Source organism: Paenibacillus sp. Soil750 (genome assembly GCF_001428045.1).
GTDB lineage: Bacteria > Bacillota > Bacilli > Paenibacillales > NBRC-103111 > Paenibacillus_E > Paenibacillus_E allorhizoplanae.
Genome location: NZ_LMSD01000014.1, coordinates 1 through 107,740, shown reverse-complemented (window position 1 = coordinate 107,740; position 107,740 = coordinate 1). Strand labels below are relative to the sequence as shown.

Below are 107,740 nucleotides of genomic sequence, written 5' to 3'. Positions count from 1 at the left end.
GCTCATTTGAAGCTAGCGAGATTTTGCAATCTCTTTTATAGTCGATTACTCGACTGTGCTTACTCACTCGTTGTTCAGTTTTCAAAGATCAATTTCTTCCGTCCACTGCCGTGTTACCGAAGCAGCGAGAAGTAATATATCACATCAACTCATTCGAATGCAAGAACTATTTTTAAGTTTCTTTCGAATCTCTCGTTCTTTCGTTCGACCGCCGAAGCGACAAGGAGTAATATAACAAATCCCCCAAGGGATTGCAAGTTTTTTCGACATGGAAATAAACGGAATGAAAAAGGCCCTGGCACAAATGCACCAGAGCCCTACCTTATTTTAACCTTGACTTCCAATAAAGACGTATCGAGCAATAATTAGAAGGGCTAGAATCCACATTAACCAGTGGACGTTGTATTTCTTCTCACTTTTGCCACCTAAATTAGCTGCTGTAGCTAGAACCACATAAGTCACGATTCCGAAGGAAATTCCGTTCGCAATGTTGTATGTGAAAGGCATCAATACAAGTGTAAGGAAAGCTGGGATCGCAACAACGAAGTCTTGGAAGTCGATCTCTTTAATGGATTGAACCATGAGAACACCAACAACAATCAACGCTGCCGCAGTCGCCGAACCTGGAATCAACATAGCAATTGGCGCCAAGAACAGAGCTAGCAAGAAACATACGCCTGTCGTTACAGCCGTTAGACCTGTACGTCCTCCCTCTGCTACACCTGCTGCACTCTCTACGAATGCCGTTACCGTACTTGTACCAACCAATGCGCCGCCGCTAACACCGATTGCATCAACGAACATTGCTTTACCTACACGTTTGTTGCCTTCTTCTTTGTTCTTCATAATACCTGCGCGGGAAGCAGTTCCTACCATTGTACCGAAGGTATCGAATAACTCAACGAAAGTAAATGTAGCAATAACGGAAACGATCCCGGTTGTCATAATGCCTGCAAAATCAAAATCAGCAAAGCGTAGTTTGGACATATCGGGTACCCAAGTTGTTTTGTCACTAGTTAGCGTACCTAGATCCACCATACCCATGAAATAACCAACAACTGTTGTTGCAAGAATTCCAAACAAGATCGCGCCACGAACACGAAGCACCATTAAGATGGAGATCAATAGAATACCTACGATGGTTAAAATAACACCTTTATCTTCTAATGAACCTAGGTGAAAGATCGTTTCAAACGAAAGAACTTCTGTATACTGATGTGCTTTAATATCATTACCAGCTTCAACTGCAACGCTGAGAATGCCGCTGTTTTTGAAACCGATCATGGCAATAAACAACCCAATCCCTACTGTGATCGCATGCTTCAAGCTATCTGGGATAGCGACTAGAAGCATTTGACGAATTTTCGTAACCGTTAGGATGATAAAGATAATCCCGGAGATAAACACGGCCGTGAGTGCCATCGAAAACGTAAATTTACCTTGTGAGGTCAAAATAATCGTCGCGAAGTAAGCATTCAAGCCCATTCCCGGTGCTAGTGCCACAGGAAAGTTTACGAAAAGTCCCATTGCAATCGTCATCACGCCCGCCGCAATCGCTGTTGCTAAGAAAATGGAAGTCCAGTCTCCGCCAGTTGCCCCTGATTTAAATGCACTTAATACATCTGGATTTACCGCAAGGATGTAAGCCATAGTCATGAACGTCGTAATCCCCGCCATGATTTCTGTTCTTACCGTGGTGCCATTTTGTTTCAATTTAAAAAAACGATCCAAATCCATTTTCCTACTCCTCCTAAACGAATGGTGGGGAACAGCAAAAAACCCGGAATCATGTTGCCTGATTCCGGGTACGAAAAAGGAGCCGTCCATATGAGGGCTGCCTTCAATGTGTGAAGTCGCACGTAAAAACTCATACGGATACCGTTCCTTTTTTTCGTAGCCAGATCATTTGCGGTGATCTCGTAGAAACTCTCAGGCCAATTCCCGAGATTATACGAAAAACTGTTATCCAATTTCATATTCTAGTGAAGAATTGAGCAAGTGTCAATAAAAAAGACGAACAATAACAGGGTAAAGTTTCCCATATCGTTCGTCTTTTTCTAGTTTACTTTCATATTCCCATTCAATGGCAATCATAGCCGATACTTCTAAGTAAGAAGGACGAAAACTAACGCCGCAAGAGCAGGCAATCCCTGCACGAGTAGAATTGATTTTTTCGCGGTGGCTCCTCCGAATACAGCTGCCACGAGCACGCACACGAGGAAAAAAATCTCGATTGATCGCCCGACCGAAGCGTCTGGATGGACAAGGCCCCACACAAGACCTGCTGCTAGAAAACCATTGTATAGCCCTTGATTGGCAGCCAAGCTTTTTGTAATCTGAGCATTCTCTTTTGTCATACCGAACGACTTCATCGCGCGCGGGGTTGTCCACAAGAACATTTCCAACACTAGGATGTACAAATGCTCAAGTGCAACAAGTCCGACCAAAATCATTGCAATCATTGCCATAACTATTCCTCCATTCATACTCCAATTATTAGGTGTTCCTATTAATGTAACATATTTATCCAGTCAAATCGCTCAAAATAAAAGACTCTCTTCCAGCTGGTCTACAGCTCAAGAGAGTCTCTCTTCCACACTATTGGAGTTGATTAAACTCGCAATCTATTCCCACTCAATCGTAGCTGGCGGCTTGGACGTAATATCGTACACGATACGATTCACGTTCTCAACCTCATTTACGATACGAACGGAAATTTTCTCAAGCACATCCCAAGGAATACGAGCCCAGTCAGCAGTCATACCATCGATGGATGTTACTGCGCGGATACCTACTGTGTAGGAGTATGTTCTAGCATCGCCCATAACGCCTACGCTTTTCATGCCAGGAAGCGCCGTGAAGTACTGCCAGATCTCGCGATCTAGGCCAGCTTTGGCGATTTCGTCGCGCAGGATGGCGTCGGATTCACGAACAATTTTCAGCTTATCCTCGGTAACTTCACCTAGAACACGGATGGCTAGACCAGGACCTGGGAACGGCTGTCTCCATACGATTGCAGAAGGTAGACCACACTCTTCACCGACTTTACGAACTTCGTCTTTGAATAGTGTTTTCAATGGTTCAATTAGCTTGAACTTCATATCTTTCGGCAGACCGCCAACGTTATGATGCGATTTGATCGTTTGTGCGGTAGCTGTACCACTTTCTACAATATCCGTATACAACGTGCCTTGCGCCAAGTAAGTGAAGTCGTCAAACTTGCTTGACTCTTCTTCGAAAACACGAATGAATTCGGTGCCTATGATTTTACGTTTTTGCTCTGGATCCGCTACACCAGCCAATTTGCCGAGGAAACGATCTTTTGCATCGATTTTGACAACCTTCATATCAAATTTGCCGACAAACGTCTCCATAACGCTTTCGCCTTCACCTTGACGAAGCAAACCATGGTCAATGAACATACATGTCAATTGCGCGCCGATTGCTTTATGAAGCAAGATCGCAACAACGGAGGAATCTACACCGCCGCTTAGTGCGCAAAGCACTTTTTTATCGCCAACTTCTGCACGAAGTTCTTTAATCATATCTTCCACGAAGGATGACATCGTCCAATCGCCGACACAACCACACACTTCGTAGATGAAGTTGTGAATCATTTCGTTCCCTTGAACTGAGTGACGAACCTCTGGGTGGAATTGGACTGCATGAATTTTGCGATCACGGTTGCTCATTGCAGCAATTGGAAGTGACTCCGTGCTAGCTTCAACAACAAAACCTTCAGGTAGAGCGGAAACATGGTCACCATGACTCATCCATACGGTTTGTTTCGCCTCTAGGCCTTTGACTAGTGGGCTTTGGTTCGAGAACTCTAGATCTGCTTTGCCATATTCACGTGTATGTGCACGTTCGACTTTCCCGTTCAATTGGTGGGCAATCAACTGCATGCCATAGCAAATGCCTAAGATCGGAATACCCAAATCGAAAATGCCAGCATCAACCGAAGGAGCTCCTTCGCCATAAACACTTGCAGGTCCGCCGGAGAATACGATCCCCTTAGGGTTAATCTCACGAATTTTATCAACCGTTGTATTGTGCGGCAGCAATTCGCTGTAAACGCCTAAATCACGGATTCGTCTAGCAATCAGTTGGTTATATTGGCCTCCAAAATCTAAAACGACGATCAATTCACTTGGTTTACTCATATCCGACCTCCTAGGTTCATAGCGATTGAAGATTGGGTAGAACCCTTGTCCACTTACCGCTATTTCTAGGTACTAATTTTAAACATTAGGCACCTAGGATGTAAAGGGGATTTAATGTGTCTTTTGAATGGCTTTCCAAATTGTTGCAATTTCCCGCTTCGAATAGGCCAAAGCACGCGCCGGATCGTAGCGGACACTTTCATAGATGTGAGCGAAAGCCATCAGTGCCTGTTGCTGCCCTTGATGGGTCACTTGGAGATTCATGACATATTCGCGAACCGTTTGATTGGCAGGCTTTACACCATATTTGCGGAAAAGCTGTCTCCACAGTCGATCCATATACGGCGTCAACGGATGTTGCTGATTAAGAGATCCATTGTTGTAACTTGAGAACTCCACCGTTCTGCGCAACAAGTATCCTTGCCGTCTTAGTACGACATATAGACCAACAAGTAAACAGATACTGCAAATCAGAACAAAAACGGCACTCTTATAAGCCTTTACTAATTGGATGAGATTATTCTTCATCGTGTGCAACCATTCACTCGATTTGGAAATGACGGATTTCGTCACCGGTGTATTCGTAAGGGAAGCTGTCATCCCAAGCTGCTCCATTGTTGCTGTCGTTAACATATCTCTAGGTTGATCCACGGATATCCCTGAGAAACCAGGTGTCGGCTCGAATGGCACCCATCCCATCGAAGGGAAATAGACTTCAACCCAAGAATGCGCATCTTGATTGCGGACAACTACCTCGCGCAGCCCATTGTCATCGGTGGCGTCTACTGTCCCTTGAGCAAACCCCTTCACCCACCGAGCAGGTACACCGACAGAACGAAGCATAACCACCATGGCCGTTGAAAAATGATCGCAATACCCTGTTCGATCAACGAACAGGAAATGACTAACGAAATCTTCGCTTCGGCTGGGATTGGTAGGCTTTTCGAGACTGTAGGGAAAAGTTTGGCTCAAATATTGCTCGATCGCTACTGCCTTGGCATAAGGCGTCAACCGATTTACGGTAACTTGCTCAGCCGTACTTCGTACCGTCCGCGGCAACGACTCTGGCAATTGCAAATATTCCCGCGTAATCTCTTCTGGATAAGGTGCGATATCTGTGTTCAAAAGGTCAGGATTTTCTTTAATAGGTTGAACGGTTATTTTGTAATAAGAAAGAGGGTCAGCGATCTCCGGCAAGGTCGTTAAGCCACTCGTTTCGGAACTTAACAGACTCCCAGGAGAAATCAGCTTCCCTTTCTCACTCAGCATCATATCAACGCTCCGCAGCCCACCACCTACGAACAATTGCTTATTCGCCGCCTTCTCATTCATTAAAATCTCCTGCACAATGACCGGAGCTGTTACCGATGAACTAGAGGCCACGAAAGGTTCTAGCTTCTGAGTAGGCTGGGTCCAGCCTTTGCCATCGTAGAAGCTTTTGGATTCGCCGCGCCAGTAGGTAAGTTCAGAGGTTTTGGCCGTAAACACTGGCGAAGTGTCCACTTGGAGTGGACCTCCTAAGGTCGTATCGTTCTGGCCATACCCAGAAGTCGCCACGGCTTGACTTACTCCCGTATCGTCCTCATAGAGCTCGAACAAACGATCATACCAATGCGCCCAGCTTACTGGCTTCATCAAAGGCTCGGACTCGGTTTGCTTGGCCGACAACCAACCAAGGCCAGACAACATACCAACGACGATCACGCTAATGATCAACCACTGCAAATAATGACGTGAACGCACAGTTGTCACACGATAGGTCTGTTCAATTCTCGAAAGATTGAGAAGAGCCATCAGGATCAACCCATAACCTAATGTGCGTATAATTCCTTGGACGGTATCTGCCCCTAATACGAGCTGTATACCTACGAGATAGATTAAGGTCGCCATCACAAACCAAAGACTGTGCTGTCTTTGGAGCATTAGAGCTTGAACAACCGAAAGCAGCAACGCCCAACCCATTAGAAACAGGAGCGTGCGCATTTCACCGCTGATAAGATCAAAATGTGCCTGTACGATATATACAAAATCCTGCGCGAGTGTTCTCACTAACGAGAGAATCCATCCCCCAGCAAGCAAGGTCTCGCGGTTAAACATATAGCCTATAAAAACCACGATAATGCTGCACTTCGCCAGCCATCCCCATCCGTAAGGGACCCGGAAGCAATCCAGTGCAAGACACAGTGCAAACACAACAAGTATCGGTCCAATTTGGATCAACTCGTCGCCCATCCAAGCCAAAGGTCGCAGCCATTCCGAAAGAAGGAGAAAGAGCAGCAGGGTGATGAGGCCATCTCGGAAGAGACTATTGTGTTGTGGCGGCAAGTTGTCTGCGCGGAAGATGAGTTTTGATGGGTTGTGAGATGATGTGTCTGGGTGGGAAGGATTGGCTTGTGGATTGCTAGCGTGTGAGATGCCTGCGTGCAACGACGAATTCAATGGCGAACTGCCTGAAATCGAAGTGCGAGATCGTGAAGTGCCTGAGTGAGACTTTTTAAAAAGCGAAGTGCGAGAGCGCGCAGGCAGCCCGCGGCGTGGTTCAAGCGGTTGCATCCGCAACACCTCCTTGCCTTGGCCACTGGCTCTGCGGATGCGGCACTTCCGTGAAGCTGCAGCCTGCGGCCTGCAGCTGAGAAGCCCCCTCTCGCTCTGCGACCGAGAGGGAAGGCCGCGCGTGCACGTAGATCACGTGCACGGCTCTGCGCCTGGTGCCGCTATCTGCGATTGCGCGCACCAGCGCCACATCCAGCGTCGATGTGATGCACAGCATCGACGCATGCAGCGGCAAGTCTGCCGCCTCTTTCCTGACGAGGTCAGGAAAGGACAGGGCGGGCTTGCCGCCAACGCTCGCGAGTACTTCGTACGCGAGCGTCAGGTCAGGGCGAATCGTCGGCGCGATTCGCCTTACACTTGCGGAGCTGCAGGCGAAGCCGCAGCTCTCTCGCCCACTTGCGGCGGCTTCGAAGAAGCCAGCCGCGAGGGCGACGCCCTTCTCCAGCAGCGGCTGCGCCGCTTCTGCTGGGCCCGCCGCAGGCGTGACATCGAGCAGCAGCATCCACTTCGTGGAGGCGGCCTGCTCGGGGTCTTTGGTCATCAGACGGCTCAGGCGAGCCGTCGATTTCCAGTGAATGCGGTGATACGGATCACCGCTGACGTAGTCGCGAACGGAGCTGATCAGCGGCGTTTCGCCCTTTGAACTAAGCGTTGTAGAACCTTCCTCCGATTGGAAGGTCATCCCGCTCCGCCCCAATGCATCCGGCCGTGGATACACAACATAACGTTGTAAATCTTCCCTCAGTATTTTGCGAAGTGCGAAGCCAAAGAGGTCCCCTGCCGAAGCTTCAAGGTGAGCAAAGCGGTAGCTGCCTCGCATGAGATGGGTCATTTTGTAAGGCAGCAAAATCGACTTCTGAAACCAAGGGAAAAGCAGCTTGCTGTACGTCAGCTTTCTCCCATTTCCTTCATGGATCCAAGTTTCTTTCAACAGCAGCCATGGCAGGGGAACCCAGGAACGATGCTGCATCTCAAGCACAATTGTCACATCTTCACCTGCGAGAAACACGTCACCTGACAGGCGCCGATTCAAGTTCAAACCTTTCAGCGCAAATACATAAAATAATCCTGCCTGTATCCAGATTAACGATAAACAAATGCCTAGATACCACGCAGCAACCCCGCCTTGGCTATAAGCCAAGAAGATCACCAACACACAACTTACAAGCAATAGCGTCGTCTTCCCCCAGCTTTTCATGTCATGCCCCCTACTTCGCTGTGACATAACGAAGAACTGGTGTTTGCATGCCATCTAGTAAGCCCTGAAGAATGAGTTCTGCCGAACGGCCCATCATGCGCGCATCCGATGTGAGAATAAGCCGGTGCGTCCACAAAGGTATAACCAAATCCTTAATATCATCCGGGACAACAAAGGTTCTCCCTTTCACGTACGCCGCCGTTTGTGCGGCACGCATCAACGCATAAGACGCCCTCGGACTTGCGCCTATGTAATAATCAGCATGATCTCGCGTCGCTAAAGCTAAGCGAACGATAAAGTCTTTTAACGTGTTATCCACATTGATCATGGCCGCTTCTTTCTGTAATTGCACAAACTCATCCTGCACAATAACAGGCTTCAAGCTTTCCAACGGGTGACGATCCTGCAGTCGATCCAACATCAGAATCTCTTGATCATGCGTTGGATAGCCAAGTGAGAGCTTCATCATAAACCGATCCATCTGCGCTTCCGGCAGCGCGTACGTGCCTTCATAATCCATCGGATTTTGCGTCGCGATGACGACGAATGGTTTCGGCAACTCATAACTTGTGCCGTCAATGGTCACTCGTTTTTCTTCCATCGCTTCCAGGAAAGCAGACTGCGTCTTCGGGGAGGTCCGATTACATTCATCCGCAAGTACGACAGACGTCATTAATGGCCCTGGCCTAAACTCAAACTCATTGCTTTTGACATTAAAAACAGAAACACCTGTCACATCCGAAGGAAGCAGGTCTGGCGTGCATTGAATTCTCTTAAACTCGCAACCGATCGTTTTGGCTAACGCGCGTGCTAGCATGGTTTTACCTACACCAGGAACGTCCTCTAGCAGTAGATGCCCGCCGCTCAACATCGCGATAAAAGCTTTCTCTATCGTATCTCTTTTGCCAACTATCACTTTCTCTACGTTCATGATCATCCGTTCCACAAGAGGCTGCGGTTGATCGAATATTCGGGTTTTCGATGCCATAGACAAGAAGCCTCCTTTATAAGGGTATGCTTCTAGTTTTTCCATCTCTCTACTCTTTTAGACACTATCCTCCCATTGCAAATAGAGAGTTTTTGAGAATAGTATTATTTTCTTTAAAAAAGTGAAGGGGACGCAGCGCCATAGAAACCTCACGGTAGTCGGGATCCATAACAGCATTCGTAATACGGCCTCCGAGCGATACGATCGTTTTGCGCAGTGGCACGATAATTTGATTATCCTGCATATTCATATCCGCTAACGAATAATAGGCTGTTTGCTTCCCTAAAGTGAACAAACTAATGCTTCTATTCACAAGATCATAGTCCATATCATAAATGCCATAATGGGCATTGGCTGTTTTCGTATCCGCTTGCCACGCTACTTTCCCACCCATCTTCTCGATCAGATAGCGCAAAGGCAACTCTATTTGATTCGCATGCAGCTTATAAATGGAAGGTTCTATGGAAAACGTATTCCCTCCGAGTACATGAACCTGCAGAGGCAAAGCAGCTTGCTTCGCTAGAATACGCGCAGCCTCCGCTTCTTCTTCCTTCTTCGCTTTAGCTTTCTCTTCAGCTTCTGCCTCAAGCTTCTGCGCGAGGCGCTTTTCCTCTGCCTGCTTCACGAGATCCGACGGGCTAGGATGAGCGACTGCATATTGCTGCGTCTGATCTATCATGCCTTGGAATTGCTTCAAACTCATGTTCCGCGACCATTTCGGCTTCGTGATGGCGAATTGTTTGGGCTTCACTTGATCTGTCAACGTGGCGAAGGCGTAGCCTAGCTTTTTGTAATAGCTAATCACTTGAGGTAGTACTTGGACGGAAGATTCATGGCCTGTTCCATCGTGAAACAGAATGTTAATCTCGTGGTCAAGGGGGGAAGCTTTCACCGTCTGCCAAATTTCATTCACAGGCACGTTCGCCCTCTTGGAGTCTCCACTGTCGACATTCCAATCCTCCATTATATAGCCTGCTTGCTCCATCAAATAAAAGTAGTAGGCGTCAAAATTCGTAGCTGTCCCGCCAGGTGCTCGTACGAGTTGAGGTCGTATTCCCACGATATTTGAAATAACATCCTCGCTGCGCTGGATTTGGTTCCAAAAGGTTTGAAAATCACTATAAAGCTCTTTATAAACATGATTATAGGTATGATTGCCGATGGCATGACCGTCTTTTACGATTCTTTTGAGTTCAGCAGGATGTGCTTTCGCTTGTTCACCAAGTACGAAGAACGTTGCTTTAACATCTTCTTTATCTAAAATATCCAGCACCTGATTCGTCAACTTGCTAGGACCATCATCAAACGTCAGATATACAGTAGGCTGCTCCGGTGTTACATAAGTCCTCTCACTCTTCAGTCGCTTTCCTGCTTGAAGCTGCCCAAACGTCTCTTGTACAGATGGATCAGCTTCATTGTCCGCGGCTTTGGCCGGCATGCTACCAATCAAGAGTGAAACTAGTAAAACAACAACCATCATGATTTGAAATCGTAGTCGTCCGTTGTTTGGGGCTTTTACCTGTGAGCGCATCCGATGATCCCTCCGCATGTTCTATCATTTTGACATCTGATAGATTATATGGGCGGAGGTGCGCGAGTATGACATAAAAAAACGATCCCTCTCCGCAAGGAGAAGCATCGCTTTGGGACTCATTATCCCTTATATATGGAAGAAGCTGGTGCGCGTATCTCTACTAAATAAGTTGACGAATACGAGATTCTAAGCAGTCTACTTCATTTCTATCACAGCATCCAGTACAGACTGCACGTGATTTTTAATCTTCACTTTACTCCATTCCTTCACAATGTATCCTTTTTCGTTAATTAGAAAGGTCGATCGAATAATGCCCATGTACTCGCGGCCATACAGCTTTTTCAACGCCCATACGCCATACTTCTCTGCTACCTTATGATTGGTGTCTGAAAGCAGGAGGAACGGCAGCTCGTACTTCGCAATAAATTTGTCATGCGATTTCAGTTCATCCGGACTGATACCGATCACTTCTACACCTAACTCCGCGAATTTCCCATTGTAGTCTCGAAAGTCGCAGGATTGTTGGGTACAGGTTGGTGTATTGTCTTGTGGGTAAAAATAAATAACAACTTTACGCCCTTTATAATCGGCTAAAGAAACTTTCTCTCCATTGGAGGCAGGCAGCGAGAAGGCTGGCGCCTTACGCTTAGTTACTGCCGTTTCACTTCCTTTTTTCAATACGGCTCTCTCCTCTTTCTCGTCTTGCTATGTAAATCTTGACTTCCTCCCATTATGCGACATTCCCCGGATGACATCAAACGGAAAAAAGCTGCTACGAATCGTATTGACTCCTGAGCAGCTTTCTATAATAAGAGGTTAAGACCTCACGCTTCCGTTTGCCATGGTTCGATGTGCTTCAGTTTATCAGGATTCACGACGATATAGAAAGCCTTGATCTGCCCCTCTTCTAGTTGGAAAGTCATCACATTATTAGGCTGATTATTCACATACGCAACAATGCCTAGTTGTCCGTTCACTGTCGTAAAGGTAAAGCGATAGTCCTCTGGTAATTTGGCCAAAATGCCTGATAAGAACTTGGCAATTCGCTCCACCCCCAAGATAGGATTGGTCGCCGCATTCACCTTGCCTCCACCATCAGAGTATAGAATGGCATCGGATTTCACGATGGTTAACAGTTGAGCGATATTCCCTGACACTAATGCGTGTACGAATTGTTCCACGATTGCTGTCGTTTGTTTCGTTTCACTCGCCCGCTCTGGCGGGAGACTTATCGCATTCTTGGCTCGTCGGAAAATTTGACGGCAATTCGTGCTGCTTTTACCCACAATCTCCGCGATTTCATCGTATTCATACTGCAGGACCTCGCGAAGCAAGAATACTGCCCGCTCCACCCAAGACAGCTGCTGCAGAAGCAGAAGGTATGCGGTGGAAAGCGATTCTTTGTGCGTATACGCGAGATCAGGTAGGATCTGACGATCCGCGTTTGCGCTTGTCGTTATCAGTGGCTCCGGCAGCCAAGGCCCGACGTAGACCTCTCGTTTCTTGCTGGCAGAGCGCAGGTTATCGATGCAGCGGTTGGTCACGATTTTGCACAGATAAGCCTTGGGATTGTGAACATGCTCCAGATTCGTCTCATTGGCATACAGAAATGCCTCCTGCACCACATCCTCCGCATCCATTACACTGCCCAGCATGCGATAAGCTAGTGAAAACATTAACGGTCTATAACTTAGATAGATCTGCTCGGAAGCTTCTGCTCCTGTGATCTCCATCTTGTCACACCTCCCGATCTACTGTTATAGGATAATTTTAAGCGAACTGAGGCGTTTTTAAAATAGCTTGAGCCGCACGTCTAGCACTTGCCGCTGAGGCATCCGCGAGCATTTCGCCATGGCTTGCCCAGTCACCCGCTACATAGAGTCCTCGAATGCCCTTAACGTCTGGACCAGTTTGCAGATTGGTCTTACCTACATGTAAGGTGTCATGGACAACCGTCATGTTCGGCAGAAACTGCTTTGTAACGACTTCTTTTTCCCAACCTGGATGTAGGGTATTCATGGCTGCAGTAAGAGCTTGCTCGTCATCTTTCGGATTACTTTCCCCATGTCCGTTATATTTGACCATATGCACGACGAGTGTACCGTCCTCACTAAGCTTGGCATTTAAAGTGTGATGCGAGAAAAAGATCGGTTGGTCCAACGCAATCGCTACATCTCGACCTGGAACGGAGAGTTTTCTCAAGGCTAAGTCTAGGCAAGCAGCCTTCGAAGGGCGCGCTTCATCCTTCCACTGTTTCAATATCGTGTGGTCTGCGTTCGGGACTAGTTTGTAGGTCTCAGATGGGGATGCGGTGCTGATGATATGCGATACTTCAACCATTTCTTCACCAGCAAGTTTGATGCCCTGCACCTGACCATTCCCATGCACAATTTCTTTCACGTCGGAACCACTTATGATGTGGACACCTGCATCAATCGCTTTCTGATGGAGCTGATCGACGATCTTTTGCCAGCCTCCGTGGATGTACAGCACTCCCTTTAATGAGCGCTGTACCTGCCCTAGCACCGGACCAGCAAGCTGATGATCTGGATCATACGTGTAGGATGCCGTTCGGCACAACGAGTAAAAAATATGACGAACCATCGGATCAGCAATCTCTTGCTCTGCCCACTGTCTGAGCGGTGCGTTTCCAACCTTGCTCGCGTCCATTTTAGATAACCGTATGACGAGTCGCAGAAGTCCCAGTTTCCCGGACCACGAAAGCAGCTTAGATGTGAGCATGCTGAGCGGTGTTGCCGGCATCGGCACTACTCCTTGGTTCCACAATGCATTGACCTTTGCAGAAGGCGGGCCTCCTTCGATGCGAACACCAAGCTCTTGCAGAATGCGAAAAGCATCTCCTGCACGGTATAACGCATGTCCGCCAAGGTTGAAAAGTACGCCATTTTTGTTATTCGTCATCGCTCTGCCACCCATTCGTCCCGAACGTTCCAGCAGAACAACACTCCTGCCACCGTTGGCCACTTCAAGTGCAGCAATGAATCCAGCTAAGCCTCCGCCAATGACGGCTGTGTCGTATTTTGTCATATTAATCATCCTCCAGTTTCGCTTTATATCTATAAGGCGAAATAGTCGTGTGTTTTGTGACAAGAGCAGAAAGGATTATGTGGATGCGGGGCTGAGGCTTGTGATTGGGGGGGCTGAGGTGAGGAGTTGATGTGAGTAGGTGCCTTGTTTTGCGGGCAGAAGTAGGTTGAGGTGAGGAATTGATGTGCCTAATTGGATGGTTCTGCGGCGAGTACGGATTGAGGTAGTTGAGGTGGCTTGTCCGCGTGTTTAGCTGTATAACATACAGGTATTTCTCGTGGATTCGATGGTTTTCCAGCATTAGCTGTAAAAACGGTAGTTAATTTCATGTAACTTTGAAGAATCGGGACAAAAGTTTAAATTTATCTGTATGAAATCCAGTTAACCCCTCAGAAACGTGAAAAACAGTTCGAATAGATGTAGAAAATCCAGTTAGTTAGATAAGTAGCAGCTAAGGCAGAGCGTAGGTGGGGGGCGCGTTGGCGAGACAAGGTTGGGGTTGGACTGAATGTAGCAAACCAATTAATTTATAATCCACAGGCGAATTTCTGTGGATAACTCAACATGTGGATATGTTAATACCTATCACCTAAGTTATACACAATAGGGACTTAAGGCCCTGTGGACTTGTGGGTAACTTTGTGGATAAATGTGAATAAGTATAAAAAAGAAGCGGCTTTTGTTACCACAACAACCTCTGATACGACCCTTGTTTACTTTTGTAATCATCCCATTCAGGATCGCAATTATACCACTTCATTCATCCAACCACTACAATTCAAACGCCAGCTGCACCACTGTTGAGCTGCACTTACTCACAATTACAAATTACACTTACATCAACTTGTACACATTCTCTACCTAATCCTTTCCCTCTACCTATCCCCACACCATCTACAGACTCTCCCCAATGAAACGGAACGTCCTTCCGCCATTCGAGTGAATATCTGCAACTTCCAATATTTGCGGAACGAGGATCCGCTATTTCATGGAATTTCGGACACAAACCTTTCATTCCAGCGAAATAGCGCCCTCACGTTCCGTTTCGTCTTAGAACTGGCTGGTTTAAGCAAAATAGTTGAACGTCGTTCCGCAGCTTCAGGAAAACTAACTCCTCTTGGCTACTTATACTTACTGCCCTCAAGCGTAATTCCTTTTTGCAGCCGTAACGCTTCCCTCCAATAGTAGCCTGCAACAGCAATATCGAAGATGCCTAAGCCCATCGGATTGAAAAAAACGGGTTCGTGCACTTCCACATTAGCAAGCTGGTCGCGGAGCACTACATCGGCTAAGGTGTGTACATCCGATTCTTGTAAGTTATTCAACAGGTGCAGCTGCTCGATATCCGTCTGCTCACGGCATACTTCGCGCCAATCATCCACAATGATCGCTTTCACGTCAGCAACGCTTTCCGGTTTATAATCCCGGAGGGAAACATTGAGAAGGAGTGCACCGCGAGGCGGGGCTTCATCAATGTACCTCTCCGCTGACACGGTGCACGTCATAATCACATTAGCCTCGCGGTAGCCCATACGCCAATCATTAATAACTTGCGTCCTGCTCCGAATAGCAACAGGAACCGTTTCAAATTCGACACCATTCAGATCATAAATCCGAACCTCTTCAATCCATTCGCCAAATAAAGCAACACACATATCCAGATGCAGCCGCCCAATGGGTCCCCACCCGATTAAGTGAATGCGCAAACGGTCAGGCTGCCTGACCATCACAAATTGACTCAACATTACACCGCTCACCGCTGCGGTCCGAAGACCATTTAACAGTCCGCTGTGGATAAATGCCAGTGGCTCACCTGTCGTCGGTTTATTCAGAATCAGCGTATTATGAGCCCTGGGAAGTCCCTTAAGGCGATTATCTGGAAAGCTCGCAATCCACTTAATACCCGAGATATTGATGTTACCGCCTACATAAGCAGGCATTGCAATAATCCGGTTTTTCGGATCTCGGAAACGTAAGTACGGCTTCAAGGGATGAGCACAATCCCCGCTGTCTTGTATGGCAACGACATCTTGAATGATGTCGGTTAGCTTCTTCCAATCGATTCCGATCTCTCGGATATGGTCATCCTGTAAATACAACATTCGCTAGTCTCCCATGCTAGTTACTCGGTGTATACCCTATCTCTCGCCCAACCCATTCATCGTTGTACACCGTATTCAAATATCGTTCACCACGGTCCGGCAAAATCGCTGCGCAAATCGCTCCAGGTGGAATGGATTCGTTCAGTCTGCGTATCGCCGAAATAACACCTCCGGAGGAAGCTCCTGCTAGAACGGCCTCTTCACGAACTAATGCGCGGCAGCCCTCCACACAGTCCCTATCGGATACGTAGATGACTTTGTCCGCAACATCATGTCGATGCAAGCCAGGTGTGATACCTGCGCCTAGTCCAGGGAATTTCCTTGAACCTTTTTCTCCGCCAAAAATAACACTGCCTTCGGCATCCACCGCCACGATCTGTGTCGACCATCCGCGACTGCGAATGTACTCCATGCATCCTCGAATCGTTCCACATGAGCTGACGCCACAAAATAAATAGTCAACCATACCTAACTGCTCGCCAATTTCCCGCATCGTTGTCTCGCTATGAGCCAGCGCATTGTCTGGACTTCCATACTGATTCGTCCAGTAGGCATTTGGGATTTGACTCACCAGCTCCGCTACTCGCCGTATGCGTGCTGGCAGAAACTCGCCCGTCGCCTCATCCGGCACGGTAACGAGGTCAATCTCCCCGTGGAAGCTGCGGATGATTTGCAAATGCTGCTGCGTCGTACGCGGATCGACAACGCAGATGAAGCGAAGCCCTAGATACCGGCAAAGTTGAGCGAGACTAATCGCCAAATTGCCGGAGCTCGACTCCACAATGACACTCTCGCTCGTCACCTCACCACGGCGGATCGCCTCCCGCAGCATGAACAAAGCTGGCCGATCCTTGGCGCTGCCGCCGGGGTTCATCCACTCCATTTTGCCATAAACCTCAAAGGGTTGATCCTTAAACAAACGTGATAGCCGAATAAGCGGCGTATGTCCGATCGCTTGGACAATTCCTCCTTCAAGCTCCATTCGCTTCCCCTCCTTTACGTGTAAAAAATCTTTTTATTTTTTACGGAGGTGCGGTTCTGTGAATCCTCATAGGTGCCCCCGATAACTTGGATACCATCCAAAAGTTTCGCCTTAATCATCATGCCGATAGCTGGAATACAGCTCTCCACATCTGCACGAATGCTGTTCAGAACGACTGGTTTTGCCAGTGCACTGAAGACATAGACAGTCAATGCATTGCCACTCACCTGTACACGAACACTAGCTTCTCGCAGATGACGATAGACGACATCCTCGATGTCATAGATACTGATTTTCTCCCCGTGCTTCAGGTCTGGTCCGATGCGCTTTACAACACTCTGAAAGCTCTGCGTAGGAATGCCATCCACATCAATAGCTTTCAAATCACGTACGACATCGTAGGTGACATAGCGCAGCGCTGGGAATGCGTCCCTAACGGTTGAGGTGAGGACCAGAACTTGCTCCAACTCATCCGGTAGCGGCTCCAGATCGCCATCGAGCAGCTCTGCTTTGACACCCTCTGCGACGATGCCCTCCGCAAATAAATACCTACCATGATCGTGTGAAAAGTAGGCAATCGTCCCAATTTCGATAGATCCGTACGTATCGGTGACCTGCGTCTCGGCTATCCCCAGTCTTTCAGCCGTGCGTTGTCTCCAACCTGGTGAAGCAATCTCCCCAACGAGAATGACATGCTGGATGCCATAGTGGGCAGGATTCTCCGACGCTTGCAAAATCCGATCCAAAATCGACGGCATCGTATATAGCACCTCGGGTCTAAAGCTTTGAAGCCGCTCAATATGCTGCTCGATCGGAAGCCGAAAGGATACCGATTCCACCTCCATGCCGAGCTCGCGAAACACCTCGACGGCCGTTGCTTCCGCATGCCCTGTACCCATGTCTGCCATCGCAGTTCGATAACGTGTGCCTTCCAGAATAGTTCGGAACACGTCCAGTTTAATTCGCAGATAAGCTTCTTCATCTGAGCGGGAGTAAAAAATCGTCTTCCGCCGCTTCGAACTCGTACCTGACGTTTGATACCGATTCATTTCCTCAACCTGTAGAAACGGGTTGGCATCCGTGTAGTAATACGATTCCAACATGCCAGCTGACACTAGCGGTAGTGCAGCGTGCTCTTCCTGTTCGTGTCCTGATAGCAACCAGGGAAATTGCCGCTTCATCTTTTGTATAACTTCCTTTATGCGCATAGACGTGCGGCTCCTCCTCTCAGCTCTACTAACTGCACCTCTAACCCAAATCCACCTGACTACATATTCTATGCGACCTTCCCGCCCATCGTTCTTTTTTCCTAATTACCTAAATCATTTCCTTGTTCACCCGCCTCCATCGTCGCTCATATCATATTGAAATAATGAAACGCCAAACTCGGTTAGAGAGAGGATCATCACCATGACAAGTTCACTGAAGGCCGTTTCAAGCAAATGGATAAAAACGCGCATCATGCTGCGGAATGCTAAATTAAGAAAGTATGTGCCAACTACACATCCTTTTGAGCGATATCGACTATCTGCCATGCTCGCCCAGCACGGCATGCTCTATGTTAAACCCGATATCGGTTCCCTCGGGATAGGTGTTATACGCGTCGAGAAACGAGGAGGGACTTACCGCTATCAAAGCGGTATACACATCTATCGCTTTCCTACATTTGAAAAGCTGTACCAATCCCTGAGGCACCGCTGCGGCACCAAGCGCTATCTCATTCAAAAAGGTATTCACGTGCTAACGCACGAAGGCAATCCCTATGACTTCCGTGTCATGATTCAGCGAAACCCTTCGGGGAAATGGGAATGTACGGGGACTGCAGCCAGGGTCGCTCATCCACAGAAAGCTGTCACCAATGGCAGTCAGGGCGGCACCATCTACAGTCCTTATGACCTCCTGGAACCCCGAATCGGTGTCCAAGCAACGTCTATTCTTATGCATGAAATGGAAAGAGTAGCCTATCTCACCGCAGGTCAAATAAGCCGCACCTACCCGGGCATGAAAGAGCTCGGCATCGACATCGCCGTCGATCAGCGGCTGAAGCCATGGATCCTCGAGGTCAACACAAGGCCTGATCCCTGCCCCTTCACCAAACTAGCGGATCAAACCATCATCCGCAAAATCGTCCGATTCGGCAGAGCCAATGGCCGCAAGTATGATTTGACCTGCTCGAAGGCGAAGAAGGCACCGAAACGGCACATTTCGACCACTTCAATCGAGCAGCCTCTCCCGAGCGTAGAACCACCTTCCGAACTGACTTTGGAAAGTGAATAATTTTTCTTCAAGGTTTCTGCCAGATAAATGATATAAGGCCGTCCTACAAGGTTATTTACCTTGTAAGACGGCCTTACGATTTGAGCTATGAACCTGCGCCGCGATAGCGCTTCACGCCAATATTCCACACTGTGATACCTAGCGCACTGAACACGATGCCGACCACAGGAGTTAGCAGAGCAAACCACTTCCAGTTCTCAGGGTCAATGAAATAGGCAGCTGGATAAAAACCAACGAACGCAAACGGTAGTATCCACGTCAGAATACTTCTGAGTAACTTATTGTAAATCGTCGCTGGATAACGACCATAGTTCTGAATGTTCCAAATCAACGGCAAGATGCCAGTTGGCGCATCGGAGAAGAAGGCTAATGAGGTCAACGAGATGTATACGCCTGCATAAATGAGGATCGAGCCCACCACCATGACGATGAAGATCAGCGGATCATGCCAGTGGAACGGTAGATCCAACTGCACCCAGGAGTAGATCATTACAACCAAACCTGCCAGTGCACTGAACATGGAAGCTGGATCGAGATTCTCGAGCATAAGCTGCCATAAATTATATGCCGGCCGCGTTAGAATACGATCCATTTCCCCTTTGACAATGTAGCGCTCGCTAAAGCCCCACAGATTAAAAAAGGAAATAAATATGCCATATGGGATCATAAAATAACCGTAGATGAACAAAATTTGTTCTTGATTCCAGCCGCCTAGCGATTGCGTTTGCAGAAAGACGACAAGAATGAAGAATAGATTCAACCCATTGAATAACAAGTCGGACAGCACTTCAATCCAAAAATCGGATCGGTAGGTGAGCCTTGTTTTCATGTAGTTTTTGAAATAATCAAAAATGAGGGTGATATAGAACATGCGTTACCCTCCCTGTACGAATAGACGTGTTTTGGATTTTACCCACAGCACATAGATCGGAATAATAAGGAGCAGGAACCAGAGAACTTGAACGCCAAAGTTTTGGAGTATCGCGTTGCCCGTTATTTTTCCGGTAAACACTGCACTGGGTAAATAAGTGATCGCCTGAAAGGGCAGCCACTCCAGAATCGACTTGGACCATCCTGGGAAAAAGGAAATTGGAATAATGAGCCCTGAAAAAAGGTCTACCGCTACGCGCTTCATACGCATAAGGCCTTCATTATTTTCGAGGAAAAAGGCAAACAAACCCGTAATGATATTCAATTGCGTGTTAATCAAAAAGCTGAAGAACAGCATCACTAAGTAAATGACCCACAAGCTCGGATCTGTTGGGAATTGAATCGGGAGCAGCAGCCAGATCAGGATCATACCAGGTGTCGTGAAAAGCAGAAGACGGAATACACCTTCGCCTAAGCCTTGCATCATTTTCACAAAAATATAATTGTAAGGCCGGATGAATTGAATGGCGACACTACCATCCCGAATCTCGTTAGCAATCTCACGATCTAGGTTATTAAAATAGAAAGCGCGGCCCATCCAGGAAATCGCCACATAGGTTGTCATTTGACTGAGGGTAAGACCACCGATAACAGCTTGGTCACCATAAATCGCTTTATATACGAAATAGTACGAGCCAATATTAAGCGCATAGATCAGGATCCCGCTGTAATAATTCACCCGATAAGCGAGCATCATGAGAAACCGCATGCGTATAACTTCTATATAAGCTCTATGCATGGATCGTAACTCCCTCTGGCTGATCAATCTCCAAACGTTTCACTTCGGCCGAGCCCGATTTATAAATTTCACGGACAATATCATCCGTATTCGTTTCATTAATCTTGATATCTTGGATTTGCAGCACGCCAACGACGCGGCTTAACACATCCGAGATATTCGCTCTTTCATACGGAATGAACACTTTGGCGGATAGCTCATTTTCAAGCTGCCAAGCTACATCCAAGCCAAGGGTCAGCTCTTGAAGTCGCGCTAACGTTGTTGGGTGTTCGAACTGCAGGACAACTTCTTTTCCTTTTCCCCATCTGGCTTTCAGCTCTTCCAGACCGCCATCATAAATAATTCGGCCGTCATCTAGCATAATAACACGGGAGCACAGCGCCTCGATGTCCTGCAAATCATGCGTTGTCAGCAGAATCGTCGTCTCATATCGCTGATTGAGCGACTTCAGAAATTCACGGATCTCTGTTTTCACAACAATGTCGAGGCCAATGGTTGGCTCATCCAGAAATAAAATTTCAGGATTATGCAGCAATGAAGCCGCTAATTCACAGCGCATCCGCTGACCTAAGCTCAACTTACGGACAGGTCGTGATAGAAGATCCGACAGTTGCAAACGGTCGACGAGCTCGTCGAGACGTTTTTTGTAATCGGCTTCGGAGACGCGGTATACCTTTTTCAACAGCTGGAAAGACTCAACAACACCAATGTCCCACCAGAGCTGGCTGCGCTGACCGAAAACAACACCGATCCCAGCTACGAATTTCTCCCGTTCTTTGAATGGCACATAACCATTCACTTTGATGTGACCGGACGTAGGAACGAGAATACCCGTTAACATTTTGATCGTCGTCGATTTTCCGGCACCATTTTCACCGATATATCCACAAATTTCGCCTTTTGGAATCTGAAAGCTTATGTCCTTCACAGCTGTAATTTGCTTATACTCACGTTTGAATAAATCTTGCACGGCACCTTTGAGGCCACCGCGGCTTTGCTGAACTTGAAATTCCTTGCGCAGCATTTGAACATCTATGGCTAACATGCGTCTTCCCCCCCTGACTTCGTCGTCTCGGTTACAGATTACGGCAACATTCGTCATAACTTGCTATCGAAGTTTCGTAGCATCTATAATATGGATCATAATGACGTTTCCTACAACCGTACAACAAGCTCATGATACCCCAATTCTGTAAGAAAAAAAAGTACAGATTAACAGGTATCGTATTTGACTTTAAATTAAAGCTAAATTTTACCTTGGAGAGGAGCTTACATAGTATGAAAATCTTCAAACGGACCATGCTCCTGATCGTCATGCTGCTTTTGGTGGTCGCCGGCTATTATTCTTACGCCTTCTACAGCTTCGCTAACAATATCTCTCATAATTCTGACAGTACGAATGGGAAAGGCAGTGGAAGCACAACCTTTATTCCGACCAACGCGAAGGATGCAGATAAATACACACCACCGAAATGGGAAAGCAAGCAGCGCGTAAATATCTTGCTGTTAGGCGGTGATTCTCGTGGCATGGTGAAGAATGAGTTACCAAGATCAGATAGTATTATGTTAGCCTCCATCGATCCAGTCACAAAGAAGGCTCATCTGTTCTCGATTCTGCGGGACACCTACGTGAAAATCCCCGGTGAAGGCGAAGATCGGATTAATACAGCGATTACGACAGGCGGACCTAATTTGGCCATGAAAACCGTCAGTGATCTCCTTGGCATTCCGGTTCAATATTATGTATACACCGACTTCAAAGGTTTCATCGCATTGATCGATGCGGTTGGCGGCATTGATATTGATGTGGAGAAGGATATGAAATATTCCGACTCCGAAGATGACCATGTATACGACATTAATTTGAAAAAAGGACAGCAGCATCTGGATGGCAAGACAGCCCTGCAATATGTACGCTTCCGCCACGATGCGTTATCCGACTTCTCCCGGACGGAGAGACAAAGAAAGTTCCTGACAGCTGTTGCAGCTAAAATGCAATCCACTTCATCGCTGATCAAGCTCCCGCGCATTCTGAATGCGATCGATCCGTATATTGATACGAATCTTAGCGTAACGGACATGCTCAAGCTGGGCAGCCTTGGTTATGAAGCCAAAGCTGATGGTATCGTCACATCACAACTTCCTCCTTCAGACTTACTGATGGAGAAAACGATCCGCGGCGCTTCCGTGATCACTGCGGATAAAGTGAAGCTTCAAAAGTATATGAAAGACCTTTTTGCAGGTACAGCTGAAGCTGATACAGGGCCAACCAAGCCGTCACCTTCTCCAACACCGAAGGTTGCTGCGAAAACCGTGAAGTAGGAAACACGAGCAGGATCCCGAATTATAGCAGGAATAGCGTAAGAGCATAGTGTGAAAAAGCGGATAATAAGAGTGGGTATCCACTCTTATTTTTTGTATGGGTGCGCAATTCGCCGGAGGGTGTATATCGCTAAACAAAATAATCGAGAATGACAAAAATGGAAGTTTGTTATTCATAATTTGTTAGTGGCGACGGTTGATGCGAGGGGCTCGGCTGTGGCGGTATATTGCTAAACTAAATAATCACGAATGACAAAAGTGGAAATTTGTTATTCGTATTTTGATAGTGGCGGCAGTTGATGCGAGGGGCTCGGCTGTGGTGGTATATTGCTAAACAAGATAATCACGAATGACAAAAGTGGAAATTTGTTATTCGTAATTTGTTAGTGGCGACGGTTGATGCGATGAGCTCGGCTGTGGCGGAGGTTGATGCAATTGGGACGGGCCGTGGCGGTCCTATGCGATTAGCGAATCCGATAGTTTTTGCTGCTGGAATGGAACAGAAGGATCGTCAGTGCGCTATCTACACAAAATTTAGCCAAATTTCCGACGAAGCGGAACATCATTACACTATTTCGTAGTTTTAGTCTGGAAATCATATCATTTCGCTGAAATAGCGCACCCTCGTTCCCTTTCAACTCCAAAACAACCAAAACACCACAAATAGCGTCCTCTCGTTCCCCTTCGCTTGGGGCAGGTTGATACTTAATGAATCCAACCACTACTACATATAAAGGAATGATATCGTCATGGAACGCAAGCAATCCGAACTCCTGTATCAAGAAGCACTGCAACACATCGTCGGCGGGGTCAACTCCCCTTCCCGCTCATTCAAAGCCGTTGGCGGCGGCGCGCCCGTCTTCATGAAGCGTGCGCAAGGCGCACACTTCTGGGACGTAGACGGAAATCGCTTCATTGACTACCTCGCCGCCTATGGCCCTATCATTACCGGTCACGCGCATCCGCACGTGACCGAAGCCATTATACGCGCCGCACAGAACGGCACGCTGTACGGCACCCCGACCGAACTCGAGATCGAGTTCGCTAAAATGCTGAAGTCGGCGATTCCCTCGCTCGACAAAGTGCGCTTCGTCAACTCCGGCACCGAGGCCGTGATGACGACGATTCGCGTGGCGCGCGCGTTCACGAAGCGCACCAAGATCATTAAGTTTGCCGGGTGCTACCACGGCCACTCGGATCTCGTACTGGTGGCGGCCGGCTCCGGGCCGTCCACGCTAGGCACGCCGGACAGCGCTGGCGTGCCGGCAAGCATCGCGCAAGAGGTCATCACCGTGCCGTTCAATGACATTCCGGCACTAGAGGCAGCGCTTGCGCGTTGGGGTGAAGACATTGCCGCGGTGATGGTCGAGCCCATCGTCGGCAACTTCGGCATGGTCATGCCCCATGCCGGCTACCTCGAGCAGCTCTGCGCAGCTGCTCGCAAACACGGCGCCCTCGTCATCTACGACGAGGTCATCACAGCGTTCCGATTCCATTACGGAACGGCACAGACCTACGAAGGCCTCCCTATCCTAGAGGGAGGCCCCACCGATGCCGCGGCGCGCTTCGCGGCCGTGGAACCGGACCTGACGGCCCTCGGCAAAGTGATCGGCGGCGGGCTGCCGATCGGGGCCTACGGTGGCCGCAAGGAAGTGATGGAGCAGGTCGCGCCTCTCGGACCTGCTTATCAAGCCGGCACGATGGCGGGGAACCCCGCTTCCATCTCCGCCGGTATCGCCTGCTTGGAGGTGCTCCAGCAGCCGGGTGTTTACACCAAGCTCGAGCAGCTTGGTACAACACTCGCGAATGGCATCTCCGAATCCGCCGCCCGCCATGGCATCGCCCTGACGCTGAACCGCATCGGCGGCGCCTTCTCTACTCATTTTTGTGATCATCCAATCACCAATTATGAGGAAGCTCAAGATACTGATGGCGAACGCTTCGCCGATTTCTTCCGACTTATGCTGGAGCAAGGCATTAATCTTGCCCCTTCCAAATACGAAGCTTGGTTCATGACAATTGCCCATACAGAGGCTGATATTACTCAAACGCTCGAGGCTGCAGACCAAGCTTTCCGAATAATGAAAACAAGATAGTCGTCCCAAAAACGAACTATGATCCTATTAGGATTGTAGTTCGTTCGTCTTTCTACCCTAACATGCGTTGTAAGAATTATACTTTTATTCACCTGTATACAAAAAAGGTAACGCTTACATTTATGATTTCCGTCTGCAAGTATTGTCGGATGAACTTTTTCATGCTATTCTAAGATTACTTTTACCCTTTTAGCCAAATCGCTTGTTTTCACAGTATTTTCCTAGAAACTTAGGGCATGATTTACAAATACTGCATGGTTTTTTGTGTGTGATGCCTTACTTTACTACGAGTCGATTTATGCCGTATTTCGAGAGACTTATCTCCTGTAAATTGGTATGATATTCAGTTGAATTGCATTTTTATACACAATTATGCATATTTCGGATTTAGCCCACAATGTGGAATTGTCCCGGAAATAGGATGGCTAGCAGGCTCGACCGTGCCAGAATGCAAGAAGCGTAAGTAAGAGGAGTTTAATTATGTATGGGGGGTGACGGTCAGGCGACTGACCAGAGCAATGAATGAAATTATGCGTAATGAAGGCCGTTTTCAAGATCTACTAGGAACCGAACACGACAGCTGCGGTATTATTTGTATTATTGAGAAGAATGGTCATCCTTCCCGTGATAACATCCAAAAGACGATTGATGCCCTTGTTAAAATGGAACATCGTTCTGGATTTATCAATGGTGAAGGCGATGGTTGCGGTATTCTAACAGATATTCCACGTGCTCTCTGGGAAAAGAAGCTAACAGATGCGGGTCTGGACAGCAAACTTGCTTATGACAACCGTTTTTCCGTTGGACATATCTTTGTTCCACGCAAGTTGGATTTGACTGTTACTGAGATTCAAAACGGCATTCGTGAGCTTTTTGCCTCCCATGATGTATCCATTATTCTAGAGCAAGAAAACCTAGTTGATAGCGGCTCATTAGGCGCTAATGGTTTGCTCGATGAGCCTACGTTCTGGCAAATTGCAGCTATCAGCAATAAGACCGAAGGTCAAGTTGCCGATCACCTTTATGAACTGCACATTGCAATTGAAGATCGTTACAACGTTCATGTTGCTACTCTTAGCAATGTAACATCTGCCTACAAAGTACTAGGTGCAGCTAGCATCCTACCTAAATATTTTAACGACTTGCGTGATCCTTTATTTGCATCCCAAGTAACGATTGGTCATAACCGTTATTCAACGAACACATTGTCCAGCTTCTTCCGCGTTCAACCGTTCTCCCTACTTGGACATAACGGTGAAATTAACACGGTGAAGAAACTTCGCCTTGAAGCTGACATGGTTGGCGTTCCGCTTGTAAGCGGCGGGTCTGACTCCCAAGACATGAACAGAACGATTGAAACGTTCATTCACCGTTTTGGATTGTCCCTTTTCGAAGCGATGGAAATGGTGTTCCCTCCTATTATTAATGAAATGAAACAGTTCCGTCCGGAACTTCAAGATCTTTATGTGTACTACCGTCAAGTATGGGGTCACTTTGCACAAGGTCCAGCAGGTATCGTTTCCCGTTACGGTAACGAGTGTATTTTCAGCGTAGATGCGTTAGGTCTTCGTCCTGTTTGGATGGTTGAAAGTGACACGTCCCTGTACTTCTCATCGGAGCAAGGTGTCATTACGGTTGGCGAAATGGTTGCTGATCCGAAGCCAATCGCACCAGGTGAGAAAGTCGGTGTTGTTCTAACACCAGGCGAGCACATTCAAGTGATTCCTTATCATGAAGTTCAATCCCTGGTATATGAGCGTGTGAGCAAGCGTGTAAATATTGGTGGTCTCCGCTCGTATTTGAACCCTACTCAAACGAATACAGAAGCTGAGCTAAATGAGAATATTGTTACAACTGATCAAGTGTACAGTTCATTTGGTTGGGACCGTGATGGTATTTCACACATCGAATCCATGTCCGAAACAGGCGCTGAGCCCATTCGTTCATTGGGCCATGACTCACCTCATGCGGCTCTTGCGTGGGAACGCCAGAACGTGCCTGACTTCATTAAAGAAAGTGTTGCTGTTGTAACGAATCCGGCTATTGACCGTGACCGTGAAATGGAACACTTCTCTACACGTGTTATTGCTGGAGCTCGTCTTCCGGTATTTGCACAGGTGGATAGCAACCTTCGTCTTGAGCTTCTTACTCCGCTTGTTCTTGAAGGAACGAACGGTGTAGGCAGTGAAGAAAACCTATCCCAACCATCATTGGAGCAATTGCTTGCACAATTCCGTGCACAAGGCGATAACAAAGTAGCTGTTCTATCCGCAACTTTCGCTAGAGGGACTTCGCTGAAGGATGGTTTGGCTGCACTTGCTGCCGATGCCATCTCAGCTGTTCGTAATGGCGCGGTGCTGCTCGTCTTGGGCGATTCAGAAGCTCACCAAAATGACCGCTTGTGGCTTGATCCTCACCTTGCTGTTTCCAAAATCGATATCGCACTTCGTGCAGAGAAACTCGGTTTCGGCGACAACCTGCGCCGCCAAGTTACATTGATCCTTCGTTCAGCTGCTATTCGCAGTCTGCATGATATCGCAGTAGCTTGTGGTCTTGGTGCGGACGTAATCTCACCTTACTTGTTGTTCTCCACGGCTTCTGACAAAGAAGGCAACGCAGCAGCAGCACGTAAAGTATACGCGGCACTTACGAAAGGGCTTGAAAAAGTCATTTCAACGATCGGTACGCATGAGCTTCGCGGGTACACACGTTTCTTCTCCTCCATCGGCTTCCATCCGGAAGTATCTGAGGTACTGGATATCGTGAACTACCTTGGTAGTGAAAAAGCAGGTACTGGCTTTGCTCAGCTTGAAGCTGAAGCTGAAGCTCGTTACGTAGATTTCATCAACCCGAAAGCGAAAGCAGCGAAAAACTTCCGTTTCTTCCAACGTATGTGGAAAGCGCTAGGCGATGCTGCATCAGGAGCTGCTCCTTACAGCGACTACCGCGACAAATTGCGTGAAGAAGAGAAGAAGAATCCGATTTCCATTCGTCATATTGCGGGCTTCAAAGCAATCAGCGATGGTCGTCAACCACTTGATCCGTCGCAAGTTGATATTTCCATTGGCGGTCATTCCTTGCCGATGTTGATTTCTTCGATGTCCTTCGGTTCACAAAATGAAACAGCTTTCCGTGCCTACGCTGAAGCCGGCGAACGCTTGAACATGGTTACCATGAACGGCGAGGGCGGAGAGATTAAAGATATGCTTGGCCGTTACAAAAGAACGCGCGGAGCGCAAGTCGCTTCCGGACGTTTCGGTGTTAACATTGAGCTTGCTAACGCAGTAGCTTTCCTTGAGATCAAAATTGGTCAAGGGGCAAAGCCAGGTGAAGGCGGTCACTTACCAGGTTCCAAAGTTACAGCGAAAATCGCTGAAGCTCGTAACGCTACAATCGGTTCAGACTTGATCTCACCGTCCAATAACCACGATATTTACTCGATCGAGGATTTGGCGCAAATCATTTCCGAGCTTAAAGAAGGTAGCGGTCGTAAAGCCAAAATTATCGTGAAAATCCCAGTTGTTCCTGGTATTGGTACGATTGCCGTTGGTGTTGCCAAAGCTGGCGCTGACGTTATTACCCTTTCCGGTTTTGACGGCGGTACTGGTGCGGCTCGTATTCACTCTTTGACGCACGTTGGTCTTCCAACGGAAATCGGAACTAAACTTGCTCACGTTGCTTTGATTGAAGCTGGTCTTCGTCACCGCGTTGAGCTGTGGTCCGATGGCGGTCTGAAATCAGGCGCTGACGTTGTTAAAATGGTTATGCTTGGTGCAAACCGTGCTGGTTTTGGTAGTATCGCTATGCAATCCATTGGTTGTACAACATGTCGCGGTTGTCATTTGGACACTTGTCACGTTGGTATCGCAACACAAATCGATTCCATGGAAGAAGCCGAAGAAAAAGGTCTTCGCCGTTTCGTACCTCGCCAATTCGATCTAGCTGTTGACAGCTTGGTTCGTTTGTTCGGTTCGATGGGTGAAGAAGTACGTGAAGTCGTTGCTTCCCTTGGTTTCAAAAGTTTACAAGAACTTGTTGGCCGTTCTGATCTTTTGGAGCAGATCAGCCACATCGAGCGTATAGATTTGTCCGATATTCTTCGTCCAGCTCCATTACAGTTCATCTCTGAAGAGACAAGAGCGGCTGAAGCAGCAGCAGTTTCGTCCGATATCCGTATCGCGGCAGGTGCTGAAGGACTTGAATTCTTCCCAGATTCCGTATCGTTCGATGCTCCTGTCGTTCGCAACTGGTCCAAAGTGGACGCCGAGTCCCGTATCCTCGGAACTCGTTATTCCAGCCATCGCGTAAGAGACCGTTTCAACGGCAGCTACGATGAGCTTCCAGCAGTTGCACTTAACTTGATCGATGGTTCCGTTCCTGGTAACGGTCTTGCCGCATTCAATGCGCGTGGCGTAGACATTACGGTACACGGCGGTGCTGAAGACGGTCTTGGTAAAATGGCCTTCGGCGGTAAAGTAGCTATCGTGAAATCACTTGGCAAAAACAATACCTTCATCAATGGTAGCGTTGGTAAATCGTTCGGTTACGGCGCTCAAAAAGGCTTGTTCTTGATCCAAGGCAGTGCAGATACACGTGCATGTATCCGTTTCTCCGGTGCTGACGTTGTATTCGGCGGCGAGATCACAACGCCTCTGCAAGATGAGCTTGGCGGTCTAGCAGCTCGTGCAAACCTTAAAGGCTTCGCGTTCGAGTACATGACAAACGGCCGTGCCGTTGTTATGGGCGATCCAGGTCCATGGATCTGTGCAGGTATGACAGGTGGGGTTATCTACCAACGTCTAGTGCCAGAAATGGGTCTTGATCAAGCAGCTATCGAACGTCGTATTGCTAAAGGCGCTAAAGTTAAACTTGAGCCTATCGGCCTTCAAAGTAAAAAAGATCTTACTGAATTGCTTACAGCTTACCACGCTGAGCTTGCGAACTCCGGTCAATCCGAAGCCGCGGCAAAAATCGAAGGTTTGCTAAGCAATCTAGAAGCTAACTTCATTCGGATTTCCCCAGTCAACATGCAAGCTGACCAATCCGTTGCTACAGAATAGTATCATTGCAAAAGGCTCCATCAGACCTTCATGGTCGGGTGGAGTTTTTTTTCGTAAGCATAAGTGATTTGTTGCATAAAAAACAGGCATGTATCGCATTTTATTAGTGCAACACCATCCGCGTACCACAGGAGGTTTTCAGCTATGAGCCACTCGAAGCGCCGCCAAGAAGCTGCATGGAAGGGTCGTAAACAAGCTCAACATCCACCACATGGTAAGGTGAAAGCCCTGGCCGAATTCGCCAGTGAGTATGATGCGGAAAACAAGTAATTAGGATCTCCCCCTCTTCTCCCACACGTTAGAGGGACCAACACAAAGAGCCCGTTCGACCTATTTCTAAGGAAATAAGGTCTTCGGGTTCTTTGTGTTTGGTGAATATGTGAGAGCTTCGGAAGCTTCCCTACGTTTGCTCCGAGTTAGTCGGTTTACCCGACTAACTCCACTGGCATAGCCCTAAATCCTCCGAGTTAGTCGATATTTCCGACTAACTCCACTGGCGAAGCACTTAAATCCTCCGAGTTAGTCGGTTTTTCCGACTAACTCCACCAGCGAAGCACCTAAATCCTCCGAGTTAGTCGATTTTCCGACTAACTCCACCAGCGAAGCACTTAAATCCTCCGAGTTAGTCGGTTTTTCCGACTAACTCCACCAGCGAAGCACCTAAATCCTCCGAGTTAGTCGGTTTTTCCGACTAACTCCCCCCCTCAAACTTTCGTGCGCTGTTAGATAGATCTGTTGTTGTATTTTTAAAACTAAACATGTTACTCCCTCACATTCTTCTTGTCTAAATCAGGCGGAACACGGTGATGTGTAGCTTGTTCAAAGCCGTAGGCGATTTGGATCAAAGTCGGTTCACTGAAGGCTCTGCCTGAAAAAACAACACCAAAAGGCCCCTTGGTTGAATGACCACGTGCATCAATAACTCCCTCTTTGGCATATCCGGCCGGAACTGAAATCAACGGGTAACCTAATCGCGCCGCGATATACAGGCCATCCACATCACCAGGCAATAAGAGCGCATCTAAGTCGTCTTTGTCCAGTGCATAGTCGATTCCTCGCTGGAGAGGCAGTTCCTTGTAGGCTTGCATCTTCTGACGATAGGTTTCCTCCGTCAAGGTCGTTTCTTGTGAGCGAACGAGTGTGTCCTGCCCGAATTGCAGAGCAGCCTCTGCATGGTTGTGGTTATACGCTATCAGCTCTTCCAAAGAGTGAACAGGTATGTCTTCAGCCAGTCGCGATAAATAGGCATTCAGGCCTTTTTTAAATTCATAGGTGATGGCATCATTGTTCCAGTTTTGCTGTTCCACGTGTAAGCTAACCGGATCTACGATTGTTGCGCCTTCCTTTGTCAAGGTTGCAATGGCGGCTTCCATAATGGCTAATCTTTCTTTGTCCAAATGTTGATAATAATGCCGCGGAATACCGATTCTGGCCTTTCGTACAAAACTTGCATCCAAAAACGGTGTGTAGTCTTGCAAAGTGGCTTTGCTGCTCGCAAACGTAGCCGGATCCTCACTGTAAGCACCTGTTAATGCTCCTAACAAAATAACAGCATCTTTAACCGTCCTAGCTATCGGTCCAGGGGTATCCTGACTGCTCGAAATCGGAATAATACCAGCGCGGCTCACTAATCCAACAGTCGGCTTGATCCCTACTACAAAGTGCTGACTTGCAGGCCCAACAATCGAGCCTGCCGTCTCTGTCCCTATCGAAGCTGCACCTAAATTGGCAGCCACTGCCGCTGCCGAACCCGAGCTAGACCCGCTAACGAACATTTCCCCAGGGCCATAAGGGTTAAGCACTTGCCCTCCCCTTGAACTATATCCTGCAGGCATGGAGCTGGACATAAAATTCGACCATTCCGACATATTCGTCTTCCCTAGCAAAACAGCACCTGCTGCTCGCAGTTTGGCGGCTACAAATGAATCCTTAGCCGCAAACGAATCCGCCAGCGCAATCGATCCAGCACTCGTATGCATGTTATCGTGTGTATCGATATTATCTTTTAGAAGAATCGGTATCCCGTGTAAGTTCCCTCGGCTCCCAGTTTCCTCGCGTTCTTTATCTAAGTCCTTTGCGATATGAATCGCGTCGGGATTGATTTCTAAGATCGTATTGATTGCCGAATCATACTCGCCAATTCGCTCTAGATATACTCGAACAAGCTCCTCTGAGGTTACTGAGCCTGTCTCCATGGCAGCTTGCATACTTGCTATATCCGCCTCTACAATCCAATCCTTTAGATGCTTAATCACTTGATCGACCTCCAACTGCTTCTTCGTCACTTACTTGTTGTATAGAACTTACCATAAGCAGGGATAGGGCACATATAGAAAGATTAACTATAGTCGAATTAGGCGGTAATTCCCTGTGCATGTATCCCCTAGCTACGGACCCCATGCAGCTTGCAAATTCGCTCGACTGCACGCAAATGATGTTTGGCGTGGCCAGCCATCATTTTCAGCAATTGTGCAACGGCTTCTTCCCGATTCTCCATCCGTATGGTGCGGTCTAATGCATCTGGAAGATACTTACACAGCTCAATAATATGCTGCCTTGCCGCTCCAAATAACAGGACTTCGGCAGCGATTGGCCGCTCTGCATACTGGAGTCCCCGATGCCAATCACCTGGTTGAAACGAATTTCCTGTGTACATCCGCCCCGGTTCCGCAAGTGCAAATTTCACTTTGTGCATGGTGATCAGCTCCAAATCGATCAGATGCAGCACATGCTCACGTATCGACCACTTGTCATGTACTTCACGTAAGTTAAGCTGTGCATCGGATAAGCCGTCAATGGCTTGATGTAACTCTGCCAAGCCCGCTTCATACATCTTCATAATCTCGATATGAGATGGAAACAGCTCTTCCCAGTAGACCAGTGTATACCCATCAAGGGTCGGAACATGGCGTTCACGAATATGTTCGGACTCCTGACTCCCTATGGCCTGCTGGAAGCCTCTGGCGAGCAAGTTCGACTCCACGTCAGCTACAGAAGCTACACCGATGTAAACAAGGCCTCCAGCTTGTGCTGCGCTGTAATTCGGTCTTAACCAATGGTTCAGAACCTCATTCGCTTCACACCCCTTCACGACTAGAACAGCCTCATCTGCTGTATCACCCATGTGCAGCAATGCTGCACCGCAAGCCTCGTCCCGCTTAAGCAGCTCCCAACCTAGCTGACTCCTATAAAAAGCTATCGACGCCTCCAAATTGCTCACGCTGAGCAATAATCTAGCCTGACCACTCTGCTCCATCTTCCCTGCCTCCATTTCCGCACAAAAAAATACGCTCCGTCTTAATTTCGACGGAGCGTACATCCAAACCTACTTCTTGGCCGCTTGGTAGGCCTCGATATATTGCGCAGCCTTCTTCGCAACAAGGCTGTAGTTTCCTGTTTTGACCGCTTCGCTAGTCAAATCGGAGCCGATGCCGACGGCAACTGCGCCGGCCTGGATCCATTCCCCGAGGTTGCTCAGCGAAACCCCGCCAGTAGGCATAATGTTCGCCTGTGGCAGCGGACCTTTAATGGCCTTAATCATCGCCGGGGAGTACAGATTACCCGGGAAGAGCTTCACAATGTCCACGCCAAGCTCTAGCGCGGCTTGAATATCAGCAATGGTCATGCACCCTGGCATGATCGGCACACGATACCGGTTACACAGTGTAACCGTGCTTGGGTTCAAAGATGGGCCGACAACGAACTCGGCCCCGCTAAGGATCGCGGCACGCGCCGTTTCGGGGTCAAGGGCTGTGCCCACCCCGATAATCGCGTACTTAGACGCGTCCTTCGCTGTGCTCGAGTAGCGCTTCGCCAGCTCCTCAATCGCGCGCAGCGCGAAAGGCACGGTCATCGTGACTTCGATGACTTTGATACCGCCGGCGATCGCTTGATCCGCCATTTCGACGACTTCTTCTGGTGTATCTCCGCGTAGGACGGCAACGACGCCCTCATTTGTAATTTGCTGAAGTAATTGAAGTTTCTTCACTGGTCATCTTCCCTTCTATGTGTAAGCATGTATGATTTAGGTTCCGTATCTTCTTCCAAACAATTAACGTTCAATATGTTTAATGTTGTTAAGTACCGCTTCCACTTGCTCCCACGTCGGAGCGCCTTCCCAGTCGCCTTCCGTCTGCACGATCATGGAACCCACCAGATTCCCAATTCGAACAGCCTCAGGGTACTCATACGCTTTCAGCACGCCCACCAAAAAGCCCGCACAGAACCCATCGCCCGCACCCACGGTATCAATGACTTGCTCTGCTTTGAAGTAAGGCACTGTTGTAATCGTATCTGCTGTCACCACATAAGTCACGTCCTCGCCACCTTTGACGATAGATACAGCAGATAGCTCGCGAAGCTTGCTCACGATCACATCCCAGTCCTCTGTTTGGTACAGCAGTTTCAGTTCGTCCAAGCCTGGCAGGAAAATATCCGACAGTTTCGCCAGTTCAAGCAGCACAGGACGCGCCTCTTCAATGTTCCACAACTTCAATCGCAGATTCGGATCAAAGCTAACCCTCACGCCATGCTTACGAGCCAAACGAATAGCTTCGAATGCTGCCTCTCTACACGACTCGCTTAACGCCGGTGTGATACCGGTAATATGCAATATTTTAGCCCCAGCGATGTAGGCCTCATCCAAATGTTTTGGGCTCATCTGACTTGCTGCCGAGTTTTTGCGATAGTAGTAAACGGACGTTTTGCCCATTAGAACTTCACGCATCATGAGTCCTGTTGGCGCATCGGGCGTCAATTCCGCACGGGAAACATCGACACCTTCACCACGGATTTTTTTGAAAATCATACGACCTAACGGGTCCTTACCTAGTCTGCCGAACCAACCTACATGACCGCCAAGGCGTGAAATGCCGATCGCCACATTGCTCTCTGCACCGCCAAACAGGCTATGCAGCTCCGATGAGTACTCTAAGCCCTTACCGCCTGAAGGCATAAGCAGAGCCATTGTTTCTCCAAACGTAATAATATCTGGTCCTGATCCTGTATTTACCGACATAGAAGCACTCCATCCATTCCGATCACGACTCGCGTGTCCCGTTAATTGAAACGTTTAAATAAATGAGATATCTCATATTATAGTGGATTTGAACGGATTTCACCAGACTTTTACGACGAGCTGTCTCTGTTCCAAATAGAGGAAAAAACCTCTTGCTGAGTCATCCCTGAGGAAACGACCTTGCAAGAGGTTTTTTTACTTCACATACCCTGTCGCTTGAGCTACGGCGAGCTCGTTCTGGAACTCTTCGTGAATATGTCCATTCGTCGCCATCACGTTACGAACGCCCAAGTGGTAAGGCTTGCCTTCCGTATCCGTCACACGACCACCTGACTCTGTAATAAGCAAGGCACCTGCTGCAATGTCCCAGGCGTTGAGACCGATTTCCCAAAAGCCGCTAAGACGCCCAGCAGCCACATAGGCCAAATGCAGCGCTGCGGAGCCTGCCACACGGATGTTACGAACTTTCGGCGAAAGCGCCTGAACGCCCTGCAGATTAATAGGCAGCGCTCCATCACGGTCCGCCGGGAATCCAGTAGCGATTAAGCTGGTAAGCAGCGTCTCATCTTCGGAGACCTCTGTCTTTTTACCGTGCATGTAAGCGCCTTTCCCCTTCTCAGCAACGAATAATTCGTCTCGTGATGGGTCGTAAACGACGCCTACGATAACTTCCCCTTTATGCGCCAATGCAATCGACACGGAGAAGAATGGAAATCCATGAACGAAGTTCGTCGTGCCATCAATTGGATCTACGATCCAGAGATACTCTTCATCACTCATTTCTTGCAATGCTTTGGCTGACGCCTCAGGACCTGGCTCTACGCCTTCTTCCCCAAGGATGGAATGGTTAGGGAAATGCGTCATAATCAGATTACGAATCAACTTCTCAGAACCTTTATCAACCTCGGTCACGAGGTCTTGAGCCGAGAATTTCGTCCCTACATGATTTATATCTCCGAGCTTCGTTTTGATCCACTGACCTGCCTTAGCTGCCGTATTAATAGCTACAGCTGTAAAACTTTTACTACCAACAACAAATGATTCCGTTCCACCATTTACCATATATATCAACTCTTTCTTTTCATTAATTTAGATATTACGTTAAGTATAGTAAATTATACGTTTCTAATACTAGTGCGTTTCATCCTAATTTATTCGTACATTTTCACATTGGCGTGGAATTTAAACGAAAAAAACCGTATCGGCACCAACGCCGTACGGTTTTCTATCTTCTTTTATCTATGAAAATAAAGCCTTCTATATACCAACGATGTGGTATCCGCCGTCTACATAAATAACCTCGCCAGTGATGCCACGGGATAAATTACTCATAAGGAACATCGCCGTATCGCCAACTTCAGCTGTATCTGTCGTTTTACGAAGTGGAGCTTTCTCTTCGACTTGACGCAGGATGGAGTTGAAATCCTTGATGCCTTTGGCAGCCAACGTACGGATTGGACCAGCCGAGATGCCGTTAACTCGGATACCGAATTGGCCAAGATCTGCCGCGAGGTAACGAACGCTAGCTTCAAGCGCAGCTTTGGCAACGCCCATCACGTTGTAGTTCTTCATAGCACGCTCTGCGCCAAGGTACGTCATCGTCATGATGCTTCCGCCTTCTGTCATCAGCGGGTAAATACGTTTGGATACGGCCACTAGGGAGTAAGCACTGATGTCATGCGCAAGCGCGAAACCATCGCGTGATGTATCCACAAACAGCCCGTCCAACTCTTCTGTTTTGGCAAAAGCAATACTATGTACAAGTCCATGCACGACTCCGAACTTCTCTTTGAGTGCAGAAGCCAAAGTATCGATTTCTGCATCTACGGTTACGTTACAAGGCATCAACGTGGAGCCAGGAATCGTGTCAGCTAGCTTGCGTACGCGTTCTTCAACGCGCTCGTTTTCGAACGTGAACACCAAATTAGCGCCTTGCGCGGCTAAAGATTGTGCAATGGCCCAAGCGATACTGCGGTCATTAGCAACACCCATTACAAGTATATTTTTTCCGTTTAATAATTGACTCATGGTTCGTAGAAGCCCCTCTCACAATGGGATGGTTAGTCGTTCATTCTCCAAAGTACCCCATTTTGTCCAACAATTCAAGAAAAATATGGGATTAGAGCTGTAGCGACGCTTCATTGAGGGCTGTGACGCCTTCTTGTTCCTTGAGGTCCTCCATCAGCTTGAAAAGAGCGCTATCCTTCATCTTCGCTTCGATCATGATATCGAGCTTTGGCGTGATGGGTGCTATAGCTTTTAGAAAATTGTATAAGGGCCCTACTTCCACATAGTCGGCATGACTTCTTGGTTCTGTTTCGCCTTTGGGGCTGGAAACGTGAATTTTGGGTGGGAGCGAGGATGATGCATCATCCAGGTTCAAGCGTGCGCGTTTTAGCCAGGTTTCTTGAATGCGAGGCCACAGCTCGACTGCGTCTTCGCCATTGTTATTGACTGCATGATGATGCACATCCAATACCATGGGAGCACCGACTTCCTCAGCAATCTCGAGTGTCTCAAGGGCATTGAACGTTTTGTCGTCATTTTCGAGCGTGATTCGCTGTTGAATGGGTATACGCATGGCGGTGAAGTTTTGGACAAATCGCTTCGCGGATTTAATTTTATCCCCATAGGAGCCGCCAACATGGATGTTGCACATGGCTTCCATACCAAGCCCCATGGCATTGAGCATGGCGGAGTGACGTTCCAAGTCTTCGACCGATTTCTGGAGCACATCCTTTCTCGCGGTACTGAGCACGGTGAAGTGATCGGGATGGAAGCTAACGCGCATGTTATTCTGCTTGGCATAGCTGCCAAGCTCCTCAAACTCCGCCGATAGGGATGGAATCGGGTCCCAGTCACCCAGCATCTCATGGCCAATCAGCGGGATGAATCGGGAAGAAAATCTAAACACCATGATGTCATGAGCACGATTATGTTTGAGCAATCGGAGCGTATTATGTAAGTTCTCAGCGCCGATGCGCTGCAGCTTGCGAATAGCTGCCTCGCGATCGAGCAGCTTGCTGAAGTTCGTTGCCGTCATCGTCTTGGACGGAGAAGCATTCTTTACCACAGTGGACATGGCTACGTATCCTAGGCGAATAAGCATGTTCGGTTAACCTCCAGGTTCGATTGCAAATGGATTGTATTAGATTACCCTAGCGAAAAGGTGTACATACAAAAAGCCCCTCCGACATTTTAATGTCAGAAGGGGCTTTTGTACGATGGAGATCTGATTAATGCTCGTATTCAAAAGAAACCGTATAAACACACTGATTTATACATATGGATGGGGTATTACTAAAATGCTGGCGGGCAGGTGAGCACAACAAAAAACACCGACCCCCGAAAGGTCGGTGTTTCTCTATGCTTGCTCTCCGAAAAACATTTCGAACGCAAGCGAAGTTTGAATGCGAGCTTCTTCTTCGGTTAACCGACGAATGAGCTCCATTTCCACTTGTGTAACCTCTTCACCTTGGAAATTGATTTCCGCGATGGAGGCAACGATACGCACGATGGCGATCGCTTGATTCTCAGGCGTGTACGCGATAACCTTCTGGCCTGTTGGGAAAACGCGGAAGCCGCTTTTCACCATTTTGCCGCGGCCATACTCCAGCAGCTCGTAGAGCTCTTGCTCGGACTTAAACTTACAAACTGAATTGAATTCCGTTTGAAAACCCATGGTTTATCTACTCCGCATCGAAAGAATATTGGATATTTTGTTTAGCCGCGTGGCGCTCAATCGCCAAACGAATGAGATCATCCAGCAGCTCTTTATAAGGTTTACCTGTCTCTTGCCATAGCAATGGATACATGCTGAATGGGGTGAAACCAGGCATCGTATTGATTTCATTGATATAGATTTTCTGATCTATTTTGCCTAAGAAAAAGTCCACACGTGACAACCCGCTGCCATCAACCGCCAGGAACGCACGAAGCGCCAGTGCTCTGACCTCGTCCGACACCTCTTGGGAGATCTCGGCGGGAATAATCATGGCTGATTTACCATCCAAATATTTGGCTTTGTAATCATAGAATTCATTGGAAGATACGATCTCACCAACAACGGAAGCGATAGGCTCATCATTCCCCAGAACGGCAACTTCGATTTCACGGGCATCGATATTTTCTTCAATAATAACTTTGCGATCATATTGGAAAGCAAAAGCAACTGCCGCGATCAGCTCTTCTTGATTTCTAGCTTTGGAAATCCCAACGCTTGAACCTAAGTTAGCCGGTTTCACGAAGCATGGGTAGCCAATCGCTGTCTCCAGCTCCATCAGGTGATAAGCGCGGTTCTTCTCCCACTCGGTACGGGTAAAATGGCGGAAAATGCACTGCGGAAGTCCTTCCTGCGCGAAAACCTTCTTCATCATGACTTTATCCATGCCGACAGCAGAAGCCAATACACCAGCACCTACATAGGGAATGTTAGCCATTTCCAAAAGTCCTTGAATCGTTCCATCTTCCCCGAACGTTCCGTGTAATAGCGGGAATACGACATCTAATCCGAGATCCTCCGCTCCAGCGGAAGTAATAGAAGAAACAGCTATGTCACCCTTCGTTTGAATACCACCAAAAATCGGTGCCAGTGCGTTGGAAGCAGGAGCTCCAGCATCTTCCGTACTGAAGGTCAGCGCTTCCTTGGACTCAGCAGGACCTAAAAGCGGCGTTCCGCTTCTCCACTCGCCTTTTTTGGATATATAAAACGGTGTTATCTCATATTTTGTGAAGTCCACAGCTTTCATAACTGCCAATGCTGTTTGCAAAGACACGTCATGCTCACCGGATTTCCCTCCATAAATTAAACCAATTCGTATTTTGCGGCTCATTACGTACCTCCGTCTAGTATTTACAAATCTCTATGCCATCTTACATTTCATCAGCAACATGAATGAACGTGTATTTCGTCCGTTCCGACCAAGCAGGTGAATCCTTGTATGCCCAGTACCGATTACGGCTATTAAAGGTATGCGCATTAACAAGCGGCATCCCATTGGCATCTTTACCTATTACGATTGTATTGTGCTGGAAGCGACCATCGCCATCCCAATCATAGCTGATGGTGTCTCCTGGCTGTAGCTCCCAAGCGTCCTTGACGACTGTACCTGTCAAACCATGCTTATGAGGACGTTCCAAGTAATGATGCAAGCTGTTGGCTACTGCCCAACTATAGCTCCAAAGCTCTTGATGCCCTTTTTTGCCAGCATACCACCAGCCCGAATCCCTTTTCCCAGTATAGTCCATTGGAGCCCCGCCTGCAAAGAGGCATTGCGAGACATAATTCGTGCAATCCACTTCAAAATACTCATAACTCGGATTCGGTGTTTGCCACCATTTTTCCGCATATTGGACGGCTTTGGGACGATTATAAATGATTTTGCGATGAGCGGATTCCAGACCACTCGTATTGCGTATACTAGGATTGATATAAGGAAGAGATGGTGAGCTGCGCTGGGTGTCTAGGAACCTCTCATTCTCTGACAAATGGAAGCTGCGGCCGCGGCTGGGCTGGGACTTTTCGCTTTGTAAAAGCTCCGCGCTTTGAACTTTCCAGCCTAAAGCATTTTGCTCGATGATCACGCGTTCTGACTCTATACGCTCCTCCTGATGTTCTATTAAACCAATTTGATAGGTCAAAAACCGATGCAACTGGATATCCGCAATAATACCATATGGCAATTCCTTAACACCTTGCATACGGAGCTTGGTTTCTCCGCGCAGCAGCTTAGCGTCACGTTCTCGGTAACTGTTCAGGAGCCTTCGCACCTTGACATCCTGTTTCCGTACATAAGCGCTGTCCGAGACAAATGCTTCCAAGGGTGTGGATGAGCCCTCAAGCTCAGCCTGATTTTTCGCATGAATGTAATTGTAGAGCGCTGTTTTCCAGGACATCTTGGTATCCCTCCTTAGCTTTTATTAAGGTTTTTATAGGTTTTGTTAAGACAAGCCCGAATTGCTTTGAATTGATTCAATATATGACATTTTGACGGTAAAAATGATTGAAATTAATCTTTACTCACACGTGGCGAAGCGCTATACTTGAGGTAGAGGGAATTATGAAATCGAGTTTCACCAGATGAAATTCGATGGCATGGTTAGATATTATAATTTGAGGAGGAACTACACATGTCCAATAAGGACTCTTTTTCTGTGCGCAAGCAGTTAACTGTCGGCACGAAATCGTTCCAGTATTACAGCCTTCCTGACTTTGAAAGCCAAGGTCACGGCACGATCACTAATCTTCCTGTTTCCATCCGCGTTTTGCTTGAAGCTGCTATTCGTCAATTTGACGGTCGCGCTATTACAAGTGAGCACGTGAAGCAAATCGCTGGCTGGGCTGAAGGCCGCGATGAGAACAAAGAAATTCCGTTCATTCCTGCTCGTATCGTTCTTCAAGATTTCACAGGCGTTCCAGTCGTCGTTGACCTTGCGGCAATGCGTGCGACTATGGCCCGTGAAGGTGGAGATCCTAGACGTATTAACCCACTTGTTCCAGTTGACCTTGTAATTGACCACTCTGTCATGGTTGATGCTTTCGGTTCCCCGGATGCACTCGAAATGAACATTAACTTAGAATTCGAAAGAAACGAAGAGCGTTACCGCTTCTTGCGTTGGGCACAAACCGCATTCGATAACTTCCGTGCAGTGCCACCTTCAACAGGTATCGTTCACCAAGTAAACTTGGAGTACTTGGCATCTGTTGCAGCTACGAAAACAATTGACGGCGAAACTGTCGTGTACCCGGATTCCCTCGTAGGTACAGACTCCCATACAACAATGATCAACGGTCTTGGTGTTGTAGGTTGGGGCGTTGGCGGTATCGAAGCCGAAGCCGGTATGCTTGGTCAACCTCTATACTTCGTCGCGCCAGACGTTGTTGGTTTCAAATTGACTGGTCAATTGGCAGAAGGCGCTACAGCGACTGACTTGGCTTTGACAGTTACACAAATTTTGCGTAAAAAAGGCGTTGTTGGTAAATTCGTTGAGTTCTTCGGTCCTGGACTAAGCAACATTTCCTTGGCTGACCGTGCAACAGTTGCGAACATGGCTCCTGAGTACGGGGCAACAATCGGTTTCTTCCCTGTCGATAACGAAACATTGAACTACTTGCGTGCTACTGGCCGTGAAGAAGAGCAAATCGCGCTTGTAGAAGCTTACTACAAAGCACAAGGCATGTTCCGCACAGATAGCACGCCAGATCCAGTGTTCACAGATGTTCTTGAGCTTGATCTTAGCACGGTAGTTCCAAGCTTAGCTGGTCCTAAACGTCCGCAAGATCGCGTAGAACTTACGAACATGAAAGAATCTTTCAACGCTATCATCCGTACACCGATCGAAAAAGGTGGATACGGCTTGACGGAAGAGAAAGTGGCTGAAGTTGTTGATGTTGTATATCCAAACGAAACAGTTAAAATGGGTACTGGCGCAGTCGTCATCGCAGCGATTACTTCCTGTACGAACACGTCCAACCCAAGCGTTATGATCGGTGCTGGTCTCGTAGCGAAAAAAGCGGTAGCTCTCGGTTTGAAAAAACCAGCTTTCGTAAAAAGCTCTTTGACTCCAGGTTCCCTTGTTGTTACTGAGTATCTGATTAAAGCAGGCCTTCTTGAGTCCCTAGAAGCTCTTGGCTTCCATGTTGCAGGTTACGGCTGTGCAACTTGTATCGGTAACTCCGGTCCGCTTCCGGATGAAGTAAGCAAAGCGATTATCGATAACGATATGACAGTTGCTGCTGTTATCTCCGGTAACCGTAACTTTGAAGGCCGCGTACACGCACAAGTAAAAGCGAACTACCTTGGATCACCTCCATTAGTTGTTGCTTATGCTCTTGCAGGTACTGTGAACATTGATCTTGCGACAGATCCAATCGGTAGTGACCACACTGGCAAACCTGTCTACTTGAAAGATATCTGGCCTACAAACCAAGAGATTCAAGATGCTCTTAACATTGCTATGAGCCCTGACATGTTCCGCGACAAATACAGCAATGTATTCCGCGCTAACGAACGTTTCAACCAAATTCAAATCCCTGAAGGCGATCTGTACGAGTTCGACACGAACTCCACATACATCCAAGAGCCTCCTTTCTTCACAGACCTAGGTACAGTTCTTGATGATATCGCTGATATCCGCAGCGCAAAAACACTTGCACTTATGGGCGATTCCGTAACAACGGATCACATCTCCCCTGCTGGTAACATCAAAGTAGACAGCCCTGGAGGCCAATACTTGATCAACCATGGTGTAAAAAGAGAAGACTTCAACTCCTACGGTTCCCGTCGTGGTAACCACGAAGTGATGATGCGCGGTACGTTCGCGAACATTCGTATTCGTAACCAAGTGGCTCCAGGAACTGAAGGCGGCGTTACAACTTACTTGCCAACTGGCGAAGTTGAATCCATCTACGATGCTTCCATGAAGTATCAAGCTGAAGGCCAAAACCTTGTCGTTATCGCAGGTAAAGAGTATGGAACTGGTTCTTCCCGTGACTGGGCAGCCAAAGGTACTTTCTTGCTAGGCGTTAAAGCTGTTATCGCTGAAAGCTTCGAGCGTATCCACCGTAGTAACCTTGTTGGAATGGGTGTTCTTCCACTTCAATTCGTTAACGGCGAAAGCTGGAAAACGCTAGGTATTACGGGCCGCGAAACATTCGACATCACAGGCCTTAGCAACGACGTACAACCAGGTTCAACAGTAAAAGTTACTGCAACTCGTGAAGATGGCACTAGCTTCGAATTTACAGCTCTTGTACGTTTGGATAGCTTGGTAGACGTAGACTACTACCGTAATGGTGGTATCCTGCAAACCGTTCTTCGTTCGATTCTTGCAGAAAACAAAAACTAATCCTAAACAACCAGCAAAACACACACAAAAAAAGCTCGGGATTGCCTCCATGGCATCCCGGGCTTTTTCCTATTTATGGGAATAGATGTGATTAATTCGCTCATTTTCATCAAAAATTGAGCCTGCTCAACCCTTACTGCCCCAAGGGATTGACTTACATTTCCAGAAACTGCGGGTTGAGACGATGTATATCGGCCCCTATACTGAGGAAAGCGAAAGGGGAGATGAAGATGATGTTGATTAAAAAACTAGTCGTAGTCGCACTCGTAGCTTCCTTTGGTTTAGGGATGAATGCAGGTACGTGGAGCCCGAAGGCATCCGCAGCAGAAGCTACGACTTTAAAGCAAGGCACACAAAATGGTGACGTATGGGACGCACAATTCCGACTAAAAACTTTAGGCATATATGAGCCTTCCATAGATGGAAAATATGGTCCGATTACAGCCGCAGCGGTTCGTAACTTCCAAACGAATTATGGACTTAGTGTGGATGGGATCGTTGGTGCGAAAACATGGGAGTACTTGCGTAAATTCACGGTGAATCAAGCTGAGCTGGACATGCTGGCTAAAGTTATTTACAGTGAAGCACGCGGTGAATCCTATGAGGGTCAAGTGGCTGTTGGAGCGGTTGTTATGAACCGATTAAAATCCAGTCAGTTTGAGAATACCATTCAAGGCATCGTATTCGAAGTTGGCGCCTTTACGGCAGTCAGCGATGGCCAATATAATTTAACACCAGATAGTCAAGCTTATAAAGCTGCACTAGAAGCTGTTCGCGGCTGGGACCCAACGGGTGGCGCGCTTTACTATTTCAACCCGAAGACGGCGACAAGCGCATGGATCTGGACTCGTCAACAGACGGTACAGATAGGGAATCATATTTTCGCAAAATAAGATCGCCTGAAAAATGCGATGTAATAGAAAACACCTCTAGATGAAGCCGCTGGTGAAGCGAGCTTATGTAGAGGTGTTTTTTTCACAGAGAGACAGCTTGTCCAGTTCACTCAGGTATCAGCCTGCTCTTCATACCAAGGATTCAAGTGGACTAACACCTCATCCACATCGTTATGGGCTTCTTTAATTTTCTGCTTAATACTACGGCTGATGTCATGACCTTCTTGAATCGTCAGTTGGCCTGGAACTCCAAGTCTCGCATCAACTAATATGTAATGGCCATGTTCCCTCGCTCGTAGTCGATCAATCCGCTTGACCTCTGGTACAGTACGAATCAGCTGGGCATATTGCTCGATATAGGTCGAATTCACACTACGTTCCATCAAAATATCGAAAGACTCGCTGCCCATTTCGTACGCCAGCTTCAATACAAGAAATGAAACGATAATACCCGCTACAGGGTCTCCATACGCCAAGTAGCTAATGTTGTAGTGATCTCCTAGCAACGCCAAGCCAATCCCCACCGAAGCTGCAATTGAGGCGTACACATCTGCCAAATGGTCGTAGGCCGTGGCAATCAACCCTTTGCTATTGAGCTTCTGTCCTATCCGCATCGTATAGACATAGAGAATTTGTTTCCAGACGAGGGAAACGATAGCCGCACAAAAGGCAATGATATGCGCCTCACCCGCTGGTTCGAATAAGGCATGAATCGAATGATAGCCCATATAGATAGCGGCTCCGCCTAATATAATCGCAACAATAAAAGCGCCGAGTACCTCCGCTTTCCCATGTCCATAAGGATGCTCTACATCCGCTGGCTTCGAGGACACGCGCATGGAGCTATATGCGGTTGCCGTCGCGATAACGTCTCCAGCATTATGAATGCCGTCGGCAATTAGCACTTGGCTATTAAACAGAAGGCCGACAATGATTTTGATCGCGGTCAGCACAATGTTACTGGCCAGGCTTACCCAAATCGCCAGCATCGAGGCTGTCTTCTTCATGACTTCCACTCCCTTCCCACATTTAGTATGGCTTTTCAGCGGCAAAGCATCCGTCCATGTTGGTAGGTAGTGGGATTACTGAGTGGATGGGGATAGGGATGGCAATGCGACGAAACGGTGTGATGATGACGGTGACTACGATGGGGATGGTGAGGTGATGTGGAATGTTATCTGGGATATCCTGGGGTTCGACTATTTGAGAGATAGAGCTGTGGAAAGTGCTTATTTGAGATAAACCTGCGGGATATCGCGGGCTAAGGTGATTGAAAGTGCTTATTTCCTGCTTTATGTGCCTTTTTGAGCGCAAACACGGGAAATAAGCACTCCTCGAGTGCTTATTTGAGATAAACTCGTGATATCCCACGAGTTAAGGTGATTGAAAGTGCTTATTTCTTGCTTTACTCGCTATTCTTGGCGTAAATGCGAGTTAAGACGACTGCAGGTGCTTAGCGCAGCATCGTGCCCATCCGGCGCGCCGCCTCCATAATCGTCGGCGCCTGCTCTTGCATCAGCTCCAGCGTGAGCCTGTTCGCTGGACCCGAGACCGCCAGGGCGGCCACTAGTCGGCCGCCGCGGTCAAGAATCGGCGCGGACACAGCAGCCGCGCCAGGCTCGCGCTCTTCGACGCTCGTGGCGAAGCCCGCGCGTCTTGTGTCGCTGAGCTGCTGCAGGTATGCCTGCGTGTCTAACCCTGTCGGCCAGTCGGCCGAGGTTAGCAACTGCTCCAGCAGCCCTGGCTCAGCAAAGGCGACGAGCACCTTGCTCGAGGCGCCGACGTAAAGAGGCATTCGCGCCCCGACAGGGGCCACACGGCGAATGGCATGGTTGCTCTGCACGGCTTGGATGCGCACGCGCACAAGGCCGTCCTGCACGTACAGCGAGATCGTTTCGCCGAGCTGATCGCGCAGCCGTTCCATCTCCGGCAACAGAATGATGCCGGGGTCTCCCTCTTTGGACAGGTTAGCCGAAAGCTCCCAGAGCCGGTAGCCCAGTCTGTACTTATCCGTCGCTTCATCACGCATGATGAAGCCCTTGCCTTCAAGCGATGCGAGAAGCCGATGCACGGTGCTTTTGTGAAGCTGCACACGTGTAGCAATTTCGGTTAACGTCAACTCGGACGCCCCCGTGAAACAAAGCATAATATCTAAAGCGCGCTCAACAGCACGCACGGTCAGCTTGCCATCTTCCATAGAAGAGTCACCACCTTTATAAGCCAAACTGTTTCACTATATGAAACCTTGTTATGTTCAGTATAACCAAACTACGTAGAACCGTAAAGGTCAAACGCCTCTTTTTCCCATTATTACAGAACCGTTACAATAGGCTTACAAATGCCGCATCTACATTGACTTGAAAGCGCATTCAGAATAATATTAAAGTACAGCAACACTTATCAGAATATTTAAACAATTAACTCTCCCTTCCTATTTTACACCTCTAACTAGCAGAATTTCACATACACATTTTCACGGAGGGAGGCTTCATCGATGTCTACAACTACACTAAATCCTGTAACGGGATCGCTGCAACCCACTCTTGATCAGGTTACACAACCTTTTTTACGCAGGAAAAAGCTAATCGCCACCACTTTTTTAGTTTTATTAATACTATGCACCTCAGTCGTACTCATCTTCCACGCTTACATTGCTTGGACCTTGGCTAGGCCACATATTGAGCCTCTACATTCGAATCCGATGAAAGCTGTCCGACTTCCTTATACGAACATTTCATTTCCCAGTCTAAACGGTAAATCCAACTTAGATGGCTGGTTCATCGCAGCAGCAGGCTCGAGTAAAACTGTCATTTTCTCACATGGCTATGGAGGCAATCGTGAAGAAGAATGGGTTCCTTTGTACACCTTAGCCCGCGAGCTTCATAAAAAGCAGTATAACGTTCTCATGTTTGACTATGGCTACGTGAATCCTACTAGTAGTCGCCTCATGACCGGCGGTGTTCAGGAATCCCAAGAGCTGCTTGGGGCCATTGATTACATCAAACAATCCACTGGCGGTTCGATTTTTATTTGGGGCTTTTCCATGGGGGCAGGCACTGCCTTACAGACGGCTCTACAGCAAAACGGAGATATTTCAGGGATGATCCTAGACAGCACATTTCTGCTGAACTCAGACACCCTTTATCAAAATATGAATCAAGTCGTACATCTGCCAAAGTACCCTTCTCTCCCACTTGTCCGTTTATTCTTTCCTTTACTTAATGGCGTAAGCTTGCACGACGTGCCCTTCACTAAAGTGACCACAACGTCATATGAGATGCCGATCTTCATGATTCATGGCACAAATGATAACAAGGCTCCTCATGTTTTAGTCGAGGCTATGTTCAAGCAACAACACAACACCGCTTCTAAGCTATGGATTCTTCCTAACGCACAGCATGAACTTCTGTATCGCGCTGAGCCCAAAACGTATGTGAGCCGCACGATGGACTTCCTCGGCAGTATTGAACCATCGGCCACATCCGAGCACGTTAACGCTGGTATTCCCTCCTCCCTATAAAATCGACCTCTGATGAGGTCGGTATTTTTTTTGGCCATTTACCGGCTTGCATACCTATATGAACCTATACAAAAAGAGGTAAGCAGCGCTTACCTCTCATCCCCAAATTGGCCAACTTCTCAACCGTATGCTCCTGCGACGCGATTTAACTGGAAAACCTACAGCTAATTTCTGCTTATCTCATCAAATAATAAATTTAAATGGAAAAAGTACAGCTAAATGTTGCAATTTCCGCCATTTCCCCTTATAACCGCTAAATTAACTACAGGAAATCCATCTAATCATCTAAAATGTGAAAAACTAGATAGATTAGCTGTATAAAATCCATCCATTAGCGATGGGAGGCGGCTGGTTGGTGGAAGTGGGGTGGCTGGTTACTTGTAAGGTATTTGCTGATGCTTGTGGCTGCTTATAGCTTCCTGTAGCTGATTGTCATTGCCTTTAGCTAACTATAGCCGCTGGCGGGCGGCTAGTTCGTGAAAGTGGGTTGGCGGAGTGGTTACATGTGGCTACCTGCAGCCGCTCACAGCTACATGCAGACAGAAGTTGAATGGGCACGCCCCCACTCAATCCATCTCATATATCGAGCCCGATTTGCTCGCAAACAGCTCTGCATATACCTTCTCGGCATAGGCATCGGTCATGCCCGAGATGTAGTCCGCGACGAAGCGCGGCCAGCTCCAGTTGCTGTTGATGCTGCGCCGCTCGTAGCTATCGATCCAGTCGGGCGGGATGATCCACTGCCCTTTGTCCTTATCGATGAAGCTGTCCCAGAGACGCTCGACGATGATCTCGCTGCGCTTTTGCAGGCGCAGGACGCGGAAATCCTTGATCAGCGTGACCCACGCCAGCTTCTTGAGGATCTCCATCGTCCGTAGGAGATCCATATCCTCTGCGCCGTCTTTGACGAGGGCGACCTTCTTCCAGCTTCGTTCCGTGTCATCGATAATATCGAGGCGACTCGCGAATGAGCTGACCCAGCGCGCTTTCATCTCTCTGCGCGTCCGCGATTCCTCGCGGTTGCACTCTGCAAATATGAGCTCCCATTGCTCCAAATAATCGTGCAGCACGCGCCGCACCATCTGCTCGATATCAACTTGCTCCCAGCCAAACTTATGCTGATTGGGATCGTTCAATATCTCCATCACGAGATGTCGAATCAATCGTTGATCCTCGAAAAAGGTAGCGTTCATTTGAATTTTGCCTGCCCGAATGCCATCCTCGATATCATGCGTAGAATACGCAATATCATCGCAGAGGTCCATCAACTGCGCTTCCAATGTGGAGCAGCCCACTGGCATTTTCCAAATGTCACGCAACTCACGAATAACGTCCCACTCCGCGCCATATACGCCCTTCAGACGCCCTTCTTCCTCAATGAGGAAGGGATATTTATTAATACCAAGAAGCACAGCTGACGTCAGATCCAGACCACTCTCGCTGCCTGCTCGTTTTTCAAGAAACATGAGGATCCGGAAGTTTTGCGCATTACCCTCATATTTCAAGCCGTGATCCTTCATTAGGATATGATTGAGCACCTCTTCGCCCTTATGTCCAAAAGGCGGGTGACCGAAGTCATGCGCAATGGATGCGCACTCGACCACGGTCGGATCGATGATCAGGCCTGGATGCTCTCTTTTGCTCAAAAAGGGATTCGTCCGCTCTAAACGCTTCGCCACTTCTCGCGCAATCTGTGCGACCTCCAAGGAGTGCGTCAGACGAGTCCGATAGTAATCTCCCGAGCCGGCCCCGAACACCTGAGATTTCCCTTGTAGACGCCGAAAGGTCGGTGACTGAATCAACCTTGCATAATCCCGTTCAAATTCATCCCGTTCTTCACTCCATTTCGAGGAAGCTGCCTCACCAGGCCGATATTTCCTTATGTTGTTCATATGCTTGCCTCCTCTAGCCCTCTAGCGCTGTAGGGCGCCGATCTCACCTGTATCCTGCTGCTGGGGCGATTCCTCACACTGCTATCAGTTTATGCGAGAGCATGTACGATAGTCACCATTCGACCCCCTGATACAGAAGGATTATATTTTTAAAAGAATACTATATTCTCCATGCCCCAACAAGCCTAACCTGATGCACAACTGAAAAAAGGGAATGATGCACAAGACCATTGTCTTGGTGCACATTCCCCGGTGCTCTTATTATTTTAATAAAGATAGAAATTCCGAACGCAGTGTTGCATCCTTACGGAAGGAGCCGCGCACAGCAGAAGTTACGGTTTGACTGCCGTATTTCTTCACGCCTCTTGCGCACATGCACATATGCTCGCCTTCAACGACAACCATGACGCCATGCGGCTTAAGCACATCGAATAGGATGTCGGCAATTTCAGAGGTAATACGTTCTTGTACCTGCAGCTTGCGTGTAACGACATCAACTAAACGAGCAAATTTACTGAGACCGGCCACTTTACCGCTAGGTAAGTAACCAACGTGGACTTTGCCAAAGAAAGGCGCCATATGGTGCTCACACTGGCTGTAGTAAACGATATCTTTGATGATAACAAGCTCTTCATGCTGTTCATCAAAAGTAACACCAAGTACTTCGCGAGGATCTGCTGCATATCCTGCAAAAATTTCTTCATACATACGCGTTACACGAGCTGGCGTATCCAACAGACCTTCACGATCTACATCTTCACCAATCAGTCGCAAAATTTCACGGACATGACTTTCAATCTGCTCGCGATTTTCTGCGACTAATCCATTTTTATAATCGATGGATGCCATCTTCTCTACCACTCCACCCTATTTCTTATTTCCGCTTTTGGTTAAAATTTTGGTTCTTCATCATTTGTTGTGCTTTATTCAATTGTTGCTTATTCATGTTGTAGCCCATTTGCTTCGCCATTTTGGCTAGCATTTCAGGATTGTTTTGCATGGATTCCAGCTGTCTCTTCAAATAGAATACACCAATAAAGAAACCGCCAACCAAACCTGCAATCAATGTGAGAATGGGAATTAAATAACTCCACATAACCTGTGCCCCCTGCTTGTACATATTTAGAATAGAATGCTTGTTCTATCATATCATTTCTGTTCCACGGTTTACAAATTAAAGAACTTGTTCAATGAATAAAGTTGTTTCTTTCGCCAGATCGATCTCTTTGATGTCCAACACTTTATCTGTGGCATCCTGCTTCACAATCCGAATAATCGGACGCGTGGGAAGTCCTCTATGCTGACCAACGACAACGCCAGTCTCCCGATTCGTCAACCGCACCGAAGTTCCTGTCGGATAAATCGAAACAATTTTCAAAAATTGAATCAACACATCGCGATCCAGCTTCGTCTCCGCCAATGCCAGCATGTATTCACAGGCTTCATGGGGCAACTTGCGGCGTCCTGCAGACATATCAAAGAGTAAGTTGTCGTACATATTGGCGACGGCCGTTATTTTGGCATAGAGATGAATATCATCGCCCATGATCCCTCTCGGAACGCCTTCTCCATTCAGTGCCTCATGATGCTGAAAGGCCACATGTGCAATGAGCAGATTGAACTCACGCTTATTCTTCAAAAGCTCAAACCCACGCCACGTATGATGTCGCCGCGGATCCTCCGATTCATCGTCTGTGAGCAGCTCCACTTTCCCAATATCATGCAGAAGCGCTCCCATAGCGAGATCTTTCAATTGGGTCGCATTCATTCCCATATTCATTCCGATGAGCACAGCCATCATGCAGACATTCATGGCATGGATATACATTTGATTATCCTGCGTCCGAATATCGTTCAGCTGTACGAGGACATCACGATTTTTCATAATCTCATCTAAAAGTGTGTTGATGGACATGCTAACGTTGCGCGAGTTGAAATCTTTCCCTGACTGAATAGACGCGAACGTCTGCCCCATCTGTGTCATGACAAGGCGCTTCGTTTCATCCGATAGGATTTCTGGGATCTCCACATCTTCTAGGTTCGGGTCTTTGATATAAATCATCGTCACGCCAATTCGATTCAGCGTATTGATCATAAACACGGTTAGCTGCACATTCTCCGAAAGCAAAATTGCCCCATTGCTGGCATATATCGTACGTCCCAGGTATTGACCAGACTCCACCGAATCCAAATGCACATATTTCATAGGATTCACTCCACATGTTGTAATTGTTGAACTTCTAGGATAGCAATGTTCGTTGTTCCAAATCTAATAAGTGCACTTTGGTCGGAAGTCCCCCGCCATAACCCACAAGATCGCCGTTTGCCCCAATGATCCGATGACATGGAATAATGACAGGAATGGGATTTTGATTGTTCGCTCCCCCTACGGCTCTAACAGCTTTAGGCGAACCAATCGCTTCCGCTATATGTTTATAGGATGCTGTCTCCCCATAAGGGATCGTTTGCAAGGCCAGCCATACTCGCTTTTGGAACTCCGTTCCTTGTAAATCCAGATCCCCTTCAAAGCTCTCTCGTTCTCTTTTAAAATACTGCGTTAATTGCTCAGCTACGGATGCTAGCTGCTTCGCATTTTCGCTTAGCTCAAACGCCCCATACCAACGACTTGCCCACTGTTCACGTTGTTCTCGATTCTCCTCATAGGTACCGAACTCGACTTTGCAGAGGCCCTGTGGGGATGCCACAAGCACGAGAGGACCGATGGGCGAGTCGATCTCGGTATAGGTGAGCACGACCGTTTCTTGCTGCTGTTTCATCTTATTCCTCCTGTACGGCCACTGCTTGACTGTTCTGTACAGCTATGGCTTTCTCGATGTCCGTCTTCACCTGCGGCTCTTGTTCAGCCGCAGCAGCTTTAGTTAAAGCGGCGAAAGCTTCCTCACCGCCGATGCGCCCCAGCGCCCACGCTGCGGTAGCCCGAATTTCCGGGCGAGGGTCGCTCCGCAGCAGATCACTCAAGACCGGCACCGCTGTGCGGTCCTTGAAATTGCCCAGCGCGATGATCGCGTTGCGCTGGATGGGCTTTTTGCCGCGCCAGGAAGCCGCAATGCGCCCGTACTGCTCTTTGAAATCCTTGTTCGACATCGTGAGCAAGGGAATGAGCAGCGGCTTGACCTTCTCCGGGTCAGGCTGCAGTTCGGGATGATGCGTCCAGTTCATCCCCTTGTTCTTCGGGCAGACGACCTGGCACGTATCACAGCCGTAGAGTCGGTTGCCGATTTTGCGTTTGTATTCGTCATCCACATACCCTTTGGTCTGTGTGATGAACGAGATGCAGCGGCTCGAATTGAGCTGCCCTGGGCCGACTAGCGCCCCTGTTGGACAGGCATCGATGCAAATCGTGCAGTCTCCGCACTGGTCCATAATACCTATATCGGATTCGAACGGGATGTTCGTGATCATTTCGCCCAAATACACCCACGACCCCCATTCGGGGGTGATCACGGCGCAGTTTTTGCCGCTCCAGCCGATGCCGGCACGTTCGGCGACAGCGCGGTCGACGAGGGCACCGGTGTCGACCATGCTCTGCAGTCTCGCCTCCGGCACGCGCTCGGCGATGAAGGCTTCCAGCTTCGCGAGCCGATCGCGAAGCACGTCGTGGTAGTCGCTCCCCCAAGAGGAGCGTGAGATCATGCCCCGATACGCCCCCGGCTCAGATCGGGGCGGGTTCGAGAGCTTCGACGGGTACGCGACGGCGATCGAGATGATCGAGCGCGGCGAGTCGAAGCTCAGCTCGGGATGTACCCGCTTCTCGATGTCCGGCTCCTCGAAGCCGGATTCGAAACCCTTCTCCCTGTGGCGGAGAAGGATGTCTTTCAAGGCGTGAAACGGCTCCGCCGAAGTGAAGCCTATCTTATCAATACCAAGAGAGGGCGCGGCTTCCACAATCTCTTGTTGTAATTTGCGCCAGTCTGTTGTGTCTTCCATGGAAACCGCCAATCTGCTCACCTCTCTCAAGTCCAGTTTTGATCACGAAGTAGTCCAAGAAGCATACTCGACATCGAATATTGAATTCAGCCGGAACTTCCAGTGCTCACGTAGCTATCACTACGCTCTTACAGCTTTCCCGCCATATCGAGCGGCCATAACACAAAGTCAGCCCGTCCTTGGACGAGACTGATCGGTATGACCCCGAACATACGGCTGTCTGCACTTGCTGCCAGATGCCGATTATCGCCCATTACGAAGATCTGGCCCGGTCCGACCTCTGTCGGTCCGAAGTCACCATCTTCGATTGGCGTATCCGCATACGGCTCGGTGACTTTATCGCCGTTCACATAGAGAGCCCCTTGGCGGCTCTGTACCTCATCGCCTGCGATAGCCACAACCCTTTTGACCAATAAAGGGTGTTGAGGTAGAGCAAGCTTCTCCGGCTCTTTGAGAATGACGATTTCACCACGGCTCGGTGCTTTTAAATAGGTGATGGCTTTGTTCACGAAGAGCCACTCGCCTTCTCGAAGCGTCGGATCCATCGAGTGACCGCGCACCGTAGACAAATTAAAACCGAATTGATGAACAATAATTACAACAAGAAGAGCTACGAGAATGGATTTCGTCCAATCCCACAGCTCGTGCGTAAAGCTTTTCGATTCATGAACATACCCTTGTGCAGAAACTTGCCTTTTCGAATCTTCTCGCCCTACGAAGAAGCTCACTCAACCGCCTCCGCTCTTATACTTTTCCCATTGCTCATAATAGTAGATCACCATGTCATCCTGAAAAGGCGGCTTGTCCTCATTCACTAACGACAGCAGCGCTGCAAGCCCCTCTTTCACCTTCGTTTCGACAAGGGACGAGTAATGGTAGCCGAGCTTATGACGCTCGTATTCATCTTGATCCACAATATGTACCGTTCGATCTGGCAACCGGATAACGTCCAAATCATAATCAATATATGTTAAAATTTGCTGATTCACGTATAAAGGAGAGGCCACATTACAGTAATAGCGAACCCCTGTCTCCTCCATGAGAGCAACGATATTAAACCACATTTTCGGAATAAAAAAAGAAACCCCTGGAATGCGGCTAACCCACTCCTTGCCATCCGCTTCTTGAATCTTAGTCTGACTATTAATGAACACAAGCATGCCCTGTTTCTGATGCTCTTCGTGGAGCATACTTGAAGGAACCCGCCAATTGGTCAACCACATGCGATGGAGATGCCCGTCGTGTTTGAAGCTTTTTATCACATACGGCGTGAAATTATCCATGTTCCAAGCTCCTCTGTAAATTGCTGCCGAAACGTCACCTTATTATACTAGAAAAGCATATCTGACCCCCAATTGCAATGGCGGCACAGATATGCTCCCTATAAGTAAACTTATTTTACTTCCCTACCCGTAACAAGTGAAGACTAGACGCTTACTTTTTTCACAATGCTAAGTCGATGAGCAGCTCTGGAAAAGTCATCTGAACTGTAACCAGCAGACTCATACACAGGCAGCACCATTTCATTGTGCACATCTACCGTTACCATAATTTTCTTAACATTCCGCCCGAGAAACCGCTGCTTCATTGCCTCGATCAAAGCTTTGCCGATACCCTTACGTTGATATGCTGTTGCGACTGCGATCCTATAGTAGTAGCCATTGTTGTTATCAATTGTGCCGATAATCATGCCTACGACTTGCTCTTCTTCTTGAGCGATTAAAACAAGCTCCGTGTCCCACGAAAGCTGACGAGCGAAGGCTTCAATCGTCTCCTCATAGCAGGTTTCCGACAGAACGTCTTCTAGAAGTTCTTTAACCGAAGAGGTATCACCAAGTTGAAATGAACGAACATGCATACGGTTCTCTCCCAATTCCATATTAATTTGTAGAGATTAATTTTCTGGTAAAGAAGTAAATACGACAAAAAAACACGAAATCCTGCTGAAAATGTGGTGAAATTCACAAAAAACTTTGTTTTTTTCGATATATCTCTTGAAAGCGCTTAAATGCAAGCGTTTTCAAATAGTAGGGTTCCATTTCGGCTGATTATTCTAGTTCTTTTTACCTCTATGTCATTCGTTATGATCTAGCCTATAAGACGCATAAAAGTAGATGCGCCATGGAACAATGTAAGACAGAACCTTGAAATTGAGAATTTATGGGATGGATGAACATGGAACTGATTCGCCGCTTATTTAAAGTCGCACATCGGATGGTCGAAGAAAACTCCAAAGATCAACAGGAACCGCCATCTTCCGAGATCGTCAAAATTTCGGCAAAACTATCGGAGAATATCAATCAACTCGCTACGATTTTCAGCGATACGCCAGATTTGATCGTTCGCACGTTTACTAATAAACAATCTGGAGTTCCAGCAGCTCTTGCCTATCTAGATGGGCTAGTGGATAAAAACTCCATCAACAATAACGTCCTCCACGAACTCATGTTTCACACGACTACCGATGACAGCGATGAATTGCCTGTCGCTTTAGGAGAAATCAAAAGCCTTTTAGTTTGGGAAACCGTAGAAACCTCAATTTTGCGAGGCTACAGTATTCTTTTCATCGATGGCCAAGCCCATGCTTTTTCCCTAGAAACCCAAGGCTGGCCGCAACGGGCCATTGAAGATTCTCAAATTGAAGCCTCGCTGAAGGGCGCGCATCAAGGTTTTATTGAAACAGGTAGTCAAAATATTGCCTTAATTCGCCGATATATCCCCAGCCGTGAGCTCAAGATTAAAGAACTTTATGTCGGGAAGAGGACCAAAAGTAAGGTATCCATCTTGTATTTAGAAGATATTGCGCTCCCTGAGATACGCATTGAATTAGAGCGTCGCATCTCCAGCTTGCAGATCGACTGCATTATAAATACTGGTGAGCTTGCAGAGCTGATCGAAGATAACCCCTTCTCCCTGTTTCCACAAATGATTACAACCGAACGACCGGACACGGCAGCATCCCAACTGTTGCAAGGACGCTATTGTGTCGTCGTAGATCGATCATCGAGTGTATTAATTGCACCAGTTGGCCTAGCCGCCTTCTTCCAGGGTATTGATGACTACAGTACGCGTTGGCCCGTAGCGACCTTCTTTCGACTGCTTCGTTTCTTCGCTTGTATTATCGCAGCGTTTCTTCCCGCATTTTATATTGCCTGCGTTTCCTATAATCATGAACTGATTCCCTTGGACTTGATTTTGTCCATCGGGGAGTTTCGATCGGCGGTCCCCTTTCCGCCTTTCATTGAAGCACTCATTATGGAGATTATGCTAGAAATGTTAAGAGAGGCAGGCGTCCGTCTTCCTGCGCCGGTTGGTCAAACCGTTGGGATCGTAGGAGGTATTGTCATTGGACAAGCAGCCGTTGAAGCTGGCATCGTGAGCAATCTCATGGTCGTCGTTGTTGCCTCCACGGCGGTTGCCTCTTTCATTCTCCCCAATTATGATATGGCTGCTTCCGTTCGTTTAATTCGCTTCCCGATGATGACGATTGCCTCCCTATACGGGATCATTGGGATTATGGCAGGCGCAATGGTCATACTAGCTCACCTCATTAGTTTAAAATCACTTGGAGAAGCGTATAGCACGCCCATTGCACCAGTTCGAATGGCGGACTGGAAAGATGTTTTCATCCGTCTGCCGCTTAAAAAAATGGTCCACCGTCCCAAAAGTGTACGTACGCTTCAAAAACGTCGATATGGCATGATGAAAAAGGAAGGAGATGACTCTTCATGATTCCAGGCAAAGGAAATCAGATTACGCTGTTTCAATTTATTTTGATCATTCACAGTGTACAATTAGGCGTTGGCCTTATCCCTCTGCCTGGCGATCTTGCGAAAGGCTGCGGGACTGACGGATGGATTGTTCTCATCATCGGGTGGCTTATATCTATCGTCAGCAGCCTGATTATCATTCAGATCATGAGGTGTCACCCCAATGGCACGATCATTGATTTACTGAGTCATTACTTTGGCAAATGGGTTGGAAAAGTAGGAATGGTGATGTTTATCGGCTATTTCCTCCTCTATATGTATTTAATTTATAATCGTATGGCCCTGTTAGTTCAGAATTGGATTATGCAGCAAACGAATATTGCTGTTCTCATGCTGCTTTTCCTCCTACCTGCTTATATGATTACCAGGGGTGGATTTCGTATCATTGGCCGCTATTCTGAAATTCTCCTTTTCCTTTCCGGCGGCTTAGTTTTAATTTCCCTCTATTTATTCAAACATGCGCAATGGATTCATCTGCTTCCCATCCTGAAACATGGCTGGACACCCATATTACAAACCCTACGAACCAACATTCTATCTTTCGTCGGGTTTGAAATTGCCTTCTTTCTATACCCCTACTTAGAAAAAAAAAGCTCTGCTTCCCTCGGCATCATAATTGCGAATTCGGTCACTTTTTTTGTTTACATGCTGTTTACATTACTTGCTTTTGTCAATTTCAGTCCAGACGAGATTACACAGTACCATAATACGCTCATCTCTTTATTTAAAATCATTGAGTTTCGTTTTCTGGAACGCTTTGATATTTTAATCCTCTCCATCTACTTGCTGATTATCGTAAGAACCTTCGTTCCTGTGCTATATGCGGCAGTTATATGTACACAGCAGCTTGGACTCAAAGGACAGCCCAGACTGCATATCCTCCTCATTCTTACCGTTATGGTAGGTATCACATGGGTTTGGAAGCCTGGTTGGGATGAAAGTGTGCGTTTAAGGGATATTGTTCAAAATATTGGTATCGGGATCGCTTTTGTTATACCGCCGCTCTTCTGGGCCGTTCTAACGGGCATACGTCGAGTCTTAAGGAGGTCCTCCCCATGAAGCCGATGCGAACAAGCCTTATTTTATTTCCGCTTTTCGCTTTCTTCATTCTGATATCTAGCAGTAAAGATCAAATGCCCTTAGAAAATGTGACGCTTGTTCTCATGGTCGGGTTGGATTTAGATAAAGATAATAATCTCATCATCTATGCATCAAGTCCCGTCTTTAACAAGGAAGCCAAAGAGAAAAATGAAGTCACCAAAGTAACTGCGATTAACATAAGAGATAGCCGAAACGAATTTGACACGCGCGCTTCAGCGCTTGTTAGCGCAGGTAAAATCCAAAATGTGCTCATAAGCAAACGCATCTTAGCTCATGACGATTGGTTTAAGCTGCTCGATGTCTTCTACCGTGACCCCAAAACATCTGAAACCGCCAGAGTGATCGCCGTTGAGGGCTCCGTCGAGGAGATTATGAACTTTGCGCCTGCAGATAAACGGAGAATGTCCATGCATATTGCCAAGCTCCTAGATACCGCCCATATGCGCAATTTGGTACAAGTCTCAACACTATTTGACCTTCATCGGCAAATGTATGAGAAAGGAATTACGCCCTACTTAACTGACCTCCGTAAGGATACGGAAGTTGTGGCAGCAGGCACAATGCTTTTGAGTAAAAAAGGAAAGTATGCCTACGCCATTAGCAATACAGAGAACCAGCTTCTTCAAATGCTGCAAAAGGAGAAGAATGGCCCTCTATCCTTCACCGTCAAACTTCCAGAAGAAAAAGGCGACTCCCCCTTTGTAACAGGCGCACTCAGCTTCTATGCGTTGAGCATCAAAAGGGACTTGAAAGTCACTTTCGAGGAGAATAAGTTCGTTTTTGATATCCAATGCTCCATACCTATTCAATTGACTGATAAACCTTTCACCTTCGATGTGAGGAATGATGCGCCTAAGCTTGAAGCCGAGATCAATCAGCAGCTAGAAGCGCAGATGAAATCTCTAGTAAAAAAAATGCAAGAGCATGAAGTGGATCCCATCGGTCTAGGCCTTTATGCGCGCGCCTATCAATTCAAGGCCTGGGAGCACGTACAAGATGAGTGGGGGCATGCGTTTTCGGAAGCTGATGTACGTATCCATGTAAAGACGAAAATAAAGAATATGGGTGAAACCCTATAAAGCATGTATGAGATGCGTGAAAAAACACCATCTTATAGGAGGATATTCCGATTCAGAAAGAGGTGAAACCTATGTCCGATAAAGAATTAGATCATGAACTTACTGCACATGAGTATCCTCGTGAAATTCCAGATTTTCAATTTATGAGCACGAAAAAACCAGAAGAATGGACGGAGATCGAACTGCTCCAGCTCCACCGTACGATGAGCGACTTATCCCCCTACCTTCATGAGCAAGATACAGCCATGCATAATCAAATCACACGGGAAATGGAACGTCGCGGCATTTAAGGGACTACCGACTTAGTAAACACAAATGTTGCTTTATTAGCTGTGTTCCTTCATAATGAAATTGAAACTACATAATTTTTAGGAGGTATTTATTCAATGGCACATCAACTACCAGCTCTTCCGTACGCAAACGAAGCTCTTGAGCCGCACATCGATGCAAAAACTATGGAGATTCATCACGATCGTCACCATAACGCTTATGTAACAAACCTGAATGCAGCTTTGGACAAACACCCAGCTCTGCATGACAAATCCCTTAACGACCTGATCGCTGACCTTAACAGCCTTCCTGAAGATATCCGTACTGCTGTTCGTAACAATGGTGGCGGACATGCTAACCACTCCCTATTCTGGGAAACAATCGGACCAGAAGCTGGCGGCGCACCTACAGGCGCTCTAGCAGCAGCAATTGACAGCGAGCTTGGCGGCTTTGATAAATTCAAAGCAGATTTCGCTGCAGCAGCAACTACACGTTTTGGCTCTGGCTGGGCTTTCCTAGCTGTTGACAAAGCTGGTAAATTGAAAGTGTACAGCTTGCCGAACCAAGACAGCCCGATCATGGAAGGCGAAACGCCGGTTCTTGGTCTTGATGTTTGGGAGCATGCTTACTACCTGAACTACCAAAACAAACGTCCTGATTACATCGCAGCTTTCTGGAACGTTGTTAACTGGAACGAAGTTGGCAAACGTTACGACGCAGCGAAATAATTTGATTTAAAAAAGCGACCCTGAGGGGTCGCTTTTTTTGTTGGAAACGGCGGTGCGCACTTAGCTATCCTTTCGGATTGGGACCATATTGATTATCGTTGACGTCACTATCTTGGCAGAAAAATACGAGCAGAATGATGAAACCAATCAAGGGAATAATGCCGAGCAGTATCCACCATCCACTTTTACCCGTGTCATGCAATCTACGAAAGGCTACAGCTAGAGAAGGTAAAAGGATAAATAGCGAATATAGGCCCGACAGGACTTGATCCAACCCGATAATAGCCTCCACGATACCTAACCCGATCGAAATAATAATATTGAACAAAACGAACATCCAATATTCCTTCCGTCTTGCTCTGCCTGAAAATCCTACATAATTCGATAACACCTTGACATACCATTCCATTGAGCATCGACTCCTTTCTTCTCCCATTGATATTCCAGGAAGAGGAATCTCATGCCATCGAGTGCCAGTTAGCAATTTTCCTTTACGTGCATGGAGCCTCGTTGTACCATGAAGTAAATACCATAATGAGGAAATGAGGTGGCAATTCCTTGAAATCCATTGTTCCATTGCTTCATAACATCCCACTCTTTCAAGAGCTAACGGAAGAAGATCTAGTCGGGATTGCACCACTTTTTACAGTTAAGAAAATAATGAAGGGAACTATCCTTTTTAAAGAAGGAGAAGTTGGCGAGGAATTGTACTTAATCCATTCAGGTGTCGTGAAAATATATCGTCTGGACGAGGCGAAAGAAGTCACACTAGCTTTATTCCGTGATGGAGACTTCTTCGGAGAAATGTCACTGCTCAGTAATGGCATGACCCGCTCAGCAACAGCAGAGACCATGGCAGCCAGCACGATGTATGTGCTTAGTCGAACCGCATTCACTTCGTTCATGGAAAAGAGCCCTAGGCTTTGCCTAAAGCTCCTGGAAACGACGATGCAACGATTACGACATGCCAATGATCAAATCTATGATTTGACGTTCCTTGGCGTGCGTTCACGTATTATTAAAACGATCCTTCGACTGTCTGAGCAGCACGGTATCTCTACGCCAGACGGTCTACTTATTGATGTAAAGCTGACTCATCAGCAGCTTGCCAACTTAGTTGGTACGGTGAGGGAATCCGTCACAAAGGTCCTGCAGGAATTGCTTGATGATGAGCTGATACACATAGATAAGAAGTTAATAACGTTAAAAAATATCGAGGCCATTCAGGCCGAAATTCGTTAAGATTGTAGTCTGCTGCTTGCAGCTAGTCTTCGTTGCGGTCCTGCCATTCTTTGATGATTCGGACAAACACATTGGGGAACGCATAATTTTGGAGATCCTCCGGCCCTACCCAACGGTAATGGAATGGAATCCATTCCTCCCCCGTACTTGGGCGATTCGCGTCGCCGAGCTTAGCGCGGTAAACCTTCATTTTCCAGACAATATGGCTGAAAATATGCTCCGTATCCATGAACCACGCATCGGGCTGAATACCGATTTGCTCTTGCTCGGCAAGTGCCTTACGAAGCTCGGACATATTGTCCTCATCGGATTGCCATCCGGACGACGGCCATTCCACATGTGGGAGCTCCCACATGCGGGCTAGCAAGCCCTCTTGCGGGCGCTGTCTGATCAACCATTTGCCTGCATGCTCACCTGTACCTTCGATGAAAGCCACTGCTCGCAGCTCTGGACGGGGCGGTTTGGCTTTCTTTTTGATGGGCAGGGCTTCTTCCATGCCCGCTTCACGCGCTGAACAGTGTACCATGACAGGGCACGTCAAGCAGTGTGGTGATCTCGGCGTACATACCATAGCCCCCAGCTCCATCAGGGCTTGGTTGAAGTCGCTGGCGGTCCCTTCCAAAATGAGCTCGCGCGCGAGCTTCTCCATAATCGTCCGCGTGGACGGCTTCATAATATCTTCTTCGATGAGGAAATAGCGCGAAAGCACGCGCATCACATTGCCATCGACAGCCGGCTCCGGCTTATTATAGGCGATGCTCAGGATCGCACCTGACGTGTACGGTCCGACGCCTTTGAGCGCGGAGATATCGGCTTTATTTTGCGGGACAATGCCCTCGTAACGTTCGTGAACTTCTCTTACAGCGGATTGAAGGTTCCTCGCACGTGAATAATAGCCAAGGCCTTCCCATGCTTTGAGTACATTTTCTTCCGGAGCCGTTGCTAATGCCTCGACAGTTGGAAATTGATCCACAAACCGATGGAAATACGGAATCACCGTATCCACGCGCGTTTGCTGCAGCATCACTTCGGAAATCCATATATAATAAGGGTTTTTACTTCTTCGCCAAGGTAAATCACGTTTATGTGTCTGGTACCAATCCAAGAGGTTCTTGGAAAAATACATCTTCTGTTCTTCGCTGTACATGGGCTCTCCTTCTCTATGGGGCACGTTCAAGTTATAATAGATGAATAGATATGGTACCATTATACGAGAAGTGCGGAACATAAAACTAGAGGTGAATGTATGCAAACGTCGAAGCAAGCTGATATGACTAAAACTAGTCGACAACAATTAGAAAATAAAAGAAAAGATTGGCTGCGTGATGCACAGGGCTTAATCACCCTGCTGTTCATTTGGGGCGCGGAATGGGTATTCAGCGCAATCATTGATTTCGCCCTGTACTGGCGTGACCTGGATTGGCTGAAGCAAGCCGCTTTCGTTACGGCCGTGGTAGCCAGCTTGATCCAAATTTGGGGCATGCGGAAACTGTTTAACACGGGGGAATCGCGTACAACGGATGATGCTGCGAAAAGTGGCTGGGGCCATCCGGTATTCCTAGTGCTGCCAGGAGCACTGCTCGTTGCTGCGGTTGCTTTCATGGAGGCGATTGGTGCGGTGAACCCGTTTTTTGCTCCTATCCTGCGCGCATTCCTACTCGCGATTGGTTTCGTGCAGGTCGGACTTTTGCTTGGCAGGCCTCTTATTTATTTGGGTGTGTGGCTATTCGCGCTGGCCGCGGTGATGGGCGTGTGGTATTTGGGGTATTCCGGTGTGATTCTCGAGGGAATGGGCGGCATCAGCCTGCTTGTGAGCGGTTATATGCTGCGGGTTTGGGCGAGATAGGGAGCTAGTTAAACACCAACACAACCAACTAACTCGAAAACCTCCAGCTAATTTGAGAGAAATTCATGCTTTTCAACGATTAGATGGATTTTCTGCATCCTATTTTCACCGAATTTGGCTACTTCAGCTACATCGGCTGAAATTAACGGCAGAAAATCCATCTATTTGCTTTATTAGCTGAAATTCCATGCATATAAATGTAGAAAATCCAATTATTTGGTATTTGGGTGCAAATTGCTGCATATGTGGAAGTCGCTATTTACACTTGCTCAACAATCGCATACGCTGCAGCCATAGAGCCCGTATGCGTAATACTAATGTGAATACGATGACTGCCTTGAAGCCCTGCACGCAGCATGGCTTCTTCTTTCACGATGCAGACCGGTTTACCAAGTGCATCCGGCAGCACTTCTACATCCTGAAAACCAATCTGCTTGCCAATGCCGCAGCCGATCGCTTTCACGATCGCTTCCTTCGCAGCGAATCGCCCAGACACAAACTCCGCGAGCCGTCCGCGACGCTTCTGTGCCAACTCCCGCTCCGCCGGTGTCAAAACCCGCTCTAGAAACCGATCACCTGAAGATCCCTCTACCATTTTGCCAATCCGCTCAATTTCAATTAAATCCGTTCCGACCCCAATGATCATCGCTCAACTGGCCTCTTTTCTACTAACGATACGCTTTGCGTACAATTTAACCGATTCCTCCACTAAGGTCAAGTAAATGGACATACACAAGATCCATTGCTTACGTCGAGGTAAGTAAGTAACACTATTTTCAGGTCTTATGCTGATTTGTATCAGGCGTTATACTATGCGTAGAACTTATAGCATAGGAGGCCATCATAATGAAAATCATGCCACTGGAAAGACGCGGGATTTCAAACAGCCGCATTGTTTTCGGATGTATGGGATTAGGCGGAGATTGGGCCGGCAATCCATTAACCAAGGAAGATTACATCACCGCTGAAAAAGCTGTAGAAGCCGCATTATCAATTGGAATTACGATGTTCGATCATGCTGACATTTATAAAAGAGGGAACTCCGAGACCGTCTTCGGTCAGGTTCTCAAAAATAGACCTGATTTGCGCGACCAAATCATTTTGCAATCGAAATGCGGGATACGCTTCCAAGATGAACAGCATCCGCAGCGTTTTGATTTTAGCAAAAATCATATCCTAAGCTCCGTCGATGGTATTCTCGGTCGTCTTGGGGTCGAGCACATCGATATCTTGCTGCTGCACCGTCCGGATCCGCTCATGGAGCCTGAAGAAATCGCGGAAGCTTTCAATACGCTGCGCTCAGCGGGTAAAGTTCGCCACTTCGGCGTGTCCAACATGACGTCTGCGCAAATGCGCTTCATCCAAAACTCACTTCCTGAGCCACTTGTTGTGAACCAGTTGGAGTTGAGTTTGGCACGTTTGGATTGGATCGAGCAAGGCATTCTGGTGAATCAGAAGGTAGGCGCCAACGTTAATTTCGCCGATGGCATCCTCGAATATTGCCAAATGAACAACGTTCAAATTCAGGCATGGGGCCCGCTCGCCAAAGGGAAGTTCTCAGGCAGCGATATCTCTGATGCGCCTGACACCGTCAAGAAAACGGCAGCGCTTGTTCAGAAGCTGGCCACTGAGAAAGAAACGACGCCAGAAGCTATCGTGCTTGGCTGGCTCATGAAGCATCCGGCCCGTATTCAGCCGGTCATCGGCACTTCCTCCGCCAAGCGTATCGTCGCTTGTGAAGATGCAGTTCGCATCGCGGACACCATGTCGCGCGAAGAGTGGTACGCGCTGCTCGAAAGCTCCCGCGGCTTGCGCATGCCGTAGCCGTTTATACCCTGAGTATTTGCGTGCCCACGCACATAAGGCCGTCCTGCAGTAGATAAATCTACTTCAAGACGGCCTCTCTTACGTTCAACTTATCACTTCACGCAGATCCCGATACTCCTGGGGGCTAACCCCCTCCATCTCTTTGAATACTCGGCTGAAATGCTTCACATTCTCGAAGCCAGCCCGCTCACTGATCTCGTAGACTTTGAAGTCAGTCGTTGCGAGCAGCTCTCGCGCCCGCTCAATACGCAGCCTTTTCAAATAATGAACGAAGCTCTCGCCGGTGTACTCTTTGAAAGCCTGACTGAAATAGGAGTAATTGAATGACACATGATTCGAAACCATGGCCATATTCAAATCTTTATCAAAGTTCTCCTGTATGTATTGTGTGGCTTTCTTCATTTCTCTGTGATCGATATGGAACGTCTTCATCGTACGCACATACGCATTGAGTCGATCCACCAGACCCTCCACACTATGAAAATAATCGGAGAAATAATAGAAATTCGCGATGTCCCCAACCTTTTTGAACAACCGCAGGATCTCCACAGACTCTCCGCCATACACATGAAATACTTTATCAAAAACAAGCTCGTTCAGGGCTTTGCTCACAGCCTCCACATAGGCGATATCGAAGCGAGCCACGGTTTTCATGTCCAGTATTTCCAATAGCAGCGTGGACATTTCCTTATTGCGGTCCGTCCCGAGCATATTGGCGATTCTTTGTATCGTAGCAACAGGCACAGTGAAATCCTTATTTTTATGACAAATGCTTTCATAGCTCACACTGCCTGGCCCTGACTGCAAGAACGTGTACTTAAGCGCCTCTAGCGCTTCCGTATACGCAGACTGCAATCGCGCCGCTCCACGTGTGTAGTCACTTACGCCCATGCTATACATGAAATACCCCGCCACAGCGATCCGCTCCGTCAAATATGGAAATAAGTCAGCCTGCTCTGCAATTAGCACTAACTGGTTTTCTTTATCTAGCACGATCGCATACCGATTACGGCAGTGGTCTGGCACATGAGCAAGCTCATCTTGGATACGAGCCAAGAATTCGGAATGCTTCATCCCTGTTATCGTTCCCCGATAGTGAAGCACGCCGACTTGAAAACCCGCCTCCACCCAAGCCATATCAATCTGCCCCAGCTTGCTCCGCATGGTTTCCACGTCCATATGGGAATGCCTGAGCATATAACTCAACTGACTCTCCTTGAAAGCTTCCCGTTGTTGTAAGGAGTTGCTCAGTTGCTCGGATATCTGCTCCTTCAGCTTCAGATCATTCTCCAAACGAACTAGCGTGCTCGACAGCTCATCTCGAATAATAGGCTTCAGGAGATACTCCTTCACCTCGCAACGGATCGCTTCCTTCGCATAGGGGAAGTCATCATGCCCGCTTAGAATGATAACTGCCGGCTTCAGAACCATCTCTTGAATACGATTGATCAGCGTAATCCCATCCATCACAGGCATACGAATATCTGTAATGACAATATCTATGGTGACGCTCTGCAATAGCTGCAACGCTTCTTCGCCGTCCCCAGCAAACTCGAACGTATACGTTTCCGGAAATTCGCGGGCAATCATGGCTTTCAAGCCGAGTCGGATATTTTTCTCATCGTCAACGATAAGTATGTTTCTCATTCGTAGACATTCCTCCAGATAATATCAAATAAGGCAGCTTCATAAATACTTTGGTATACGTCCCCTCCGCACTCTCTACCCAAATCCCATACTCGTTCCCATAGTACATTTTGATTCGCTGCGTCACATTGCGCATACCGATGCCGTTGCCTTCCTGCTCACGTTCAGACCTATTCCCATATTTGTTATGAAAATAAGCGTCCTCCATATGCATCTTCTCGTGAAGCTCTTCCAGCTGATGCGCTGACATGCCTGCGCCATTATCTCCAACCTCAATGAGCATGCCATCCGCACTCTCGCTTGCACGAATCCAGATCGTAACACCCTCCCGCCTGGCCCGATCAATATTCATCCCGTGCTTCACCGCATTCTCCACAAGGGGTTGCAGCGACATTTTCAACACTTCCTGATCCAGATAGCTGCTAGGGATATCCAGCTTCAGCTCTAATTTATCATCATAACGAATGTTCATGATCGCGATGTAATTCTGAATATGTTGGATTTCATTGCGCAGCTGGACCTGATCACTGGACCATTTCAGACTGTAGCGCATCATGGCGCCAAGTGACGTCAATGCATTAGAAATCGTATACTGCGCTTCAACTTCGGCCATCATTTTTAAATTTTCCAGCGTGTTGTATAGGAAATGGGCGTCGATCTGATTCTTCAATGAACTCAGCTCTGCCTCTTTCGTCGCCGCTTGTTTGTTCACAGCCTCCACGATGAGCTCATTCATTTTCTTCATCATTTGCCGGAAATGATGGGCCAACTCGCCCACTTCCCCGCCAGCATCCATATCAATTTGTACATTGAGATCGCCTCTGCGCACCTTTTTCATCGAGTCACGCAGGATATGCAATTTCTTTAAGATTAGCCCTTGCAGGAAATATGTAATAGCTGACAATAACGCAATTAACACTACAGCAGCCGTGATAAAGATATTGCGGGTATGATGGATCTGCGTCACGGGTTCTTTTAAAGACACCACATTCAGCAAGTGAGCATCCAGATTCTCGATGGCCGTCGCCAAGATCAGGTACGGTGTATCCCCGATGGTTACTGTGAAATTAGAACCTTCTGGATGCGGGTTGGCACTCCACGCTTGGCGTAGCAGCTCCATGTTCATCCCTTTGAAAAACGCATCACCATTCCCAGGGAACATCCCACCATGTCGATCGATAACGAGCATATGCGACTGGCTATCTTGAATGGGACTGAACAGCTTCTGAAAAAACTTTTCCATCAGCATATCAACCTCAAGAATGGCAACGCGTGTGTCCTTGGGATAATAGATTTCTTTCAACAAGGATACATACGTCCAGCTAGCTTCATTATCCGTGTTGTACCGATTCATAATATCTTTCTCATTCTGCAAAATTTCCCAACGAGCCTCTCCCTTACGCGCAAGCACGTCCTTGTACCAGGAACGATCAGCAATTCGACTCTCTTTTAGAAAAATGGGCCAAATCTCCTCCGTATTTGGATTATCCGTAAACAAGCGAACATTCGCGATACTCGGGTTGTTAAAAAGGAGCCGCTGTAAATTTGAAAACGTATTCATATTAAAATCAACAAGTTCGGATACTTCAAGCTCATGAGCGCTATGCAGATATTGAATAACCTCTCTGTCCGTAATCGAAAACTGAGCGGCACGTCCCATCGCTTCAATATTGTTCAGGATACTTGCCTTCTCGCTCTCTAACGCGTATTGATTATTGTTCACGGTGTCTTGAATCGTATTTTGGTAAAATTCATTAAATAAATACCAAGAAATCAATATAATGGGAATCAAAATGATGATGATATAGGCACCGATTAGTTTCGTTTGAATCGAAATACGATTCGTCATCTGCGTAATCCGCATTCTCCCTTTGCCCAGCATGAATCCCATGGTCTCATATCCCGTCTTTCTATTCGGTAGTTCTCTTATTTTAAACTAAAATTCGCCGCATGCGGGAACTATTTGCAGCGAAAAACCCGAAAACCCGATAGATTCGGGCTCTCAGGTCATCTTATAAGATTACTTCGCGGATGCGGCAATTTTCTTCGTGTTGGATTCAAATTCTTTTTGTTGGTAAGCTTTCACTTTATCCAATCCAGCTGCTTGGCGATCCTTTTGGTATTTATCGAACAGTTGATCGAATTCGGCATCCGTCTTGGCTAAAAGCAGCTTCGGAAGCGTTTTGCCCCACGCCTGGGCGATTTTCGTATTGGCAATTCCCTCTTCCGATGTCCCTGTTGGCACAATATTATCGTATTGCGAGAAGCTCTTCGACTTGCCCTTCGTCCACTCTTCCGGTTGTTTGATTGGTTCCACGCTAGGCGGCGCCCATTGCAGATTCATGTTGGTATCCATGAGCATCCAGAAGGTATAGGACGAGCCGTATTTTTTATCAAAAGCTGCCCGGTCTTTATTCATAAGATCCAGCACTTCTGGCTTAAATTGATCTTTGCCATTGATGGTGTCATAGCTGACGCCTTTTTCACCAAGGTACAGATCTTTATTTCCTTCCTCACTAATGAGGTAGCTCAAGAATTTAATTGCTCTTGCTTTGTCCTTCACGTCTTTGGAAATCAAGGTCACTGTCCAACCTGAGATACCAGGACCTGCTAGGGTTGGCGGGCTTTTTGCAGCATTAGCTGGACCGTCTACGGCGATGTAGACTTTGTTCGGATCTTTTTGGTATAGGGAAATATTTTGATTCGCTAAATCAGAACGTTGATACAACATGGCGAAATAACGGCCTTGGGCAATCTTTTCTTCCATTTGAGGACGCTTGTCGATAAAAATATCTTTAGCCAGCAAGCCCATTTCATTGGCTTTACGGAACGTTTTGAGCCAACTCACGAACTCTGGATCTGTGGAACGATCGTAGAGCTTATTATCTTTTTCATACGGAATCGCTAAGAAATTCTGCAGCATGGAACCATTTTGACCAGCATCCAGCAGTGAACTATTCCCTAAGTCTCCGAACTCATGCAAACCTAGCGGAATCAGCGGCTGACCGTTCACATCAGGGAACTTCTCTTTCGCAGCCTTAAGCGCGTTCAGGAACCCTTCTTGTGTTCTCATATCCGGTTTACCGATCGCCTCATACATATCTTTGCGCACAAGGAACGTTTGGTTGGATACGAAGTTTTGCCCGTATTTCTTATAGTCCTCAGAGGAGGAGGATGCGTTCGGATAGCCGTAGAAATTACCATCTTTCTGTGTGTACCACGATGTCTTAGCAGGGTCAGCCACCTTAATGAAATAAGGATCATACTGTTTGGCAAGCTCATTTAGCGGAAGCACCATATTCCCTTCGATCATTTTCTTCACAGCATCTTCGTACCAACCTAGCGTGATAAAATCAGGCAGCTTCCCGGAAGCAATCATCGTATTCAGCTTCTCGTTCTCATTGCCAGCAGGGACGATAAAGTTGATATTCACACCGGTTTTCTTAGTTATGTACTGCGAGGTGGCATCAACGCCCCATTTATTCGGAAACCAAGAAAAGTTAAGATACCAATCGAACGTAATCGGCTTCGTATCGGATTTCCAACCTGGATCATTTGCGTTAGCCACAGGTGCAGCGGATTGTGCTGCAACTTTATCTGCTGCTTTGGTAGCCTCTGGGCTTGCGGTGCTGGTGTTGGTCTCTTTATCCGTTGTACAGGCAGTTATTGAAAAAGCTGTAAATAAAGCAAGTAAGGTCGTTAGCGTTTTGCGTGGTTTCCTCATTGGCGTTTCCCCTTTTCGAATTCATTATGTGTAATCTCTGTTCGATTAACAGAGCTGGCCACCTGTGTTACGTGAAGATTAACCTGATTAGCCTTTAATGGAGCCAATCATAAAACCTTTTACAAAATACTTCTGTAAGAATGGATAGACCAACACAATAGGTAAGGTGGTCACAACCATCGTTGCGAGCTTAATTGACTGAGACGATACCGTCTTCGCCACACTTCCCGTCGTTGCAGCCATCATTTGATTGGAGCTGGACTGTGCAACGACCCGATAGAGATACGTCTGGATCGGTTGAAGTTCGCTTTTGTTAATATAAATCATCCCGGTAAAGTAATCATTCCATTGATAGACGCCGTGAAAGAGCGCAATCGTAGCGACGACAGGCATGGACACCGGCAGGATAATTTGGTAAAAGATTTTGAAATCATTCGCCCCATCAATTTTGGCGGCTTCCTCCAAGGCATCTGGGATCTCTCGAAAGAAAGATAAGAAGATAATGAGATCGAAAAAACTGAACATCGCCGGAATGATATACACCAGGAAGCTGTCGAGCATCCCTAAATCTCGAATTAACAAGTAATACGGAATTAAGCCTCCGCTGAAAAATAAGGTTACCGTACCGATCAGCATGTAGACGTTGCGACCGATTAACTCTTTGCGGGAAAATGCGTAGGCAACCATCGCTGTAAAAAGCACGTGAACCACGGTACCTATCAGCGTTTTCGCTACGGTTACGCCCATCGCCAGCATGATGCCATTATTCGCAAATACAGCCCTATAGCTGTCGATGCTGAACACCCGTGGCCACCAATAGATCCCTCCTCGCATGGCGTCATTTCCTTCATTGAAGGAATTGACGAGCACATACCAAATCGGGTAAATGGTAACGAAGCAGATGACTAGCATGAATATAAAGTTGAAATAATCGAATGCAGCCTCTTTGTAGGTTCTGCGATTCAGGGAAAGCATCGTTGGCTCACCTCCTTGCCTAGAAGCATTATGATTTTAAAATAAGGATGTGTTATTGAGTCGTTTGGTAATGAAATTCGCCGAAAGCAGTAAAATAAGTGAGATGAGAGACTTAATTAAGCCGACCGCAGTAGCATAGGAAAAACGGCTCTGACGAAGGCCTACTTCATATACATACACATCAATTACGTTGCTGGCGCTGGCGTTCAGTTGGTTTTTGAGTACGAGAATTTGGTCGAAGTTGGAGTTCAGGATACCGCTCACAGACAAAATGAACAAGATTGTAATCGTTCCTTTAATGGATGGAAGCGTCACGTAGAACATTTTCTGAAAACGTCCTGCCCCATCAATCGTAGCCGCCTCATACATATCTGGCGATACGCCGGACATCGCAGCGAGGTAGATAATCGCCGACCAGCCAAGTTCCTTCCAGATATCGGAGGTGATGATAATACTCCAGAAATATGAAGGCTCTGCGAGATAACTGACAGGCTCTTGGATGATATTGAGCGCTAGGAGAACTTTATTGACTAAGCCCACGTCAGCTAACCATGTGGCAAGTATGCCACCGAGAATAACCCAAGATAAGAAGTGGGGTAAATAGGATATGGTTTGGACCAGCTTTTTAAAACGGATAGAACGGAGTTCATTCAGAAATAACGCGAACACAATGGGAAGCGGAAAACCAATGACGAGCTTGAGTACGCTCATCCCGACGGTATTTTTAATAACACTGGCTAAATTGTCGTCTTCCAGAAAAGCCTTGAAGTGCTCAAGCCCTGCCCAGGGTGCTGCGGATATGGGTTTCACAATATTGAAATCCTTGAAGGCAATGAGGATCCCGTACATGGGGACATAGTGAAAAATGATCATCCACGCGACGCCCAGCAGCGCCATCACCTGCAAATATCGCTGTGCGTATGCGATGCGGAGCAGCCTCGAGGCAGATTTGCGGAATGGGACTGACTTGTGATTCGGAGTGACGATTTCCGTCTCCGTCTTCATTTCTGGCTGCACCTCCTGTGTCTTCGTCCTTGTAAGCACTTTCACTTTACTCATTATAGGTCTTCTATTCCGGCGATGTAAGGCTTCAAATTTCAGCTATGGTTACTATTTTTTGGGTGACATCTACTCCTAATCCTCCTTCTACTCCTAAAATCGCTTCAACCATCCAGCCTATTCTACGCCGCACTAAACAAATTAATGGATTTTATGTAGCTAATTTTACTACTTCTCCCCAAACGACCTTTTCCATCTATTCGCTAAATCTTAGATAATACGGCAATATTAGCTGCATATTTTACGGTTTTGATTATAAAAAAAGACCCAAGGCATATTTGGCCTCGGGTCTTCTTCGATTAGGTTTACTTACTTGCTGGTACAACTGACGGCTCTGACGGTAACTCCCTCACTGCTGGAGCTGCTGTTGGGACTGCTACTGGAGCTGATCTTGGCTTCCTCACTTCTTGGGATGCCGCTGGTGCTGATTCGGGCTTCCTCACTTCTTGGACTGCTGATGGCACTGCTCCTGGCTTTCTTACTTCTGGTACTGCTACTGGTGCAGCTGCTGATTCGGGCTTCCTTACCTCTTGAGCTGGTGCAGGTGCTGGTGCAGATCTGGATCCCTCCGTCACCTGAGCAGGTGCAGTTGTAGGCGCTGGACTTGACTCCACTGTCGGAGTAGTTGGAGCAGTTGGTGTCACTACGTCGGTCGTCTTGGTTTCGCCTGCGGTTTCAACTGAGGTATTCTTTTCCGTCCCTGTTGTTAGCGCACTTGTATCCGTTGTCTTCTGATCAACAATCGGCGAATTCGATTCCATTGCTGATTTCTTATCTACACTCGCATTCGTCAACGAGCAACCACTAATGATGAGAATGGCAGCTAAACCAAGGAACGACCACCGGTAGGAATTAAATTGAAACTGTTTAATCATCATAATTCTCCTCTTTAACTGTGACTTGTTTCCGGATAAATGAACATTACCTGGGACACTTATGGGTCGCACATAGCTTTCCAATAATTGAATGAGTGTATATCCGTATTCTTCTCTTCGAGCCGGTTCTATATAAGAAAGGGCTAAAGCATCGCTTGCAATCTCCTGGTCCTCACGCATCCGTTGATGCGCGTACCAAAGTACAGGGTTGAACCAATGAATAATCAACAGAAATTGCATCAGCCAATTGACACCAATATCATTTCGTTTGCAATGTGCCAGTTCATGTAGAAAGACATGCCGTAATTGCTCATGGTTTAAACTGTTAATGACCGACTGCGGTATGACTAAACAGGGATTCCTGAAGCCAAATAACGTAGGCATCGACAATTTGTCTGATACCACTAATGTGACCGGTTTATGTATCGACATTAGCTGTCGGCTCTGAGTGAATAACTGTAATATGCCGATGTCTGTGATCGGTCTCGTTTCTTTCCTTATTTTCAGCGCAAATTTACGGTTGATCACGAAGGTATATATCGCAAATAGGACAATTCCAAGCACCCATACGTACATCGCATATTTATACAAAATATTCGACAACGAGTCACCAATTGCCAATTCCTCATGTGTTCCTATTTCATTTGCTGGATTGATTTCGTAAATCGTATCAGGGTAGGATAACCAATTATAAATGCTTAAATTGCTCTCCAAGTGCCAAGGCAGGAGCAGTCTTACGAGTACCAACAACCACATGAGATAGTGCCATCTAGGTTTAATCCGTTTATGCAGGATGCGCTGAATCAGCATAATGAACACAACTGTAATGGTTGCCATGATCGATACCGATAGGATCCATTCAAAAAAACCTATAAGAAGTTCACTCATTGGGTTCACCTTCATCCCTCCCTTCTTTCCTAGAAGTGGAACCTTGCTGTAGCACTTGTCATTTGTTTTTACCGTCAAGCATCTCTCTTAACTCTTTGATATCTTCCTCCGACAATTGCTCCTCTTTCAAAAAATTAACAAGCATTGGCTTAAAGGCCCCGCCATAAATTCTTTTCAGAAAAGATTGTGTCTCCGACTTCACACACTCGCCCTCAGAGACCAAAGGGAAATAAGCATACACCCTGTTCTCTTGCGTAAACGAGATCGCCTGCTTCTGCGCTAGCCTGTTCAATAGGGTTCGAATCGTTTTGGGTTTCCACTCTGTCCGCTCCTGCATAGCATCAATAACTTCATTGGCTGTGCGTGGTGATTCGTTCCAGAGTACCTTCATAACTTCCCATTCGGCATCCGTAATATGAGGGACCGTCTTCACATCGTTTCCTCCTTTCGGTTGGATTACAACTGTAATACAACTTGAATATTACAGTTGTAATCCAACGTTGTCAAGCTGCGTAAGTTTAAGAAATAGAAAAAGAAAAAAACTATCCATGTTTAACATGGATAGTCTCTGAACCCTAACACCTAAATGCCTGGAATCGGAACACGCTTGTGCTCGGTTTTCACATATTGCTTCTCCAGCTTTTCTTGAATCGCTGGATCAATTTGCTTGCCTTCGAGATAGTCGCTGTTATCACCGTAGGTGATGCCTAGCTCGTCCTCGTCGGTTTGACCATCCCAAAGGCCCGCTGTAGGAGCTTTGTCTAGCACGCTTTGCGGTACACCGATCTTCGCAGCGAGCGAGCGCACTTGGCGCTTGTTCAGCGTGCTCAGCGGTGTAATGTCAACTGCGCCGTCGCCGTACTTCGTATAGAAGCCGGTGACCGCTTCGGAGGCATGATCCGTGCCCACGACGATCAAGCCTAGCTCAAAAGCCAAGGCATACTGCATCACCATGCGCGTCCGTGCCTTGATGTTGCCTTTGCCGCCGCGGCTCACATGCTGGTGAACGCCGATGTGCTTGAGCCCGTATTCGACTTCGATCGCAATCTCGTCGACGGACTCTTCGATATTGTTCTCGATTTGGTATTTCAAATCGAAGGCTTTTGCCACTGCGTAGCTATCTTCGATGTCAACTTGTTGGCCATAAGGCTGGAACACGCCGACGGTTTTGTATTCTTTGCCTTTTTCCGCTGTTAGCTCGTCTGTAGCTTGCTTACACAGTCCTGCTGCTACCGCGCTGTCGATACCGCCGCTAATCGCGATCAGCAGACCGTTCGCGTGCGCGCCAAGCACGTAATTTTTCAGGAAATCCACACGTTTGCGAATCTCTTCATCAATATCAATTTCAGGTTTAACGCCGAGCTTTGCGATAATTTCAGCTTGTAAACTCATGCAACTCTCCACCTTTTATCTAAATTTTGGAATGATGCCTTCTTTGAGATCTAGTATAGACTTTCGGCTCCCAAATTTCAAAGTGTAATCCACACTAAATACAAAAACAGCGGACAGGGGCTATGCGGTACGTGTAGATAGTCGATAATATCGACTATCTACACCGGCGGGCCCACGAAGACGTACGAGATAGTCGGTTTTTCCGACTATCTTCACCCGCACACCCCTAAACACTACGAGTTAGTCGGTTTCTCCGACTAACTCCACTCACAAGGCCCCTAGACCCCCGAGTTAGTCGGTTTTTCCGACTATCTCCACCCGCTGAGGCGCCTTTCCACTCGCGTTAGTCGGTTTTTCCGACTATCTCCACCCGCTGAGGCGCCTTTTCACTCGCGTTAGTCGATTTTTTCGACTATCTCCACCCGCGGGGGCGCCTTTTCACTCGCGTTAGTCGATTTTTTCGACTATCTCCACCCGCTGAGGCGCCCTTCCACTCGCGTTAGTCGGTTTCTCCGACTATCTACACCCGTGGGGGCGCCTTTTCACTCACGTTAGTCGATTTTTTAGACTATCTACACCCTACGTGCCTCTGGGCACACCAAAAAGAAAAAAGCCCACCTGCTCATTGGCAGGTAGGGCCTATATGCCTAACAATTATTATTTGCAATATTGTTCAAAAGCACCAATCAAATCGCCAGCGATCATGTCTGCGGAACGATCTTCGATTTGGTGACGTTGAATGAAGTGAGCTAGCTCACCGTTCTTGAACAACGCGATGGATGGGGATGATGGCGGGTATGGCGCCAAGTACTCACGCGCTTTTGCCGTAGCATCCTTCTCTTGACCAGCGAACACGGTGTATGTGTAAGTTGGCGTTGTATCGTTTTGCAGAGCTTTTGCAACACCTGGACGACATTGACCAGCTGCACAGCCACAAACGGAATTCACGACAAGCAGCATCGTGCCATCCTTGGATTTCTCAATTGCTTCCTCAACTTGCTCAGGAGTCAGAAGCTCCGTAATTCCCAGACGAGTCAAATCTTCTCTCATCGGTTTAACCATATCTTTCATGTATGAATCAAAAGACATTGCCATATGTGCCACCCCTTAGGATTTAATAGTTACTCTTAAAACGTAATGACTATAACTTATATTATACATCCGTTAGCGGTGAAAGCAAAGTCCAATGTCTCTTGATAAAAATAGAAATAAAGCGAAAGCTGTTTAGGCTTCCGCTTTATCATCCTTATCATTCTCGATATCTTGACCCGGTTCGTAGGCAACATTTTTATCCGGATGGGTGAAAATACCACTTTGCGGCTTGATGCCTTCTTCAAATAGTTCGCGATTCTCTGCGCTTTGGAAACCAACATCCTTAAAGGGATGCACCCACTGGTCGCCTGCCATGACTTCGGGGTTGGTATCTGATGTCCATTGTTCCAGAGGGGAATTGTCAGATTCATAATCATGATCACCGATCGTAACCCCATACTCATTCACAAATGGTGCACGCGGGCCTCTCCCTTGCTCAAACTGCGGCAGAAAATCGATCTCAAAAGGATCTAGCTCACTCTGGTCCTTCGAAGAGGCGGCTGATTTCTTCTGATCTTGACTCATGTGGATGGGCGGTTGGGGCCGTCCAATTTTTTATCATAGCCCTCTTTACTTGCAGGTTTTTTATCACGCTGTTGATTTTGCTGTTCTTGCTGGATTTGCGTTTTGGAATCATTCTGACTCATATCCATCAGCTCCCTTCTGCCCGTAGTATGTGACAAAACAGGGAGATTCATTCCAATAATCATCATGAGTAGATTCAGTAACTGTCCAGGGGTGAGATACAAAGCAGTGGGCTCCGCTAATGCGAAAAAGCTCGCAACCATCCCCGCTGCACCACAATAAAACAAGGTGATCTTCAGCAGCTTGCCTGTTCCTAGAACGGTTGTCGAACGAACTGTCCACAACTGCTGCCACACCAGTAAAGGTACCAATAAGATCGCCAGGTACGCATGATGGGGATGAAATCTCGACACCGTACCCTCCACACCAATTCCCCAGGGCAATTGGGTTGGCAGCCCGAATGAAGGCGTCAAAGCCGCATATAGGAACACCGCTGACGCAGCACCAATCGCGAGCATATCCAATAAAACTCGCCAAGCAATACCATGCTTACGCACCTGATACGTTAAGTAGATGTACGCTAGTACGATGCCTACCACGATCTCCATCCTAGAGCCTGCTGTCAAAAGCAGCTTCATCGGGCTTTCCCATAGCAGGGATGGCTGTGTCAACAGACTACCCAAGCGCCAAGTAAAGAACACGATCAAGACACTGTTCAAAATCAGATCATCCATACCTTTCACGGCTCTCCGATCCGTATCGGGCCCTTCCAGCTCCACCCGATTCCATTGCCGCACTACACGCCGCATCAGCCAAAACCCGAGCACACAAGCCAACAACAACGCGACTAACTGCCCCTGCAATTGCAGCGGTCCGATTTGTACCACTTCAGGCATAGGTGACCTCCGACTCTTTTTCCCTAAACATAACATTAATGCACTTAACTTTCGACAAGACGCTTACTATTTCCTGGGAAATTTTGCAGAAGAGCGTGAACGTTTGTCAAAACCCCTCGAACTTACTGATGAACGATCTCCAGAGTTCTTTGTCCCCATCCTATTTCCCGACAAAAGGAAACAACAGCTTCTGATTCTCATTCGTATACATATTCTCCTTGGTGATGACCTCAGAGCCCGTATCCATCATACGTTTTACCATTTCCCCACGATGAGCCTGGAGCGCAGTTTTGACAGCGAGATATCCCATGTTAAAAGGCTTCTGCACGACCGTTGCTTGCAAAATCCCAGCCTCAAGGAAGGAAATTTCATTCATTGAGCTGTCGAAGCCGACAAGCTTTATCGTTCGCCCAGGGTCCATCTCCTTCAGGGCCCTCCCGGCGCCAATAGTCGAAACCTCATTCAAACCAAAAATGCCTTTGATTTCCGAGTGCTCCCTGAGAAGTTCCATCGTTTGCTCATACGCCTTGTCTTCAGATCCGTTACTATACAACGAATCTAGCAGCTTAACGGAAGCATCACTGTTCAAGCTATCCCGCACCCCGTTTTCGCGATCCATCTGGGTGGTCGAGGTTTTCACAAAGCTAACGATTGCGTACGTTGCTGGCCCTTGCACATAACCCTTCATCGTTTCCACAGCTTTGCGCCCTGCCGCGTAATTATCCGTTGCAATAAAGCTCTCCGATACGCCTCCCGCAAGACCTGAATCGACCGTGATCAGCGTAATACCTGCATCTATCGCACGCCGAGCAACAGGAACTAGCCGATTGTAATCCGTTGCCGCCAGGATAATCGCCTTCGGCTTCTCCTCTATGGCTTGTTCCACAAGTTTAATCTGTTCCTCGATTTGTGATTCCGAAGCGGTTCCCACGATCTTAATCTCTGCATTATACTCTTTCGCGGCTGCAAATACGCCTTGATTCAACACCTGCCAGAATTCCACATGTGGATCAATCGTCTTGGGGATCACAATAATTGAATTGTTCTTGGCACCAAATTGGTTAGCGAAGACTAGAAATCCCGTGATCCCAATAACGGCAGCGGCAAACGTAATCACAACAGCACTCACTCTAATTTTCAAAAAAACACCTCACTTCTAACCTTCACTTTGACCCTGAACGGGCGGCATTTCAGGAAACGTAATCGTGACTGTCGTACCCCCTTCGAGTTCGCTTTCGAATTGCAACCCGTACAGCTCTCCAAAGTACAGCTGAATGCGGTGATTCACATTTTGCAAACCGAATCCTTTACCTGATTGTGATTGATGCGTCGTTTTCAGCCTTAAAGCCTTCAACTGCTCCTCGCTCATGCCAACGCCGTTATCCATAACCTTAAGCTCGATGACACCGTCCGACTTCCGCCCGGTAATACGGATATGCCCGCTTTCTGCCAGATGCTTCATGCCATGATAGATCGCGTTTTCCACGAGCGGCTGCAGCACGATTTTCAAACTACGATCCTCCAATAGATCCGCATCCACCTCGATGTCGTACGTGAATTTATTGCGGTAACGGATATTTTGTATCGTTAAATAGTTCTCAATATGAGCCAATTCCACGCGAATAGGAACGAGTTCCTCCCCTTTGCTAATGCTCGAACGCAGCAGCTTGGACAAAGCAGAAGTCATCGTCACGACATCATCGACTTTCCCCATCTCGGCCATCCAAATAATCGAATCCAGTGTATTGTATAAAAAATGAGGCTGAATCTGCGCCTGCAAGGCCTTCAGTTCGCTAATTCGTTTGACCTCTTGATCTAGTACCGTCTGGCTCATCAGCTCTTTGATTTTGCTAATCATCAGATTGAACGTCCGTGACAGCTTGCTAATCTCATTCGCGCCTTCCACATCGACACGGATATCGAAGTTCCCCTTCTCCACCTGCTTCATGTGCACTTCGAGCTGTTTAATCGGTTTGGTCAACGTGATCGACAGCCAAATCGAAATCGCCAACGCAATAATAAGCGCAATCCCTCCCCACATGGCGGAGGTCAGCTGCATTTCTTTTTTGTTCCCACTGAGGTCACCAGCATAGGTTACGCCAATCATTTTCCAACCAAAGCTCGTTGTTCGCACGGTATAGATCTTATTTTCGTCTGTCGCCACCGTCTCGAACGTGCTATCCTGGGATTGCATCAATGCCCGGATATCCTCGGATTTCAAGCCCGAATACAGCAGCTGCTGCTGAGGATGATAAATAAGATCGCCGCTCTGATCGAGAATGAATACGTACCCCCGCTGACCTAATTGAATTTGATTACACAAATCATTAATCAGGTTAAAATTCAGATCAACCAGCAGTACCCCGCTTGCGCCGCCTGGCTGCGGACTTGGCATCTGTTTCGAGATTGAAACGACCCATTTATATTCATTTTGATACACATGCTGCACATGGGAGGAGGAAATGACGATATCTCCCTTGCTCCTACTCGCTTTGGTGTACCATTCCTGTGAAATCAACTCGGCATAAGACTTAAATTCAGGTGACACCCGATCCGATACAACAGCACCATTCGAACCGATGAACACAATGGAAGCGATATCATTTCGCGACGCAACGATTGTGCTGAAATAGCTGCTGATCTGGCGCTTCAACTGCTGCGCTTCTGCATCCTGCGGATTTTTCATAGAGAGATATTGCTTCAGGTCCGTATTGCTCAAAGAAAGCGTAGAAATGCTCTCCATATTGCCAATATAAGTTTGGATATTCTTATTCACTTGCTCAATCAGTTGGTTCGTATAGGTCAGCGAGGCATCCGTTACGGCGACTGTCGAGAGCCGATAGGCGCTATAGCTGAGAATGACGGTTGTACATAAAATTAAACAAGAAAAGGCCAACGCGAACTTCGTATGAATGCTTTTGAATTGAAAAGATCGAAGTAGACTTCTCATAAGCTCAGCCCAGCCTTATTGACGGCTCTGAACTCCTTCGGGGTCATACCCGTATGTCTTTTGAAAATAACACTAAAATATTGCGGATCACCATAACCTACCTTCGCTGCAAGTTCATATGTTTTGAGCTGCGTGGTGGCTAGCATTTCTTTGGCTTTATCTAACCGGTATCGGGTCACATACTCAATGAAAGTCTCCCCCGTATAAGGCTTAAATAACGCGCTGAAATAGCTCATACTCATATAGATATGATTGCAAACCTGCTGCAGCGAAAGCTGCTCATCGGCATAATGCTCATGAATATAGGCAACAGCCGACTCCAACTGCGCCCCTGACACATGCGTACGTTTCTCTGCAAGCCGATCTACGAACGCTAAACAAATGCCCTCTAACCACAGCCGCACATCATCTAATGTCTTGCGTGTGTAGAGTTCCATGAACGAATGATCGCCAAGCACATCTCCATCATCCAACCCCGTCTCCACCCCAGCATTCATCAGGGCGACGAGCAGTTTGTGGAGCTTGCCGTAGCAAGATTCCATCGGACACGCCGACTTCTTCAAATCGTCGATCCACTCGTGCAGAGTGTTCGTGATGGCAGTCTTTTCACCTGTTTTGATCGCTGCGATCAATCTCTTCTCTGTACGTAAATAGCTCGAGTTATCTTGGCTGCTCCCGAACTCCATATCTCCAATAGCGATGATGCGATTATTCCCTAACATAAAGCGGTAATCCAATGCGGCAAGCGCTTCTTGAAAAGCCTTCGGCAGCTCCTGCAGTCCCTTGTACATGCGGCTAATGCCTACTGTAACGGTCATGCCCAAATATTTCTCAATACTGTATCTAGCTTGCTCGGCAAGCGTCTGACCGATGACCTCGACCTGGTTCTCACTGCCCGAAACGAGACCGACAAGCTTATCATCACGAGTCCGAAAAACAGTACCGCCATGCTCCTTCTCTACAATTTCATGCAAAATATTATAAACCGCAAATCGCAGCAGCTCCTCTTCCGCCACTTGGTCGCTGTACAGCTCCCTGCCAAAATCATCTATGTCGAGTGCTAGGACAGTATGTCCGGCACCCTCTAAGTGCAGACCGAACATCGGAAGCTTTCGCGCGATCTCGTCTTGCCGCATGCCGGACGTGACCAACCGTTCCAGAAACCGCTCGCGCAGCAAGGGCATACTCTCTTGAAATTGGTGGCGAAGGAACGTGATGTCCTCGTGCTGCCTGCGCTCCTCATCCAGCTCGAGGCATAGCTTCTGCAGAAATTCCGTAAATTCTGCGCTATTGATCGGCTTCAGCAAATAGTCCTTTACCTTCAGCTTAATCGCTTGCTTGGCATAGTCAAAATCCTCGTAACCGGTTACAATGACGACTTTAATCGTACGGTACTTGGCGACAATCCGCTCCGTGAGCTGAAGTCCGTCCATGAACGGCATATTAATGTCGGTGATAACGACGTCTGGCTGCAGCCGCTCAACCGCCTCGTAGGCGTCACGGCCATTATCGTAATCGCCGACAAGCTGGAAGCCGCAAGCTTCCCAGTTCGTCTTCTTCTTGATGCCTTCTCTGACTTCATCCTCATCATCTATCATGATGATTGTGTACATGGTCCGTTCACCTCTGGCTACATCGAATTAGGCTCTATGTGTATTGTACACAGCAGTCCCAGTAACTGGCAATGCATACTCCTTAGTCGATGCGCTGATAAACGCGCAAAAGAGGCTGCATGCTTACAGCCCCTATCGCTTGTATGATTATTTTCGAGAACCGATTACTTCTACAATGCTTATGAAGGTACGTTATGACTAGACAAGAAGAACTCAAACTGGATCTCTTGATCCGCTGGAATCTGATATTCTTCATGAACAGGTGCACCCCAGCTGTCGTCCCCGCCAACACCCATTTGTTTGCCTGCAACAGTCACAACGGTATAATGAACTTCCGGAAGCTCAAAGGCATGATCAGCATGCTCGAGTTCAAATGCCGTATACGGAGACAAGTTGCACTCTACAGGTGCAACTGGATCTGACTGAATCGACAGGCCAATACCAGCCACATCCGTCACATTCACACGGCGTACGCCCGTACGGTTACCCGATTCCTGTGGAACCAGATAAGGCGTAGGCAATTGATTCACCGGACGACTAAATACGCACAAACGTGCACCGAAATTGCGGTCGATATAGTTTTCTTCAGGTCCCATCGCATACCACTCGGATTGACTATAATCTGCTGACATCTTGAACGATACAGCGAGTATCGGCAAATTCGGCAGACCCGCGGCACCCTTGTAATGTGTATTCACGCGAACATTTCCATTCGCTAATACCGTGTACGCAATTCGAACAGACACTTCCGTGTTAATACTGAATTTGTAATCGAAAACGACAGTTGCTGAGCCTTTTTCTTGGCTAAGCTCCCAATTGACGCATTTGCGAGCCAGACTAGCGGCATACCAAGCTCCAGCAGTGAAACTCATTGCGGTTCCTTTGTCATTATCCGTGGTAGCACGCCAGAACAATGGAACAGGCGGCGTAGCTATCATTTCGCGACCTTCGTATTTCAACGAAACGAGTGATCCGACTTGTTTCGAGAAAATAGCGATAAAGCCTTTGCCTGTCACGCTCATGTTGACATCACCTTCAACGACGACGACTTCGCCAGAAGGCTGCTCAACCTGAAGGCTTGCCCCAACCACAAACGTCGTTTCACCAAACGTCGTCTCAAATCCAGCATCAGCCCACAGCGTAGCTTCTCTTAGAACTAAAGAAGCCTGAATGCAGTACTCACCAGGTGTTCCTTCTACATCCGGCAATTCAATTGGCAGACTGAATTCACTCTGAGCTTCGACTTCGATATTCGCTTGCCCAGCGCCGATCTCTTTCCCCTCATGGAACAGACGGTACACAAGTACCAAATCATCTGTGTTCGCAAATAAATTCTCATTCACGATGTTAATATGAGTTCTCGTTGGTTCCAGCTTGATATTCTGATAAAGGAATTTAACTTCCTGCATTTTAGGTGTGATCTGGCGATCGGCAAAGACTAGACCATTACCGCAGAAGCTGTAATCGGTTGGACGATCTTTGAAATCACCACCGTACGCCAGAAATTCACGGCCATTCCGGTCTTTTTTCACAATCGCCTGATCAATATAATCCCAAATGAATCCGCCTTGATACATCGGATACTTGTTCTCAAGCTCTGTATATTTATGAAGGCCTCCGACGGAATTCCCCATCGCGTGCATGTATTCGCAGCTAATGTATGGTTTATCTGGCTGACTATTGAGGTAAGCCTCAATATCCGCTGGCTTAGCATACATACGGCTTTCCATGTCGCTGGTCGCTCCATAATTACGATCGTAGAATACACCTTCGTAGTGAACTAATCGCGTAGGATCCGTTTCGCGGAAATAGTTAGACACATTAAGAATAACTTGCCCCGCGTACGACTCATTACCGCATGACCAAATGAGAATTGACGGATGATTCTTATCCCGCTCAACCATCGAAATCGCACGATCCATGACAATATCTTGCCACCCCATATCGTTACCTGGAATGTTCCAGGAAGGCTCAACTGCGCCCATCTTTTGCCATGATCCGTGTGTCTCTAAATTCATCTCATCAATAACATAGACGCCGTACTCATCACAAAGCTCATACCAAAGCGTTTGGTTAGGATAGTGAGATGTACGAACGGCATTAATGTTACTGCGCTTCAACGTCTGAATATCCCACAGCATATCCTGCTTCGTAATCGCACGTCCGCTGCGGCTGTTAAACTCATGGCGATTGACACCTTTGAAAACAATGCGTTTCCCATTGATGCACATCAACTTGTCCTTCATTTCAAACCGGCGGAACCCAACCTTCTGAACGATGGCTTCAACTACATTGCCGCTCTCATCGTAGATCGAGATACACGCGGCATATAAATAAGGGCTTTCAGCACTCCATGGCTGAACAGTTCCTGCAGCAAGGTTGAACGATAAGTTGCCTCCGCGGAAATCACCTTCTTCTGTGAGGCAAATTCGCCCTTCCGCATCCTTCAGTTCAAGCTTAGCGCGAACGGATGCCGCAACTTCATTGCGAAGCTTGAGTTCAATCTCAAGCAGCCCTTGCTCATACGCATCATCCAAATCTGCCTTCACACGCATATCCCAAACATGCACGTTAGGTACGGTGTACAAATACACCTCGCGGAAAATACCTGACATCCGCCAGAAATCCTGATCTTCCAGCCAGCTTCCTGTGCTCCGCTGATAAACTTCTACGGCCAGTTTGTTCTCACCTTCACGAATATGAGGCGTTAAGTCAAACTCGGCAGGCGTAAAGCTATCTTCGCTGTAACCGATAAATTCACCATTAAGCCAAACATAGAAAGCCGATTCAACGCCTTGAAACGAAATATAGACGGGCTTGCCAATCATCGTATTCGGCAATTCAAAATTTTTCACATAGCTGCCAACTGGATTATGCTCTTGCGAAATATGAGGAGGACGAAGCGCTTCTACACCATCCCATGGATACATCGTGTTGACATATTGCGGCTGGCCCCAACCTTGTAGCTGGATATGACCAGGCACTTGGATATGCTCCCAGGCTGCGCAGTTATAATCCATTTGATAAAAAGACTGGACGCGGCTTGCGGGGTTAACCGCGTAACTAAACTGCCAGCGCCCGTTCAAGCTATGCCGCATGTCCATCGGTGCGCCAGCCTCCGCAGACGCCATTGAATGATAATAACGATGATCCGAATGGGCTTCCAATCGGTTCACTTTGAATACCCGTACATCTTGAAGCCAATCAAGGCTCGGTACAGAATGTTTCATTTATCTATGCCTCCCAAAAAATAAGACCCACGAAGGGGTCTCGAATTATACACTATTTTACAGAACCAACCATTCCAGCGACAAATTGCTTTTGCATCAAGAAAAAGACAAGTGCTGTCGGCAGTGTTGAGATCACAATAGCGGTCATGATAACCCCAAAATCTGGTGAATAACTAGAACCCAAATTGGAAATCAACAAAGGAATTGTTCGTTTCTCCGGTGTTTGCAAGACAATAAGCGGCCACAAGTAGTTGTTCCAGCTAGACATAAAAGTAATGATAGCGGCAGCTGAATACGTTGTTTTCATGGTCGGCATATACACGCGGAAAAACAACCCTAATTCCGTCAATCCATCGATACGCCCAGCTTCCAGAAGCTCCTTCGCAAACATTTTTGTGCTTTGACGGAAGAAGAAAATGAGAAACGCTGTCGTAAATGTCGGAAGGACAACCGCGTTCATCGTGTTAATCCCGATAAATGGAACCGCGCGAGATAGACTCGAAAACATTTGGTAAAGCGGAACCATCAACGCCGCGAATGGAATCATCATGGAGACAAGCAGGATATTGAACACGATATCCTTGGCTTTGCTCCGATAGATTTCGAAGGCATAGCCTGCCAGCGAAGCAACGACTAAGGCTAAGATCGTTGTAGCTAACGAAATTCTTAATGAATTCCAAAGTGCAGGAACGAGATTGATTGACTTGGTTAATTTGTGGAAGTTGTCCATGAAATGCGATCCTGGTAACATTCTGCCCTGTGTAACGTCCACAGATAGATTCGTGGAACTAATGACCATCCATATGAATGGAAAAATGGAGATAAGCGCCACAGCAAAAAGGAAGACATAGATGATTGTACGTCTTAATCCTATCATTTTTTATCACCTGCCAATTTGATTTGAAGGACAGATAACACAATGATCATGACCACAACCGAATAGGAAACTGTTGCTGCATAGCCAAAATCAGGTGTGTATTTGAAAGAAAGATTGTAGATGTACTGCGATATGGAGAGGGTAGAATTACCTGGGCCACCCTTCGTAATATTCATAATCTCATCGAACAATTGCAGCGTACCAATCGTCGAGGTAATGGACGTGAAGAGAACAATAGGCTTAAGCATTGGAAACGTAATAAAGAAAAACTGTTTGAACGCAGAGGCTCCGTCAATACGAGCTGCTTCATAAATAGAACTATCAATGTTTTGCAAAGAGGAAAGGAAAAAAATCATATTATATCCTGTCCAGCGCCATGTAATGGCAAGGATAATCGTAATTTTCGCCCAGAAAGGATCGGAAATCCATGCGATGGGCTGTGAAATCAAGTGAATCTTAATTAAAGCCATATTGATCAAACCATCGTTACCAAACAAATATTTGAAAACAACGGAGTAGGCAACAAGTGAAGTTACGCACGGCAAGAAAATAGCTGTACGGAAAAACCCTTTGAAACGAAGCTTGCTATCATTTAACAAAACGGAAATCATCATTGACAGAATGATCATGACCGGCACCTGGATAATCAAATAGATAAACGTATTCTTTACGGCAGTAATGAAAGTCTTATCGCTAAAGAGCCGCTTATAGTTGCTGATCCCGTTGAAATGTAGATTAGCACCCGCGCCTGTTTTAAACGAAAGCAGCAATGCCTGAATCATGGGATAAAAGTAAAACAAACATATCATCAATACGGCAATAGCGATAAAGAGCCATCCCGTAAGCTTTGCACGGCTACGCATCGAGTAGTTCATTGATTTCAAATCCTTCCATTATTTACGATGAAAAATCGAAACGCTGTCCCCTGCTTTGCATATTGCAATTCAGAGGTCAGCGTTCCATAGGTTAATGGGAAGAGAAACTTACTTAAGTTGGGATTCTGCTTGGGACTGAGCATCACTGAATACTTTCGCGATGTCTTTGCCCTTCAGGTAGTTTTGCATCTCAACTTTGAGAATATCTTCAATCGCATACGTATGCAGACCATAGTTGACTTTAGGAATTTGAGCCGTCCATGTTGCGAAATCGGAAATCACCTTTTGACCTCCGAAGAAATCGTCGGCTTTCGTATAAGCTTCACCTTGCGCAGCAGGTTTATAAGTACCAACAACCCCTACGTCTGTCACTAATTTTTGATACAAATTCACATCAGAACCGAGTGTTTTCCCAAGGAAATCAGCAGCGGTATCTTTACCTGTGCTGTTTAATACATACCAGGAGCTTCCTCCAAGGTTAGATGCATTAACGGAACTAGCTGTATTTTTCAACTTAGGAAAAGGAACAACTGCCCATTTACCGGATTGATCAGCTTGTGATTTAACCGATGGCGTAATCCAGTTACCTGTCGGAACAGAAGCAACAGCACCGCTATTGAAACCAGCTAGGAAGGAGTTCCAATCTGAGTTGATTTTCACAATATTAGCGTTCATGATTTCTTTGTACGTCTCGAAAGCTTCTTTCAACACAGCGTTGTCTTTCAGATCAGGCGTAGTGCCGTCACTTTTCAGATACCAAGCGCCTGCGGATTGAATCATCATACGGATTAAACCAAGATCATTGGGATCCTGTGTCAGCAAATCTTTACCTGTTTTGGCTTTAACCGCTTTACCGACTTCGATGAATTTCTGCCAGTCAATGTTTTTCAAATCATCAACCTTGTAGCCTGCTTGTTCCAAGTAATCTCTGCGAACATAAAGACCTGTTACGCCGGAGTCAAATGGTACACCGTATTGTTTACCGTTCAAGCTTGTTGGACCTAACTTGTATTCAGCGAAATCCGAAGCTTTAATGGATGCGGACATATCTGCGAATGCATCTGGATATGTTTTCAAAAAGCTTTGCGCACGGTAATCTTCAATCAATACAACATTCGGAAGACCTGACTTTGAACCAGAGTTCAAACCGGTGTTCATCTTTTGAATAATGTCATCTTGCGCATATTCAACAACATTGATTTTCACATCAGGATGATCCTTCGCATAAGCGTCTTTCGCAAGGTTCATTGCTGCGATATTAAAGTTCTTATCCCATGCCCAAACTGTAATTTCTTTACTAGTGCTCGCTGCACCGCCACTAGGAGTAGTCGTTGATGATGTGTCTGACGAATTACTTGAACATGCCGTCAAAAGCATAAAACTTGCAAGTAAAACCGTAGAAATTTTCTTCTTCATGTGATCCCCCTGGATGATTTAATTTTGTAAGTGCTTACTTATAAATAATATCATTTGGGCAATTTGTCTGGTTAGAACGAAATTTGCTGAAATTAGCGTTTTTATTGTATCTGTAATCCCATCCTTAATTGCTCATTTGTATTATTTTTATATTTTGTATTTATTTTAGTTTTTTATACTTCTACGTGTACTGATCTGTACGCCATGGAAGATTAATAGATATTTTCGTTCCCTGTCCCAATGTGCTTGTTATCGTAACCCCATACTCTTCACCGTACAAAAGAACCAGGCGATCATGAACATTACGAATACCAATCCCTGTGAACAATTGCCTCGCACTTGTGGGATTCGGTATCTCATCCGCCTTGTCCGAAAGCTCCATGCCATCCCCATTGTCAACCACTTCACAGTGCAGCGTATCTCTCTCTTTCGTGATGATGACGTAAATATATCCGGTACCCTTCTTATTAAAAGCATGAAAAAAAGCATTCTCGATAAATGGTTGCAGCATCAAATTAGGCACTTGCGCAGGCAAGCAGTCCGGTGAAACAAAGTAATCGACCTTAATCCCTTGACCATAACGAATCTGATTAATGAACACGTAATGCTTTAAATTCACCAACTCTTGCACAACGGGGATCGTTTCTTTGACATTGCTGATCGTATTCTGCAGGAGAGAAATGAGCGCATGAATCGTTTGCGTGGCGGTCTCTTGGCTCCCTCGCTGAACAAGGATATTAACGGAAGCCAGTGTATTATATAAAAAATGCGGATTAATCTGCTGCTGCAACGCGGCTAATTCTGCTTTGCGCTGCTCCTTCTGCGTATCAACAAGCTGGCTGATATAGTCGTTCAACTCGTCGAGCATAAAATTGAAGGAGCGACTAAGCTCCCTTGTCTCATAGGTGCCCGTAACCGCCATATAATTGTGGAAATTCTCTTTCGTAACCGTCGACATTTTCTTAACGAGCTTTCTTAACGAGAGCGTCAACCTCCGCGTGATCACATACACAACGAGTACAGCCAAAGCCACGATCCCCGCAACAATGAAGAAAATCGCTTTCCTGTTGAGCATTTGACCAAGTGCTGCATCCTTATCAATGACATTCATGATGTAGAAGTCGTACAATGGCAAATCGCCAGCCAATACCATGACATCCTTATCGGACATCCTGATTTCATCCTTAGCCAGCCCCTGCTGCTGAATTCTCTGTGCGCTCTCTAAAAGCGCTTTCGATGTCGTTCCGATCAACTCGGTTCGGTCGCTAGAAATGATTAGACCTTGACGATCCAGGATCATCACGTCATTCCCAGCACTTGTAAAGCTGGCATAAATGGATCTTAAATCATTTTCTTTCAGGAAGATGTAAAGCGTCCCATACCCTTCTTTACTGCCAGAATCAGTTAGCGTTTTGACGGCAACAAGTCCTTGATCCCCAGAACCCGGAGTTCCTTCACCTAAATAACTGTACAATAAACGTCCTGGCTGGCTCCGCGACTCTTGTGTAATCGGATTTCGCTCTAGATCCGCCGAAGAACCGGACCAATAAGTCCGGTCGCTCTTAAAGCTTTTGCCATTAATACCTGAAATGATCATCCCAATGTTCTTGGCTCCAATACCCGACTGGATTCGCTTCATCTGCTCGCTCATGTCGAAGGTTACTTTGGAGTTGGTTACCGAATCAACATCCCCTTCTGTCAGAAAACGTTTAATCGCACCACTTTGCACGGTATTAATGACTATATTGACATTCGAATAATGAATGGAATCCAGACCGCTTTTAATTTGCTCGATGATTTTGGAATTCGTGATACTAAATGTCTGCACAAAAAGTTTCTCCGACATTTGCACGGTAACCCAAGAAGTCGCCACCGTAACCGTAATCATGCTAAGCACCATGACAAGAAACAATTTACTAAATAAACTTAGATCAGAGATCTTTCTGAGCCACGCCCCCATAGGTTGGATGATTCCCTTCTTTATTTTTTTCGATAGTGGCTAGGTGAAGTCCCCATCAACTTCCGAAACACTTTCGTGAAGTAACTGTGATCTGAGTATCCAACAAGACTGCTGATTTCCGAAATCGAAATTTGCGCATTATCCCTTAATAATTCACATGCACGTTCGATCCGAATACGATTCAAATACTCATTAAAACCTTCTTTATTATGAATGGTAAAATAATTAGATAGATACGATGGGTTGAAATGAAATTGTTTGGCTACTTCTGTCAGCGTGAGAGGTTCAGTGAAGTGCTCATCCAGATATAATAAAATCTTCTGTATGCCTGGAGAACTTGTTTTGTTTCCTGTCACACAATCTGTCGCCTCATTCAGGAATTTGGCCAAAAGAGAACGCACTTCCCCAATATGTTTGGCCTCATGTATGGCACGGAAATACTCATACTTTGCTTCATCCAGCGTTCTAGCCTCATAGTGAAAATGCAGTAAGGAAACAATAATATTGAATAGGCTGTGACCTAAAAAAGACTTAAACTCAAACATATCCGTATCCAGCCTGTCAGGCATGGTGTCTACATAATGGCTGAGACGCCCAAAAGCTTGTTGAAAATCTTGACGATTCAGCTCCGCAGTAAACGCCTCCGAATCAAACGTATCGCCAATCCCTTCATGCTCCAACAGTTCGTCAGCAAAGAACAGTTGTTGATCCGACAGAAAGAAACGGTGATCCAACACTTTGAGAATATCATGCGTATACACATCATGAAGTTCTGTAATTTGCGTAAAATTCTTGCTAAGTGCTGCATAAAAGGATAAACCCGCCATTACGCTGGATTGTACCAATTGCTCGGCCATATGAATGACCTCCATTCGGCCAGCATCCTCTGTATTCAGCAAAAACCGGATATGACTGTCTTGATGTGACAGGCGGTGAATGATGCACGGTTCCTTAACATCCTGAACCATACCTTTCAGAAAGGCTTCGATCCATTCCTCGTTTCGTTTCATCGCGGATGAGCTATCTTGTCTATCTACAACGAGCAGAACGAAACATGGATACGGGAAAAGGGTCCTTATCTCCGCACTATCAACCTCCATGGCATAGCCGGAAATCAGCTTGTCCAACACATAGTCAATGGACTGCCCTTTTTCATTCGTAAAGTCCATGTGTCGAAAGGCTGGCATCCCCTCTACCGTCTTTTTTAAGACGGCTAGCAGTGACTTCGCATCTAATTTGGGCTTTAATAAATAATCTGCTACACCACTCTGAAACGTGGAGCGTACATACTCAAATTCACCGTAGCTGCTAAGAACCACAATCTCAATCTCCGGATATAAGCCTTTCACAACTCGGACCAATTCCTCCCCACTCATGACCGGCATAACGATATCCGTCAGGATCATGTTGGGTTCGAGTTGTTTCACCATATCAAGGGCATCCTTACCGTTCGATGCCTCGCCGACAATTTGAAAGCCTTCGCTTTCCCAATCGAGAAGATGTCTGATTCCTTGACGCACCAGCATCTCATCATCAACAATTAATACCTTGCAATACGTCTCCATGACTTACTCCTTTGTGAATTATACTTAGCTTCCCACTTTTAGATTGAACGATGTATCGGTCTCTGTCGGATTTTAAAGATAATTGTACACTTTAACAAGAATGATTCAACAATCATCTCGAGCGCTTAACTACACAGCAAAAAAAGCATCATTCACCATGTTAGCGTGAACGATGCTTTTTACCAGAAGCCTTATAAAGGACTCCTTGTTTTATTCGTATAATAACGGCTTGATATCCGCTGCATCAATGTTTGTTTTGTCGTACCAGTGGAAGCCTGTGTCGATGTTTTTCGGAACCGTTTCACCTTTAATCGCTTGCACAGCTGCTTTCACGGACCAGTAACCGATACCAATTGGATCCTGGGTAATCGCACCTGCCATTTTACCACTGCGGATCGCATCCATTTGTTGTTTACCGGAGTCGAAGCCGATAACGACGATTTTGCCGTCTTTTTTGCTTTCTGTAATCCCGTTAATAACACCAATGGCCGCACCTTCGTTAGAACCGAAAATCCCTTTGATGTTCGGGTGAGCTTGGATAATCGCCTTGGACAAGTCGGTTGCTTTCAGGGGATCACCACTGTATTGTGTATCTACAATTTTGATATTCGGGTATTTCGCTTTGATTTGGTTCACGAAGCCATCTCGGCGATCAACACCCGTACGGCTCGTTTGGTCATGGACGACTAGCGCAATCTCGCCCTCGTTCCCAATAAGCGAAGCCATTTTATCAGCAGCGAGTGAAGCAGCGGCTTTATTATCTGTAGCGGCAGTCGTTACCGGAATATCGCTATCAACACCGGAATCAAAGCCGATAATCGGGATTTTGCCCGCTTTAGCCTTCTCTAGCAGCGGTGAAGCCGCTTTGCTGTCAAGCGCAGCGAAAGCGATAGCCGCAGGCTTTTTGCCCAGTGCCGCTTGCAGCATTTCAATTTGCTTATCGACTTGTGTTTCGGTTTCAGGACCTTCAAACGTAATCTCAACATTAAATTCCTTCGCTGCTTTCTCAGCACCTTGTTTCACCGCTTGCCAGAACTGATGCTGGAAACCCTTGGAGATGACAGGAATGTAGATCTTATCTGATTTCACGGCTGCTGTCGTTGTCCCTGCAGTTGATGTTGCTGTTTTCGTCGAAGTGGAACCACATGCACTCAAAACGATAGCGGATAGTAAGATTAACGAAGACGCTATTGCAAATTTCTTAGTCCGTTTTTGCACGGTTGATCGCCCCTTATTCCTAATTAATTTGGTTTGTATAGGACTCCTAATGGAGTAAATACCACAGTTATTTCTTACGACGACGCATCATATCTGCGTAAACCGCCAACACAATCACGATACCTACGATGACGGTCTGCCACTCTTGCTTCACGGATAAAATCCGCAATCCATTCGTCAACACGCTCATGATCAAAGCCCCGATAACCGTCCCGAGGATAGATCCTTTACCCCCGCTAAGAGAAGTTCCGCCGATTACAACGGCAGCGATTGCTTCTAGCTCGTACCCAGAACCGAGTGCGGGCTGTGCGGAATTAAGTCGGGAGGCCATCATGATACCGGCAATCCCACTGAACACACCTGTCAGTGTGTAGATCACGATTTTCCAGTAGTCGACGTTAACGCCAGAGAGTCTTGTGGACTCTTCATTGCTTCCTAGGGCGAAGTTGTAACGGCCAATAATCGTTTTGGTCAAAATAATGCTGGCCACAATCGCGGCTCCAAAGAAGATGAGAATCGCATTCGGAATGCCACTGATAATCGAGCCCATTGAAATTTGGGTAAATGCGGGAGTATCGGTAAAATAAATCGGTTTCGCACCTGAGATAACTAGCGATAAGCCTTTTGTTACCATCATCATGGCGAGTGTCGCGATGAAGGGTGGAATTTTCATTCTAGCTACGAGCAGCCCGCTAATGAGACCGCAAATCGCTCCGGCGAGGATGCCTCCGAGTATGCCGAGCGGCATAGGCAGCTGCCACGTCGTGATAATCACACCAGCCATCACGGCGGAGAAAGTCATGACTGTTCCTACGGCCAAGTCGATACCAGACGTAATGATAACGAACGTAGAGCCCAAGGCTAGAACCCCAATGACGGCGGTTGAAAGCATGATCGCGACTAAGTTATCGAATTGAAAAAAGTTGCTCGACGATAAGGAAAAGATGAGTACGAGCATAATCAAGCTGGCAAATGCCAGCAGCTTTTGTGCAGCCCCGCTTTGTTTGGACAAGGTGGGAATGGTTTTTTTGTAGGCATGTGCTAGTCGTGTTGACATCGGGCTCCTCCTAACTGATCCGCATCGTGGCGAATTTCATAATGGCTTCCTGTGTTGCTTCTTGTTGGGTGAGTTCACCCGTAATGCGACCTTCGCACATGACCATGATGCGATGACTCATACGTAATATTTCTGGCAGCTCCGAGGAGATCATAATGATCGATTTCCCCTGTGCCGCGAGATCATCAAGCAGCTTGTAAATCTCCGTTTTGGCACCCACATCAATCCCCCGCGTCGGTTCATCGAAGATGAGAATATCGCAGTTGCGGTGCAGCCACTTGCCGATAACAACCTTCTGTTGGTTACCGCCGGATAGGAATTTCACCTGCTGGTGGATGGTCGGCGTTTTGATTTGAAGCGCTTCCACATAGTGCTGCGCGGTTTGAGCGATAACACCGTCACGCATCCAGCCAAAAACCCGCCTTGCCTTGCGATACGATGCGAGTGCGATGTTCATTTTCACATCCATGTCCACCATGAGCCCGTAGCGCTTGCGATCCTCGGACAAGTAGCCGATACCATGCCTCACCGCGTCATGCGGCGCTTGAATACGGACCTGCTGTCCGTGAATGCGGATGTCGCCAGAATCGATGGCGTCTGCGCCAAAAATCGCCCGCGCCACCTCCGTGCGCCCCGCTCCCATGAGGCCAGCAAAGCCGAGGATTTCGCCTTTGGCCAGATGGAAGGACACATCCTTCACCGCTGAACCGCGGTTTAGCTTGGTAACCTCCAGAACCTTCGTCGGTGAGGTGTTTGTCGCTTGTTGATTCGGGCTGACGTAGAGCTCGCGCCCTACCATCATCGAAATGATTTGATCGATGGTCGTTGTCACCGTCGGCACCGTATCGATATAGCGACCGTCACGCATGACGGTGATGCGGTCGCTAATGCGCTTCAATTCTTCCATCCGGTGAGAGATGTAGACGATTCCAACGCCTCTTGCGCGCAGCTGGTTGATGATGCGGAACAGCTCCTCTATTTCCGCATGGGTTAGCGCAGCTGTCGGTTCATCCATGATCAGCACCTCGGATTGAAAAGACAGCGCTTTCGCAATTTCGACCATTTGCTGCTTCGCCACCGTCAAATCCGCTACCATCGTCCGAGGATCCAGCTGTAGGTTCATCTGGTCGAGGAGACGCTGTGCTTGTTCGTTCAGCTTGCGCTCATCAACGAAAAGTTTAATACCGTGTCTCGGCTCTCGGCCGATGAAAATATTCTGTGCGATCGTCAAATCTGGCATCAAGTTCAACTCTTGGTGAATCATTGAAATACCAAGATGCTGCGCTGCTCTTGTATGGGGGATGCTCACTTCGCGTTCTTTGATGAAGATATTTCCTTCATCCTTTTGATACACACCCGTGGCAATTTTCATCAACGTCGATTTCCCTGCCCCATTCTCACCGACCAGCGCCAGTACCTCACCTGCCGCTAAAGTTAGTCGGCATTGATGCAGCGCATGCACGCCGGGAAAATGCTTCTCAATCCCTTCCATCCTAAGCAAAACCTCTTCACTCATCGTCGATCTCACCTCGTACCCCAGTTCATCATGTCCCTTGTTCATGAGTTCATTCTACCTGCCAGAAGCTGGAATGAGAGTGGATAAATCTCTTCAAAAACGTTGAAAATCTTCTGATTCGAGGTGGGCGTGCTTGTGGCGGTGGTGAAGTATAGAGGTGCCGTTCCAAAAAAATTTAGGACAATCTTCCACTGTAAATACACTAAAGGTTGAATCTCTTGTTGGGGTTGGTCCTCAACAGTTACCTACCAGAACCGAGGTAGATAATTGGAAAGATACCAAAACTGTTAAGATAACTTGGATTGAAAAAGATACTTTGCAAGAGGAAACAATTAGAATCACCCCCTCAATCCAGGAATAATTAAGGAGTCGCACCTCTGTCATATAACCAAAACCTGGGCAGGTCACTAATCAGCTTCTGACAAATCTGGGCTATCACAATATGAAAATACTCCACCTCATTGGGATCTCATTCCCCAAATAGACAAGAAAATGGATAGAGATTCAGATGTAATCTGAATACTCTATCCATTTTTATTTCGCCAATTATATGTCCAAGCTGCTATTCAGCAGCTTGACCGTTCAATTTCTCTTTGAGCAGGTTCAGCTGCTCATCTACTTTAGCTTGCTTCGCTGTGTCGATCGGCGTGTAGCTGCCAACCCCACCGGCTGGTACGTATGGCTTGCGAGCGATCTCAGCTTCAACTTCAAGCTGAATGATCTTCTCTTCCATGCGTTGGAAGCCGCGGGATGCATTGCCACTTTCGATCACACCATTGTAGGATACTTGTGCCATTTGTTTCTTCGCTTTCGCTAATTGAGCACGGGATACAAGCTCGTTGCGTTTGTTGCGCATTTTGTAGAATTCATCTTTCATCTCGTGCAATTGCTGTGTCAACTCATCCGCATGAGCTTTCGCAGAAGCGTATAGATCTGTGTACTCAACAATTTTATCTTCGTGGTACAGTTTTTCTTCAACAGCTTGACGAGCAATCGCTTCTTGGCCGTTTTTGATGGCTGCGGAGGCTTTCGCTTCACGATCAGCTACTAGGCGAACGGATTCTTCAAGGCGCTGCTTCAGCTTGCGCTCACTTGCGATTTGGCGAGCAACTGTTACTTCCGCCTGGGCAATTTCTTGCTCCATATCGCGAAGGTATTGGTTCAACATTACGATTGGATCCTCAATTTTATCTAATACCTCGTGAATTGAAGCTTTCGTCATATCTTTCATTCTTGTGAATACACCCATGGTTTACACGTCTCCTTTTTTACTATCCAATGTTTGTTTTTCAAAACGAGCGACTTTGGCTCTAAGTTCGTCGACTTCTCTTTGCAAAGCTTTCTTCTCAATGTCTTTCATCATCTCATCGATGTTGTTCGTTGGTTGGCTTGCTTCATATGAAGCATATTTGCTAGTCGGTTGTGGCGCTTGGCGGTGATTATGGTGATTATGGTGGTTATTGTGGTTATGGTGGTTATGGGATTTATGATGACTCCATGATCCCCCTCCATACGAGCTTGCATAGGGATCAAATGGGGGCTGATCAAACCCAGGTTCCTTCGGAATAACAATCGCCGCTACAAAGTAGACGAAAATGACGGTGCCTCCGGTGAAAAACGTGGTGATCACGACTAGTAAACGTAATAGTGTGACATCTACATTCATGGCTTCTGCAAGTCCCCCGCATAGGCCCGTTAATTTCTTATCTCTTCGTGAGCGATATAGTTTGTTCATGATCCTGTGTTCCCTCCTGTTTCAGTCTATTGCGAAGTGCTTCCATTTCCGCATCTACAGCTGGGTTACCCCCGCTGTAGTAGCTTTCGCGACCCATCTTCCTAACGTCGCGAAGCGTCCTGGCGTGCAGCTCCATATCGGATACGCGCTCTTCCAATCGGCCGAACATCCGCGGTGCCCCATCTTGTGTGACACTGCTGCGAGCATGCATGCGCTGCTGCAAGCGAGCGGACTCCATACGAGCCAAGTAGTAGCTTCGTTTGTCTGCGACTTCTTTGTAATCTGCCTTCAGTTGTTGCAGCTCCTCATCAAGCTCAAGGATGGACTGCTTCGCCTGCTCATACAGATCATGGTATTGCACGCTTTTCTCTTCCGCCTGCAACTTCTCTTGCAGCACGATTCGTGCCATGTGCTCTTCGCCAGCCTTCAAAGCCAGCAGCGCTTGATGCTCACGCTTTTCTTTCGTTTCTAATGCAGTTAAATATTGCTGCCGAAGTGACGCTGCATGACTTACGCATTGCTGATACAATCGTTCTGACTGCACAAGCTGCTCACGTTGGGCTGCTAAGTATTGGTCAATCAAGCGTACCGGATCTTCCGACTTCTCTAAATGCTCATTCAAAGTTGCCACGGTTATATCTCTCATCCGCCTAAATAGGCTCATCTTCACTCCACCTTTTTCACACTCTATATTCGATTCTCTTACCGCTTACGTTAAGCTGTTCTTCCTTTTAACATGGAAAATCCATATCCGATTAACCCGATTGCCAGAAGAATAATGATCCAACCTGCTAGCTTACTTACTAGAATGATTATCCCGATACCGGCAATTACCCATCCTATTTTCTTATCGTTCTTAATCCCTAGGTAACCCAGTCCAACCATAATGAGGGGAATCACATATCCCATCACCGAGCCAATAAAGTCTCCTAAGTGAAAACCTAGCTTATTGAATAAAATCAGTGCGCCGAATGCGATCAGCAGAGCGGCAAATCCTGTATTTCTTTTCATCGTTTCGTCACCGCCTTTCGTTGTTTGTCGTCGTCTTCTTCATGTCTTTATTCTAGGTAAAATCGCGGCTTTCCAAAACGGACCGTGGACGGTATTTGCACCTAGACCTTAGTCGGGGTGGGTCTACGACCTATGATAGACGGGCATTCCCCCCTGCTGGCATAGCTAAAATTATCGTGAGTGCCATTTAGGAAGTATGGTAAAATAAGGGCTAGTTTGAACTATCACGCTTTATTGCGTAAGGAGGATTCTCTTGTGAACATCTCGGAGCGAACTTTTCAGGGAATTGGTGGGGTTGAACTTTTCTATAGAAGAGCCACTCCGTCAGAAGTACCAGCCAAAGGCGCCATTATTGCTGTGCATGGACATGGCGACCACAGCGGTGGATTAGTCAATATGTGTGACGCACTCGTACAGGGGGGGTATATCGTCTATTCGGCTGATTCGCGCGGTCATGGGCGAAGCCCCGGTATTCGTGGATTCATACGCTCATGGGATGAATACAAAGGAGATCTGCATGTATTTAGAGAACTCGTCCAATCTGAAAATCCTGAATTGCCTCTCTTTATCATTGGTCACAGTATGGGGGGCGTGATTAGTGCGGACTATGTGCTCGATCGGGGCACTGGGATTAGTGGACTCGTTTTGGTGGCTCCTGCGATTTCGTATGAAATGACGACCTTTGAGAGTTGGCTCATTAAACTTCTGGGGAAGATAAGACCACAACTCACCATTCAAAAATCAGGCAGTGTCGAAGGATTAACGCAAGATCCCGACATGGCGGCGAAGCTACAAGCAGATCCTTTGCGTCATAGTACCGTAACACCAGGGTTAGGCCTTGGACTAAGCCAAGCCATTCCAAGAATTTTGAATCACGCACAATCGTTTCAACTCCCCCTTCTCCTGCAATACGGCCTAGAAGATAAATTGACGCCCCCCGCGAAGCTTCAGCAATTCCTGCACTTGGTGGGTTCGCAAGATAAAAAGAGCTACGCTTACGATACGATGCGTCATCGTCCTTTTGATGACCTAGGGCGAGAGCAATTTCTTTCTGATTTACTAGGTTGGTTGGATCAACATAGAGCATAACTAACCCAAGATGTATGTTTGCAAATGAAAGAAGAACCGCCGTCAATGACGGCGGTTTTTTCTATACTTATAGTCGCTGCTATACCGTTTCCCTATCTAACACGTACACCTTCACGTTCTTTTTCACACCAAACTCCTGCGCTTGGCCCAGATCATTCATGAAGACATCAATTCTGGAGCCGCGAATCGCCGATCCGATATCTTCCGCTTTTCGGATGCCAATGCCTTCGATGAACACCGTGGATCCTAAAGGAATGACGGCTGGATCTACAGCAATTGTGCGTCCCTCCTTGGCCTTGATACCACTATAAGTGATGCCGTATGTAGGATGAGAGGCTTTTTTGCCTGTCGATTCAAAGCCCGCGGTGTACGCGGTTAACGTTGTATTAATCACTTTTTTGATGATTTTCGGCTGTCCCTCGGATGCAGCAGCTACAGCGACAAGAGGGATTGTTAGACTTTGTCCGATCGTCAGTTGGTTCGGATTCGAAATGGAATTGGCAGCAATGAGGTCATCGACAGCGATCTCAAAGCTCTTTGCTATTTTGAACAGGGTATCTCCTCGGCTTACTTTGTACGTTGTCGCAGCTTGCTCGACTGCAGTAGCTGGAGTTTCAGCGATCGATGTATCCGTGCTTCCACTCGTAGAGGCCACATAGACAGGCGACATATCCATATCTTCATAGCTCGTCGGATACGAATATGCCTTCGATTGCATGAACCACAAACCAAGCAACACAATTAAGGATAAGGTCGATATACATAGTTTACGAAACATCATAGCTATAGCTCCTCCTAGAAAAGTTAATAGAGTTATAGCTACTAGACTCGGCTAAAAGTAAACATTCTATACATTTTCTATGAAATTAATGCTAGATACATAGAAACAATAAGAGAGAACCATAAGAGTTGTCTTGTATATTCCCACCTTATTCTGTTTACGATAGTAAACCTATGGACGATATTCCGCAGCAAAAAGATAAGTCCAGATATAAATTTCCCCATCCAAATATGCCTTGACAGGAATATTCCATTTGAGTTATATTCAATACATGAATACGATATTCAGTGCTCTTGCCGAACCACATCGCTTACGCATGGTTGAGCTATTACGAGACGGCCCCCTTACTGTAGGGGAGATCGTCGACCGGCTCGGCCTTAGTCAGCCGCAAGTTTCCAAGCATCTGCGTGTACTAAGTGAAGCAGGACTCGTAGAGGTACAGCCAATAGCGAATCGAAGGGTCTATAAACTGCGGCCGCAGTCCCTTCAGGACATTGAGAATTGGCTCGGTTCCTTCAGACGTCTGTGGGAAACCCGATTTGATCGGATGGAGGCCTATATAGAGGCTTTGCAGGCAAAGGAAAACAAACCAGCTGATCCGAAATAAATCGCGATCAAGCTTCCGTAAACTATTTTATATAATGGAGGATTAGACATGACACAACAAAACACATTTGAGATGAATCATGAAGGTACAGAATTGGTGATTACACGTATCGTTAACGCACCTCGCGAGCTTGTTTATAAAGTATGGACAGAGCCTGAGCACCTAGCTGCATGGTGGGGACCAACAGGTATGGAGTTGACGGTCGTCTCTCTAGATGTTCGTCCTGGCGGCCTTTTCCACTACGGAATGAAGTCACCGGAAGGCTTTGAAATGTTTGGCCGATTCGCGTATCAAGAGGTTGTTGCACCAGAGAAGCTTTCCTATGTGACTTCTTTTGCAGATCCGGAAGGTAACGCAATCCGTGCACCATTCAGCCCTATCTTCCCAATTGAAATCTTGAATACATTAACGTTCACTGAAGAAGATGGCAAAACGATCGTCGTCATGAGCGGCGGGCCAATCAATGCGACGGAAGAAGAAATTCAGTTCTTCGCCTCAATGAAAGGCTCTATGGAACAAGGCTTTGGCGGAACGTTCAAACAATTGGATGACTACATTGCAAAAATCACAGCTTAATCACCTACACAAATAACAAAAAACGAGCATCAGAAGAACTCTTCTGTGGCTCGTTTTTGTTTTGTAACAGGATATTTATTTATACAGCTGCTTTGCGCAGCAACCCATAGGAAATGAGCGAATAGATAACGACCAAAGGGATCATATACCAGAACAAACCCATATAATGATCAGCTACCCAATGGCCAAAATCGCTCCATAGATCGAAATGTGTCATCGTATAGGAACCAATTGTCCCAATAAGCAGCATCGCTGTAAAAAAGACGTACATGGACATGCTGCCAAAACGGCGATGCAAGCTAGAAATAGCAAACCCGAGGAAAAAACAGTGTACCAATACGAGGATATTAAACCCCAGTATACCGATGTACGGTAGATCGCTTAGAAAACCTATTTTAAACAGATGCAAATTCACGTTCCACCCGTCTGTTGCTTGTTCAATGGCCGAAAGAATGGTTAGAGCAATCCCCGAAATGCTATTTACTAAAAGGACAGTCAAGGCTGTACCAAAGAAATAATCTTTTCTCCGAATACTAAGACCGATGGCGAATGGGAACGTTTCTTTTATCGTCAGCGTACCTGCTATAAATGCGTATACGAAAACAGAAGCAACCGCACCCGTATTGACGGTTTCACCGTCATTAAATGAAAGAGCAATTAAAGCATTGATCAGAAAATTAGCGCCCAGGATGGCCCATGGAACCAAAAACCATGTGTTCTTGTTCCTTAGATGAAGCATGACGACTTGCTTAACTCGGTTCATAGTAATTCAGACCCCTTTCCCGCGACTTGCGTGCGTGTCAGATGAACAATGAGCTGCTGGATGGAAACTGGAGCGAATTCCAGTCCTAATTCTTCGGCGTATTTGCGATCTTGCACCGAAAGAGCCCCCATGATGGTCGCTGTTGCAGCAGAACCAATTGCTGTTCGCTCCAGCACTTCTTTTCCCCGTACGAACGCATCTACCGCTGATTTCAAACCTGAAACCATACAAGCACGGCCGCGAAGCGCATCAGCATCTTCATTTAGAATTATCTTGCCGTTGTCGATCACTAGAACATGCTCAAGTAGTCGACTCACCTCATCAATGAGATGTGTAGAAAGAATGACGGTTCGAGGGTGCTCCGCGTAATCTTCCAACAGACGATCATAGAAAAGTACACGCGCTACAGCATCCAGCCCCAGATACGGCTCATCGAAGATCGTCAATGGCGCGCGGCTAGCGAGCCCCACCACAATACCCACCGAGGAGAGCATGCCTCTGGAGAGCTTTTTAATTTTCCTTTTGATCGGAAGTCGAAAATCTTCAATTAACGCGTTAGCATACGCATCATCCCAGTTCGGGTATAAGGTTTTGGCAACCGCCAGCACGTCAATAATACGGAAAGTATCCGGATATTTCTGGCTCTCTTTAATAAAACAAATCTGATTCAGCACCTGACTATTCTCAAAAGGCTCTTCGCCAAACACCTTGAGCTCACCGCTTGTCGCGAACTGCTGTGCGGAGATCATATGCATGATGGTTGTTTTGCCTGCGCCATTTCTGCCGAGTAAGCCGTAGATTTTGTTCGCTTCTACCGTGAAGCTGACCCCGTCAACAGCCTTAACTTGGCCATAGGCCTTCGTCAGTCCTTTTACCTCAACAACGTTCGTCATTACGCTTTCTCCCCTCTCCGCACCATTTCCGTTAATTGCTCTACCGTTATGCCTAACTTCTCGGCTTCCCTCACCATCGTCACGACATATTGCTCGTAAAAAAGTTCTTTACGCTTCTCCATCAGCTTCGCCCTCGCTCCCTCCGCTACAAACATGCCAATGCCACGCTTCTTGTATAAAATCCCTTGGTCCACTAGCAGGTTAACACCCTTCGCTGCCGTTGCCGGATTGATCTGATAAAAGGCTGCAAATTGATTCGTAGAAGGAACCTGCGATTCTTCCAGCATGCGTGATTCGATAATGTCATCCTCAATCTGCTCTGCGATTTGCACAAAAATCGGGCGGCTATCGTCCATCATAAATCCCACAATTCTCACCACCGCTTTCATCACTACATTGGTTAGTTACTCATGTAACTAACCATACAACCAAATAACGTTGAAGTCAAGCGTAATACAAAAATTGGGTAGTTAAATAATTTCTTTTTTGCAGGGGAATACCAGTAGGGCGTGGGGTGGGAACCGGTCTAAGTAAAGATAAAGGACAAGAAATGGTTGAATACAAGAAGAGCTGGTTAAAGACATAGAAAAGAAAAAGCACATGACGACACACTTATTGAAAGGTAGGGTTTCTATGTTTCTATCTATCATACGGAGTAGTTTGGTGGTTTTGTTGGGGTTTGCGTTGATTAACCCTGTTGGAGAAGAAATAAAGTCTACTCGCGCGTCACAGCATGCGACAGTACAAGTGGCGCCGCAAACCACTATTGCACATGAGGATTCACAACTTGCTGCGGCACAAGATGAGCTGAAAACTGTTGCTGCACAAGTAGAGCCGCAAACCGCTGCACCGTTGTTTTCTTTCTCGGTGATGAGCGACGTTCATATCATATCGACCGACTCCGCTTCTCAGTTGCTTCTGCGGCAAGCGCTCGCGGATCACCATGAGCTGCGCCCAGACAGCAAGTTGCTTGTTCTGAACGGTGATCTCACGAACGGCAGTGAGAGCGATTATCGCAGCTTGCTGGCGCTGCTCAGCCGACAGCCCCATGCCCCTGTGCAGGCAACCATGGGCAACCATGACTACTACGGCGTGTGGCGAAAGCCGGATGGCACGATGGATTACACGAAGATGAATTCTTCGTGGTCGAGTGCGAATGCGGTCGCGTTATTCGACCGCATGATGGGGTACGACAAGCCGTATCACGAGCTTGTCGTAGAGGGCTACCGCTTCCTATTCCTTAGCGGGGAAGCGTATAGAGACGTGGACGCATCCATTAATGAGGATGCGTACCTCTCTCCCACGCAGCTCAGCTGGCTGAGCGAGCGGCTCACGGCGGCGAGCTCGGCGGATGCCGGCAAGCCCGTGTTCGTATTCCTCCACCAGCCGCTTCCGAGCACGCTGGATGGTACGGATCTGGAGCTGGGCGTCGTCCAGCACAAGGAACTGCGTGCGCTGCTTGACGCGCACCCGAATGTCATTTTGTTCAGTGGGCACACCCACTGGAACGTTGAAACGACCAGCCAAGTGAAGCAGCTGAAGTTTCTTGCCGCTTCCAGCGCCTCCATCCGCGAGGTATGGAGCGCTAAGAATGAGCCCGAGACGCGGTCGCTTAGCCAGAGCCTCATCGTCGATGTTTACCCAGATCGCGTAGCTATTCTGCGCCGCGAGCATACCGAAAAGCGATGGATCGAGCCATCCATCGCGAAGGGGTATGATGTGAAATAGCGCTGCCAGCTTTAGTCCGATTTTACCCACTTAAAATGCCCTTAACCTGCTGTCATCGTATTACTCTGCTAATTAGTTCGGTAGAATCGGACTAATGTAAGCCTTTGAGCCGACTGGGCTCATTTAAGTCGAAATATCCGAACTATTTACATGGAAAGAGACCCTTCCGTAATGGAAAGGTCTCTTCTTCTTGCTGAGCTTCACTGACGGCCACTCAGATTCGTATCATTAACAATACGGGCCGACTGCAACGCGCGTACAGACGTGTTTGAACAATTGAAAGTCAGCCTTTCGGATCACTCGAAGGACAGTCTTATTCCGATTACACTACATTCTGTGTGCTCACTGATTCATCGTAATCAAAGTGCCTACACGAAGCTGTAATTGACTCCACACTCCTCAATAATTGGAAAACCTCCATTTATTTTTCCTATTTTAGCGTGAATTTTTATTTTAACTGGAAAATATGTAGCTAATTTTTGAGTTTCTGCTGTTTCCGACGTAAAACCTTGAATTACATGTATTTTTTACAGTTATTTGTATAAAAAGGAAGATTCCCACTGAATTTAACTGTATGTTTTCCCGCTAAAGTACCACCATGGGTTCATCACACAAACCCCAATCTACTAAACAACCACTCTATTAACACATTTTCTATTACATAGGTAAATCTAGTTAACGGGCATGCCTCCTTCGACATCTACTATAAGCAGATAGAGAGAAGGAGGTGAAACTTACATGCAAAACACAAAACGCAGCATCCCTACTCTCAAAGACTCTGGCAAGTTCGGCAAGTCGTACACGCGCATTCCTCTGGGCAAAAAGTTCGGTCCTACACAAACACTTAGACGACTTACTATTCTTTGGGTAGATAACGCCGGTGTTCCTTTCGTCACTTCGGGCTTTTTCTGTGAGGCTCGTACTTTAAATGGAACCCGCCTTGCAACTGCTCGCTTTGATGCATTTGGAACTGCTGTATTCCGTACAATCGGTACCCCTACTACACGTACTTTAGTTCTTAGAACTTTCGATGCAGACGGTGTCATCTTCCGTACACGTACGGTTCGTTCTGGTATTTCGGCTTTCGTATTTATCGGCTAATTAACCAAAAACAGCCCACCCCCGGCAAATTGAACTGTGACCCTAATTGTGGACGTTTTAAAAGAAAGACCCCATGGCCTAATTAGGCCGCTAAAAGGTGACTTCTGAATTCATCAGGAGTCATCTTTTTTAAT

Annotated in this window: 93 protein-coding genes and 1 riboswitch; of the genes, 21 read left to right on the top strand and 72 right to left on the bottom strand. The window is 47.1% G+C overall.

What is annotated here, in order from left to right:
• Nucleotides 1-327: 327 nt before the first annotated feature.
• The 13 genes from ASL11_RS18135 to ASL11_RS18075 form a co-directional block, all read right to left on the bottom strand.
• The gene (locus tag ASL11_RS18135; protein WP_056617673.1) at nucleotides 328-1,731 is read right to left on the bottom strand and encodes an NCS2 family permease; all 1,404 of its coding nucleotides are present in this window, start codon (nucleotides 1,729-1,731) and stop codon (nucleotides 328-330) included.
• A 143-nt stretch (nucleotides 1,732-1,874) separates the two neighbouring features.
• A riboswitch (purine riboswitch) is annotated at nucleotides 1,875-1,975 on the bottom strand.
• A gap of 130 nt (nucleotides 1,976-2,105) precedes the next feature.
• Nucleotides 2,106-2,468: a DUF1304 domain-containing protein gene (locus tag ASL11_RS18130; RefSeq protein WP_056617644.1), complete on the bottom strand. Its 363-nt coding sequence runs from the start codon at nucleotides 2,466-2,468 to the stop codon at nucleotides 2,106-2,108.
• 156 nt (nucleotides 2,469-2,624) lie between these two features.
• Nucleotides 2,625-4,163, bottom strand: a complete 1,539-nt coding sequence (guaA, locus tag ASL11_RS18125) for a glutamine-hydrolyzing GMP synthase (protein WP_056617641.1) — start codon at nucleotides 4,161-4,163, stop codon at nucleotides 2,625-2,627.
• Nucleotides 4,164-4,274: 111 nt separating this feature from the next.
• Nucleotides 4,275-6,716 (bottom strand): transglutaminase TgpA family protein, encoded by a 2,442-nt coding sequence (locus tag ASL11_RS18120; protein WP_056617638.1) that lies wholly within the window; start codon nucleotides 6,714-6,716, stop codon nucleotides 4,275-4,277.
• On the bottom strand, nucleotides 6,703-7,914 hold the full coding sequence (locus ASL11_RS18115) for a DUF58 domain-containing protein (RefSeq protein WP_056617637.1): 1,212 nt from the start codon (nucleotides 7,912-7,914) through the stop codon (nucleotides 6,703-6,705). Before ASL11_RS18115 ends, ASL11_RS18120 begins: the two co-directional genes overlap by 14 nt.
• A 10-nt stretch (nucleotides 7,915-7,924) precedes the next feature.
• Nucleotides 7,925-8,902 (bottom strand): AAA family ATPase, encoded by a 978-nt coding sequence (locus ASL11_RS18110; protein WP_056617634.1) that lies wholly within the window; start codon nucleotides 8,900-8,902, stop codon nucleotides 7,925-7,927.
• 64 nt (nucleotides 8,903-8,966) lie between these two features.
• Entirely contained in the window at nucleotides 8,967-10,433 is a 1,467-nt protein-coding gene (locus tag ASL11_RS18105; protein ID WP_056617631.1) for a polysaccharide deacetylase, read from the bottom strand.
• A gap of 198 nt (nucleotides 10,434-10,631) precedes the next feature.
• Nucleotides 10,632-11,114 (bottom strand): thioredoxin-dependent thiol peroxidase, encoded by a 483-nt coding sequence (gene bcp, locus ASL11_RS18100; protein ID WP_056617629.1) that lies wholly within the window; start codon nucleotides 11,112-11,114, stop codon nucleotides 10,632-10,634.
• Nucleotides 11,115-11,260: 146 nt separating this feature from the next.
• Nucleotides 11,261-12,169, bottom strand: coding sequence for an RNA polymerase sigma-70 factor (locus ASL11_RS18095; protein WP_056617626.1), 909 nt, complete (start codon nucleotides 12,167-12,169; stop codon nucleotides 11,261-11,263).
• A gap of 37 nt (nucleotides 12,170-12,206) precedes the next feature.
• Nucleotides 12,207-13,484 carry a phytoene desaturase family protein gene (locus ASL11_RS18090; protein WP_056617623.1) on the bottom strand — a complete coding sequence of 426 codons (1,278 nt, stop codon included), beginning with the start codon at nucleotides 13,482-13,484 and terminating at the stop codon, nucleotides 12,207-12,209.
• Between the two features lie 1,121 nt (nucleotides 13,485-14,605).
• Complete coding sequence (locus tag ASL11_RS18085) at nucleotides 14,606-15,586, bottom strand: 2,3-diaminopropionate biosynthesis protein SbnB (protein ID WP_056617620.1); 981 nt, start codon at nucleotides 15,584-15,586, stop codon at nucleotides 14,606-14,608.
• A 16-nt stretch (nucleotides 15,587-15,602) separates the two neighbouring features.
• Nucleotides 15,603-16,568 (bottom strand): 2,3-diaminopropionate biosynthesis protein SbnA, encoded by a 966-nt coding sequence (gene sbnA, locus ASL11_RS18080; RefSeq protein WP_056617617.1) that lies wholly within the window; start codon nucleotides 16,566-16,568, stop codon nucleotides 15,603-15,605.
• A 14-nt stretch (nucleotides 16,569-16,582) separates the two neighbouring features.
• Nucleotides 16,583-17,776: an AMP-binding protein gene (locus tag ASL11_RS18075; RefSeq protein WP_063795618.1), complete on the bottom strand. Its 1,194-nt coding sequence runs from the start codon at nucleotides 17,774-17,776 to the stop codon at nucleotides 16,583-16,585.
• Between the two features lie 202 nt (nucleotides 17,777-17,978).
• Between ASL11_RS18075 and ASL11_RS18070 the strand changes: the two genes are divergently transcribed.
• Nucleotides 17,979-18,845 carry a YheC/YheD family protein gene (locus ASL11_RS18070; protein WP_063795617.1) on the top strand — a complete coding sequence of 289 codons (867 nt, stop codon included), beginning with the start codon at nucleotides 17,979-17,981 and terminating at the stop codon, nucleotides 18,843-18,845.
• Between the two features lie 85 nt (nucleotides 18,846-18,930).
• On the opposite strand, the gene ASL11_RS18065 is transcribed toward ASL11_RS18070, so the two are convergent.
• From ASL11_RS18065 to ASL11_RS18055, 3 genes are read right to left on the bottom strand one after another with little or no spacing between them, the layout of a single operon-like run.
• The gene (locus ASL11_RS18065) at nucleotides 18,931-19,716 is read right to left on the bottom strand and encodes an ABC transporter permease (RefSeq protein ID WP_056617613.1); all 786 of its coding nucleotides are present in this window, start codon (nucleotides 19,714-19,716) and stop codon (nucleotides 18,931-18,933) included.
• Nucleotides 19,717-19,719: 3 nt separating this feature from the next.
• Nucleotides 19,720-20,514, bottom strand: a complete 795-nt coding sequence (locus tag ASL11_RS18060; RefSeq protein WP_056617611.1) for an ABC transporter permease — start codon at nucleotides 20,512-20,514, stop codon at nucleotides 19,720-19,722.
• Nucleotides 20,507-21,559 (bottom strand): ABC transporter ATP-binding protein, encoded by a 1,053-nt coding sequence (locus ASL11_RS18055; protein ID WP_056617608.1) that lies wholly within the window; start codon nucleotides 21,557-21,559, stop codon nucleotides 20,507-20,509. Before ASL11_RS18055 ends, ASL11_RS18060 begins: the two co-directional genes overlap by 8 nt.
• Nucleotides 21,560-21,792: 233 nt before the next feature.
• Between ASL11_RS18055 and ASL11_RS18050 the strand changes: the two genes are divergently transcribed.
• The gene (locus ASL11_RS18050) at nucleotides 21,793-22,836 is read left to right on the top strand and encodes an LCP family protein (RefSeq protein ID WP_056617604.1); all 1,044 of its coding nucleotides are present in this window, start codon (nucleotides 21,793-21,795) and stop codon (nucleotides 22,834-22,836) included.
• A gap of 464 nt (nucleotides 22,837-23,300) precedes the next feature.
• Here ASL11_RS18050 and ASL11_RS18045 read toward each other — a convergent pair whose 3' ends face one another.
• Nucleotides 23,301-23,600, bottom strand: a complete 300-nt coding sequence (locus tag ASL11_RS18045) for a hypothetical protein (protein ID WP_056617601.1) — start codon at nucleotides 23,598-23,600, stop codon at nucleotides 23,301-23,303.
• Here ASL11_RS18045 and ASL11_RS18040 point away from each other — a divergent pair.
• The 3 genes from ASL11_RS18040 to ASL11_RS37500 all read left to right on the top strand — a co-directional run bounded on the left by ASL11_RS18040 (nucleotide 23,586) and on the right by ASL11_RS37500 (nucleotide 30,262).
• A complete protein-coding gene (locus ASL11_RS18040; RefSeq protein WP_056617598.1) occupies nucleotides 23,586-24,932 on the top strand; it encodes a glutamate-1-semialdehyde 2,1-aminomutase in 1,347 nt (448 codons plus the stop codon). The genes ASL11_RS18045 and ASL11_RS18040 overlap by 15 nt on opposite strands.
• Nucleotides 24,933-25,462: 530 nt before the next feature.
• Complete coding sequence (locus ASL11_RS18035; protein ID WP_056617667.1) at nucleotides 25,463-29,992, top strand: glutamate synthase-related protein; 4,530 nt, start codon at nucleotides 25,463-25,465, stop codon at nucleotides 29,990-29,992.
• Between the two features lie 144 nt (nucleotides 29,993-30,136).
• Nucleotides 30,137-30,262, top strand: a complete 126-nt coding sequence (locus tag ASL11_RS37500; RefSeq protein ID WP_235549887.1) for a DUF6254 family protein — start codon at nucleotides 30,137-30,139, stop codon at nucleotides 30,260-30,262.
• A gap of 491 nt (nucleotides 30,263-30,753) precedes the next feature.
• On the opposite strand, the gene ASL11_RS18030 is transcribed toward ASL11_RS37500, so the two are convergent.
• From ASL11_RS18030 to ASL11_RS17985, 10 genes are all read right to left on the bottom strand, one after another.
• Entirely contained in the window at nucleotides 30,754-32,247 is a 1,494-nt protein-coding gene (locus tag ASL11_RS18030) for an amidase family protein (protein WP_157256965.1), read from the bottom strand.
• Between the two features lie 128 nt (nucleotides 32,248-32,375).
• Nucleotides 32,376-33,248, bottom strand: a complete 873-nt coding sequence (locus tag ASL11_RS18025) for a DinB family protein (protein ID WP_056617591.1) — start codon at nucleotides 33,246-33,248, stop codon at nucleotides 32,376-32,378.
• Between the two features lie 69 nt (nucleotides 33,249-33,317).
• Nucleotides 33,318-33,980 carry a bifunctional 2-keto-4-hydroxyglutarate aldolase/2-keto-3-deoxy-6-phosphogluconate aldolase gene (locus ASL11_RS18020; protein WP_056617588.1) on the bottom strand — a complete coding sequence of 221 codons (663 nt, stop codon included), beginning with the start codon at nucleotides 33,978-33,980 and terminating at the stop codon, nucleotides 33,318-33,320.
• 63 nt (nucleotides 33,981-34,043) lie between these two features.
• A complete protein-coding gene (locus ASL11_RS18015; RefSeq protein ID WP_056617585.1) occupies nucleotides 34,044-35,009 on the bottom strand; it encodes a sugar kinase in 966 nt (321 codons plus the stop codon).
• Nucleotides 35,010-35,204: 195 nt separating this feature from the next.
• The gene (locus ASL11_RS18010) at nucleotides 35,205-36,071 is read right to left on the bottom strand and encodes an inositol monophosphatase family protein (RefSeq protein ID WP_056617582.1); all 867 of its coding nucleotides are present in this window, start codon (nucleotides 36,069-36,071) and stop codon (nucleotides 35,205-35,207) included.
• Nucleotides 36,072-36,266: 195 nt separating this feature from the next.
• On the bottom strand, nucleotides 36,267-37,037 hold the full coding sequence (gene fabI, locus ASL11_RS18005; protein ID WP_028555353.1) for an enoyl-ACP reductase FabI: 771 nt from the start codon (nucleotides 37,035-37,037) through the stop codon (nucleotides 36,267-36,269).
• Between the two features lie 91 nt (nucleotides 37,038-37,128).
• The gene (gene uvsE / locus ASL11_RS18000) at nucleotides 37,129-38,118 is read right to left on the bottom strand and encodes a UV DNA damage repair endonuclease UvsE (protein ID WP_056617579.1); all 990 of its coding nucleotides are present in this window, start codon (nucleotides 38,116-38,118) and stop codon (nucleotides 37,129-37,131) included.
• A 255-nt stretch (nucleotides 38,119-38,373) separates the two neighbouring features.
• Nucleotides 38,374-38,691: a hypothetical protein gene (locus tag ASL11_RS17995; protein ID WP_056617576.1), complete on the bottom strand. Its 318-nt coding sequence runs from the start codon at nucleotides 38,689-38,691 to the stop codon at nucleotides 38,374-38,376.
• A gap of 7 nt (nucleotides 38,692-38,698) precedes the next feature.
• Entirely contained in the window at nucleotides 38,699-39,841 is a 1,143-nt protein-coding gene (locus ASL11_RS17990) for a D-alanine--D-alanine ligase (RefSeq protein WP_056617572.1), read from the bottom strand.
• A gap of 40 nt (nucleotides 39,842-39,881) precedes the next feature.
• The gene (locus ASL11_RS17985) at nucleotides 39,882-40,904 is read right to left on the bottom strand and encodes an amidase domain-containing protein (protein WP_056617569.1); all 1,023 of its coding nucleotides are present in this window, start codon (nucleotides 40,902-40,904) and stop codon (nucleotides 39,882-39,884) included.
• Between the two features lie 234 nt (nucleotides 40,905-41,138).
• On the opposite strand from ASL11_RS17985, the gene acnA reads away from it, so the two are divergent.
• Nucleotides 41,139-43,856, top strand: coding sequence for an aconitate hydratase AcnA (gene acnA, locus ASL11_RS17980; RefSeq protein WP_056617566.1), 2,718 nt, complete (start codon nucleotides 41,139-41,141; stop codon nucleotides 43,854-43,856).
• A gap of 224 nt (nucleotides 43,857-44,080) precedes the next feature.
• Nucleotides 44,081-44,749, top strand: coding sequence for a spore cortex-lytic enzyme (sleB, locus tag ASL11_RS17975; protein ID WP_056617563.1), 669 nt, complete (start codon nucleotides 44,081-44,083; stop codon nucleotides 44,747-44,749).
• 110 nt (nucleotides 44,750-44,859) lie between these two features.
• On the opposite strand, the gene ASL11_RS17970 is transcribed toward sleB, so the two are convergent.
• Nucleotides 44,860-45,756, bottom strand: coding sequence for a cation diffusion facilitator family transporter (locus ASL11_RS17970; RefSeq protein ID WP_056617561.1), 897 nt, complete (start codon nucleotides 45,754-45,756; stop codon nucleotides 44,860-44,862).
• 446 nt (nucleotides 45,757-46,202) lie between these two features.
• Nucleotides 46,203-46,946 (bottom strand): IclR family transcriptional regulator, encoded by a 744-nt coding sequence (locus ASL11_RS17965; protein WP_056617559.1) that lies wholly within the window; start codon nucleotides 46,944-46,946, stop codon nucleotides 46,203-46,205.
• Nucleotides 46,947-47,243: 297 nt separating this feature from the next.
• On the opposite strand from ASL11_RS17965, the gene ASL11_RS17960 reads away from it, so the two are divergent.
• The gene (locus tag ASL11_RS17960) at nucleotides 47,244-48,269 is read left to right on the top strand and encodes an alpha/beta hydrolase (RefSeq protein WP_056617556.1); all 1,026 of its coding nucleotides are present in this window, start codon (nucleotides 47,244-47,246) and stop codon (nucleotides 48,267-48,269) included.
• A 566-nt stretch (nucleotides 48,270-48,835) separates the two neighbouring features.
• Here ASL11_RS17960 and ASL11_RS17955 read toward each other — a convergent pair.
• The 9 genes from ASL11_RS17955 to ASL11_RS17915 form a co-directional block, all read right to left on the bottom strand.
• Complete coding sequence (locus ASL11_RS17955) at nucleotides 48,836-50,161, bottom strand: deoxyguanosinetriphosphate triphosphohydrolase family protein (RefSeq protein ID WP_056617553.1); 1,326 nt, start codon at nucleotides 50,159-50,161, stop codon at nucleotides 48,836-48,838.
• A gap of 261 nt (nucleotides 50,162-50,422) precedes the next feature.
• A complete protein-coding gene (gene folE, locus ASL11_RS17950) occupies nucleotides 50,423-51,010 on the bottom strand; it encodes a GTP cyclohydrolase I FolE (RefSeq protein WP_056617551.1) in 588 nt (195 codons plus the stop codon).
• 25 nt (nucleotides 51,011-51,035) lie between these two features.
• A complete protein-coding gene (locus ASL11_RS17945) occupies nucleotides 51,036-51,257 on the bottom strand; it encodes a YneF family protein (RefSeq protein ID WP_056617548.1) in 222 nt (73 codons plus the stop codon).
• Between the two features lie 78 nt (nucleotides 51,258-51,335).
• Nucleotides 51,336-52,367 carry an HD-GYP domain-containing protein gene (locus ASL11_RS17940; protein ID WP_056617546.1) on the bottom strand — a complete coding sequence of 344 codons (1,032 nt, stop codon included), beginning with the start codon at nucleotides 52,365-52,367 and terminating at the stop codon, nucleotides 51,336-51,338.
• 34 nt (nucleotides 52,368-52,401) lie between these two features.
• On the bottom strand, nucleotides 52,402-52,938 hold the full coding sequence (locus ASL11_RS17935) for a methylated-DNA--[protein]-cysteine S-methyltransferase (protein ID WP_056617543.1): 537 nt from the start codon (nucleotides 52,936-52,938) through the stop codon (nucleotides 52,402-52,404).
• Nucleotide 52,939: 1 nt separating this feature from the next.
• On the bottom strand, nucleotides 52,940-54,109 hold the full coding sequence (gene queG / locus ASL11_RS17930; RefSeq protein ID WP_056617664.1) for a tRNA epoxyqueuosine(34) reductase QueG: 1,170 nt from the start codon (nucleotides 54,107-54,109) through the stop codon (nucleotides 52,940-52,942).
• Nucleotides 54,110-54,237: 128 nt separating this feature from the next.
• The gene (gene lepB, locus ASL11_RS17925; RefSeq protein WP_056617541.1) at nucleotides 54,238-54,837 is read right to left on the bottom strand and encodes a signal peptidase I; all 600 of its coding nucleotides are present in this window, start codon (nucleotides 54,835-54,837) and stop codon (nucleotides 54,238-54,240) included.
• Nucleotides 54,838-55,392 (bottom strand): DUF402 domain-containing protein, encoded by a 555-nt coding sequence (locus tag ASL11_RS17920; RefSeq protein ID WP_056617538.1) that lies wholly within the window; start codon nucleotides 55,390-55,392, stop codon nucleotides 54,838-54,840.
• Between the two features lie 143 nt (nucleotides 55,393-55,535).
• Nucleotides 55,536-55,967, bottom strand: a complete 432-nt coding sequence (locus tag ASL11_RS17915) for a GNAT family N-acetyltransferase (RefSeq protein WP_157256964.1) — start codon at nucleotides 55,965-55,967, stop codon at nucleotides 55,536-55,538.
• Nucleotides 55,968-56,284: 317 nt separating this feature from the next.
• Between ASL11_RS17915 and ASL11_RS17910 the strand changes: the two genes are divergently transcribed.
• From ASL11_RS17910 to ASL11_RS17890, 5 genes are all read left to right on the top strand, one after another.
• Complete coding sequence (locus ASL11_RS17910) at nucleotides 56,285-57,841, top strand: spore germination protein (protein ID WP_235550504.1); 1,557 nt, start codon at nucleotides 56,285-56,287, stop codon at nucleotides 57,839-57,841.
• Entirely contained in the window at nucleotides 57,838-58,938 is a 1,101-nt protein-coding gene (locus tag ASL11_RS17905) for a GerAB/ArcD/ProY family transporter (RefSeq protein WP_056617532.1), read from the top strand. Before ASL11_RS17910 ends, ASL11_RS17905 begins: the two co-directional genes overlap by 4 nt.
• A complete protein-coding gene (locus ASL11_RS17900; protein WP_056617528.1) occupies nucleotides 58,935-60,059 on the top strand; it encodes a Ger(x)C family spore germination protein in 1,125 nt (374 codons plus the stop codon). The genes ASL11_RS17905 and ASL11_RS17900 overlap by 4 nt, the downstream gene beginning before the upstream one ends.
• 71 nt (nucleotides 60,060-60,130) lie before the next feature.
• Nucleotides 60,131-60,349, top strand: coding sequence for a hypothetical protein (locus ASL11_RS17895; protein ID WP_056617525.1), 219 nt, complete (start codon nucleotides 60,131-60,133; stop codon nucleotides 60,347-60,349).
• Nucleotides 60,350-60,445: 96 nt separating this feature from the next.
• Nucleotides 60,446-61,057: a superoxide dismutase gene (locus tag ASL11_RS17890; protein WP_028555379.1), complete on the top strand. Its 612-nt coding sequence runs from the start codon at nucleotides 60,446-60,448 to the stop codon at nucleotides 61,055-61,057.
• A gap of 64 nt (nucleotides 61,058-61,121) precedes the next feature.
• Here ASL11_RS17890 and ASL11_RS17885 read toward each other — a convergent pair whose 3' ends face one another.
• Complete coding sequence (locus ASL11_RS17885; protein WP_056617522.1) at nucleotides 61,122-61,466, bottom strand: DUF805 domain-containing protein; 345 nt, start codon at nucleotides 61,464-61,466, stop codon at nucleotides 61,122-61,124.
• A gap of 149 nt (nucleotides 61,467-61,615) precedes the next feature.
• On the opposite strand from ASL11_RS17885, the gene ASL11_RS17880 reads away from it, so the two are divergent.
• A complete protein-coding gene (locus ASL11_RS17880) occupies nucleotides 61,616-62,299 on the top strand; it encodes a Crp/Fnr family transcriptional regulator (protein ID WP_056617519.1) in 684 nt (227 codons plus the stop codon).
• Between the two features lie 22 nt (nucleotides 62,300-62,321).
• Here ASL11_RS17880 and mutY read toward each other — a convergent pair whose 3' ends face one another.
• Nucleotides 62,322-63,446, bottom strand: coding sequence for an A/G-specific adenine glycosylase (mutY, locus tag ASL11_RS17875; protein WP_056617516.1), 1,125 nt, complete (start codon nucleotides 63,444-63,446; stop codon nucleotides 62,322-62,324).
• A gap of 99 nt (nucleotides 63,447-63,545) precedes the next feature.
• Between mutY and ASL11_RS17870 the strand changes: the two genes are divergently transcribed.
• The gene (locus ASL11_RS17870) at nucleotides 63,546-64,145 is read left to right on the top strand and encodes a hypothetical protein (RefSeq protein WP_056617513.1); all 600 of its coding nucleotides are present in this window, start codon (nucleotides 63,546-63,548) and stop codon (nucleotides 64,143-64,145) included.
• A gap of 259 nt (nucleotides 64,146-64,404) precedes the next feature.
• Here ASL11_RS17870 and acpS read toward each other — a convergent pair whose 3' ends face one another.
• Nucleotides 64,405-64,791 carry a holo-ACP synthase gene (gene acpS / locus ASL11_RS17865; RefSeq protein ID WP_056617510.1) on the bottom strand — a complete coding sequence of 129 codons (387 nt, stop codon included), beginning with the start codon at nucleotides 64,789-64,791 and terminating at the stop codon, nucleotides 64,405-64,407.
• A gap of 200 nt (nucleotides 64,792-64,991) precedes the next feature.
• Here acpS and ASL11_RS17860 point away from each other — a divergent pair, with 200 nt between their 5' ends.
• Complete coding sequence (locus ASL11_RS17860; RefSeq protein WP_056617505.1) at nucleotides 64,992-65,969, top strand: aldo/keto reductase; 978 nt, start codon at nucleotides 64,992-64,994, stop codon at nucleotides 65,967-65,969.
• Between the two features lie 87 nt (nucleotides 65,970-66,056).
• Here ASL11_RS17860 and ASL11_RS17855 read toward each other — a convergent pair whose 3' ends face one another.
• The 27 genes from ASL11_RS17855 to ASL11_RS17720 form a co-directional block, all read right to left on the bottom strand.
• Entirely contained in the window at nucleotides 66,057-67,619 is a 1,563-nt protein-coding gene (locus ASL11_RS17855) for a response regulator transcription factor (protein WP_056617501.1), read from the bottom strand.
• The gene (locus ASL11_RS17850; RefSeq protein WP_056617495.1) at nucleotides 67,597-69,510 is read right to left on the bottom strand and encodes a sensor histidine kinase; all 1,914 of its coding nucleotides are present in this window, start codon (nucleotides 69,508-69,510) and stop codon (nucleotides 67,597-67,599) included. The genes ASL11_RS17855 and ASL11_RS17850 overlap by 23 nt, the downstream gene beginning before the upstream one ends.
• 129 nt (nucleotides 69,511-69,639) lie before the next feature.
• Entirely contained in the window at nucleotides 69,640-71,343 is a 1,704-nt protein-coding gene (locus ASL11_RS17845; protein WP_056617492.1) for an extracellular solute-binding protein, read from the bottom strand.
• Between the two features lie 87 nt (nucleotides 71,344-71,430).
• Nucleotides 71,431-72,318 (bottom strand): carbohydrate ABC transporter permease, encoded by an 888-nt coding sequence (locus tag ASL11_RS17840; protein WP_056617488.1) that lies wholly within the window; start codon nucleotides 72,316-72,318, stop codon nucleotides 71,431-71,433.
• 36 nt (nucleotides 72,319-72,354) lie between these two features.
• Nucleotides 72,355-73,323 carry an ABC transporter permease gene (locus ASL11_RS17835; RefSeq protein WP_056617659.1) on the bottom strand — a complete coding sequence of 323 codons (969 nt, stop codon included), beginning with the start codon at nucleotides 73,321-73,323 and terminating at the stop codon, nucleotides 72,355-72,357.
• Nucleotides 73,324-73,682: 359 nt separating this feature from the next.
• Entirely contained in the window at nucleotides 73,683-75,140 is a 1,458-nt protein-coding gene (locus ASL11_RS17830; protein ID WP_235550506.1) for a M56 family metallopeptidase, read from the bottom strand.
• Nucleotides 75,141-75,198: 58 nt separating this feature from the next.
• Entirely contained in the window at nucleotides 75,199-75,531 is a 333-nt protein-coding gene (locus ASL11_RS17825; RefSeq protein WP_063795619.1) for a BlaI/MecI/CopY family transcriptional regulator, read from the bottom strand.
• Nucleotides 75,532-75,722: 191 nt separating this feature from the next.
• A complete protein-coding gene (nadE, locus tag ASL11_RS17820; protein ID WP_056617478.1) occupies nucleotides 75,723-76,532 on the bottom strand; it encodes an ammonia-dependent NAD(+) synthetase in 810 nt (269 codons plus the stop codon).
• Between the two features lie 657 nt (nucleotides 76,533-77,189).
• Nucleotides 77,190-77,627, bottom strand: coding sequence for a BrxA/BrxB family bacilliredoxin (locus ASL11_RS17815; protein WP_028555397.1), 438 nt, complete (start codon nucleotides 77,625-77,627; stop codon nucleotides 77,190-77,192).
• A gap of 129 nt (nucleotides 77,628-77,756) precedes the next feature.
• Nucleotides 77,757-78,149, bottom strand: a complete 393-nt coding sequence (locus ASL11_RS17810; RefSeq protein WP_056617476.1) for a DUF3905 domain-containing protein — start codon at nucleotides 78,147-78,149, stop codon at nucleotides 77,757-77,759.
• The gene (locus tag ASL11_RS17805) at nucleotides 78,146-79,045 is read right to left on the bottom strand and encodes a prolipoprotein diacylglyceryl transferase family protein (protein ID WP_056617473.1); all 900 of its coding nucleotides are present in this window, start codon (nucleotides 79,043-79,045) and stop codon (nucleotides 78,146-78,148) included. The genes ASL11_RS17810 and ASL11_RS17805 overlap by 4 nt, the downstream gene beginning before the upstream one ends.
• Nucleotides 79,046-79,205: 160 nt before the next feature.
• Nucleotides 79,206-80,186, bottom strand: coding sequence for a substrate-binding domain-containing protein (locus ASL11_RS17800; protein WP_063795616.1), 981 nt, complete (start codon nucleotides 80,184-80,186; stop codon nucleotides 79,206-79,208).
• A gap of 15 nt (nucleotides 80,187-80,201) precedes the next feature.
• Nucleotides 80,202-81,995 (bottom strand): cache domain-containing sensor histidine kinase, encoded by a 1,794-nt coding sequence (locus tag ASL11_RS17795; protein ID WP_056617467.1) that lies wholly within the window; start codon nucleotides 81,993-81,995, stop codon nucleotides 80,202-80,204.
• Nucleotides 81,992-83,608, bottom strand: a complete 1,617-nt coding sequence (locus ASL11_RS17790) for a response regulator (protein ID WP_056617464.1) — start codon at nucleotides 83,606-83,608, stop codon at nucleotides 81,992-81,994. The genes ASL11_RS17795 and ASL11_RS17790 overlap by 4 nt, the downstream gene beginning before the upstream one ends.
• A gap of 179 nt (nucleotides 83,609-83,787) precedes the next feature.
• Nucleotides 83,788-86,838, bottom strand: coding sequence for a glycoside hydrolase family 2 TIM barrel-domain containing protein (locus tag ASL11_RS17785; RefSeq protein ID WP_056617461.1), 3,051 nt, complete (start codon nucleotides 86,836-86,838; stop codon nucleotides 83,788-83,790).
• Between the two features lie 52 nt (nucleotides 86,839-86,890).
• Entirely contained in the window at nucleotides 86,891-87,715 is an 825-nt protein-coding gene (locus ASL11_RS17780) for a carbohydrate ABC transporter permease (RefSeq protein ID WP_056617458.1), read from the bottom strand.
• Nucleotides 87,712-88,590: a carbohydrate ABC transporter permease gene (locus ASL11_RS17775; RefSeq protein ID WP_028553433.1), complete on the bottom strand. Its 879-nt coding sequence runs from the start codon at nucleotides 88,588-88,590 to the stop codon at nucleotides 87,712-87,714. Before ASL11_RS17775 ends, ASL11_RS17780 begins: the two co-directional genes overlap by 4 nt.
• A gap of 108 nt (nucleotides 88,591-88,698) precedes the next feature.
• Entirely contained in the window at nucleotides 88,699-90,006 is a 1,308-nt protein-coding gene (locus ASL11_RS17770; RefSeq protein ID WP_056617455.1) for an ABC transporter substrate-binding protein, read from the bottom strand.
• 181 nt (nucleotides 90,007-90,187) lie between these two features.
• Nucleotides 90,188-91,966 carry a sensor histidine kinase gene (locus tag ASL11_RS17765; protein ID WP_056617452.1) on the bottom strand — a complete coding sequence of 593 codons (1,779 nt, stop codon included), beginning with the start codon at nucleotides 91,964-91,966 and terminating at the stop codon, nucleotides 90,188-90,190.
• Nucleotides 91,967-91,986: 20 nt separating this feature from the next.
• Nucleotides 91,987-93,531, bottom strand: a complete 1,545-nt coding sequence (locus ASL11_RS17760; protein ID WP_056617450.1) for a response regulator transcription factor — start codon at nucleotides 93,529-93,531, stop codon at nucleotides 91,987-91,989.
• A gap of 210 nt (nucleotides 93,532-93,741) precedes the next feature.
• Nucleotides 93,742-94,749, bottom strand: coding sequence for an ABC transporter substrate-binding protein (locus tag ASL11_RS17755; protein ID WP_056617448.1), 1,008 nt, complete (start codon nucleotides 94,747-94,749; stop codon nucleotides 93,742-93,744).
• Between the two features lie 67 nt (nucleotides 94,750-94,816).
• Complete coding sequence (locus tag ASL11_RS17750) at nucleotides 94,817-95,806, bottom strand: ABC transporter permease (protein ID WP_056617445.1); 990 nt, start codon at nucleotides 95,804-95,806, stop codon at nucleotides 94,817-94,819.
• A gap of 10 nt (nucleotides 95,807-95,816) precedes the next feature.
• A complete protein-coding gene (locus ASL11_RS17745; RefSeq protein WP_056617442.1) occupies nucleotides 95,817-97,322 on the bottom strand; it encodes a sugar ABC transporter ATP-binding protein in 1,506 nt (501 codons plus the stop codon).
• Nucleotides 97,323-97,884: 562 nt separating this feature from the next.
• Nucleotides 97,885-98,571, bottom strand: coding sequence for a PspA/IM30 family protein (locus ASL11_RS17735; protein WP_056617436.1), 687 nt, complete (start codon nucleotides 98,569-98,571; stop codon nucleotides 97,885-97,887).
• 3 nt (nucleotides 98,572-98,574) lie between these two features.
• Nucleotides 98,575-99,057, bottom strand: a complete 483-nt coding sequence (locus ASL11_RS17730; protein WP_056617433.1) for a PspC domain-containing protein — start codon at nucleotides 99,055-99,057, stop codon at nucleotides 98,575-98,577.
• The gene (locus tag ASL11_RS17725; RefSeq protein ID WP_056617430.1) at nucleotides 99,026-99,721 is read right to left on the bottom strand and encodes a PspA/IM30 family protein; all 696 of its coding nucleotides are present in this window, start codon (nucleotides 99,719-99,721) and stop codon (nucleotides 99,026-99,028) included. Before ASL11_RS17725 ends, ASL11_RS17730 begins: the two co-directional genes overlap by 32 nt.
• Before the next feature lie 50 nt (nucleotides 99,722-99,771).
• Nucleotides 99,772-100,068, bottom strand: a complete 297-nt coding sequence (locus tag ASL11_RS17720) for a LiaF transmembrane domain-containing protein (RefSeq protein ID WP_056617426.1) — start codon at nucleotides 100,066-100,068, stop codon at nucleotides 99,772-99,774.
• A gap of 255 nt (nucleotides 100,069-100,323) precedes the next feature.
• Here ASL11_RS17720 and ASL11_RS17715 point away from each other — a divergent pair, with 255 nt between their 5' ends.
• Entirely contained in the window at nucleotides 100,324-101,157 is an 834-nt protein-coding gene (locus ASL11_RS17715; protein ID WP_056617423.1) for an alpha/beta hydrolase, read from the top strand.
• A 79-nt stretch (nucleotides 101,158-101,236) separates the two neighbouring features.
• Here ASL11_RS17715 and ASL11_RS17710 read toward each other — a convergent pair whose 3' ends face one another.
• Complete coding sequence (locus tag ASL11_RS17710; protein WP_157256963.1) at nucleotides 101,237-101,938, bottom strand: 3D domain-containing protein; 702 nt, start codon at nucleotides 101,936-101,938, stop codon at nucleotides 101,237-101,239.
• A 271-nt stretch (nucleotides 101,939-102,209) separates the two neighbouring features.
• Here ASL11_RS17710 and ASL11_RS17705 point away from each other — a divergent pair, with 271 nt between their 5' ends.
• Both ASL11_RS17705 and ASL11_RS17700 read left to right on the top strand, forming a co-directional pair.
• Nucleotides 102,210-102,545, top strand: a complete 336-nt coding sequence (locus tag ASL11_RS17705) for an ArsR/SmtB family transcription factor (RefSeq protein ID WP_056617650.1) — start codon at nucleotides 102,210-102,212, stop codon at nucleotides 102,543-102,545.
• 48 nt (nucleotides 102,546-102,593) lie between these two features.
• Nucleotides 102,594-103,121 (top strand): SRPBCC family protein, encoded by a 528-nt coding sequence (locus ASL11_RS17700; RefSeq protein WP_056617420.1) that lies wholly within the window; start codon nucleotides 102,594-102,596, stop codon nucleotides 103,119-103,121.
• 79 nt (nucleotides 103,122-103,200) lie between these two features.
• Here ASL11_RS17700 and ASL11_RS17695 read toward each other — a convergent pair whose 3' ends face one another.
• The 3 genes from ASL11_RS17695 to ASL11_RS17685 are packed head-to-tail and all read right to left on the bottom strand — an operon-like array spanning nucleotide 103,201 to nucleotide 105,136.
• Nucleotides 103,201-103,884: a hypothetical protein gene (locus ASL11_RS17695; protein WP_056617417.1), complete on the bottom strand. Its 684-nt coding sequence runs from the start codon at nucleotides 103,882-103,884 to the stop codon at nucleotides 103,201-103,203.
• Nucleotides 103,881-104,777, bottom strand: a complete 897-nt coding sequence (locus tag ASL11_RS17690) for an ABC transporter ATP-binding protein (protein WP_056617414.1) — start codon at nucleotides 104,775-104,777, stop codon at nucleotides 103,881-103,883. Before ASL11_RS17690 ends, ASL11_RS17695 begins: the two co-directional genes overlap by 4 nt.
• Nucleotides 104,777-105,136, bottom strand: a complete 360-nt coding sequence (locus ASL11_RS17685) for a GntR family transcriptional regulator (RefSeq protein ID WP_216855838.1) — start codon at nucleotides 105,134-105,136, stop codon at nucleotides 104,777-104,779. The genes ASL11_RS17690 and ASL11_RS17685 overlap by 1 nt, the downstream gene beginning before the upstream one ends.
• 241 nt (nucleotides 105,137-105,377) lie before the next feature.
• On the opposite strand from ASL11_RS17685, the gene ASL11_RS17680 reads away from it, so the two are divergent.
• Both ASL11_RS17680 and ASL11_RS17675 read left to right on the top strand, forming a co-directional pair.
• Nucleotides 105,378-106,505, top strand: coding sequence for a metallophosphoesterase family protein (locus tag ASL11_RS17680; protein WP_082595568.1), 1,128 nt, complete (start codon nucleotides 105,378-105,380; stop codon nucleotides 106,503-106,505).
• Nucleotides 106,506-107,243: 738 nt separating this feature from the next.
• A complete protein-coding gene (locus tag ASL11_RS17675; RefSeq protein ID WP_063795615.1) occupies nucleotides 107,244-107,606 on the top strand; it encodes a hypothetical protein in 363 nt (120 codons plus the stop codon).
• Nucleotides 107,607-107,740 lie beyond the last annotated feature (134 nt).

Bases quoted from the DNA above. Each gene is read 5' to 3' on its own strand.
- ASL11_RS18130 (WP_056617644.1), bottom strand. From the start codon at position 2,468: ATGGCAATGATTGCAATGATTTTGGTCGGACTTGTTGCACTTGAGCAT.
- guaA (WP_056617641.1), bottom strand. From the start codon at position 4,163: ATGAGTAAACCAAGTGAATTGATCGTCGTTTTAGATTTTGGAGGCCAA.
- ASL11_RS18120 (WP_056617638.1), bottom strand. From the start codon at position 6,716: ATGCAACCGCTTGAACCACGCCGCGGGCTGCCTGCGCGCTCTCGCACT.
- ASL11_RS18115 (WP_056617637.1), bottom strand. From the start codon at position 7,914: ATGAAAAGCTGGGGGAAGACGACGCTATTGCTTGTAAGTTGTGTGTTG.
- ASL11_RS18110 (WP_056617634.1), bottom strand. From the start codon at position 8,902: ATGGCATCGAAAACCCGAATATTCGATCAACCGCAGCCTCTTGTGGAA.
- ASL11_RS18105 (WP_056617631.1), bottom strand. From the start codon at position 10,433: ATGCGCTCACAGGTAAAAGCCCCAAACAACGGACGACTACGATTTCAA.
- ASL11_RS18095 (WP_056617626.1), bottom strand. From the start codon at position 12,169: ATGGAGATCACAGGAGCAGAAGCTTCCGAGCAGATCTATCTAAGTTAT.
- ASL11_RS18090 (WP_056617623.1), bottom strand. From the start codon at position 13,484: ATGACAAAATACGACACAGCCGTCATTGGCGGAGGCTTAGCTGGATTC.
- ASL11_RS18085 (WP_056617620.1), bottom strand. From the start codon at position 15,586: ATGTTGTATTTACAGGATGACCATATCCGAGAGATCGGAATCGATTGG.
- sbnA (WP_056617617.1), bottom strand. From the start codon at position 16,568: ATGGAGCTTGAAGGAGGAATTGTCCAAGCGATCGGACATACGCCGCTT.
- ASL11_RS18075 (WP_063795618.1), bottom strand. From the start codon at position 17,776: ATGCGCATAAAGGAAGTTATACAAAAGATGAAGCGGCAATTTCCCTGG.
- ASL11_RS18070 (WP_063795617.1), top strand. From the start codon at position 17,979: ATGACAAGTTCACTGAAGGCCGTTTCAAGCAAATGGATAAAAACGCGC.
- ASL11_RS18065 (WP_056617613.1), bottom strand. From the start codon at position 19,716: ATGTTCTATATCACCCTCATTTTTGATTATTTCAAAAACTACATGAAA.
- ASL11_RS18060 (WP_056617611.1), bottom strand. From the start codon at position 20,514: ATGCATAGAGCTTATATAGAAGTTATACGCATGCGGTTTCTCATGATG.
- ASL11_RS18055 (WP_056617608.1), bottom strand. From the start codon at position 21,559: ATGTTAGCCATAGATGTTCAAATGCTGCGCAAGGAATTTCAAGTTCAG.
- ASL11_RS18050 (WP_056617604.1), top strand. From the start codon at position 21,793: ATGAAAATCTTCAAACGGACCATGCTCCTGATCGTCATGCTGCTTTTG.
- ASL11_RS18040 (WP_056617598.1), top strand. From the start codon at position 23,586: ATGGAACGCAAGCAATCCGAACTCCTGTATCAAGAAGCACTGCAACAC.
- ASL11_RS18035 (WP_056617667.1), top strand. From the start codon at position 25,463: ATGCGTAATGAAGGCCGTTTTCAAGATCTACTAGGAACCGAACACGAC.
- ASL11_RS37500 (WP_235549887.1), top strand. From the start codon at position 30,137: ATGAGCCACTCGAAGCGCCGCCAAGAAGCTGCATGGAAGGGTCGTAAA.
- ASL11_RS18025 (WP_056617591.1), bottom strand. From the start codon at position 33,248: ATGGAGCAGAGTGGTCAGGCTAGATTATTGCTCAGCGTGAGCAATTTG.
- ASL11_RS18015 (WP_056617585.1), bottom strand. From the start codon at position 35,009: ATGTCGGTAAATACAGGATCAGGACCAGATATTATTACGTTTGGAGAA.
- ASL11_RS18010 (WP_056617582.1), bottom strand. From the start codon at position 36,071: ATGGTAAATGGTGGAACGGAATCATTTGTTGTTGGTAGTAAAAGTTTT.
- fabI (WP_028555353.1), bottom strand. From the start codon at position 37,037: ATGAGTCAATTATTAAACGGAAAAAATATACTTGTAATGGGTGTTGCT.
- uvsE (WP_056617579.1), bottom strand. From the start codon at position 38,118: ATGCTTATTCGCCTAGGATACGTAGCCATGTCCACTGTGGTAAAGAAT.
- ASL11_RS17995 (WP_056617576.1), bottom strand. From the start codon at position 38,691: ATGGGTTTTCAAACGGAATTCAATTCAGTTTGTAAGTTTAAGTCCGAG.
- ASL11_RS17990 (WP_056617572.1), bottom strand. From the start codon at position 39,841: ATGAGCCGCAAAATACGAATTGGTTTAATTTATGGAGGGAAATCCGGT.
- ASL11_RS17985 (WP_056617569.1), bottom strand. From the start codon at position 40,904: ATGTCCTGGAAAACAGCGCTCTACAATTACATTCATGCGAAAAATCAG.
- acnA (WP_056617566.1), top strand. From the start codon at position 41,139: ATGTCCAATAAGGACTCTTTTTCTGTGCGCAAGCAGTTAACTGTCGGC.
- sleB (WP_056617563.1), top strand. From the start codon at position 44,081: ATGAAGATGATGTTGATTAAAAAACTAGTCGTAGTCGCACTCGTAGCT.
- ASL11_RS17970 (WP_056617561.1), bottom strand. From the start codon at position 45,756: ATGAAGAAGACAGCCTCGATGCTGGCGATTTGGGTAAGCCTGGCCAGT.
- ASL11_RS17965 (WP_056617559.1), bottom strand. From the start codon at position 46,946: ATGGAAGATGGCAAGCTGACCGTGCGTGCTGTTGAGCGCGCTTTAGAT.
- ASL11_RS17960 (WP_056617556.1), top strand. From the start codon at position 47,244: ATGTCTACAACTACACTAAATCCTGTAACGGGATCGCTGCAACCCACT.
- ASL11_RS17955 (WP_056617553.1), bottom strand. From the start codon at position 50,161: ATGAACAACATAAGGAAATATCGGCCTGGTGAGGCAGCTTCCTCGAAA.
- folE (WP_056617551.1), bottom strand. From the start codon at position 51,010: ATGGCATCCATCGATTATAAAAATGGATTAGTCGCAGAAAATCGCGAG.
- ASL11_RS17945 (WP_056617548.1), bottom strand. From the start codon at position 51,257: ATGTGGAGTTATTTAATTCCCATTCTCACATTGATTGCAGGTTTGGTT.
- ASL11_RS17940 (WP_056617546.1), bottom strand. From the start codon at position 52,367: ATGAAATATGTGCATTTGGATTCGGTGGAGTCTGGTCAATACCTGGGA.
- ASL11_RS17935 (WP_056617543.1), bottom strand. From the start codon at position 52,938: ATGAAACAGCAGCAAGAAACGGTCGTGCTCACCTATACCGAGATCGAC.
- queG (WP_056617664.1), bottom strand. From the start codon at position 54,109: ATGGAAGACACAACAGACTGGCGCAAATTACAACAAGAGATTGTGGAA.
- ASL11_RS17920 (WP_056617538.1), bottom strand. From the start codon at position 55,392: ATGGATAATTTCACGCCGTATGTGATAAAAAGCTTCAAACACGACGGG.
- ASL11_RS17915 (WP_157256964.1), bottom strand. From the start codon at position 55,967: ATGCATGTTCGTTCATTTCAACTTGGTGATACCTCTTCGGTTAAAGAA.
- ASL11_RS17910 (WP_235550504.1), top strand. From the start codon at position 56,285: ATGGAACTGATTCGCCGCTTATTTAAAGTCGCACATCGGATGGTCGAA.
- ASL11_RS17905 (WP_056617532.1), top strand. From the start codon at position 57,838: ATGATTCCAGGCAAAGGAAATCAGATTACGCTGTTTCAATTTATTTTG.
- ASL11_RS17900 (WP_056617528.1), top strand. From the start codon at position 58,935: ATGAAGCCGATGCGAACAAGCCTTATTTTATTTCCGCTTTTCGCTTTC.
- ASL11_RS17895 (WP_056617525.1), top strand. From the start codon at position 60,131: ATGTCCGATAAAGAATTAGATCATGAACTTACTGCACATGAGTATCCT.
- ASL11_RS17890 (WP_028555379.1), top strand. From the start codon at position 60,446: ATGGCACATCAACTACCAGCTCTTCCGTACGCAAACGAAGCTCTTGAG.
- ASL11_RS17885 (WP_056617522.1), bottom strand. From the start codon at position 61,466: ATGGAATGGTATGTCAAGGTGTTATCGAATTATGTAGGATTTTCAGGC.
- mutY (WP_056617516.1), bottom strand. From the start codon at position 63,446: ATGTACAGCGAAGAACAGAAGATGTATTTTTCCAAGAACCTCTTGGAT.
- ASL11_RS17870 (WP_056617513.1), top strand. From the start codon at position 63,546: ATGCAAACGTCGAAGCAAGCTGATATGACTAAAACTAGTCGACAACAA.
- acpS (WP_056617510.1), bottom strand. From the start codon at position 64,791: ATGATCATTGGGGTCGGAACGGATTTAATTGAAATTGAGCGGATTGGC.
- ASL11_RS17860 (WP_056617505.1), top strand. From the start codon at position 64,992: ATGAAAATCATGCCACTGGAAAGACGCGGGATTTCAAACAGCCGCATT.
- ASL11_RS17855 (WP_056617501.1), bottom strand. From the start codon at position 67,619: ATGAGAAACATACTTATCGTTGACGATGAGAAAAATATCCGACTCGGC.
- ASL11_RS17850 (WP_056617495.1), bottom strand. From the start codon at position 69,510: ATGGGATTCATGCTGGGCAAAGGGAGAATGCGGATTACGCAGATGACG.
- ASL11_RS17845 (WP_056617492.1), bottom strand. From the start codon at position 71,343: ATGAGGAAACCACGCAAAACGCTAACGACCTTACTTGCTTTATTTACA.
- ASL11_RS17840 (WP_056617488.1), bottom strand. From the start codon at position 72,318: ATGCTTTCCCTGAATCGCAGAACCTACAAAGAGGCTGCATTCGATTAT.
- ASL11_RS17835 (WP_056617659.1), bottom strand. From the start codon at position 73,323: ATGAAGACGGAGACGGAAATCGTCACTCCGAATCACAAGTCAGTCCCA.
- ASL11_RS17830 (WP_235550506.1), bottom strand. From the start codon at position 75,140: ATGAGTGAACTTCTTATAGGTTTTTTTGAATGGATCCTATCGGTATCG.
- ASL11_RS17825 (WP_063795619.1), bottom strand. From the start codon at position 75,531: ATGAAGGTACTCTGGAACGAATCACCACGCACAGCCAATGAAGTTATT.
- nadE (WP_056617478.1), bottom strand. From the start codon at position 76,532: ATGAGTTTACAAGCTGAAATTATCGCAAAGCTCGGCGTTAAACCTGAA.
- ASL11_RS17815 (WP_028555397.1), bottom strand. From the start codon at position 77,627: ATGGCAATGTCTTTTGATTCATACATGAAAGATATGGTTAAACCGATG.
- ASL11_RS17810 (WP_056617476.1), bottom strand. From the start codon at position 78,149: ATGAGTCAAGATCAGAAGAAATCAGCCGCCTCTTCGAAGGACCAGAGT.
- ASL11_RS17805 (WP_056617473.1), bottom strand. From the start codon at position 79,045: ATGCCTGAAGTGGTACAAATCGGACCGCTGCAATTGCAGGGGCAGTTA.
- ASL11_RS17795 (WP_056617467.1), bottom strand. From the start codon at position 81,995: ATGAGAAGTCTACTTCGATCTTTTCAATTCAAAAGCATTCATACGAAG.
- ASL11_RS17790 (WP_056617464.1), bottom strand. From the start codon at position 83,608: ATGTACACAATCATCATGATAGATGATGAGGATGAAGTCAGAGAAGGC.
- ASL11_RS17785 (WP_056617461.1), bottom strand. From the start codon at position 86,838: ATGAAACATTCTGTACCGAGCCTTGATTGGCTTCAAGATGTACGGGTA.
- ASL11_RS17780 (WP_056617458.1), bottom strand. From the start codon at position 87,715: ATGATAGGATTAAGACGTACAATCATCTATGTCTTCCTTTTTGCTGTG.
- ASL11_RS17775 (WP_028553433.1), bottom strand. From the start codon at position 88,590: ATGAACTACTCGATGCGTAGCCGTGCAAAGCTTACGGGATGGCTCTTT.
- ASL11_RS17770 (WP_056617455.1), bottom strand. From the start codon at position 90,006: ATGAAGAAGAAAATTTCTACGGTTTTACTTGCAAGTTTTATGCTTTTG.
- ASL11_RS17765 (WP_056617452.1), bottom strand. From the start codon at position 91,966: ATGGGGGCGTGGCTCAGAAAGATCTCTGATCTAAGTTTATTTAGTAAA.
- ASL11_RS17760 (WP_056617450.1), bottom strand. From the start codon at position 93,531: ATGGAGACGTATTGCAAGGTATTAATTGTTGATGATGAGATGCTGGTG.
- ASL11_RS17750 (WP_056617445.1), bottom strand. From the start codon at position 95,806: ATGTCAACACGACTAGCACATGCCTACAAAAAAACCATTCCCACCTTG.
- ASL11_RS17745 (WP_056617442.1), bottom strand. From the start codon at position 97,322: ATGAGTGAAGAGGTTTTGCTTAGGATGGAAGGGATTGAGAAGCATTTT.
- ASL11_RS17735 (WP_056617436.1), bottom strand. From the start codon at position 98,571: ATGGGTGTATTCACAAGAATGAAAGATATGACGAAAGCTTCAATTCAC.
- ASL11_RS17730 (WP_056617433.1), bottom strand. From the start codon at position 99,057: ATGAACAAACTATATCGCTCACGAAGAGATAAGAAATTAACGGGCCTA.
- ASL11_RS17725 (WP_056617430.1), bottom strand. From the start codon at position 99,721: ATGAGCCTATTTAGGCGGATGAGAGATATAACCGTGGCAACTTTGAAT.
- ASL11_RS17720 (WP_056617426.1), bottom strand. From the start codon at position 100,068: ATGAAAAGAAATACAGGATTTGCCGCTCTGCTGATCGCATTCGGCGCA.
- ASL11_RS17710 (WP_157256963.1), bottom strand. From the start codon at position 101,938: ATGATGTTTCGTAAACTATGTATATCGACCTTATCCTTAATTGTGTTG.
- ASL11_RS17705 (WP_056617650.1), top strand. From the start codon at position 102,210: ATGAATACGATATTCAGTGCTCTTGCCGAACCACATCGCTTACGCATG.
- ASL11_RS17700 (WP_056617420.1), top strand. From the start codon at position 102,594: ATGACACAACAAAACACATTTGAGATGAATCATGAAGGTACAGAATTG.
- ASL11_RS17695 (WP_056617417.1), bottom strand. From the start codon at position 103,884: ATGAACCGAGTTAAGCAAGTCGTCATGCTTCATCTAAGGAACAAGAAC.
- ASL11_RS17690 (WP_056617414.1), bottom strand. From the start codon at position 104,777: ATGACGAACGTTGTTGAGGTAAAAGGACTGACGAAGGCCTATGGCCAA.
- ASL11_RS17685 (WP_216855838.1), bottom strand. From the start codon at position 105,136: ATGATGGACGATAGCCGCCCGATTTTTGTGCAAATCGCAGAGCAGATT.
- ASL11_RS17680 (WP_082595568.1), top strand. From the start codon at position 105,378: ATGACGACACACTTATTGAAAGGTAGGGTTTCTATGTTTCTATCTATC.
- ASL11_RS17675 (WP_063795615.1), top strand. From the start codon at position 107,244: ATGCAAAACACAAAACGCAGCATCCCTACTCTCAAAGACTCTGGCAAG.